This is a genomic window from Metabacillus sp. B2-18 (genome assembly GCF_021117275.1).
Taxonomy (GTDB): domain Bacteria; phylum Bacillota; class Bacilli; order Bacillales; family Bacillaceae; genus Metabacillus.
Map to the genome: position 1 here is coordinate 4,914,386 of NZ_CP088245.1, position 115,343 is coordinate 5,029,728.

General features: G+C 37.2%; 102 protein-coding genes and 1 pseudogene (2 of these 103 running past the window's edge). 31 read left to right on the forward strand and 72 right to left on the reverse strand.

Annotated features, from left to right (window positions below):
• Positions 1 to 201: the 3' end of a UV DNA damage repair endonuclease UvsE gene (gene uvsE / locus LPC09_RS24540; RefSeq protein ID WP_098795400.1), read on the forward strand. It extends 756 nt beyond the left edge of the window; 201 of the gene's 957 nt are visible here — the last part of the coding sequence; the start codon falls outside the window, past its left edge; it ends in the stop codon at positions 199 to 201.
• Between the two features lie 174 nt (positions 202 to 375).
• Positions 376 to 2,034, forward strand: coding sequence for a family 14 glycosylhydrolase (locus LPC09_RS24545; protein ID WP_098795399.1), 1,659 nt, complete (start codon positions 376 to 378; stop codon positions 2,032 to 2,034).
• Positions 2,035 to 2,300: 266 nt separating this feature from the next.
• Here the strand turns inward: LPC09_RS24545 and argS are convergent, their stop codons facing one another.
• The 5 genes from argS to speE form a co-directional block, all read right to left on the reverse strand.
• A complete protein-coding gene (gene argS, locus LPC09_RS24550) occupies positions 2,301 to 3,971 on the reverse strand; it encodes an arginine--tRNA ligase (protein WP_231308660.1) in 1,671 nt (556 codons plus the stop codon).
• Positions 3,968 to 4,399, reverse strand: a complete 432-nt coding sequence (locus LPC09_RS24555; protein ID WP_098795397.1) for a YwiB family protein — start codon at positions 4,397 to 4,399, stop codon at positions 3,968 to 3,970. The genes argS and LPC09_RS24555 overlap by 4 nt, the downstream gene beginning before the upstream one ends.
• Before the next feature lie 165 nt (positions 4,400 to 4,564).
• Positions 4,565 to 5,323: a CAP domain-containing protein gene (locus LPC09_RS24560; protein WP_231308661.1), complete on the reverse strand. Its 759-nt coding sequence runs from the start codon at positions 5,321 to 5,323 to the stop codon at positions 4,565 to 4,567.
• 1,107 nt (positions 5,324 to 6,430) lie between these two features.
• A complete protein-coding gene (gene speB / locus LPC09_RS24565) occupies positions 6,431 to 7,312 on the reverse strand; it encodes an agmatinase (protein WP_098795395.1) in 882 nt (293 codons plus the stop codon).
• 55 nt (positions 7,313 to 7,367) lie between these two features.
• Positions 7,368 to 8,198 (reverse strand): spermidine synthase, encoded by an 831-nt coding sequence (gene speE / locus LPC09_RS24570; RefSeq protein WP_098795394.1) that lies wholly within the window; start codon positions 8,196 to 8,198, stop codon positions 7,368 to 7,370.
• A gap of 225 nt (positions 8,199 to 8,423) precedes the next feature.
• On the opposite strand from speE, the gene LPC09_RS24575 reads away from it, so the two are divergent.
• A complete protein-coding gene (locus LPC09_RS24575; RefSeq protein ID WP_231308662.1) occupies positions 8,424 to 10,496 on the forward strand; it encodes a transglycosylase domain-containing protein in 2,073 nt (690 codons plus the stop codon).
• A 238-nt stretch (positions 10,497 to 10,734) separates the two neighbouring features.
• Here LPC09_RS24575 and LPC09_RS24580 read toward each other — a convergent pair whose 3' ends face one another.
• The 5 genes from LPC09_RS24580 to LPC09_RS24600 form a co-directional block, all read right to left on the reverse strand.
• Positions 10,735 to 11,250 (reverse strand): YwhD family protein, encoded by a 516-nt coding sequence (locus tag LPC09_RS24580; RefSeq protein WP_231308663.1) that lies wholly within the window; start codon positions 11,248 to 11,250, stop codon positions 10,735 to 10,737.
• 21 nt (positions 11,251 to 11,271) lie between these two features.
• The gene (locus LPC09_RS24585; protein WP_098795391.1) at positions 11,272 to 11,946 is read right to left on the reverse strand and encodes a site-2 protease family protein; all 675 of its coding nucleotides are present in this window, start codon (positions 11,944 to 11,946) and stop codon (positions 11,272 to 11,274) included.
• A 182-nt stretch (positions 11,947 to 12,128) separates the two neighbouring features.
• Entirely contained in the window at positions 12,129 to 12,650 is a 522-nt protein-coding gene (locus LPC09_RS24590; protein ID WP_098795390.1) for a YwgA family protein, read from the reverse strand.
• A gap of 75 nt (positions 12,651 to 12,725) precedes the next feature.
• Positions 12,726 to 14,036 carry an HD domain-containing protein gene (locus LPC09_RS24595; RefSeq protein WP_098795389.1) on the reverse strand — a complete coding sequence of 437 codons (1,311 nt, stop codon included), beginning with the start codon at positions 14,034 to 14,036 and terminating at the stop codon, positions 12,726 to 12,728.
• A 197-nt stretch (positions 14,037 to 14,233) separates the two neighbouring features.
• Positions 14,234 to 14,458, reverse strand: a complete 225-nt coding sequence (locus LPC09_RS24600) for a YuzB family protein (RefSeq protein ID WP_098795388.1) — start codon at positions 14,456 to 14,458, stop codon at positions 14,234 to 14,236.
• Positions 14,459 to 14,817: 359 nt separating this feature from the next.
• On the opposite strand from LPC09_RS24600, the gene LPC09_RS24605 reads away from it, so the two are divergent.
• Positions 14,818 to 15,600, forward strand: coding sequence for an RsfA family transcriptional regulator (locus LPC09_RS24605; RefSeq protein WP_098795387.1), 783 nt, complete (start codon positions 14,818 to 14,820; stop codon positions 15,598 to 15,600).
• A 115-nt stretch (positions 15,601 to 15,715) separates the two neighbouring features.
• Positions 15,716 to 16,534, forward strand: coding sequence for an EcsC family protein (locus tag LPC09_RS24610; RefSeq protein WP_098795386.1), 819 nt, complete (start codon positions 15,716 to 15,718; stop codon positions 16,532 to 16,534).
• A gap of 5 nt (positions 16,535 to 16,539) precedes the next feature.
• Here the strand turns inward: LPC09_RS24610 and LPC09_RS24615 are convergent, their stop codons facing one another.
• The 8 genes from LPC09_RS24615 to pta form a co-directional block, all read right to left on the reverse strand.
• Positions 16,540 to 17,385 carry an octanoyl-[GcvH]:protein N-octanoyltransferase gene (locus LPC09_RS24615; protein ID WP_098795385.1) on the reverse strand — a complete coding sequence of 282 codons (846 nt, stop codon included), beginning with the start codon at positions 17,383 to 17,385 and terminating at the stop codon, positions 16,540 to 16,542.
• 70 nt (positions 17,386 to 17,455) lie between these two features.
• Positions 17,456 to 18,451 (reverse strand): agmatinase, encoded by a 996-nt coding sequence (gene speB / locus LPC09_RS24620; RefSeq protein WP_098795384.1) that lies wholly within the window; start codon positions 18,449 to 18,451, stop codon positions 17,456 to 17,458.
• A gap of 89 nt (positions 18,452 to 18,540) precedes the next feature.
• A complete protein-coding gene (locus tag LPC09_RS24625) occupies positions 18,541 to 19,920 on the reverse strand; it encodes a sigma-54 interaction domain-containing protein (protein WP_231308664.1) in 1,380 nt (459 codons plus the stop codon).
• 127 nt (positions 19,921 to 20,047) lie between these two features.
• A complete protein-coding gene (locus tag LPC09_RS24630) occupies positions 20,048 to 20,701 on the reverse strand; it encodes a cyclase family protein (protein WP_098795382.1) in 654 nt (217 codons plus the stop codon).
• A gap of 3 nt (positions 20,702 to 20,704) precedes the next feature.
• A complete protein-coding gene (locus LPC09_RS24635) occupies positions 20,705 to 21,496 on the reverse strand; it encodes a carbon-nitrogen hydrolase family protein (protein WP_098795381.1) in 792 nt (263 codons plus the stop codon).
• Between the two features lie 8 nt (positions 21,497 to 21,504).
• Positions 21,505 to 22,878: a purine-cytosine permease family protein gene (locus tag LPC09_RS24640; protein WP_098795380.1), complete on the reverse strand. Its 1,374-nt coding sequence runs from the start codon at positions 22,876 to 22,878 to the stop codon at positions 21,505 to 21,507.
• Between the two features lie 18 nt (positions 22,879 to 22,896).
• On the reverse strand, positions 22,897 to 24,354 hold the full coding sequence (locus tag LPC09_RS24645) for an aldehyde dehydrogenase family protein (RefSeq protein ID WP_442920049.1): 1,458 nt from the start codon (positions 24,352 to 24,354) through the stop codon (positions 22,897 to 22,899).
• Between the two features lie 821 nt (positions 24,355 to 25,175).
• Entirely contained in the window at positions 25,176 to 26,144 is a 969-nt protein-coding gene (gene pta, locus LPC09_RS24650) for a phosphate acetyltransferase (RefSeq protein ID WP_098795379.1), read from the reverse strand.
• A gap of 276 nt (positions 26,145 to 26,420) precedes the next feature.
• Here pta and hemQ point away from each other — a divergent pair, with 276 nt between their 5' ends.
• Positions 26,421 to 27,170: a hydrogen peroxide-dependent heme synthase gene (gene hemQ, locus LPC09_RS24655; RefSeq protein ID WP_098795378.1), complete on the forward strand. Its 750-nt coding sequence runs from the start codon at positions 26,421 to 26,423 to the stop codon at positions 27,168 to 27,170.
• 430 nt (positions 27,171 to 27,600) lie between these two features.
• On the opposite strand, the gene LPC09_RS24660 is transcribed toward hemQ, so the two are convergent.
• The 3 genes from LPC09_RS24660 to LPC09_RS24670 form a co-directional block, all read right to left on the reverse strand.
• On the reverse strand, positions 27,601 to 27,960 hold the full coding sequence (locus LPC09_RS24660) for a GNAT family N-acetyltransferase (protein ID WP_098795377.1): 360 nt from the start codon (positions 27,958 to 27,960) through the stop codon (positions 27,601 to 27,603).
• Positions 27,917 to 28,084, reverse strand: a complete 168-nt coding sequence (locus tag LPC09_RS24665; RefSeq protein WP_176550963.1) for a hypothetical protein — start codon at positions 28,082 to 28,084, stop codon at positions 27,917 to 27,919. Before LPC09_RS24665 ends, LPC09_RS24660 begins: the two co-directional genes overlap by 44 nt.
• 372 nt (positions 28,085 to 28,456) lie before the next feature.
• Entirely contained in the window at positions 28,457 to 29,896 is a 1,440-nt protein-coding gene (locus tag LPC09_RS24670; RefSeq protein ID WP_098795475.1) for a DDE-type integrase/transposase/recombinase, read from the reverse strand.
• Between the two features lie 164 nt (positions 29,897 to 30,060).
• Between LPC09_RS24670 and gerQ the strand changes: the two genes are divergently transcribed.
• On the forward strand, positions 30,061 to 30,540 hold the full coding sequence (gene gerQ / locus LPC09_RS24675) for a spore coat protein GerQ (RefSeq protein ID WP_231308665.1): 480 nt from the start codon (positions 30,061 to 30,063) through the stop codon (positions 30,538 to 30,540).
• 41 nt (positions 30,541 to 30,581) lie between these two features.
• Here gerQ and LPC09_RS24680 read toward each other — a convergent pair whose 3' ends face one another.
• The 6 genes from LPC09_RS24680 to LPC09_RS24705 form a co-directional block, all read right to left on the reverse strand.
• A complete protein-coding gene (locus LPC09_RS24680) occupies positions 30,582 to 30,953 on the reverse strand; it encodes a DUF423 domain-containing protein (protein ID WP_098795152.1) in 372 nt (123 codons plus the stop codon).
• Between the two features lie 114 nt (positions 30,954 to 31,067).
• The gene (locus tag LPC09_RS24685) at positions 31,068 to 31,367 is read right to left on the reverse strand and encodes a hypothetical protein (RefSeq protein WP_098795153.1); all 300 of its coding nucleotides are present in this window, start codon (positions 31,365 to 31,367) and stop codon (positions 31,068 to 31,070) included.
• Between the two features lie 116 nt (positions 31,368 to 31,483).
• Complete coding sequence (locus LPC09_RS24690; RefSeq protein WP_231308666.1) at positions 31,484 to 31,786, reverse strand: YwdI family protein; 303 nt, start codon at positions 31,784 to 31,786, stop codon at positions 31,484 to 31,486.
• 15 nt (positions 31,787 to 31,801) lie between these two features.
• Positions 31,802 to 31,981: a uracil-DNA glycosylase gene (locus LPC09_RS24695; RefSeq protein ID WP_121663951.1), complete on the reverse strand. Its 180-nt coding sequence runs from the start codon at positions 31,979 to 31,981 to the stop codon at positions 31,802 to 31,804.
• 85 nt (positions 31,982 to 32,066) lie between these two features.
• The gene (locus LPC09_RS24700) at positions 32,067 to 32,735 is read right to left on the reverse strand and encodes a uracil-DNA glycosylase (protein WP_231308667.1); all 669 of its coding nucleotides are present in this window, start codon (positions 32,733 to 32,735) and stop codon (positions 32,067 to 32,069) included.
• A complete protein-coding gene (locus tag LPC09_RS24705; protein WP_231308668.1) occupies positions 32,716 to 33,549 on the reverse strand; it encodes a glycosyltransferase family 2 protein in 834 nt (277 codons plus the stop codon). The genes LPC09_RS24700 and LPC09_RS24705 overlap by 20 nt, the downstream gene beginning before the upstream one ends.
• A gap of 159 nt (positions 33,550 to 33,708) precedes the next feature.
• Between LPC09_RS24705 and LPC09_RS24710 the strand changes: the two genes are divergently transcribed.
• Complete coding sequence (locus tag LPC09_RS24710) at positions 33,709 to 34,023, forward strand: YflT domain-containing protein (RefSeq protein ID WP_331275791.1); 315 nt, start codon at positions 33,709 to 33,711, stop codon at positions 34,021 to 34,023.
• Positions 34,024 to 34,190: 167 nt separating this feature from the next.
• Here LPC09_RS24710 and galT read toward each other — a convergent pair whose 3' ends face one another.
• The 3 genes from galT to LPC09_RS24725 are packed head-to-tail and all read right to left on the reverse strand — an operon-like array spanning position 34,191 to position 37,946.
• Complete coding sequence (gene galT / locus LPC09_RS24715; RefSeq protein WP_442920050.1) at positions 34,191 to 35,717, reverse strand: UDP-glucose--hexose-1-phosphate uridylyltransferase; 1,527 nt, start codon at positions 35,715 to 35,717, stop codon at positions 34,191 to 34,193.
• A 48-nt stretch (positions 35,718 to 35,765) separates the two neighbouring features.
• Complete coding sequence (galE, locus tag LPC09_RS24720; protein ID WP_231308671.1) at positions 35,766 to 36,755, reverse strand: UDP-glucose 4-epimerase GalE; 990 nt, start codon at positions 36,753 to 36,755, stop codon at positions 35,766 to 35,768.
• Positions 36,756 to 36,776: 21 nt separating this feature from the next.
• Positions 36,777 to 37,946, reverse strand: a complete 1,170-nt coding sequence (locus LPC09_RS24725) for a galactokinase (protein ID WP_231308672.1) — start codon at positions 37,944 to 37,946, stop codon at positions 36,777 to 36,779.
• Positions 37,947 to 38,176: 230 nt separating this feature from the next.
• On the opposite strand from LPC09_RS24725, the gene LPC09_RS24730 reads away from it, so the two are divergent.
• Positions 38,177 to 39,022, forward strand: a complete 846-nt coding sequence (locus LPC09_RS24730) for an AraC family transcriptional regulator (RefSeq protein WP_098795162.1) — start codon at positions 38,177 to 38,179, stop codon at positions 39,020 to 39,022.
• Between the two features lie 274 nt (positions 39,023 to 39,296).
• Here LPC09_RS24730 and LPC09_RS24735 read toward each other — a convergent pair whose 3' ends face one another.
• The 8 genes and pseudogenes from LPC09_RS24735 to LPC09_RS24770 all read right to left on the reverse strand — a co-directional run bounded on the left by LPC09_RS24735 (position 39,297) and on the right by LPC09_RS24770 (position 48,025).
• Positions 39,297 to 39,551, reverse strand: coding sequence for a hypothetical protein (locus LPC09_RS24735; RefSeq protein WP_098795163.1), 255 nt, complete (start codon positions 39,549 to 39,551; stop codon positions 39,297 to 39,299).
• Between the two features lie 67 nt (positions 39,552 to 39,618).
• A complete protein-coding gene (locus tag LPC09_RS24740) occupies positions 39,619 to 40,533 on the reverse strand; it encodes an NAD(P)/FAD-dependent oxidoreductase (protein ID WP_231308673.1) in 915 nt (304 codons plus the stop codon).
• Positions 40,534 to 41,007: 474 nt separating this feature from the next.
• Positions 41,008 to 41,912: pseudogene (locus tag LPC09_RS24745) on the reverse strand (SDR family oxidoreductase).
• 111 nt (positions 41,913 to 42,023) lie between these two features.
• Positions 42,024 to 43,319 (reverse strand): TolB family protein, encoded by a 1,296-nt coding sequence (locus tag LPC09_RS24750; RefSeq protein WP_176550947.1) that lies wholly within the window; start codon positions 43,317 to 43,319, stop codon positions 42,024 to 42,026.
• Between the two features lie 66 nt (positions 43,320 to 43,385).
• Positions 43,386 to 44,399 carry an ABC transporter permease gene (locus tag LPC09_RS24755; protein WP_231308674.1) on the reverse strand — a complete coding sequence of 338 codons (1,014 nt, stop codon included), beginning with the start codon at positions 44,397 to 44,399 and terminating at the stop codon, positions 43,386 to 43,388.
• Positions 44,396 to 45,268 (reverse strand): ABC transporter permease subunit, encoded by an 873-nt coding sequence (locus LPC09_RS24760; RefSeq protein ID WP_141549639.1) that lies wholly within the window; start codon positions 45,266 to 45,268, stop codon positions 44,396 to 44,398. Before LPC09_RS24760 ends, LPC09_RS24755 begins: the two co-directional genes overlap by 4 nt.
• Before the next feature lie 684 nt (positions 45,269 to 45,952).
• A complete protein-coding gene (gene nfsA / locus LPC09_RS24765; protein ID WP_098795170.1) occupies positions 45,953 to 46,702 on the reverse strand; it encodes an oxygen-insensitive NADPH nitroreductase in 750 nt (249 codons plus the stop codon).
• A 114-nt stretch (positions 46,703 to 46,816) separates the two neighbouring features.
• Complete coding sequence (locus tag LPC09_RS24770; protein ID WP_098795171.1) at positions 46,817 to 48,025, reverse strand: MFS transporter; 1,209 nt, start codon at positions 48,023 to 48,025, stop codon at positions 46,817 to 46,819.
• Between the two features lie 304 nt (positions 48,026 to 48,329).
• Between LPC09_RS24770 and LPC09_RS24775 the strand changes: the two genes are divergently transcribed.
• Positions 48,330 to 48,611 carry a spore morphogenesis/germination protein YwcE gene (locus LPC09_RS24775; protein WP_098795172.1) on the forward strand — a complete coding sequence of 94 codons (282 nt, stop codon included), beginning with the start codon at positions 48,330 to 48,332 and terminating at the stop codon, positions 48,609 to 48,611.
• Between the two features lie 46 nt (positions 48,612 to 48,657).
• Here LPC09_RS24775 and qoxD read toward each other — a convergent pair whose 3' ends face one another.
• The 7 genes from qoxD to LPC09_RS24810 form a co-directional block, all read right to left on the reverse strand.
• Positions 48,658 to 48,942, reverse strand: a complete 285-nt coding sequence (qoxD, locus tag LPC09_RS24780; protein ID WP_098795173.1) for a cytochrome aa3 quinol oxidase subunit IV — start codon at positions 48,940 to 48,942, stop codon at positions 48,658 to 48,660.
• Positions 48,943 to 48,945: 3 nt separating this feature from the next.
• The gene (gene qoxC / locus LPC09_RS24785; RefSeq protein ID WP_098795174.1) at positions 48,946 to 49,542 is read right to left on the reverse strand and encodes a cytochrome aa3 quinol oxidase subunit III; all 597 of its coding nucleotides are present in this window, start codon (positions 49,540 to 49,542) and stop codon (positions 48,946 to 48,948) included.
• A gap of 2 nt (positions 49,543 to 49,544) precedes the next feature.
• Positions 49,545 to 51,488, reverse strand: a complete 1,944-nt coding sequence (gene qoxB / locus LPC09_RS24790; protein WP_098795175.1) for a cytochrome aa3 quinol oxidase subunit I — start codon at positions 51,486 to 51,488, stop codon at positions 49,545 to 49,547.
• Positions 51,489 to 51,546: 58 nt separating this feature from the next.
• Positions 51,547 to 52,473 (reverse strand): cytochrome aa3 quinol oxidase subunit II, encoded by a 927-nt coding sequence (gene qoxA / locus LPC09_RS24795; RefSeq protein WP_098795176.1) that lies wholly within the window; start codon positions 52,471 to 52,473, stop codon positions 51,547 to 51,549.
• A gap of 480 nt (positions 52,474 to 52,953) precedes the next feature.
• Entirely contained in the window at positions 52,954 to 53,412 is a 459-nt protein-coding gene (locus LPC09_RS24800; protein ID WP_098795177.1) for an SRPBCC family protein, read from the reverse strand.
• Between the two features lie 25 nt (positions 53,413 to 53,437).
• Entirely contained in the window at positions 53,438 to 53,833 is a 396-nt protein-coding gene (locus tag LPC09_RS24805) for a VOC family protein (protein ID WP_231308675.1), read from the reverse strand.
• A gap of 4 nt (positions 53,834 to 53,837) precedes the next feature.
• A complete protein-coding gene (locus LPC09_RS24810; RefSeq protein WP_231308676.1) occupies positions 53,838 to 56,015 on the reverse strand; it encodes a DNA topoisomerase III in 2,178 nt (725 codons plus the stop codon).
• A gap of 215 nt (positions 56,016 to 56,230) precedes the next feature.
• Here LPC09_RS24810 and LPC09_RS24815 point away from each other — a divergent pair, with 215 nt between their 5' ends.
• Positions 56,231 to 56,497, forward strand: a complete 267-nt coding sequence (locus LPC09_RS24815) for a GlsB/YeaQ/YmgE family stress response membrane protein (RefSeq protein WP_098795179.1) — start codon at positions 56,231 to 56,233, stop codon at positions 56,495 to 56,497.
• A gap of 60 nt (positions 56,498 to 56,557) precedes the next feature.
• On the opposite strand, the gene LPC09_RS24820 is transcribed toward LPC09_RS24815, so the two are convergent.
• From LPC09_RS24820 to LPC09_RS24845, 6 genes are all read right to left on the reverse strand, one after another.
• A complete protein-coding gene (locus tag LPC09_RS24820) occupies positions 56,558 to 57,388 on the reverse strand; it encodes an STAS domain-containing protein (protein ID WP_098795180.1) in 831 nt (276 codons plus the stop codon).
• A gap of 33 nt (positions 57,389 to 57,421) precedes the next feature.
• On the reverse strand, positions 57,422 to 58,054 hold the full coding sequence (locus LPC09_RS24825; RefSeq protein WP_098795181.1) for a response regulator transcription factor: 633 nt from the start codon (positions 58,052 to 58,054) through the stop codon (positions 57,422 to 57,424).
• Positions 58,047 to 59,090 carry a sensor histidine kinase gene (locus LPC09_RS24830; protein ID WP_098795182.1) on the reverse strand — a complete coding sequence of 348 codons (1,044 nt, stop codon included), beginning with the start codon at positions 59,088 to 59,090 and terminating at the stop codon, positions 58,047 to 58,049. The genes LPC09_RS24825 and LPC09_RS24830 overlap by 8 nt, the downstream gene beginning before the upstream one ends.
• Positions 59,087 to 59,836, reverse strand: a complete 750-nt coding sequence (liaF, locus tag LPC09_RS24835; protein ID WP_231308677.1) for a cell wall-active antibiotics response protein LiaF — start codon at positions 59,834 to 59,836, stop codon at positions 59,087 to 59,089. The genes LPC09_RS24830 and liaF overlap by 4 nt, the downstream gene beginning before the upstream one ends.
• Positions 59,837 to 59,944: 108 nt before the next feature.
• Positions 59,945 to 60,592: a PspA/IM30 family protein gene (locus tag LPC09_RS24840; RefSeq protein WP_098795184.1), complete on the reverse strand. Its 648-nt coding sequence runs from the start codon at positions 60,590 to 60,592 to the stop codon at positions 59,945 to 59,947.
• A gap of 93 nt (positions 60,593 to 60,685) precedes the next feature.
• On the reverse strand, positions 60,686 to 61,036 hold the full coding sequence (locus tag LPC09_RS24845; protein ID WP_231308678.1) for a lmo0954 family membrane protein: 351 nt from the start codon (positions 61,034 to 61,036) through the stop codon (positions 60,686 to 60,688).
• A gap of 284 nt (positions 61,037 to 61,320) precedes the next feature.
• Between LPC09_RS24845 and LPC09_RS24850 the strand changes: the two genes are divergently transcribed.
• Entirely contained in the window at positions 61,321 to 62,859 is a 1,539-nt protein-coding gene (locus tag LPC09_RS24850; RefSeq protein WP_231308679.1) for an FAD-dependent oxidoreductase, read from the forward strand.
• Between the two features lie 436 nt (positions 62,860 to 63,295).
• On the opposite strand, the gene LPC09_RS24855 is transcribed toward LPC09_RS24850, so the two are convergent.
• Positions 63,296 to 64,423: a Delta(10) desaturase DesB gene (locus tag LPC09_RS24855; RefSeq protein ID WP_098795186.1), complete on the reverse strand. Its 1,128-nt coding sequence runs from the start codon at positions 64,421 to 64,423 to the stop codon at positions 63,296 to 63,298.
• Between the two features lie 194 nt (positions 64,424 to 64,617).
• On the opposite strand from LPC09_RS24855, the gene LPC09_RS24860 reads away from it, so the two are divergent.
• The gene (locus tag LPC09_RS24860; RefSeq protein WP_176550950.1) at positions 64,618 to 64,767 is read left to right on the forward strand and encodes a hypothetical protein; all 150 of its coding nucleotides are present in this window, start codon (positions 64,618 to 64,620) and stop codon (positions 64,765 to 64,767) included.
• Between the two features lie 52 nt (positions 64,768 to 64,819).
• Here LPC09_RS24860 and cobA read toward each other — a convergent pair whose 3' ends face one another.
• The 6 genes from cobA to nirB (LPC09_RS24890) all read right to left on the reverse strand — a co-directional run bounded on the left by cobA (position 64,820) and on the right by nirB (LPC09_RS24890) (position 75,143).
• Positions 64,820 to 66,244, reverse strand: coding sequence for a uroporphyrinogen-III C-methyltransferase (gene cobA / locus LPC09_RS24865; RefSeq protein ID WP_231309809.1), 1,425 nt, complete (start codon positions 66,242 to 66,244; stop codon positions 64,820 to 64,822).
• A 144-nt stretch (positions 66,245 to 66,388) separates the two neighbouring features.
• Entirely contained in the window at positions 66,389 to 66,718 is a 330-nt protein-coding gene (gene nirD, locus LPC09_RS24870; protein ID WP_098795188.1) for a nitrite reductase small subunit NirD, read from the reverse strand.
• A 33-nt stretch (positions 66,719 to 66,751) separates the two neighbouring features.
• The gene (nirB, locus tag LPC09_RS24875) at positions 66,752 to 69,160 is read right to left on the reverse strand and encodes a nitrite reductase large subunit NirB (protein ID WP_098795189.1); all 2,409 of its coding nucleotides are present in this window, start codon (positions 69,158 to 69,160) and stop codon (positions 66,752 to 66,754) included.
• A gap of 344 nt (positions 69,161 to 69,504) precedes the next feature.
• Positions 69,505 to 70,251 carry a PAS domain S-box protein gene (locus LPC09_RS24880; protein ID WP_098795190.1) on the reverse strand — a complete coding sequence of 249 codons (747 nt, stop codon included), beginning with the start codon at positions 70,249 to 70,251 and terminating at the stop codon, positions 69,505 to 69,507.
• Between the two features lie 375 nt (positions 70,252 to 70,626).
• On the reverse strand, positions 70,627 to 72,762 hold the full coding sequence (gene nasC / locus LPC09_RS24885; RefSeq protein ID WP_098795191.1) for an assimilatory nitrate reductase catalytic subunit NasC: 2,136 nt from the start codon (positions 72,760 to 72,762) through the stop codon (positions 70,627 to 70,629).
• 35 nt (positions 72,763 to 72,797) lie between these two features.
• Entirely contained in the window at positions 72,798 to 75,143 is a 2,346-nt protein-coding gene (gene nirB, locus LPC09_RS24890) for a nitrite reductase large subunit NirB (protein ID WP_231308680.1), read from the reverse strand.
• Between the two features lie 284 nt (positions 75,144 to 75,427).
• Here nirB (LPC09_RS24890) and LPC09_RS24895 point away from each other — a divergent pair, with 284 nt between their 5' ends.
• The 4 genes from LPC09_RS24895 to LPC09_RS24910 all read left to right on the forward strand — a co-directional run bounded on the left by LPC09_RS24895 (position 75,428) and on the right by LPC09_RS24910 (position 80,556).
• Positions 75,428 to 76,633 (forward strand): NarK family nitrate/nitrite MFS transporter, encoded by a 1,206-nt coding sequence (locus LPC09_RS24895; RefSeq protein ID WP_231308681.1) that lies wholly within the window; start codon positions 75,428 to 75,430, stop codon positions 76,631 to 76,633.
• A gap of 123 nt (positions 76,634 to 76,756) precedes the next feature.
• Positions 76,757 to 78,223, forward strand: coding sequence for a spore germination protein (locus LPC09_RS24900; RefSeq protein ID WP_231308682.1), 1,467 nt, complete (start codon positions 76,757 to 76,759; stop codon positions 78,221 to 78,223).
• 10 nt (positions 78,224 to 78,233) lie between these two features.
• On the forward strand, positions 78,234 to 79,439 hold the full coding sequence (locus LPC09_RS24905; RefSeq protein WP_098795195.1) for a Ger(x)C family spore germination protein: 1,206 nt from the start codon (positions 78,234 to 78,236) through the stop codon (positions 79,437 to 79,439).
• Between the two features lie 22 nt (positions 79,440 to 79,461).
• Complete coding sequence (locus LPC09_RS24910) at positions 79,462 to 80,556, forward strand: GerAB/ArcD/ProY family transporter (RefSeq protein WP_231308683.1); 1,095 nt, start codon at positions 79,462 to 79,464, stop codon at positions 80,554 to 80,556.
• 47 nt (positions 80,557 to 80,603) lie between these two features.
• On the opposite strand, the gene LPC09_RS24915 is transcribed toward LPC09_RS24910, so the two are convergent.
• The gene (locus LPC09_RS24915; RefSeq protein WP_098795197.1) at positions 80,604 to 81,848 is read right to left on the reverse strand and encodes an NADP-dependent malic enzyme; all 1,245 of its coding nucleotides are present in this window, start codon (positions 81,846 to 81,848) and stop codon (positions 80,604 to 80,606) included.
• Between the two features lie 365 nt (positions 81,849 to 82,213).
• Here LPC09_RS24915 and LPC09_RS24920 point away from each other — a divergent pair, with 365 nt between their 5' ends.
• On the forward strand, positions 82,214 to 82,576 hold the full coding sequence (locus LPC09_RS24920; RefSeq protein ID WP_098795237.1) for a MarR family winged helix-turn-helix transcriptional regulator: 363 nt from the start codon (positions 82,214 to 82,216) through the stop codon (positions 82,574 to 82,576).
• A 19-nt stretch (positions 82,577 to 82,595) separates the two neighbouring features.
• Positions 82,596 to 83,804, forward strand: a complete 1,209-nt coding sequence (locus LPC09_RS24925; protein WP_098795198.1) for an MFS transporter — start codon at positions 82,596 to 82,598, stop codon at positions 83,802 to 83,804.
• Positions 83,805 to 83,954: 150 nt separating this feature from the next.
• Here LPC09_RS24925 and LPC09_RS24930 read toward each other — a convergent pair whose 3' ends face one another.
• Positions 83,955 to 84,938 carry an aldo/keto reductase gene (locus LPC09_RS24930; RefSeq protein WP_098795199.1) on the reverse strand — a complete coding sequence of 328 codons (984 nt, stop codon included), beginning with the start codon at positions 84,936 to 84,938 and terminating at the stop codon, positions 83,955 to 83,957.
• 180 nt (positions 84,939 to 85,118) lie between these two features.
• Here LPC09_RS24930 and LPC09_RS24935 point away from each other — a divergent pair, with 180 nt between their 5' ends.
• On the forward strand, positions 85,119 to 85,577 hold the full coding sequence (locus LPC09_RS24935) for a DinB family protein (RefSeq protein ID WP_098795200.1): 459 nt from the start codon (positions 85,119 to 85,121) through the stop codon (positions 85,575 to 85,577).
• 41 nt (positions 85,578 to 85,618) lie between these two features.
• On the opposite strand, the gene LPC09_RS24940 is transcribed toward LPC09_RS24935, so the two are convergent.
• From LPC09_RS24940 to LPC09_RS24955, 4 genes are all read right to left on the reverse strand, one after another.
• Positions 85,619 to 86,437 carry a uroporphyrinogen-III synthase gene (locus LPC09_RS24940; protein ID WP_098795201.1) on the reverse strand — a complete coding sequence of 273 codons (819 nt, stop codon included), beginning with the start codon at positions 86,435 to 86,437 and terminating at the stop codon, positions 85,619 to 85,621.
• Positions 86,438 to 86,549: 112 nt separating this feature from the next.
• Positions 86,550 to 87,449, reverse strand: a complete 900-nt coding sequence (gene purU / locus LPC09_RS24945; protein ID WP_098795202.1) for a formyltetrahydrofolate deformylase — start codon at positions 87,447 to 87,449, stop codon at positions 86,550 to 86,552.
• An 80-nt stretch (positions 87,450 to 87,529) separates the two neighbouring features.
• On the reverse strand, positions 87,530 to 87,982 hold the full coding sequence (locus tag LPC09_RS24950) for a threonine/serine exporter family protein (protein ID WP_098795203.1): 453 nt from the start codon (positions 87,980 to 87,982) through the stop codon (positions 87,530 to 87,532).
• 48 nt (positions 87,983 to 88,030) lie between these two features.
• On the reverse strand, positions 88,031 to 88,786 hold the full coding sequence (locus tag LPC09_RS24955) for a threonine/serine exporter family protein (protein ID WP_269217411.1): 756 nt from the start codon (positions 88,784 to 88,786) through the stop codon (positions 88,031 to 88,033).
• 517 nt (positions 88,787 to 89,303) lie between these two features.
• On the opposite strand from LPC09_RS24955, the gene LPC09_RS24960 reads away from it, so the two are divergent.
• The 3 genes from LPC09_RS24960 (at position 89,304) to ade (ending at position 94,330) form a co-directional block, all read left to right on the forward strand.
• Complete coding sequence (locus LPC09_RS24960; RefSeq protein WP_141549640.1) at positions 89,304 to 91,286, forward strand: metallophosphoesterase family protein; 1,983 nt, start codon at positions 89,304 to 89,306, stop codon at positions 91,284 to 91,286.
• 197 nt (positions 91,287 to 91,483) lie between these two features.
• Positions 91,484 to 92,419, forward strand: coding sequence for a DMT family transporter (locus tag LPC09_RS24965; RefSeq protein WP_231308684.1), 936 nt, complete (start codon positions 91,484 to 91,486; stop codon positions 92,417 to 92,419).
• Positions 92,420 to 92,590: 171 nt separating this feature from the next.
• The gene (gene ade, locus LPC09_RS24970; protein WP_231308685.1) at positions 92,591 to 94,330 is read left to right on the forward strand and encodes an adenine deaminase; all 1,740 of its coding nucleotides are present in this window, start codon (positions 92,591 to 92,593) and stop codon (positions 94,328 to 94,330) included.
• 60 nt (positions 94,331 to 94,390) lie between these two features.
• On the opposite strand, the gene LPC09_RS24975 is transcribed toward ade, so the two are convergent.
• Positions 94,391 to 95,422, reverse strand: coding sequence for a hypothetical protein (locus LPC09_RS24975; protein WP_231308686.1), 1,032 nt, complete (start codon positions 95,420 to 95,422; stop codon positions 94,391 to 94,393).
• A 337-nt stretch (positions 95,423 to 95,759) separates the two neighbouring features.
• Between LPC09_RS24975 and LPC09_RS24980 the strand changes: the two genes are divergently transcribed.
• Together LPC09_RS24980 and pepT are read left to right on the forward strand one after the other, a co-directional pair.
• Entirely contained in the window at positions 95,760 to 97,025 is a 1,266-nt protein-coding gene (locus LPC09_RS24980) for a DUF5068 domain-containing protein (RefSeq protein WP_231308687.1), read from the forward strand.
• 163 nt (positions 97,026 to 97,188) lie between these two features.
• The gene (gene pepT, locus LPC09_RS24985) at positions 97,189 to 98,421 is read left to right on the forward strand and encodes a peptidase T (RefSeq protein ID WP_231309811.1); all 1,233 of its coding nucleotides are present in this window, start codon (positions 97,189 to 97,191) and stop codon (positions 98,419 to 98,421) included.
• Positions 98,422 to 98,465: 44 nt separating this feature from the next.
• Here the strand turns inward: pepT and LPC09_RS24990 are convergent, their stop codons facing one another.
• On the reverse strand, positions 98,466 to 100,478 hold the full coding sequence (locus LPC09_RS24990; RefSeq protein ID WP_231308688.1) for a sigma-54 interaction domain-containing protein: 2,013 nt from the start codon (positions 100,476 to 100,478) through the stop codon (positions 98,466 to 98,468).
• Between the two features lie 178 nt (positions 100,479 to 100,656).
• On the opposite strand from LPC09_RS24990, the gene yfcC reads away from it, so the two are divergent.
• The 5 genes from yfcC (at position 100,657) to LPC09_RS25015 (ending at position 106,191) form a co-directional block, all read left to right on the forward strand.
• Positions 100,657 to 102,159 carry a putative basic amino acid antiporter YfcC gene (yfcC, locus tag LPC09_RS24995; RefSeq protein WP_098795209.1) on the forward strand — a complete coding sequence of 501 codons (1,503 nt, stop codon included), beginning with the start codon at positions 100,657 to 100,659 and terminating at the stop codon, positions 102,157 to 102,159.
• Positions 102,160 to 102,186: 27 nt separating this feature from the next.
• A complete protein-coding gene (gene iadA / locus LPC09_RS25000; protein ID WP_098795210.1) occupies positions 102,187 to 103,356 on the forward strand; it encodes a beta-aspartyl-peptidase in 1,170 nt (389 codons plus the stop codon).
• Positions 103,357 to 103,461: 105 nt separating this feature from the next.
• On the forward strand, positions 103,462 to 103,902 hold the full coding sequence (locus LPC09_RS25005) for a GNAT family N-acetyltransferase (RefSeq protein WP_231308689.1): 441 nt from the start codon (positions 103,462 to 103,464) through the stop codon (positions 103,900 to 103,902).
• Between the two features lie 209 nt (positions 103,903 to 104,111).
• On the forward strand, positions 104,112 to 105,362 hold the full coding sequence (locus LPC09_RS25010; protein ID WP_231309812.1) for an MFS transporter: 1,251 nt from the start codon (positions 104,112 to 104,114) through the stop codon (positions 105,360 to 105,362).
• A gap of 103 nt (positions 105,363 to 105,465) precedes the next feature.
• A complete protein-coding gene (locus LPC09_RS25015) occupies positions 105,466 to 106,191 on the forward strand; it encodes a DUF421 domain-containing protein (RefSeq protein ID WP_442920007.1) in 726 nt (241 codons plus the stop codon).
• 224 nt (positions 106,192 to 106,415) lie between these two features.
• Here the strand turns inward: LPC09_RS25015 and LPC09_RS25025 are convergent, their stop codons facing one another.
• From LPC09_RS25025 to LPC09_RS25050, 6 genes are all read right to left on the reverse strand, one after another.
• The gene (locus tag LPC09_RS25025) at positions 106,416 to 108,446 is read right to left on the reverse strand and encodes an ABC transporter ATP-binding protein (protein ID WP_231308692.1); all 2,031 of its coding nucleotides are present in this window, start codon (positions 108,444 to 108,446) and stop codon (positions 106,416 to 106,418) included.
• Positions 108,447 to 110,189, reverse strand: coding sequence for an ABC transporter ATP-binding protein (locus LPC09_RS25030; RefSeq protein WP_231308693.1), 1,743 nt, complete (start codon positions 110,187 to 110,189; stop codon positions 108,447 to 108,449).
• A 574-nt stretch (positions 110,190 to 110,763) separates the two neighbouring features.
• A complete protein-coding gene (locus tag LPC09_RS25035) occupies positions 110,764 to 111,378 on the reverse strand; it encodes a hypothetical protein (protein ID WP_098795215.1) in 615 nt (204 codons plus the stop codon).
• Positions 111,379 to 111,396: 18 nt separating this feature from the next.
• Complete coding sequence (locus LPC09_RS25040) at positions 111,397 to 112,569, reverse strand: ParM/StbA family protein (protein ID WP_098795216.1); 1,173 nt, start codon at positions 112,567 to 112,569, stop codon at positions 111,397 to 111,399.
• A gap of 451 nt (positions 112,570 to 113,020) precedes the next feature.
• A complete protein-coding gene (locus tag LPC09_RS25045) occupies positions 113,021 to 113,860 on the reverse strand; it encodes an oxidoreductase (RefSeq protein ID WP_098795217.1) in 840 nt (279 codons plus the stop codon).
• Between the two features lie 128 nt (positions 113,861 to 113,988).
• Positions 113,989 to 115,038: an NAD(P)/FAD-dependent oxidoreductase gene (locus tag LPC09_RS25050; RefSeq protein WP_098795218.1), complete on the reverse strand. Its 1,050-nt coding sequence runs from the start codon at positions 115,036 to 115,038 to the stop codon at positions 113,989 to 113,991.
• Positions 115,039 to 115,223: 185 nt separating this feature from the next.
• Between LPC09_RS25050 and LPC09_RS25055 the strand changes: the two genes are divergently transcribed.
• A protein-coding gene (locus tag LPC09_RS25055; protein WP_098795219.1) for an ABC transporter ATP-binding protein crosses the window boundary here: on the forward strand, positions 115,224 to 115,343 show its beginning. It continues 702 nt past the right edge of the window; 120 of the gene's 822 nt are visible here — the first part of the coding sequence; it begins with the start codon at positions 115,224 to 115,226; its stop codon lies off the right edge, out of view.

Consider the following 115,343-nt stretch of genomic DNA (forward strand, 5'->3'; position numbering starts at 1 on the left):
GAGAAGGAATTTCGTAGTCATGCTGATTATGTTGATGCTGAGTTTTTAATGCCGTTATTAAAAGGGTTGAAAGAACTGAATGTTGACGTTGATTTGATGATTGAAGCGAAGCAAAAGGATAGAGCAGCATTGAAGCTTTGTGAGGATGTTGCGAAGATTAGAGGAGTTAAGCGGATTGGTGGCGCTACTATAGAATGGTAGTGCCATTTTCCTATTAAAAATGATAACGTTTTCACTTGATTTATATGTATGATCTGGGTTATCCTTTATGCTACAGCGGTGCTCTTACATTTCATTCTGTGCAATCGGTTGCGCAAATAAACGGTTGTGTAAGCGCTTAAAATAAAACCGTTGTACAACAAAGGAGGATGTAATATGTGTCAATTTTTCAAAAGGTTTGGAATTAGTTTGCTCATTATTCTTCTCACCGTGTCTTCTCTCTTTTCAACCTCAGCAAGCGCAGACATCAAATCAGATTATAAAACATACGTAATGGCACCACTTACGAAAATCACAAACTGGAGTGATTTTGCAAAGCAGTTGGCTACTTTAAAAAGCAATGGGGTATATGCTTTAACAACTGATGTTTGGTGGGGTGATGTTGAAAAAAACGGCAATAATCAATTTGATTGGTCCTATTATCGTCAATATGCACAAACTGTAAGAGAATCAGGACTTAAATGGGTTCCGATCATCTCTACACATCAATGTGGTGGCAATGTTGGTGATGATTGCAATATTCCGATACCAAGCTGGGTTTGGAATTTAGCCTCTACTGATACACTTACTCATAAATCTGAAACCGGCTATGTAAACAAAGAAACATTATCTCCATGGGCAACGGGTGTAATCTCAACACAATATGACGAATTGTATGAATCATTCTCGCAAAATTTCTCAGACTATAAAGATATTATTATAAAAATCTACTTAAGTGGTGGACCTGCGGGTGAATTAAGATTTCCATCCTATGTATCAAGTGACGGTTGGTCCTACCCCTCAAGAGGAAAACTGCAAGCATATACAGATACAGCGAAAAGTGACTTCCGAACGAATATGCAAGCTAAGTATAGTACGTTAACAAACTTAAATACTGCTTGGAAAACAAATCTTACTTCATGGAATCAGGTAAATCCACCTTCAGATGGAGATAACTTCTTCTCCTCAGGTGCTGCCTATAATAGTCAATATGGAAAAGATTTTATGACGTGGTATCAAAATGTTTTAATTAAACATCTTACCTTAATTAGTCAGAAGGCTCATGAAAATTTTGATGCTACATTTGGTGTTCCAGTCGGCGCCAAAATTGCCGGAATCCACTGGAAAATGAATGACCCTTCGATGCCACATGCTGCTGAATACTCAGCTGGTTATTACAACTATGCAAGCATACTTGATCAGTTCAAAGCTAGTAATCTACATCTTACTTTTACATGCTTAGAGATGGACAACAGTCAAGAATTTACAAGCCCGTATTACTCAGCACCGAAGGCTCTTGTTACTCAAATTGCGAATTTGGCAACACAAAGAGGAATCGTGCTTAACGGCGAGAATGCACTGGCTATCTCTAGCTCTGATGCTAGCTATAGTGAGTCTCGCTACCGAAATACAGCACAGCACCTATTCAATGAAGGCTTCAGCGGTTTCACTTTGCTTCGATTAGCAAATGTCGTTCAGTCTAATGGAACAAAAACTGCTGAAATGGACCGCTTTCGAGATATTTTAGCTCTACAGCCGATTAAAGTTAATTTTATCGTTAAAAATGCTCCAACCGCATACGGGGATACTGTTTATGTGACAGGGAACCGCTGGGAAATGGGAATGTGGAACAATCCTGATGGAGACATGATCAAACTAACCTGGGATAACACAAATAAAGACTGGCGTGGAACAGCAAATATTGCAGCTAATCGTTACTATGAATTTAAAGCTGTAATCGTCGGCTCAAATGGAAGTGCAAAAGCATGGGAGCCTAATGGTAATAATACTTGGTCTACTCCTAATATGAGTTCGAATTATACGATTCAGTGGTAAAAATGAGCCCCCTCAGCTTTGCTTTAGGCAAGCTGAGGGGGTTCTTGTGCTTTTGGAGGGGGTATCATCTATTTCGGGCATTTATCCGTGATGCTGAGATTTTATCCGCGATTTCCGAACCCTTATCCGCGATTTCCGAACCGTTATCCGCGATGCTGGGATTTTATCCGCGATTTCCGAACCCTTATCCGCGATGCTGGGATTTTATCCGCGATCCCACAAAAAACCTCAGATGAGCAACTCTCATCTGAGGCAGATTTCTTTTTTTACATCTTTTCAGGTGCAGAAACACCTATGATCGTCAATGCATTTTGTAATGTAACTTGTGTTGCTTTCATTAGGCCTAGTCTTGCGCGGCTTTTTTCTGTGTTTTCAGGATCCAGCACTTTTTCAGCGTTGTAGAAGCTGTGAAGTGTTGATGCTAGGTCATAAATGTAATTTGTAATGCGGTGCGGAATACGTTTTTGAGCTGCTTCCGCTACTGCTTGTGGGAATTCGCCTAGTTTTTTCAGTAAGTCAAATTCTTTTTCTGATGAAATTTCATCTAATTTTAGGTTATCTTCAAATGATAATCCCTGTTCTTCCCCTTGGCGCAGCATGCTGCAAATACGTGCATGAGCATATTGTGCGTAGTATACAGGGTTTTCGTTTGATTTTGAGACAGCAAGATCAAGGTCAAAGTCCATATGTGTATCGGCACTTCTCATCGCGAAGAAGTAACGTACGGCATCAAGACCTACTTCTTCAATCAAATCACGCATAGTAACAGCTTTACCTGTACGTTTACTCATCTTCATTTTTTCACCGTTTTTGTAAAGATGAACAAGCTGAATGATTTCTACTTCAAGAGTATCCTTGCCATAGCCTAGTGCTTCAATTGCTGCCTTCATACGAGGAATGTAGCCGTGGTGGTCTGCTCCCCATACGTTGATTAGCTTTGTAAAGCCACGGTCAAGCTTGTCCTTGTGATAAGCAAGGTCTGGTGTTAAATATGTGTAAGAGCCGTCATTTTTAATTAAAACGCGGTCTTTGTCATCACCGAATGTTGTTGAACGGAACCATGTTGCACCATCTTCTTCATAGATGTGGCCCTTTTCTCTTAACGCAGCAAGGGCATTATCAATTTTTCCGTTGTGATAAAGAGATGTTTCTGAGTACCACACATCAAATGGCACACGGAATTCTTCTAAGTCAGCTTTTAGCTTTGCCATTTCGTATTTTAATCCGTATTCTCTAAAAAAGCTTAAGCGCTCGTCACTTGATTGCTCAACGAATTTATCACCGTGCTCTTCAGCAAGCTTTTTTCCGATGCCAACAATGTCTTCCCCATGGTAGCCATCCTCAGGCATTTCTGTATCCTTACCTAGTGCTTGGAAGTAACGCGCTTCTACTGAAAGAGCTAAGTTGTTAATTTGGTTTCCGGCATCATTAATGTAGTACTCACGAGATACATCGTACCCAGCTTTTGCTAATACGTTACATAATGAATCACCTACAGCAGCTCCACGTGCATGACCTAAGTGAAGGTCGCCTGTTGGATTTGCAGAAACAAACTCTACTTGAACTTTTTCTTTGTTTCCTACGTTTATTTCACCGTAGCTTTCGCCAGCCTTTAGGATGTTTGGAATTAAGTCTGAAAGGTAGCTGTTATTCATGTAAAAGTTAATGAACCCAGGGCCAGCAATTTCAATTTTTTCAATTGAACCTTTTTCTTTATCGAAGTTTTCAACAATTGCTTCTGCAATCGCGCGTGGTGCCTTTTTCGCTACACGTGCAAGTTGCATCGCCATGTTTGTTGAATAATCTCCATGTGCCTTTTCCTTTGGAAGTTCTAATAATACATCTGGAATTTGCGCTTCTTCAGCTAAACCAGCTTTTAAAACGGAAGCTTTGATTTCATCTTTTAACCGTTCTTTGACTTGCTCAACGATATTCATTGATACTCCTCCTTATAGGTAATCATCAGTTTATGTACATGCTTTTCATTTTCATCTATTTGCAAATCATATAAAATAACGAGCTTATCTTCAAGCTCTGTTTTTTCTTTTGTTAGTGATTTTGTATATGTTTCTAATTGAAGCTTGCCAAATGGTGTACCATAATCGGTTAGTGTTACCTCATCTTCGATAAAACGCTGTTTCATCGTAACCGCACCAGATCGCATAACCATAACCTCACGATCAGCAATTTTCACAGTTGTTTTGACAGATCCGAGTTCATGAGTTTCATCATAACGGAGATAAATGGTTTTCCCCTTTAAAAAGTATTCACCTGTTGTTGAAACCTCAATCGTTTCTTTATCATCATCATGTTGATTCTGGATCTCCGACAACACATGGATTCTAATAGGCGTGCTTTCTGACATGTAGACACTCCCTTTCCATCATTCTCCTTTAACTTTAATAGTATAAAGAACACATTGCAACTACGCAAGAGAGAAAAATTCGGTGCCTGTCACTTCCCGAAGTTTGTCGAACGAGTTGGAAGACCACAAAAAAACAACCAGCTAATGCTGGCTGCTTCTCTTAACTTATTTCCCAATAAACTGCTGAGTCCAATAGTTACCTTCCGCTACATAACCTACCCCAATGTGAGTAAAGTTTGAACTTAGGATGTTTGCACGGTGGCCTGAGCTGTTCATCCACGCGTTTACAACTTCTTGTGGAGTGCGTTGGCCTTTTGCGATGTTTTCGCCTGCTGTACGGTATGTTACGCCAAATTTCTTCATCATATCAAACGGTGAGCCGTATGTTGGGCTTGTATGTGAAAAGTAGTTATTTTTTTGCATGTCTAATGATTTCTCACGGGCTACTTTGCTTAGTGTGAAATCAACTTTTAAAGCTGGTAGACCTTGTTTTGCACGTTCTTGGTTTGTTAAATCTACTACTTGCTGCTCGTATTGACTTAGCTGGTAGCTAGCTTGCTCAGTTGTTTGTTCTGTTTGAGCTGGTTGCTGTGTAGTCGGCTGTTGAGTAGTAGGTTCCTGAGTCGTTGGCTGCTCAGCTGTTGGTTGTTGAGTATCAGGCTCTTGAGTTGTTGGCTTCTGCTCTACTTTTGTTGGTTCTTCCTTAGTAGTTGTTTCTGGTTGTTGTGTTGGTTGTTGAATTTTAAATTGACTATAATATTTTTGTAGCAGAGCATTAATGCGCTCCATATCAACATTACCAGATTGATAATAGTAAACTTTTGATTGTGTAGTGTTTGAAGCCGCATCAGCTTTATCAACGATTGGATTTGCCATTAATAATGCTGCACCTGCTACGACTGACAATATGATTTTCTTTTTCATATGTTTCATCCTCCCTTATCAACTGCTTGCTGACGAACATATCGTATCATGTGTTTTTTTGTCATAATTAAGGGAGAATTTAACAATATTAGATTTTATGATGTTTTAATAGGTTAAAGGTCATATCATTTTTCAGACTCTATCAGGTGCTTCATAGAAAAAATAGACCTTCCGCTTTACTATGAATAATTTCCTATAAATATTTAAAAAATGGATTTTACACCAAATTTTTGTCCTTAAAATCCTGTTGACAGGTTTTTGTAAACAGTTAGGATATTACATTTATATCCGCTGTGTTACAAAGGTTAAGATTATTTCAGCTACCAGCCTGAAAGCATCGTAATGGGATCGTTTAATGTCTCTTAATATACTTTTTCCTAACTTCGGACTTAGCAAAAAAACTATTCTGCCTAAAAGGGTTCGCATTTCCTTTTATGCATGCTTTTATCGCTTCTTTGCTTGAAAATCATACGGAAATGGATATTTCTTACATACCCTTTCACCTTTATCGTCTTTTTTACTTTTTTTTAGGCTTTACGAATGGTTTTATCCTGCCTATCTTGCTAGAAGCATTCGTATTTACCCTTTACGCATGCTTTTATCGCTTTTTTGCTTGGAAACCATACAGAAATGGATATTTCTTACATATCCTTTCACCTTTATCGTCTTTTTTACCTTTTTTTGGGTTTTTCGAATGGTTTTCTCCTACCTATCTTGCTAGAAGCATTCGTATTTACCCTTTACGCATGCTTTTATTGCTTCTTTGCTTGAAAATCATACGAAAGTGGATATTTCTTACATATCCTTTCACCTTTATCGTCCTTTTTACCTTTTTTTAGGTTTATCGGATGGTTTTCTCCTACCTATCTTGCTAAAAGCATTCGTATTTACCTTTTACGGATGCTTTTATTGCTTCTTTGCTTGAAAACCATACGTATTTATAAATCAAACCTATTCCAAAATGTTTTTAAAATTAAAAGCGTTCACGGACCATTATTACATACAAAAAGCACCGCATTTCGCGGTGCCGTGCCCATTAGCTATACATTTTACCGTCCAATGACGACAGTAAACAGAACCCGTAAAAAATATAGGGCCTCTCTCTTCTTACCCTTTTTTCTGCACTAGACCAAGAATCATTTCTCTAATAATTTTACTCGCTGTGTTTGCTGTTTGCTCAGAATGATCATAAATTGGCGCAACCTCAACTAAATCTGAACCAACAACACGTACATCTGAATGAGCAATTTCATGAATAGATGCTAAAAGTTCTTTTGATGTGATACCACCAGCGTCCACGGTACCTGTCCCCGGTGCATGTGCAGGGTCAAGGACATCAATGTCAATTGTTAAGTAAACCGGACGACCTGCAAGGGTTGGTAAAACTTTTTTTAATGGCTCAAGTACTTCAAACTTCGAGATGTGCATGCCCACTTCTTTTGCCCAACGGAACTCTTCTTTCATACCAGAGCGAATTCCGAACGAGTAAACATTTGTTGGTCCGATGTGATCTGCAATTTTTTTGATTGGTGTTGAATGTGATAAAGGCTCACCTTCATAATCATCACGAAGATCTGTATGGGCATCAAAGTGAATAATCGCAAGATCTGGGTACTTTTTGTACATAGCTTTCATCACAGGCCAAGAAACTAGATGCTCTCCACCCATGCCTAGTGGGTATTTTCCGTCTGCAAGTAACTGATCGATATATTCCTCAATCATATCAATGCTTTTTTGCGGGTTTCCGAAAGGCAGTGGGATGTCACCAGCATCGAAGTATTTTACTTCTTCAAGCTCTTTATCTAAATATGGGCTGTATTCTTCAAGTCCGATTGATACTTCACGAATACGAGACGGGCCAAAGCGTGAACCTGGGCGGTAGCTTACTGTCCAGTCCATTGGCATCCCGTAAATTACAGCTTCACTTTCTTCATAGCTTGGATGACTTTTAATAAAAACATTACCTGAATAGGCTTCATCAAATTTCATTGAGTTTTTCCTCCGTTCTTAAAAAAAGTGAGGCTTTACCCTCACTTTGTCTTTTTTATTTAATTAAGTCGCTAACAAACTTCGGTAAAACAAAGCACGCTTTGTGAAGTTCTTTCGTGTAGTATTTTGTTTCGATTTCGTGAAAACGCTCTTCACTGACTTCAAGTGGATCGTATTTTTTAGAACCAATTGTGAATGTCCATAATCCACTTGGATATGTTGGGATGTTCGCTGTGTATAGACGTGTGATTGGGAAGATTTCTTTTACGTCACGTTGAACATTTGTAATTAATTCTGGTGTGAACCAAGGGTTGTCCGTTTGCGCAACGAAAACACCATCCTCTTTAAGTGCTTTTGAAATACCAGCATAGAAGCCTTTTGTAAATAAGTTTACGGCAGGTCCCATTGGTTCTGTAGAATCAACCATGATTACGTCATATTCATTTTCGCTTTCAGCAATATGCATGAAGCCGTCGCCCACTTTTACCTCTACACGTGGATCGTCAAGTTTTCCTGCAATTTCAGGAAGGAATTTTTTTGAGTACTCAATTACTTTTCCATCAATATCAACAAGTGTTGCTTTCTTCACTTGTGGGTGCTTAAGAACTTCGCGAATAACGCCACCGTCTCCACCACCAACAACTAATACGTTCTCAGGGTTTGGGTGTGTAAATAAAGGAACATGCGCAACCATTTCGTGGTATACGAATTCGTCCTTTTGAGACGTCATAACCATTCCATCAAGAAATAGCATGTTGCCGAACTCTTCTGTTTCAACCATTTCTAAATATTGAAAATCTGTTTGCTCTGTATGTAACGTTTGCTTCACTTTTAATGTAATCCCAAAATTCTTCGTTTGTTTCTCTGTGTACCATAATTCACTCATGTAAAACCATCCTTTCAAATTGGAACAAGGGGACAGGTTCTGTGTCCCATTTTTATGGGACACAGAACCTGTCCCCCTGTCCTTCAAACTATAGATGAATCTAGCAGATATTGAGGAAAAAATCTATGACTTTTTTTCAAAATGTTTAAAAAGTCGGAAAAAATCCCATAATGGCTAACAGTATGCTCATTCGAAAAATCAATACTTGTAGAGGAGGTGAGCATGATGGATGTGATTACACCGAAACGAATTAAAATCACATTAAAGACATTACGTGCCATAACATTTATTAGTTTGTTATTACTTGTCTTTTTGTCGACAGTTATATTAAGTATTGTTTTATACGCAAAATGGCAAGGACCTCCTTCTTTATCCGTTCCACAATCAACGATTATTTATGCAAATGATGGATCAAAAATAGGAGAATTACATAATGGACAAAAACGATATTGGGTTAATCTTGACGATATATCTCAACATGTTATAAATGCGACCATTTCCATTGAGGACCAAAGCTTTTATGAACATAACGGATTTGACTATAAGCGGATAGCTGGTGCAGCTTTGGCTGATTTAAAAGCAATGGCAAAGGTCCAGGGAGCTAGTACTATTACACAGCAATATGCGCGAAATCTTTTTCTAAAGCATGAAAAAACATGGCAACGAAAAGCAAATGAAGCTCTCTATACCATTCGGTTGGAGCAGAATTATAGCAAAGATAATATCCTAGAGGGTTATTTAAATACGATTTATTATGGACATGGTGTTTATGGAATTCAGGCCGCGTCAAATTACTATTTTGGCAAAAACGCAAGTGAACTAACACTTCCTGAAGCTGCTTTACTTGCCGGTATTCCGAAAGGACCTAATTTATACTCTCCTTATGTGAACCGCGAGAAAGCCGAAGAAAGACAGCATGTTATTTTACATACGATGCAAAATGAAGGCTATCTTACTGAGAAGCAATTACAAGAGGCCGTTTCAACGGAACTCGTTTATAAAACAAAGACGGAAAAAGTTGAAAAAGGATTTGCAGGTTATTTTCAGGATGCGGCCATGAGTGAGCTGTCAGATAAACTAGATTTAGACGTTCAGGCTGTACAAACACAAGGCTTAAAGATTTATACAACACTAGATGTAAACATGCAGGAAAAAGCCGAGGAAATTGTTGCAGAAACCATATCCAAAGAATCTGACATCCAAACAGGGATGGTTGCAATTGATCCTAAAACAGGCTATGTTAAAGCATTAATCGGTGGCCGTAATTATGAAGAAAGTCCATTCAATCGTGCCATCCAAGCAAAAAGGCAGCCCGGCTCAACCATTAAGCCTTTGCTCTATTACTCAGCGATCATGAAAGGCTTCACTCCGGCAACAGAAATGAAAAGTGAGCCAACTTCTTTTTCCTATGATGATGGAAAAGCGACCTATAAACCGAGTAATTATAACGATTATTATGCCAATGACTTTATTACGATGCTCCAGGCAATCGCTCTTTCTGATAATGTTTTTGCGGTAAAAACTCATATGTTCATTGGCATGGAGGAACTAATCAAAACAGGTGAATTAATGGGACTTTCAACAAAAATCAAGGAAAATCCGTCTGCAGCACTAGGAACATCACCTGTTCGTCTCCTAGATATTGTAAATGCTTATGGAATTCTCGGTAACGGTGGCAAAAAAATAGAACCGACCTTTATTACAAAAATTGAGGATGCACAAGGTGAGGTCATTTACAAAGCAGATCGCGAGAAAGAACAAGTCCTTAATGAGCAAGCTGCTTTTGTTACGACTCATATGATGAAAGGAATGTTTGATACTTCTATTAATGATTACACATCTGTCACTGGACACAGCATCGCTGATTCCTTAACAAGAGATTATGCCGGAAAATCTGGTACAACCTCAACAGACAGCTGGATGATTGGAATGGCTCCACAACTCGTCACAGGTGTCTGGACAGGGTATGATAAAGGCAAAACAATCGACCTTGTCCAAGAACGTAGCTACGCAAAAACGATTTGGTCCACCTTTATGGAAGAAGCTCTCGACAAACAGTCTGTGAAAGCATTCCGTCCACCTGATGGAGTGGTTGGCGTGTATATTAATCCAGCTAGCGGTAAGCTCGCTACAAAGGACTGCCCCGTTCGCAGATTAACCTACTTTATTGCAGGCACTGAACCTACTCAATATTGTGAAGAACATATCGATGAGTTGAATGGTTTGGATAAAGAACAAAAGCCTGAGGAGCAGAAAAAAGAAGGCTGGTTTGATAAGTACTTTAAGTGGTGGGATTAGATAACGACGGCTAGACTGAGGTGCTTATAATCGATGGCGAAATCTGAGAATCGCGGATATTCCTAAAATTGCTGATATCACCAGTCATCTATAAAATAAATAAAAAACCCCGAGCAAACAAGTCGCTCGGGGTTTTTTATGTCCTAGTTTTATAACTGTATATCTAGTCTACTAATTTTCCCAGTGAACCACAAGAATTTACTTATTTGTTCACGTAATTTTCACACTTTGGACAAATTTAATGAGCTGTGTTCAAATTGTCCTTTAACTTTTGCTCAGAATTCTCCCACATATTTGGGTCATGTTTTTTCAGAAAATCTGTAAGAATTTCTTTTGAACGGTCATCCATGTGATCAACGATGATATGGCGTTTGATTGATTTATCCATGCGGTTTACATGCTCTGGAAGAGATTTGTATCCTCTTCTAATGCTACGGTCGACCGTCATTTCACATGCAGTTACTCCTGCATAATAAGGACCTTCTGTTTTGCGGTCAATGGTCACCCACACTAACCAATATGGTTTGCCATTCGGTACTTCTTCTTTCGTTTTAAGGAACTTAATTCCCTTTTCCACAACACTTCTCGCATGCATTGCACCGATATCAACAAAGGCTTCTCCTTCTTCGATATCAACAAAAACTGGTGAAACATTATCAAGGCTAAGCGCTCCAACGCCATAGCCGCCATGACCGTCTGTAGGGTCACTTTTTATAATATTAAAGCCAATGCTTTTTTTCTTTTTTTCTTCCATATTGGACCTCCTAACTTGTTTTTACAATAAAGGACTAAGCAAAAAGTGGAATGTGTTCATCACGATTGCTCTTCCTACTTCAAATATTGGTTGAATAATATACGCATCTAATGGTGTAATCACAAGGATTAAGAAAATAATGATTCCATAGCTCTCATACTGTGTCATCTTTGAGCGGATATGTGTTGGTGCTAAATCTTCGATAATTCTGTATCCATCCAGTGGTGGAAACGGAAGCAAATTAAAAATAAATAAAATCACATTAAGAGACACAAAAATATTAAAAAACTGTTCAAGGCTTGTTACCATATTGTCTGGCAGTGCAGAAACAGCATTCGTTGTTAATAATATATACCAAATGGCTGTTCCTATAAAAGCAAGCACCAAGTTACTTAACGGACCAGCGATGGAAACCAACACACCTGCCAGGCGTGGACGTTTGAAAAAGTAACGATTTACCGGAACAGGTCTTGCCCAACCGAATCCTGCTATAAAAATAAGGATCGTACCAAATGGATCTAAATGGGCCAGTGGATTTAGTGTTAATCTCCCCTGCCGCTCTGCCGTCGGATCACCGAATTTATAAGCCACATAGGCATGAGCAAATTCATGGAGAGTAAAAGCCACCATAAGTGTAATGATTACATATGGAAACACTTCTAACGGAAACGCTAAAAAGCTACTAAAGTCGTTCATTTTTAACCCCTTTGGTTTTTAAAGTATGTAGGAATCACTCTATTATATGAAAGATCTTGAGGATTCATTATTCTTCTAGCTTAACATGTTACATACTAGATGTTCGACTAAAGTATACTATATTTAGCCTAAAATGAAAAAGACACGCCCGTTAATAGATGATAAAAAAACCGCCAAAAATATTAATTTTTGACGGCCTCATTTTTCACAAGGTTTTTAATCGATTTAATATATTCATATGCATCAGCGATTTCTTCTTCTGTATAGCGCTGCTTGCTTTTTAGCGTGAATACTTTTTCCTTCACTTCTTCTTCTGTTAGTCCTTCAAAGTATAAAACGGTTGAGACTAATTCTAAAAAGCGAGAACTTTGTTCATTTAAGTTTAGCATACATTCCTTGAGTGGTGGCATGTCCAGGTCATAGTGTCCGAGAAATTCACTTCCTGTATCTGTTAAGGAATATCTGTATTGAAAATATCCACCCTTTTTTTCATGAACTTCCTCTAAAAAGCCTAGGTTGCAAAGCTCTTCAATTCGTAAAGTAAGCTCTTCTGAATATGGTCCGTAAAAGTGGAAATTGTATTTTTCATAAAAAGGCAGATCAATCTTTTTTGCAATATAAATCATTTTTTGCAGTTTTTTCCGACCAATGATTTCCCCAGCAGATGAAATAACCTTCATCAGCTTTGCATGTTCTTTCATCAATGCCCCGTCATCTCCTAACTCTTTCTTTGTTTCATCGTTAAAAAATTTATGTTTAGTCTCAAGATGAGGACGTGATCATTCCTCTTTCTTTTTATCTAAGTTCAGTAACTCAAGAATCTTCTTCTTAGCAGCTTTTTTCGTTGAAAAGTCTTCTAATAAGTCCAATGGAAAATATAATTTATGGTCCGTTCTTCTTTTTCCAGAAATAGCATCCACAATCTCTGATTCTCTTGATAATTCTCGCAAATCACCGTTAGACATTAATAAATGAATAGGTAACCGTTCCTCTTCTTCACCTGGACGGTAAAAATCATAAGGCAGATCTGAGGAGGAATCTACTACAAGATAGTACTCCGGATCAATTCCAGCCTTTTTAAATAGAGTTGTAAGCTCCATTAGTGTCATCATTTGGACATTTGGATTGAACTCCACATATTTAAAGAGCTGACGGTTCATAAAACGACAGCATAAGTCACGTAATATAAGATCGTCTTCATCTTGCCAAGCTTGGAAATAATACAAAATAATGGATTCATCCAGCTTTAAGTAATCCTGAAGAGTTAGCTCTTCTTCAAATAAGGAATAAAAATGAATAGGATCATGTTTGAAGGTATAAAACTCTTGGTGGAGTTGTTTTGCACGATGAAGGATTTTGGTTAAAATCACTTCAGCACTGCGCGTAACCGGGTGAAAATACACCTGCCAATACATTTGATATCGGCTCATAATGTAATCTTCAACGGCATGCATACCACTGCTTTTAATGACAACCTGATCCTCACGCGGTCTCATTACCCGTAAAATCCGTTCCATATCAAAGTGGCCATAGCTAACACCAGTGTAATAAGCATCACGTTGCAGATAATCCATACGATCAGCATCAATCTGGCTAGATATTAAACTAACAACCTGTTTCTTTTCATAGGTTTTGGCAATAACCTCTGCGACCTTTTTAGGAAAATCTTCTTCCACTTCTTTTAACACTGAGTTTACCTCAGTATCTCCTAGTATAATCATCTGAGTAAAATCTTCATGATCAAGGTGGAATACCTTTTCGAATGAGTGAGAAAACGGACCATGACCTAAATCATGTAATAAAGCCGCACAAAGGCATAACAGCCTTTCTTCATCATCCCATTCCGGTCTTCCTTTAAAAACATCATCAACGATTCTGCGCACAATTTCATAAACACCTAATGAATGGTTAAATCGACTATGCTCAGCACCATGAAAGGTTAGATAGGTTGTCCCTAATTGACGTATTCTTCTTAAACGCTGAAATTCCTTCGTACCGATCAGATCCCAAATGAGCTTATCACGTACATGAATATAGCGGTGAACGGGATCCTTAAATACCTTTTCTTCAGACAACTTTCTATTTTTCATTGTCTTCCACTTCCGTTCTAACTTAATCACTAATACCTAATCTTTCTCTCATCACTACATCATCTATTATATCGGGTTCCATTCGACAATCCCACCCATAATTCGGAAATCCGTTCGACAAACTTCGGGGAGTGACAGGCACCACAAAACCCAGTCCCCAAACAAAAACATCACCATGCATTTAACACAAGGTGATGTTATTTTCCCAATTTCTTTTCGATCTTTTCGATGAGTTCGTCTTCTGTTAGTGCAGCTAGTGGACGGTTGTTAACAAAGGCGAATGCTTTTTTTCTGCCTGGTCCACAGTAAGATTGACATGCAATGTCTATTGTAGCTTCTGAATCTATTTTTTTTAATTTTGGTATGAGTGTTTTAATGTTTGTTGCTTGACAATCATCACAAATTCGAAATTCATTTGCCATCGATTATCCAGTCCCTTCTATTCGAACGGTACAATTCTACCGTTTTTTCACTAAGAGACATTTTACCTTGATTCGACCTGTGATGCAAGTACGCTGAAGCTAGGCTCTTGTCATATTTCATTTCCTCCTGCGGTTGCATTTTCCATTTCATTTTATAAACATGAGTAAAAATGGTTATAGTAGATTATAAAAATGAAAGATAGTCACCAATTTTCACAGCAATTTACAGGGATATTTATTTGTTTTTGAAAAAATCTACTATCCTCTTAAGAAAATTGTATAAAACAAGTCATTCTTGTCCATGCTTAGTAACAGTTAATAGTAAACAATATTTATTTCACATAGGGAGTTGGACATTTATGAAACAAAGACAAGACGCATGGTCAGAAGAGAATGATTTATTACTAGCCGAAACCGTTTTACGACATGTTCGTGAAGGCAGCACACAGTTAAATGCATTTGAAGAAGTTGGAGATAAGTTAAATCGTACTTCTGCTGCATGTGGGTTCCGCTGGAATGCTGTAGTTCGTCACGACTATGAAAAAGCATTGCAACTAGCGAAAAAACAACGTAAACAAAGAATGAGAGCTTTAGGAAAAGGACAACCTGTTAAAAAGCAATTACTTTATACACCAGATTCTCCTTCTGGAGATATAGAAGATTTCGATGAACAAGAAGAGCAATCAATGATGTCAATGTCTGCTTTAGAAAGCCATATGGCAGAGGTAATGCCTGCAGATGAAGATGTATCAACATCATTTACAAAACAAGCACAACCAGCACCAGTAAAACAACCTGTTGCCACCCACCAAACTCAAGCTACAACTAATAGATTAACAATGGATTCAGTTATTGCATTCTTGCAGTCTTATAAAACAAGCAGCGTTCAATCAGAAGCATTAAAAAGTGAAAACCTTCGTTTAAAGCGTGAAGTTCAAGAGCTTTCTTCACAAAATGATGAACTACAAAAGAAAGTGAACAGATTAGAACAAGACACCGTTACCGTTCAAGAAGACTATGAAACATTAATGAAAATCATGAACCGCGCGAGAAAGCTTGTTCTATTTGATGAAGAAGACCGCACAGTGCCAACTACATTTAAAATGGATCGCAATGGAAATTTAGAGAAAATGGCTGAATAGTTCTAGTTGAAGACGTGATAACCACGTCTTTTTACATTTTATAAAACTTTCATGAAACTCTATTGAATCTTCATTCGTATATAGTGATCATATCAAGTGAAAAGGTTGGTTTAACATGGAAAATCAATATTGGCTGCAATCAGAATTAAAGATCATTGAAAAATGGGAGCAGGATCAAAAAGGGGTTTGGTTTTGGGAGCGAATTGGTCGCCTTCCTTTTAAGCTATTAGATAAAATCACTCCAGCTTTTATTCAAAAAAAGATTGGTGTTCTTTTAGATGAATTAGGGCAATTCGTCCAAACAGGTGGACAATATTTAACACAGGAAAAACTTGTGTTAGGAAAGCTGAGAAAGAAGGCTGGTAACGAAGCTTTAACACTTACCGACATTTCCACTCTTCCCCTCTCAACGATGGATGAAGTAGGCGCAGAGTTAAAGTCAAATCGAAGCAAGCTCGCGACCATTCAAGGAGCTACAACAGGGGTTGGCGGAATTTTCACCCTCGCCATTGATATTCCTGTTCTACTCGGTCTTTCCTTAAAAACGCTTCAAGAAATAGCAATCACATATGGATATGATCCTAGTAAACGCGAGGAACGGATTTTCATTGTAAAATGCCTTCAGTTTTCTTCTGCCGATATTGTTGGAAAACAGGCGATATTAAATGAATTATCATCATTCTACAAACGAAGTGAAAGCACAAATAATGAAATGATTTCACAGCTTCAAGGCTGGCGTGAGGTTGTTTACACATACCGCGATCAATTTGGGTGGAAAAAACTACTTCAAATGGTTCCAATCGCAGGCATCGTATTCGGGGCACTAACAAATCGCTCTATGATTCACGATTTATCAGAAACAGCAATTATGTTGTACCGGAAAAGAAGAATACTAGAAAAACTAGATGCATACGAAAAAGAGTTAGCTGAGTAAGTCAGCTAACTCTTAAATACTTTTTCATTGCGATCGATCATTCGCACCAAATTTTGTTGAAATAGAAGCTGCTCATCCACTGTAAGAGAAGATGAAATTAGCTCCTGACTATGTTCCTTCAACGTAAGTAGCAGTTCATACAACATCTTTTCAACCGTTAGCTCTACTTGAAGTAAATCACTAAGTGAAGACATCGTTTCCGGTTTAATCACTGGAAACGTAAACTTCGTTTGTTCATTTCTTAAAGAAAGCTCATAAAACTGACGAATAAGGTCAGCTCTTTCTTCGCCGCTCCCTGTTACACAAAGATAAATCTGAACAGCAACTCCACCGCGCAGTCTTCTTTGCGATATTCCTGCAAATTTCTTACCGTTTATACTTAAATCATAGCTGCCAGGACAATAAGAGCCAACAATTTCACGTGCTTCAATATTGGCATCGTATTTTTTCAGCATCAGTTTAATTAAATCAAGCATCGCATCATAGCCGCGATCAATATCAATTCCTTTTTCACTATCAGGAAAAATAAGCGATATATTTAATACATCCTTGTCTAATACAACTGCAAGGCCTCCAGAATTTCGAACAATCACATGATATCCTTGGTTTTTGAGAAATTGTACACCTTCCTCTAAATATGGAAGCTTGGTATCTTGTATTCCCAGCACAATCGTTTTATGATGCACCCACGTTCTCACCGTTGCTGGTGACTCATTTTTTCCAACACTTGCACACAAAGTGTCGTCAATTGCAAACGAGTGCTTCGCATCAAATTGCGGTCCCAGGCTTGATTGATCAATGATCCTCCACTGTGGCTGATGGATTAAAGAGGAAGGTAATAGATTGGTCATGATGAATTACTCCTTAAAACAGTTTCGTTCATTCATTATACCACTATTAGTCTTCATTCTATCCTCATTTTCATTTCCAAATCCCGTTATTCACCTCTACTTGTTCTTCTGAAGCTCCTTCTGCTAATCTTCGTTTTTTTAACGCAACTAAGCTAATCATCTCAAATGCTACAGCTGATGCCAATGCAGCAGTGATTTCTCCATGATCATAGGCAGGAAGCACTTCAACAAGATCAAATCCAACTAAATTAAGACCGTCAAGTGCTCTCACATATTCTAATGCTTCGTGACTCGTTGGACCTGCCACCTCTGGCGTACCAGTACCAGGTGCATAAGCAGGGTCCACAAAATCAATATCAAAGGTTACAAAAACAGGTCGATCTTTTCCTACTCGTTCGTGAATACGACGAATGACCTCTTCTTGACCGAGCTTCCTTGTTTCACTCATCGTGATTACTTCAAAGCCTAAGTCTTTAGCATCCTGGATATCACCTGGACCATATAAAGGACCGCGCATTCCGATTTGAATGGAATGATCCACATCTAGTAACCCTTCCTCAACTGCACGACGGAATGGTGTTCCGTGTGTATATTTTTCACCATAATAATGATCCCACGTATCACCATGTGAATCAAAATGAACCAATGCAACCGGGCCATATTTTTCATGAAAAGCACGTAAATTTCCTAATGAAATGGAATGGTCTCCTCCTAAAATAATCGGCACAACTCCTTTATCTAAAATCGGTTTTAATCCTTGCTGCATTCTGTCATACGTTCTCAGCACATTACCAGGAACAATATCAATATCACCGTAATCCACACCAGAGCAATAATCAAAAATATTAATATCCTGATCAGGATTATAAGGTCTTAATAAAACAGAAAAATTACGAATATGCTGCGGGCCGTAACGTGCCCCCACTCGGTTTGTGGCTGCTGTATCAAAAGGTACACCAACCACAACAAAATCAACAGAATCTGTTGTTGGAAGAAGTTCTAATCTCATAAATGTTCGAATTCCAGAAAAACGCGGTGATTGGGAAGAATCTTTTGGTTGATACATTGTGAACCGACTCCTTTTTATCTTAAGTTTTAATATGAACAAATTGAAAAAAGCATGACATTTCTGTCATGCAAAATCCGTGCCACCTATTAATCTATGTGATATTTTTTTAACTTTCTCACCGCTGTTGGTTGACTGATACCAAGCTTTTCAGCGATTTTTGTGGTGGTGATAAATTTTTCCTTTGCCTGTTGAAACACCTTACTCTCGACTTTTTCCAAAATTTCTTTTAACGAGTTACTTTCTAAATGATAAACAATGTCAGAATTGCTTTCTGATCGGTAGGATTCTGGCAAATTATCTACAGAAATTAACTGACTTGGAGTAGTCACAACGAGCCGCTCTATTAAGTTCATTAACTCGCGAACATTGCCCTTCCATTTATGGGTGATTAGATGCTCCATGACGGCATCATCCAATTCTCTTGTTCGATGATATTTTTGAGAAAAATAATCTAAAAAATAATAGATAAGTGGCACAAGATCTCCGCTTCGTTCCTGTAACGACGGAACATGAATCGGTACAACATTTAGCCGAAAATATAAATCTTCTCGAAATAGCTTTTGCTCGACCAACTCTTGAAGATGTTGATTTGTTGCAGCAAGCAATCGGAAATCCACTTTTCTTAGTTTTGTCCCACCTACGCGGTAAAACTGCTTTTCTTGAATGAGTTTTAAAAGCTTTACTTGATTTTCAAGAGAAAGCTCGCCTACTTCATCTAGAAAAAGCGTTCCACCTTCTGCTAGCTCTGCAAGGCCCATTTTTCCACTTCTATTTGCACCGGTAAAGGAGCCAGCTTCATAACCAAAGAACTCCGCTTCGAATAAGGATTGGGGAATGGCCCCGCAATTCACCTCGATAAATGGCTTTTTCTTTCGAGGACTTAGGTTATGTATGTATTTGGCAATTAACGATTTTCCAACACCAGACTCTCCTAACAATAAAACATTCACATCAACATCTGACACCTGCTTCGCCATTTGCAGCGTCATTTTCATTTTTTTATCCTCAGCAATTAGGCCATCTGCAGAGAGCTGTTCCTTCTTTAACGATTGAATCTCGTCTTTCACACGCGTCATTTCATCTTCCATTTTTGATAAATAGCTTTTCATCGTTAATAGTTCCGTTACGTCGTGTGAGTAACTAACAACTCGGTGAATTTCACCCCTTTTGTCCACAACAGGAATGCCTGTGACTAAGAGCTTTTTTCCTTTATTTGTGCTTTGGACAATCGTTACTTTTTCCTTTTTCTTCAACACAATCGGGGTGATGGCAGGAGAAAATATTCCTTCACTTTCCAGCTCATAAACTGTACGGCCAATTAGCTTTTCATAAGGAATTTGGTAGATTTCTGCTGTTGCTTGTGTGGCGCGCAAAATTACTCCTTGTTCCGTTGTGACAAGCAAATCATCTTTTAGGGAGTTTAAAATTTCTTCTGCATCAGTAGTTGTGCTCACAGCTTGCTTCATCGTATCACCACCTCTTTTAGATTTGGTTATTCATCTATGTATAGTATATTCATTTTTGAATAGTCAGTCTATTTGTTTTTCATCCCTCGAAATAAAAAAAGGTCAGGGACCACTATCCCCAACCTATCTATTCTTCCATTTGAATCGCAATTGCGCGTACGGGGGATCCATCAATCCCCTTTAACTTTAACGGCAATGCAATAATGAATGGATTTTGAAAATCAATGAGAGCAAAGTTTGTGAAGTTTTCCCCGATGATTCCATTCACCTTTGTGATTAAATCATGTCCCTCAAACGAGCTTCCATCTGGTGGATCAATATTTAAAGCATCGATAAAGAAGGTTTTTATCCCTCTACTTAATAACTCCACGATGACCTCAGGCTTTAGATAAGGATGTTCATAATAAGCTGGCTGACCAAGATATTTTGACCAGCCTGTATGAAATAAGGCAATATCTCCTGCCTGACAATGATGTAACTTCTCCATAATATCTTCTAATATAATGGCCTCTTTTTTGTTTTTGCCCGTTACATCAAACAAAATTCCTCTGCCCATAAACTGCCGAAGCGGCACCTCATCAATTTTTTGACCATCGTTATTAAAGTGATACGGGGCATCAACATGTGTTCCAGTGTGTGAGCCAATTTTTAATAAACTAACATTGTAGCCGTCTCGTTCAAATGTCGCAGCAGGCTTCAGTGATGGCTCTGGGTCCCCCGGATAGATTGGGGTTTGTTCTGTAATGGATATGGATAGATCAACGACCTTTTTCATGTTTATCTCCTACCTTTTGAATAAATCATCGCGAAAGTCTGCTTGCATGGTGAAAAAAGACTCTTGAAGCTCTTTTCTTTGGTCAGTATCAAGTGATGCGAATAAAATCGCTTCTTCCTTTTCCTCTGATTTGACCATTACTTTGCCATCTGGCCCATAAATGGCTGATTTTCCAAAAAAATCAAGATCATTAGAAAGGCCAATATGGTTACAGGTTGCTATAAAGACTGTATAATCAATGGCTCTAGCCCTCGCAAACAGTTCATAAGGCTCATGATGTGGAGATTCCCATGCACTTGGGGCAAGAATCACTTCTGCCCCTTTTTGAGCTAGAGCCTTTGCTAAGTCAGGAAAAGCTAGGTCCCAACATGTCATCAAACCAAACTTTCCTATTTCAGATTCTACAACCACTATTTCTGATCCTGCTGTAAAAAACTTCTTTTCAAGGGGGGTTAAATGAATTTTTCGGTAGTTTGCGATTTTGTCACCATATGAGTTAGTCACCATTAAAGAGTTATAGATCATGTTAGTGTCTCCTTTTTCAACATACCCGTAAGCAATGGTGATTTCTTCTTGTTTTGCGACCTCTGACATGATTTGAAAATGTTCTCCATCTGCAGAATCAGCTACATCTAGTAATTCTTTTGTTAAAAAATAACCTGTTGAACACAGCTCAGGAAATATAATTATTTCAACATTCTGATATTTATTTTTACATGATTTTACTTGCTCGACCATTTTCTCCAGATTTTTTTGTTTATTTCCATTCGTATATTGTGATTGCACAATCCCTATGTTCATCCTGACTCTTACACATCCAATCTCGTATTTGATACTTCATCTGTTAAGTTCGGCTTTGTTACCTGCTTTGTTGCATACATGAATGCCCCGTATACAACTCCAGAGAAAACAAATGTTAAAATAGTGGATCCTACACTTAATGGTTTAATGTAAGTGAAATAAAAGGCAAATATTGCTCCAGCAATGTAAGATACATACGCAACATAGTTGATTCCGCTTTGGTATTGATATAATTTTTTCGTGTTTGACACAAGCTCCTCCGCATCATAACGGCCTTTTTTCAAAATGAAGAAGTCAACAATTACGATTGCAAATACTGGGATAAAAAGTGTTGCAATTAGCAGGACAAAATCAAAGAAATTTGTCATTAATGCTTCTTTCATTAACGCACCAAGTGTACAGATTATCCCTAAAATTAAGCCAGGCTTCCAAAAGCCAAACTTCGTGAAAACATTCATAAATGACATGGTCGCGCTGTATAAAGCCATAACATTTGTTGATAAAACTGAGAAGAAAACAACAATCGAAGCCACTAATCCAAATCCATATTGAGTCAATAATACAGTTGGGTCATATGTTTGTTCCATTCCATTTATAATACTAAATCCACTAACCGCAGCTCCCATCCCCATTGCAATTAAAGAAGCTACTACATAACCAGCGAATGTACCGATCATCCCTTTTTTCCCATCTTTACAATAACGATTAAAATCACAAACAGATGACATCCAAGAAAATGCTGTTGCCACAACGATATCAAACGCGATAACAGCTGTTAGAGCTGGATTTTCACTTAGTGTCATCGTGACAAGTGCCCCGGCATCATAGCTTGTAAATAATTTATAAAAAACGAGTGCAGACAAAATTAGCATTGCAATAGACACATATTTTTCAATACTTTCTACGCCTTTATGACCATAGATCGTAATTGCAACAACAAGGATTTCCGTAAGAATAACAAATAGATTAATATTGCTATAACCAAATGCATAATTCACAGCATAGTTTAAGCTCAGTCCCGCCATATAAGCCTGAATCCAGCTCCAGCCAACCAAGATAATCGTATTAACAATAGCCGGGAGAACAGCTCCTTTTTGACCGAAAGAAGCTCTCGTAATGACCATCGTAGGAAGTCCTGTACGCGTTCCAATTAAGCCTGTCATTGCTAGTGGTATAGCTCCAATTGCAGAGCCTAGTAAAATAGCAATAACAGCATCTTTGAACGAAATATCAGGTAAAAACATCATCCCCGTCATAACTGACGTAATGACAACATTGGCTGCGAGCCAAAGGGCAAACGTACTAAACAAACCCATGGTTCTTTCATTATTCTTTGTTGGTAAAATACTGTCTCTTCCAAATCCCTCTAAAACCTTTGCCATGCACTCATCCCCTTAAAATTAGTTATTTTTAAAGCTATACCAACCAAGCTGCCCGACTCTTTCTGATATATTTACATGCTTTGTTTCTGTGAATGAAGCTAAGCCTTGTGGACCCAACTCTCTGCCAATACCACTTTGTTTAAATCCTCCCCATGGCGCTTCAATATAAGGAGTATGGTAGCTATTAATCCAGATTGTACCCGCCTTAATTTTCGAGGCAATTTCCCTTGCCTTTTGTGCGTCAGAGGATAAAATTCCTCCTGCTAAACCAAATTTTGTCCCATTTGCCAGTTGAATTGCTTCTTCTTCATTTTTAAAGGTTTGAACCGTTACAACAGGACCAAATATTTCATCCTGAACAATTTTCATTTGCTGCTCGACATTTGTGAAAATCGTCGGCTCGATAAAGTAACCTGGACGTTCGATTCTTTTTCCTCCATAAGCAATGTTCGCCCCTTCTTCCAGACCGGTCGATATATAGTGCTGGACTTTTTCTAAATGCTGAGCCGACACTAATGAGCCTAGTTCCGTTTGCTCTTGCTCCGGGTCGCCAATTCTAATGTTAGATGTGTACTCAACAAACTTTTGTAGAAATTCTTCATATATTTTTTCATCAACAAGAATTCTTGAAGATGCCACACATACTTCTCCTTGATTAAAAAAAGCTCCAAACATAGCCCACTCAACAGCCTTCTCAAGCTCGGCATCAGCCAAGATGATTAGAGGAGATTTTCCACCGAGCTCCAAAGATACCCGTTTGAGAGAACTTGCACACTGTTCATTAATTTTTTTGCCTGTGATCGAGCTGCCTGTAAAGGAGATCTTATCAACATCCTCACTTTCAACGACGGTCACTCCAACAGCACCATCTCCAAGGATTAAGTTAAACACTCCTTTAGGAATATCTGTTTCAGCAATTAATTCTGTCAACTTTAGAAAAGATAATGGAGTTACTTCAGAAGGTTTAAACACAACTGTGTTTCCTGCTGCCAATGCTGGTGCCAGCTTCCACAACCCTAGTAAAAGTGGAAAATTCCAAGGTACAATTAACCCACAAACACCAATTGGTTCTTGAATGACCTCACTTACCGTTCCATCACTCATTTCTATTTTTTGAGGCTTCGTTTCACGAATTAATTTAGCGTAATAACGAATACAGCTAACACCATCTTCCACATCGATCTCTGCTTCTCGGAAGGGTTTTCCTGTATTTTCCGATTCGATTTTAGCAAACTCATTTTTTGACTCTTCCAATAGTTGGGCTAAATGAGTTAATGCTGCGGTACGCTTTTCTAGATTTGTCGCCCAATCAGATTGATCAAAAGCCTGTCTAGCTGCTGATATTGCATGAATTGTTTGCTCGCTACTAGCTTCATTTACTGTAGTGATGACCTCACCCTTCGCTGGATTTATAACCGTCCGCTGAGTTCCCTCTCCGGCCAACCACTGTCCGTTTATAAATAAGTCCTTAATAATAATCACTCCTTGTTTTTTGATAGCTTACTAGTTTTAATGCAAATACCATGCCAAGTTAGGGATAGTGTTGTTGCAAATTCTAATTTGCCCCTTGTATCATCTTGCAATATAGGATTTTTGAGTGCATGTTTGATGTTATGTTTTCTAACATAGGAGTTTTGGGTGTATAAGCTTACAATAGTGAGTGTACTTGTTGTTATTCAAAAATGAATAGGTTTGTGATGTGAAAGGGTAAGGGTGGTGGATGGGGTTTTCAAACTTTGGTTATGGTTTGGTTATGGTTATGAAGTACGTTTTCTCGGTTTATTCTTGCGCTTTTGGTCTTCATCACGAATATGAAGAACGTTTTCTCACTTTTTCCTTGCGCTTTTGGTCTTCATCACAGGTATGAAGACTGTTTCCTCGGTTTTTCCTTGTGCTTTTGGTCTTCATCACGAGTATGAAGAACGTTTTCTCACTTTTTCCTTGCGCTTTTGGTCTTCATCACAGGTATGAAGACTGTTTCCTCGGTTTTTCCTTGTGCTTTTGGTCTTCATCACAGGTATGAAGACTGTTTCCTCACTTTTTCCTTGCGCTTTTGGTCTTCATCACAGGTATGAAGACTGTTTCCTCACTTTTTCCTTGCGCTTTTGGTCTTCATCATGAGTATGAAGACTGTTTCCCTTTTGATCACCTGCTATTTTAGTCTTCATTGCAAATATGAACGACATTTCCTCTCTAATCTCTCTCCATTTTGTCGTTTACCATCTCCCTCACAATCTTCCCCCCAAATAATAAAGACGCAAATCCTTTAATAGAATTCACGTCTCATCATTCATCTTTTAAGCTTGTGCAGCTGTGATTAACGCTAATTTGTAAACATCTTCTGCGTTACAGCCGCGTGATAGGTCGTTTACTGGTTTGTTTAATCCTTGTAGGATTGGGCCGACTGCTTCGAAGTTTCCTAAGCGTTGAGCGATTTTGTAGCCGATGTTTCCAGCTTCAAGGCTTGGGAAGACAAATACGTTTGCATCACCTTTGATCACTGAGTCTGGTGCTTTCTTTTCAGCTACTGAAGGTACAAATGCTGCGTCGAATTGGAATTCGCCGTCCAGTACGATGCTAGAGTCAAGGCCTTTTGCGATTTCAACAGCTTGTGACACTTTTTCTGTTTCTGGTGATTTTGCTGATCCTTTTGTTGAGAAGCTTAGCATGGCTACACGTGGATCAATGTTAAACATTTTCGCTGTTTCTGCACTTGCGATTGCGATTTCTGCAAGATCCTGACTATCTGGAGCAATATTGATTGCACAATCGGCAAAAACGTATTTTTCATCTTCACGTACCATGATGAAAACACCTGATGTTTTTTTGATGCCTTCTTTTGTTTTGATAATTTGAAGAGCTGGACGTACAGTGTCAGCTGTAGAGTGTGCTGCACCACTTACAAGTCCGTGAGCTTTTCCTAGATGAACAAGCATTGTTCCAAAGTAATTTTCATCCAAAAGGATTTTGCGTGCATCTTCTTCCGTTGCTTTTCCTTTTCTTCTTTCAACAAATGCAGCAACCAGCTCGTCCATTTCTGCATAGTTTTTTGGATCATAAATGTTTACACCGTCTAAAGTTAAGTTTAATTCTTTTGCTTTATTTGTTACTTCCTGCTCGTTACCAACTAAGATTGGTTGCAGAATTCCTTCACCAGCTAAACGGTTTACAGCTGTTAAAATTCGTTCATCTAAACCTTCAGGAAAAACAATTTTAATTCCTTGTCCTTTAACTTTTTCTTTTAATGTCGCAAATAAATCTGACACAAAAAAACCTCCTTGAGTATGTAAGAGAAATGCTTCCTTAACTAGGATACTCCACTTATTCTTAATTTCAAACCGTTCTGTCACACTGTAACGCTTACATCTAAATTTTTTTAATTTCAAAAAAATCTGTTAAATTCTTCGCTTCCACTTTTGGAGTTTTCCACTAATCCTAAGAATTTACTCTTTGTTGTTCAAGTTTTATTACCATGGTGAAATGGACAAGATATGATATAGTAAATGTGTACATAACGAATTCATAAATAGGAGTGAATATATATGAGTGAAGCAGCACAAACCTTGGATGGCTGGTATTGTTTACATGATTTCCGTACTGTTGATTGGTCTGCTTGGAAGCTGTTATCTAATGATGAGCGTGAGGCTGCCATCAATGAGTTTTTAGGTTTACTAGAAAAATGGGGCGTTGCCCAAGATGCGGAGCAAGGAAGTCATGCTCTTTATTCCATTACTGGTCAAAAAGCAGATTTCATGATGATGATTCTGCGTCCAACAATGGAAGAGCTAACTGAAATTGAGCTTGAGTTTAATAAAACAACTCTTGCTGAATTTACGATTCCTGCTTATTCTTATGTTTCTGTTGTTGAGCTAAGTAATTACTTAGCTGGTGAAAGCAATGAAGATCCTTATCAAAATCCACATGTTCGTGCTCGTCTTTATCCAAAACTACCAGAAGCAAAATACGCTTGTTTCTATCCTATGGATAAGCGCCGTCAAGGCAATGACAACTGGTATATGCTTTCAATGGAAGAGCGCCGCGATATGATGAAAAGCCACGGCTTAATTGGTCGTTCTTACGCTGGTAAAGTAAAGCAAATCATCACAGGCTCTGTGGGCTTTGATGATTATGAGTGGGGAGTTACTCTTTTCGCTGAAGATGTTCTTCAGTTCAAAAAGCTTGTTTATGAAATGAGATTTGATGAAGTTAGTGCTCGTTACGGAGAGTTTGGTTCTTTCTTCGTTGGAAACATCTTAAGTACTTCTAAATTGAATGATTATTTTTCGGTTTAATAAGTAAAAAACTGACTCTGTGATTGTAACAAGCTCGGTTTTTGAAGTACAAATTCGAATTAACATTGCTTTTGTTTAATTATTGCACTTGGATTAAAAAGCAATTTGGCAAGTATATTAGAAAAGAAAAATGCTTGGAGACAAATATGCTCCAAGCATTTTTTATACCAAGATCAGCACCTATAAAAGTGATATTCAGATCTTAAAGAATCTCCAGAAGATAAACGGATAAATTCCTCTTAAAGAGGAATTATCACGAAAAAAAGGTGAAATAGGTGGAAAGATTCCGCCTATTTCATTAAAAAGGATGAAAATGGGCAATTTTACTTTGCTTAACCGGAGAAATTCCGGTTATATCTCCCAACTGTGTTCAATGCTTCAATCTAACCGGAAAAACTCCGCTTATTTAAACTACGTTACTGTCCATGAGTCAGTTTTTTAATTTTTTCTCATAGCAATCTACTTCTCTTCCATCTTTAAACGGCTTCGTCTCATAATAGATAAATCCCAATGATTCCCAAAAGATTTTTGCATCCCTATTGTTTGTTAATACACCTAGTCTGATTGCTTGCTTTCCTGAATTTTTAATACTTTGCTCAAAAAGGTGATAAGCTCTTTTTCCAAAGCCCTTTCCTTTCCACTGTTCATGAATCATAAGCAATCCCAGCCAAGGATAGTGGTCCTTCGGGTTTTCAGGTAAATAGTCGATTAAGCCAATGTAGTCTTGATCAGCTTTTATAAAATAGCTATATGTAGCTGGGTTCAGAAACTCTTCCTTCATTTCTTTCATTGATCTTCATTGATCGAGTTTCCTTCCCATTTTCTAAAGCATTGTAGATTTTGTTCGAGAGGACAATTTCTTGCACCTTTTTCATTTTATCCTTTGTTACTTCTTCTAAAGTAATTGTAATCATTTAGCTTCTCCTTCAATATTTTTGTTTAAAAGGCATAAGTTGCTTGTTCGCAACATACCTATGAATGAGCAAAGATTGAGAAAAGATCCCTTTCGGTTTTATCACTTATTAATTTTGGTAGTGTCAAAAGATTTATGAAAACTACCTAAAGGGTTAGCTTCTCTCCTATTTACTGGATGGAGATGCGCCGCAATCTCTCTTGACAAACACGCCAATGGTTTGTGGATTGTTTAACAAGGGCGAAGGGAACAAAAGAAGGCATACCAAATAAGCCCTTGGTTGTTTCCATTTTAAACCATTGGCAAGTTCGGTTTGTCAAGAGTTCGCTCCGCCGATTGCTGAATTAGCTTAAGGGCTCAGCTAAACAAAAAGTTAGGCTTGTCTTTGTTCTACTATCCATTGTTGTGCTAATCCAATGAGCTTTGTCCAACGTGCTGGCATTGTTGGAAGCCCCTTGAGTTCTGGATTCACTACGGGCACTTTTCCTTCTAAGGCGGCATGCGGACGCAAAAAGTTAAAGTAGGCCGTAAATAAGGTGACGTATGAAATGGAACCATGTTCAGAGCCGAATCCATGAGTGGAGCGATAATTGCCCTTAAAGGTGCGGTTAAGTCTCTCAATTATTTGTTTCATTGGTCTATATTCGGTTGAAACAGGGTCCTCATTGGTTAATCCAATGACCTGCTTCACATCGAATAAAATCTCATGTTGAGCGAAGAAATGTTGGGCTAAAAGATAGATTGGATTCCCGTCTACCACAAAGGTCAGATTTTCTGGAATCTCTTTCATCTTGATTAAGACCTCATCAATTGCTCGAATGGCTGTTGCTGTGTCTCGATTAGGCGACACCGGATACGAAAGAATAATCTTTTTCACGGCGTCAAAAAAGAAAAATAAATAATGCCATCGACCGTTTACTCTGATATACGTTTCATCACCGCAGAATTGGTCTGAAAGTTCATAGGGATAGTGATCCACATAAGGTTTAAGTAATAAAGCTACGCTATTTTCGTAGTTCAATACAGTCTGATGTGAAATCATCACTCCGTGTACGTCCTGCATAATCGCAGCTGTTTTACGGGCCGAAAGGCCATAGTTTACATGATAGGTTAGGATCAATCCTAATGTATGTGGGGATGCATAAATCTTTGATAAGTCCACGGCCGGCAGTTCTGGTGATTCCTTAGATAACGGCTGGAAATCGATATAAAACTGACGGAAAATGTATCTCAATTTAAATGCTTGAGGGTCCTTTTTGAACCTTTTCTTTTCTTTTGAAGTCATCCCATTGAGCTTCTTTTGATAATAAGAACAGTCATTGTTCTTGCACTTAAACACGTGAAAATCTTTTCTTTCTTTTATTTTCTCGAGAGTCTTGGAACAATGAGGACACTTCAGGATGGCCTCCTTAGAGTAACGGTTCTTTTCACTGAAAAGTTCTGTACACACCTTGCATTGATACTGACCTTTATCTCCATTGTTGGCATAAAGATAATCCGATGGAGCACCACACTTTGGACAGTTCATGGCTTTAGGTACGGAAACTTTTGCATTCTTACGCCTTTGAACAGGTTTGAGAGCTTTCCCGTTCTTCTCTAGATATTCACTAAGAAGAACTCGATAATCAAGCTGTTCTAGAACTTCAATGACCGGAAGGTCATCCACTTGAAGTTTTCGATAAGGTTTATTTACGGGCTGTTCAGTAGGTTTATCGAACATGCTTTTACCAATCAATAAAGTAAGCAATGTTCGAATGAGTTGTTCTTGATAGTTTATAAAAGTTAATAAATAGGTTATAATTTGAGGGTACAAATTGTCACTTCCATTCTTGGTTGTTGGGTGTGTGGTAACCTCAATTATCCAAAGAATTTAGGGGGTGGCAATTTTTTTGCCTATAAAGCCCTCTATGGAGATATTTTATAACCTATTTCTTATAGAAGTTTTGACAATACGTTAATTTTTAGGAGGGTTATTATATGACTAAAAGATTTCAACAACCTCAACAGCCTTACGGATATGACGCAGCAACTGGTGTTCAACCAGGACAACAAATGCCGATGCAAATGCAAATGCAGCAAACAGGTTACCCACCTGCCGCTACATATTTTCCAGGTCAATTTGGGCAAGTACCACAATTTCCACAGCAGCAGCAACCGGGTGTGGCACAATATATCCCTGGCATGCTTCCTTTAGAGCAATCCTATATTGAAAATATTTTACGTTTAAATCGCGGTAAAGTCGCAACCGTTTATATGACTTTTGAAAACAATCGTGAGTGGAATGCGAAAATTTTTAAAGGTATCATTGAAGCAGCAGGTCGTGACCACCTGATTTTAAGTGACCCGCAAACAGGTATGCGTTATTTACTTCTTATGGTTTACTTAGATTATGTAACATTTGATGAAGAGCTTACTTATGATCCACAATATGCATTAGCATCTGTTCAACCAAGATAATATGAATGAAGGCTGACAAAATGTTTGTCAGCCTTCATCTTTTATAAATATCTGATTGCCGCATATCCTAAAAGCAGCCAGCCTGCTAAGAAAGCTAAGCCTCCTAATGGAGTGATTGCTCCTAATATGCTAATTTGTGTCACACTTAATACATACAAGCTTCCTGAGAAAAGAATAATACCAATTAAAAATAACCATCCGGCCGTTGTGAATACACCAATATTGGTGAACTTATCCACTAGAAAAGCAATGACAAACAATCCCCCGGCATGGAACATTTGATATTGCACACCAGTTTGCCATGTTTTTATGTATTTTTCAGGAATTTTCCCTTCTAGACCATGTGCTCCAAAGGCACCTAATGCTACCGCTAAAAATCCGTTAATTGCTCCTAAAAGAAGAAAAAGCTTCATATTAGGCTCCACCTCCAATTGATTACTCTTTCATCTTACCCTAGAATGGGTTATTTTCAACGGAAAAAGTGTGACAATCTTGTTATGTGAAAAAAAAGAGCCACATATGGGCTCTTAACGATTTTGCAAATATACTTTTAACACATCAGATACTCGCTGTTCGTTTTCGACAGCTTTAATATAGTAATGGTCGCCATCAAGATAGGATTCGAAGTTGTTAACTCCTTCATTTTTTAAAAACTCATCTATATCTGAAACAGACTCCTGTGCTGTTAATAAATATTTTTGACCGATATAATCTTGGTTTACATAAACATCATAGCGGTCTTGGCCAATTTTTGTTGGAGCTGGGTCATTTAAAAGTCCCATATCAAAGCGTCCTCTTCCCATGTTAAATAAATCATCATATGCCATGTTTCTAACCTCCTGTACAATGTTATTATCATTGTGTCCTGATTAGATGAGAATATGATGGATTTCACTGGAGTGATTGCTTCATTTTATGGAAGATGGGAAAATTTAAAGATCACCTAAAAGTCGAAAAGCGAATCACCGTTAGCATCTTCTTCTTTAACTGTTCTTTCACTTGTAGGATTTTTAACAACCGTTGACATATTCCCCATCATTTTTTGAAGCTCTAGTTGGCTGATTTCACTTGATGATGGTGATGATAAAGGTTGAACTGATACTTCTGATTTTTCATCAAGAATGATTTCACACAGTGATTGAATGACGGCTACTTTTTCACGTACTTCTTTAGTAGATGAGCTGTTTTTTGCCTTGATTAATTCAGCTTCCATTTTAATTAATAGTTTTGATACAGGTATGTTCACTTTTTATTCCTCCAACTAAGCCTTAATTGCTTTTTGCTCATATTTTAAACATGCCATGCCAGAAGATTTTTTAACCGTAATGGCAGGTCTTGCTGCTGATTTAAATCCGTATGCTCGACAGCCATTCGGAAACCGCGTATCCCAAGTGACATAAAAATGCTTACACTTTATACAGTTTATTGGTGTTTCCTTCATGTTTTATACTCCTTTTTCTTGCTTTTAATACGGTCCGTTCCATTGCGCTCCTCTATCTGTTATAAAAATTATTAAGAACAAAATTCTATAAAGACCAATCAATTTCTTCTATATGTTGACTACGCAAATAGTCATTTGTTTTAGAAAATGGTTTACTTCCAAAAAAGCCTTTTCGGGCAGAGAAGGGGCTAGGATGAGCACTTTCGATGACGAAATGCTTTGAAGAATTGATGAGCTGTTTTTTTTGCTGAGCATGCTTTCCCCAAAGGATAAAGACAATTGGTTGGTTTCTTTGGTCTAGTTTTTTGATGATTTCATCGGTGAACATTTCCCATCCTTTTTTAGCATGTGAAGCTGGTTCTCCTTTTCTCACAGTTAATACGGTGTTTAAAAGGAGGACGCCTTCCTTCGCCCATTTTACTAATGAGCCGTTTTCCGGTAACGAACAATTTATGTCATCTTGAAGCTCCATGTAGATATTCCGTAAAGAAGGAGGGAGCTTAACACCCGGCTGGACTGAAAAGCTTAAGCCTTGTGCTTGTCCTTCTCCATGATATGGGTCTTGTCCGAGAATGACAGCTTTTACCTTATCATAGGGAGTTTCGTTCAACGCACGAAAAATGCTTTCACGTTCAGGGAAAATGGTTTGTTGTTCATATTCTTCACGTAAAAATTCTAACAGTTCCTTAAAATAATCAAACTGAAATTGTTCGCCTAACACGCTGTCCCAGCTTTTATCCATTTGTAATTTCATTGCTCTCCTCCTGTTGGCTATAGCGCGTGAAAATTGGACGTCCATCCCATACTCGTTTTGTTTCTGCTTCACGATCTTTCATTTCTGGCTCTTCAAGAAGCACAAAGAAGTTTTTCGTTGGCAAATCTCCTAATTGGTGTTTTTCACATAAACGATCTAAATACGTTTTGCGCTTTAGGCCTAAATCTGCCGACTGATTTGTCCCATCTTCAGAAAATGCATAGATGACACTGGCCATTGGTATTCTTTTCACTGAACAAGCCTCTACAGCTCTTAAGAAAAAGTCCCAATCCCAATAATTATGAACGTCATGATCAAATAAACCAATTTTATCATGAAGCTCTTTTTTATAAATACTTCCTGATGGCACATATGTTGAAAACTTCTTCATTTCTGCAAGATCATACTGGTATGCAAAGAGCTGCCTTTTAAGTGGATGGCGGGTGTTTCCTCTTTTTTCGAATTGAACAATTTCGGCATCAAAATAAATGAAATCAGCGTTTTGTAGCTCTTTTAATGATCTTTCCAAATGAGTCTCAGTAATAAAATCATCATCATCACAAAGCATGATGCAATCACCTGTTACATGCGTGACTCCAATATTTCTTGCACGAACATGCTTAACATTTTCCGTTAACTCAACAGCTTTTATTGGTAATTCACTATACAAAGAAACGAGCGGCTCAATGCTTTCACCCGCATCATTCACAATAATCACCTCATGTGGAAGTACAGTTTGTCGAGCAATTGATTCAAGAAGCTCTGAAAGTTCGGCCAAACGATTATATGTCACAATCACAATTGATATCTTCATCACGATCACCTTTTCTTTATTATCCTTTTATTTTAACAAACTCTATTAGTCCTTTTATAGAAAAAACCTTCTATGACCTATAGGCTATTTTTTTCCATGCATGTTTGTCCAAGTAAATTCGGGGTAATAACCAAGTAAATGACAAAGGAGTTGATGATGATGAAAACATATATTGTTGAAAATGGTGTACAAGCTTCTGAGAAGATTCTCACTTTACAAGCGGAAGGTTATGACAAGGAGCACATTTATTTATTTGCACATGACGAAAATCGCTCCAAGCATTTAACAGAACATACAAACACAAAAGGTATTGGATTAAAAGAAGAAGGTATCTTTGATAAAATGGCAAATATCTTTGTATCTCGTGGTGAACAAATTCGCACCCGAATGACCTCTATAGGTCTTTCACAACATAAAGCAATGGAACTAGAAGAAGAATTAGACGAAGGAAAAGTCGTCATTGTGGCACAATGATAGATATAAGAAAGAGTCTAGCCTTTATATTGGTTAGACTCTTTTTCAGCTCAACCACAAAAAAACACCTCCTTACAAGTAAGGAGGCAACATACATATATAAAATTAGGGGGGATTAATAGCATCATTGACACATTTGATGATTCTTATACTAATAAATTCAATTATTATGTTAATTGTGCTTGTAAATGCTGAACAAAACGATGAAATGCTTGTTGACCAGATTCATCTTGTTTGAACACACCCGCATGCTCTAAAATCGTTGCAAAAACATGGCCAACTTCTTCAAGTAGAAGTTGATAGGCATTGTCTTGATTGATATCTGGTAAATTCGTTTTTACCTTTTGAGCCCATTCGTAATGTTTGTTAATCTCTTCATCTTGCTCAATTTTAGCGAGGCCATCTTTATCCGGTAACCATTCAGCAAGCTTTTTTAATTCATCTAACAACCTTCCAGGTAAAACAGCTAATCCCATCACTTCAATAAGACCGATGTTTTCCTTTTTGATATGATGAACCTCTTGATGAGGATGGAAAATGCCGAAAGGATGCTCTTCATTTGTTCTGTTGTTTCTAAGCACTAAATCAAGCTCAAATAGATCGCCTCTTCTTCGTGCAATCGGTGTAATCGTGTTGTGTGGTGTTTCTTCTGTAAACGCTAAAACATCCACAGTTTCATCGCTGTAGTTTTTCCATTGCTGTAAAATATCTTCTGCCGCTTCTACAAGCTCATCTTGATTTTTCCCTTGTAATCTTAAAACAGTCATTGGCCATTTCACGATTCCCAATTCAATGGAAGGATACTTACTCAGCGTAAATGAATGTAGCTTTTCTGCTACCTCCATTGGGAAAGTATGATGACCTCCCTGGAAGTGGTCATGACTTAAAATAGAGCCACCAACGATAGGTAAATCAGCGTTCGAACCAAGGAAATAATGTGGATATTGTTCAACAAAGTGAAGTAGCTTTTTAAATGTTTCCCCGGAAATTTTCATCGGCTTATGTTCACCAGAAAAGACGATCGCATGCTCATTGTAATAAACATATGGCGAAAATTGAAGAAACCATTGCTCATTCCTTAATGTAACAGGAATAATACGGTGATTTTGTCGGGCTGGATGATCTAGTCTTCCCGCATAGCCAACATTTTCTTTACAAAGCAAGCATGATGGATATTCGCTTTTTTGCATATGACGGGCAGCAGCGATCGCCACTGGGTCTTTTTCAGGCTTAGATAAGTTGATGGTCATTTGCAAATCACCATACTCTGTGTTCACAAGCCATTTCTCGTTCTTAGCAATTCTATCTGTACGGATATAGTGAACATCCTGAGAGAATTGATAAAAAAACTCTGTAGCTTTTTTCGGTCCATGCTGATCTACTTGTTCATTAAATCTTCGAATCATTTCACCTTGAGACGGGACGAGGCAGCCCATAATCTTTGTATCTAATAGATCACGGTATGTGACTGTGTTTTCCTGAAGAAGTCCCGTTTCAGCGGCCCAATTTAAAATATTTTCTAAAATTAAAACGGGAGAATTCAGCTGTTCTTCTGGTACCTCGACAAGCTTGAAATCAGAAAGCTTCAGCACCTCCAAAATTTTGTTTCGAGATAAATCAACGTCCCATTTTGTAATCAGTTGCTTTTGAAGAGCAAACTGTAGCAATCTTTCTATTTCTAAATCGATGTGGATTGACATGGTTTTCATCCTCTCATCTTCATTCGCAACGACTAGATATGATTATTTTTGATAGCCCTCTGGATGTTTTTGAAACCAATTCCAAGCACTTTCAATAATCGTGTGAAGATCTGCATATTGCGGCTTCCAGCCTAATTCATTGATTGCTTTTTCAGATGAGGCGATTAAAACAGCCGGATCACCTGCTCGGCGTGGTGCTACCTCTGCAGGAATAGGATGACCTGTTACAGTTCTTGCTGTCTCGATTACCTGTTTAACTGAAAATCCATTTCCATTACCGAGGTTATACGTTGCACTTGTGTTGTCCTTACGCAGCTTTTCAATTGCTAAAATATGTGCATCAGCTAGGTCCGTCACGTGTATATAATCGCGGATACATGTTCCATCTTCTGTTTGGTAATCATCACCAAAGATCATCATTTTCTCACGGTTGCCTAAAGCCACTTGTAAAATAATCGGAATTAAATGTGTTTCAGGATCATGATCTTCGCCAAGCTTTCCTTCCATATGAGCACCAGCTACGTTGAAATAACGAAGAACTACATATTTTAACCCGTAAGCCTGCTCACTCCATTTCAGCATTTTTTCAACGGCAAGCTTTGTTTCTCCATAAGGGTTTGTTGGAACAGTTGGGTCATTTTCAACAATTGGGATATTCTCTGCTTCGCCATATGTTGCAGCTGTTGAAGAAAAGACAATTTTCTTTACGTTAAATTCTGTCATCACTTTTAGTAGACACATTGTTCCATATACATTGTTTTCATAGTATTGAAGAGGTTTTTCAACACTTTCTCCTACTAATGAGTCAGCAGCGAAATGAATAACAGCTTCAATTTCCTGTTCTTTGAACACATTTTTTAAAAACTCTTCATCTTTTAAATCACCATTGTAAAAAGTTGCACCCTCTAAAACAGCCGGAAGATGTCCTTTTTGAAGATTATCAACAACAACTACCTCTTCTTTTCGATCTAAAAGCTCTGATACTGCGTGACTTCCAATGTAGCCTGCTCCACCACATACTAAGATTGCCATGCTTGTTTCCTCCGTTTCGGATTATAAAATTTCCTTTGCTCCGTCTCCTACATTGGCTACGTAGAAATCGGCTGTTAACCCTGTTTTTTCTGCGTAGCTCTTCCCTACTTCTTTAATAAATTCTTCAATTTTATCATTTTGAACGATAGAAACTGTACAACCGCCAAAGCCTGCTCCAGTCATTCTTGATCCTATTACACCGTCTTGATTTAAGGCGGCTTCTACTAATGTATCTAATTCAAAGCCTGTTACTTCATAATCATCTCGCAATGATGTATGAGAATCACACATTAGTTGTCCAAAGCTCTCAATATCACCTTGCTTAAGCTTTTCTACTGCTTGAATCGTTCGAGCATTTTCATAGACTGCATGCTTGGCACGCTTTTGATCCATGCTATTTTGGATGAAATGACGGTTATTTTCAAATTGCTCTGGTGTAAGATCTCCCAGAGATTGAATTGATAGCTCTTTTTGTAATTGACTAAGAGCACGTTCACATTCCGAGCGTCTTTCATTATACTTTGAATCAGCGAGAGCTCTACGTTTGTTCGTGTTTGCAATAACTAAAGAGGCATTTTCTAATACAACCGGACTATATTGATAATCAAGAGTTTGACAGTTTAGCAAAATCGCATGATCTTCTTTTCCCATTCCAATCGCAAACTGATCCATAATTCCGCAGCTCACACCAATAAATTCATTCTCAGCATGCTGACTCATCTGCACCAATTCAAAACGATTAAAATTCGTCTCAAACAAGGCTTGAATAGTGACTGCGGTTACGAGTTCGATTGATGCAGAAGAAGATAAACCTGCTCCATTTGGAATATTACCATAAAATAGGATATCAAAGCCTTTATTTATTTCTATACCTCTATCAATAAATTCCTTCATAACTCCTTTAGGATAGTTCGCCCAATCATGTTCTTTTTGAAGTTGCAATGGATCTTCCGTTGATAGAGTTACAATTCCGATATCAGGAAAGTTGCTAGAATACATACGAATCTTTTGATCATTTCTGAGTGCTACAACCGCGTATGTACCAAATGTTAACGCACAAGGAAAAACGTGTCCGCCATTGTAATCTGTATGTTCACCGATCAAATTCACACGCCCTGGTGCAAAAAAAGATCTTGTAGGCTGATTCTGTTGAAAAATCTCGTTAAATTGATTTTTTAATTGTTCGATCATGAAAATCACCCTTCACTTTGTCGTCATTAGTTTGTTTTTCTATCTTCATTGTAAGTTCCGATTTTGCTGCAAACAATGGTAAAATTAAATGAAGAGATAGCACTTATTTGCTAAGGTTTTCGCTTTAAACTTATTGGAACTAACAATGATTATTACTGTTTACTCAATACATATCAGTCTTTTTTTGCTAATAGCATCTAAAAAGGGTAAGAAAAGGGGATTTTTTTGCTATGAATAAGAAAACGGGTGCAGTTGCTTTTCGTTTTAATGATCCTAATGTGAATCAGGTGGCACAAATATGGTCAGTTGGCTGGGAAGAACAAGAGTCTACGATTTACAATTGGAGTGGCATTGAGAGGAAAGACCAAGAGAAATATATTTTTCAATATACCTTGTCAGGACAAGGAGAAATAGATATAGACGGTAAGGTTCATCAGTTGAAGGCTGGTCATGCCTTTATTGTTAGTAGCCCCGGTCATTATCATTACTATTTGCCCGAGTATTCAACGAAATGGGAGTTTTTATATTTAACTCTATATGGAAACGAAGCGAAGAAATGCTGGGAGCATGTTAAAAGGAAGGGCAACCAAGTTGTTCGTTTTCACCCTGAGGCTGCTCCTGTTAAGCTTGTTAAACAAATGTATGATGATGCTCGTGAACGGAAAATCACGAATGCCTATCAGGGCTCAAGTATTTCCTATCAGTTTATTATGGAGTTATACTTGGCTTTATCAAATGTGGATAAATTAATGGAGGATTGGTCAGAAGGGGTGATTAGTGCCGCTTTATTTGCGAGAAATTACTATCAGGATGAAATTGGTGCTGAAGAAATGGCGGAAGCGTCAAAGTTATCAAAGTATCATTTTACAAGATTGTTTAAGCAAGAAACTGGTGTGACCCCGATTCAGTATTTAACGAATATCCGCTTGCAAAAAGCCATTGAGCTTTTGCAGCATACAAAGTATTCTGTTGACGAAATTGCTCAGTTAGTAGGATATAAGAATGCGAATTATTTGAATAAGATTACTCGTAAGTTAACGGGAAAATCTCCTGGGCAGATTAGGCAGGGGGAGTAGTAATATAGATACTTTGTATTTATAAATACAAATTCAGCTAAAAAATAGGCTGTTTCATTGCGCTGCAGACACTTGCTTTCCGCGGGGAGGAAGCTGAGCCTCCTCGGCTTTGCCTGCGGGGTCTCAGCCTTTCCTCTACCTCCCGCAGGAGTCAAGTGTCTTCCGCTCCATTCCACTGTGGTTATGAAAATTTTATATTGCAACAATCTTTGCCGAAAAACTTCCTATATTACAAAGTAATTAATGCCTATTAACTATAATTGCTTTTTTAAAATCATTCATCCAAATCAATTTGTATAGTTCCTTTTTGGTGCATGATGGTCATTTTTGTGCCTGGGGCCATGATGTTTTCTAGGATGTCTTTGGCTGCTTGTAGGGCAAATTCGATTCGTTCTAGCTTTTCTGATTCTTCCTCCCGCTGGTTGAGTGGAATGTCTGACATTTTTTGTGTATAGGTCAATGATGTTTGATGAAATTGGGCTAGTTTTTCATAAACTTCATCATATAGTTCTTCGATTTCTTTCTTCATGTCCAGCTCCTCCCTTTTTAACTCCTTCTTCTATCATACAAAACTGGGAGCTTAAGTAAACAGGGATTTACGATTGATTTTTCAATAAACGCTTATGAATCCAAATAGCTGCCTGACATCCATCAGCCATTGCAATTGTGACTTGCTCAGAATGCGCGACAACATCTCCAGCTGCCCAAACGTTTGTGATATTTGTTTCCTTTGTTCGCGGATCTACTAGAACATGCTTATTTTCTAGCCTTTCCACACCAAGCTGCTCAGCAAGATCTGAGTGAACTGAGTTACCACCGAAGCCTATAAATCCTTTATCTCCTGCTACTATTTGTCCACTTTTTAGCTTTACTCCTTTAAATTCAAATTCATTTTCGGTGATAATTTCCTCGATCTGTTCGTCTATCACACGAATGTTTTTTTGGTTAAGCTTAGTAAGAAGTGCTGATTCAAGTTGTTCCTCATCATGATTGATAAACGTTATTTTGTCTGTCCAATAAGTTAGCGTTAGAGCTAAATTTCCTCCTGTTTTTCCTGAACCTAATAGCAATACATGTTGATCTCGCACTTCATACCCATCACAATCTGGACAAACATAGATAGAGATTCCTAAGCACGGCTCGATGTTTTTAATATTTGGAATTCGATCCTTAATTCCTGTGGATAATAATAAAGTTTTTGCTTCAAACACTGTTCCATCTTCTGTGTATAGGAGGATGTTTTCTTTATTTTTCTCAGTTTTATGAACAAAGGCTTTTTCAAACTCTACTCCATAGCTTTTCGCTTGCTTTCTTCCTAAGCTTCTCAGCGTTTCCCCACTAACCCCATCAGGCCAGCCAAGTATATTATGATAAGCACGGCACAAATTGGACCGGCCATCTTGATTATCTAAAACAAGCACATTGTGCATGTATCGTCCAAGCTGAAGAGCTGCTTGTAGCCCTGCGATTCCACCGCCAACAATAATACATTCATATGAGGTTGCTTTCATATCCACACGCCCTTTTTCATTTCGTATAAATTAGAATTTGTTAAAAAGAAAAAGATTATCCACATAGAACAAAAGAGCAAGCGCCTCGAGGGGCTAGGCATCTGACTTTTTTAGCAAAAAGTCAGACTGCTGGAGCTGGATGTCGAAGTGTGATCCACAATTGATGCAGTTTATAATTTTTCCTAAACAAAGGAACTGAACATTTTGTCCAGTTCCCACAGGTTTTTCCTCAAATTGTGGATAAAAAGAATTAAACGACATGTATTTACAATATATACACAATAATTCGTCAAAAATTTAGATATTAACAAGTTATTATACTGTTAACAACAAGTTATCCACAAAAGTTATCAACATATCCACATTATCTATCCACATTTTGTGTGGGTACGTGCGTTCGCCACAATATATACAGGACTTTTTTCCATTGTTTAAAAGTTATACACAGGACATTTCTAGTTCTTTTGATCTGACTTATGATGTTCTAAAATCTCCACCATTAACATGTAGAACTTGCCCTGTCACATATCTTGAATCGTCAGAAGCCAGATACACATAAGTTGGAGCAAGCTCAAACGGTTGACCTGCTCGCTTCATTTTTGTATCTGTTCCAAACGTTGCGACATTTTCAGCAGAAAAGCTCGAAGGAATAAGTGGAGTCCAGATTGGTCCTGGTGCTACGCCATTTACCCGTATTCCTTTATCCACAAGTGATAATGAAAGTGATCTAGTAAATGTTGTTATGGCCCCCTTAGTTGCTGAGTAATCAATTAATGTTTTATGTCCTTGATAAGCTGTAATTGACGTAGTATTAATAATCGAACTTCCATTGTTTAAGTATGGTAAGCTCGCTTTCACCATATAGAAGAAAGCAAATATATTCGTTCGGAACGTTGCTTCTAGCTGTTGAGCCGAAATATTTAAAATGCTGTCCTGAACAATTTGAATACCATGGTTATTTACTACAATGTCTAGTCTTCCAAATGTCTGGATTGTTTGCCTTACAACTTCATATGCTGTTCGTTCCTGACCTAAATCTCCAGCATAAAGCAGACATCTTCCACCAAGTTGCTCAATTCTTTGTTTTGTTATTTGAGCATCACGGTGTTCATTTAAGTACGGAATTACAACGGCTGCCCCTTCTTTTACAAATGCATAGGCAACAGCTCTTCCTATGCCACTATCTCCACCTGTAATGATGGCAACCTTATTTTTTAGCTTTCCGCTTCCCTTATACCCCTCCCATTCAGAGATAGGATTTGGGCTCATTTCATATTCAAAACCAGGATGACGGTCTTGGTGCTGAGGCGAAAAGCAATCGGCTGCTCCTTCACCTTTTGCTTTTTAGAATAATATGGATAGACAGGATACGGTTTCATGAGTTAGTCCTCCCTGTAGTTATCTTGGCTATGATAAAGCCTATTCTTCTACAGCTTGGATAGATGACAAAAAAAAACAGGACTTAGGGATACTCCCAAGTCCTGTTTTTATTATTTTTTTCTCATCTTACTCACAATATAAGAGAATAAAACGAGCACCAGTGAACATATAAACATAGCAACAGCCACCATTGCCAACCAGATGCCATACCATGGGTTTGTTATAGCACCAATTGCAAAGCTTCCAATAAAAAAGAGTAAAGAAAGACCAAGACTAATAAATGAGGGTTGAAATACTTTACCTGACCTTCTTTGAGTCAATAAAATCAACCCTACGAAAAACAGGACATAATAAATCGCTGTTGCTACTTCGTTTGATAATAAAAAGTACACGGTTTTCATTGCTAGATGGCGATTGGTTGATGAAGGTAGGTTTACGTTAATTTCTTGTTCATCTCCACCTTCAAATGAGACAGTCATAAGTCGATAGTTCTCTGGATCACTAGGCCAATTTGTATACTCAAGAAATGCTAACTTGTTTTCATGATGGAAAAAGACAGGCGATTGTATATTTTTGTTTAAATTTGTTAATCGTTTTGTTTCAGTTGTATCTAGATCTTGAAGATATAGTTCATATTTAAATAAACTGCTATTCAATGATGCTTTCGTCACTGCCGTGTAAGCTAGTAATTTCTTATCCTTTGATAGGATTGAAGAATACATATCTTTGTTCACATCAGCAACACGTGTTTCTGTTTGATCTTTTAGTGAAAAAGCAGTGAGCTGTTCATTTACTTCATATAAGCTATAATACAATTCTTCTCCATCGACAGAGATTGAAAGTTCATTCATCGTAAAATGATCTTGATCTGTTAATTGTTCTAAATCTGTTTCATCACGATTAATTTTGTAAAGATCATATCCTTCCTTTGTTTCACCTTCCATCTTATTGATTTCAGATGAAAGCTTAGCCGTAAAATACAAGGTCTCACCTGAAGGAGAAAATACAGCATCTTTTACATGTAAAGAATCGTCCGTTACCCGTTTTTGATGACTTCCATCCTTATTCATCACCATTAAGCTTTGCACGCCATCTATTCCCTCAGAAAGAAATAAAAGCTGTTCTGTACCTTGAGAAAACTTGGGGTTCCGGAATCTCCCTTCTTCTTTGCTACTAACTTTCGTAAGCTCCGAACCATCAAGCTTTGCTGTATAAATGGCTTCATCTCCATCTAAATAATAAGAAAATGCAACAGTCCCGTCATCTGGTGAAATGTCAATATCTTTTCCTAGCCCGGTATAAAATTGATAAGGATCTTCTTCGTTTAAAAATTGAAACAAGATAGAGCCAACTAAAAGAAGCAAACTTATAATAGTGAAAACGATTAAAATCCATTTTTCTCTCATTTTCATCCGCTCCTTCTTTTTACGTTCTAAACTTCTACTATTATCATATGCGAAATTTCACGTTTACTACATGAACTTATCCAAAAAATCAAATTGGCTTTTTTCAATTGGATGCTGTTTTTTTATAGTAGGCATTGTTTTCTTCTTTTTCTTTTTAAAATAAACAGGGCGACCAGTAGTCACTCTAGAAAAGCCTTCGACCATAAATGTGACTGCTAAGATCGTTAAAGCAAAGCACATAATCGGTGTTAGAGGAATCCATGGTGCCCATTGAATAAATTGTTTCGACCCCCCGATTAAACCAGACCATTCATTTGTAAATGATCGGGGAGGGTCACTTGCAAGCTGATCGTTAGAAAGAATTGTTCCACCAAAATAGAGATTAAAGATACCTAAATGAGCCATCACAATTAGCGTTTGTACCAATTGCTGTCCAAACAGGATAAAAAAACGATCCTTCAAGCTTGGAATAATATGCTTTATTAGAATATGCCGTCTTGATCCCCCCAATGTTTTGGAGCTTATCACGTATTCTGCTTTAAATAACTCCCTTGTTTCATTTCCTATTAAAACAGCTAAAATCGGGACAGTTAGAATAGTTAGGACTACTACTTCAATTGTCATTCTTTCCATAAATGAATAAACAAAGCCTTCAGGCTGCTGTCTAAGTACAGGAGTTAATAAATAGAGAGCAATAATCGTTAGTGGAATAAAGTGAAAAGCATCTACTACACTATTTATATATTTTTGCCCTCTTGAAAAATAGGCTCCAAGCATCAATCCTAGTGGAATCGATAAAGCCATTCGTAACAAGGCAATAAGAAGAGCCGCTATAACCGTAAACTTTGCCCCAATTAATACCTTACTTAACATGTCATAACCAAGCTTGTCCGTCCCCAGCCACGATTCCTTACGAGGTGCAATAGGAGCAGAGTCAATCAACTCCTTATTTTCATCATAGATGTGATAGATTTGATAAACCTCGTTATCTACAGCTGCTGTATAAATAAAGCTAGTAAGTAACAATCCTGCAACAAAGATAAATCCAATTAAAAAGAGAGGATTTTTAAAAAGCATCATGTCAAAGCTTCCCCTCCCTTTACCGTTTTTTCAATGATGATTTTCACTAGATGATAAAAGATGAAGATTGGGACAAATAAAAAGAGAAGAATAAACGTAAACACTTCCGGTATCATATACGTTCTTAAATAATAGGTAATTCCAAACACATTAAATAGGAGCTCAACAACAACTAATGTTGAAAGCATAAACCATATTGTTTGCTTCAAATGAAAGAAAAGAGAAACAACTGTATTTCGTAAAATGTGCTTCCACAAAATGATTGTATGACGAATTCCCTTTGCCCTAGTTAAAAGAACATAATCCTTTAATAATTCTTCTTCATAAAGATGGATGGTCATTCGATATAACTGAATGGTTGGAAGAATTGCCAAGCAAATGATTGGGAGTAAATAAGCTTGACTGTCTCCAACTGTGACAACCTTCATTAGTAAGAGATCCGTTTTTTTATAGAATGTAATAATCAAAAGCTGCAGCACCAAAATTACTAATATATCTGGTAATGATTCAAAAATGAAAATAGCAAGCTTTATTTTTTCTCGAAGCCATTTTGGAAACTGCATCGTTAAAAATGTTAGTAGAATAGCGACGATATAAGCCAATAAGAGCGCACATATAATGAGCGTTAACGAATAAAAAGCCCCCTCAAATATGTATTTGTAAACCTGATACTCCACCCCTTTAATCTCAAAGGTTATCTCGTTAAAATGAATGAGGCTGTTGATAATACTAGTAAGTGTGTCTATAAACAGCCCAATATGACTTCCCCCTGTACCCTGAGCTATAAACAATGAAGGCAGTGCTCCAAAAATAATAATCCCCACACATGCAGCAATAAACTGCAAACTAATTCCTCCTAGCTTCTTCACCCTCCCACTCCTTTTAGCTACTTTTCCCACAATTATACTATAAATGGTAATTATTAGACGTTATATAAGGAAAATATGTTACATAGAAATAGGACCTGGTTTCTGCTAACGAGTTCCTGCTACCTATCGCAACTATTAATCATGTAATTTTAAATAACCTTCAAATGACACACTATCGGATGTTCATTTTTTCCTTTTATTGGGTTTAACGTACGATTTTATACTGCCTAGCTTTGGAAAAGCATTCACATCCTGGTTTGCGTATGCTTTCTTTCCTTTTTTGATAAAATAAGATGCGAAAATGGGTAATTTTTGCAATTATTACCGCTTTCCTTATCTTTTTTCCTTTTTATGGATTTTACGTATGCATTTTTACCGCTTCTCTTTGAAAAGCATTCACATACCTAATTTGCGTATGCTTTCTTTCCTTTTTTGATAATAAACGATACGGAAATGGATAATATATACATTCCCTGCTGCTTTTTATAGCATTTTTACCATTTTATAGATTTTATGTATGCGTTTTTACCGCTTCTCTTTGAAAAAGCATTCATATTTCTGGTTTCCGTATGCTTTCTATATTTTTCCCCTTAATTAAGTTGCAGAATTAACTTTCCTAAACACAAAAATAGTCCAGCTTATATAGCTGGACCACCACAAAAACATAATTCAGTATTCAGCTCGTTATCTTTTATTAAATCCCTTACCTTCTACAAATTCTTTCATATACATCCTTGAAGGTCTAGCTAGTAAGCCTGCCATTTGTCCTGTCCATGTATCTTTTCTTTTGCCATTGGTTCGTTGCTCGTAATATTGAGATATTTCCTCATCATATTTTTTCAGCTGGTCCATGTAATTGTCTTTATTTTGCTCATATTCATCTTCATGGTAAATATGCTGGAATGGTAGCCTCTGCTTTTGATCGGGCATTTGAGCTGGGTAACCTACAGCAACACCGAAAAGAGGTAAGACTAGTGGTGGGGTTTTTAAAAGCTTACAAACTTCTTCTAAGTTATTTCTAAGTCCACCAATATAAACAGCACCAAGTCCCATTGATTCCGCTGCTAGCACAGCATTTTGCGCAGCAAGAGTTGCGTCAATGACCGCCACCATGAATTTCTCTGTACTTTCTAACACTTGACTTGTATCTTGTTCATGCTTTTCGGATAGTAATTGATGTCTGTATAAATCTGCACAAAACACGAAGAAATGTCCGTTTTCTACAACATAATCTTGCCCACCTGCAAGTTCAGCTAACTTTTTCTTTTTGTCAGGATCCTTAACCCCAATAATTGAATAGGCCTGTACATAACTAGAAGTTGAAGCTGCTTGAGCACTCTCGACAATTGTTTTAATTTGCTCATCTGATAATAGCTTATCTTCAAATTTACGAATGGATCGATGGTTTTGGATTGTGTTAATTATTTCGTTCATGTTTTTCCCTCCTATAACCTTCTTACCTGAAAGGATACCTTGTTTTGTTTCTTTATGCATTTAGGATGCTCAGTAAAAAAAAGATTAGCCCCGAAAGACTAATCTCTACACCTTCTATGCTAATTCCTTTTGCTTTGTTTCCTCACCTAGTACAAGTACAGCTAGTGCACCGACAACTATTGCAACGGCAAAGATAAGGAAAATCGAGTTAATCGAATATTCCGCAGCAACTAAATAACCAACTGTTAATGGTCCTAAAATACCACCAATTCTTCCAAATGAAGCAGCTAAGCCAGCACCTGTTCCACGAACCTCTGTTGGGTAGTGCTCTGGTGTATAAGCATAAAGCCCACCCCATGCACCCAGGTTAAAGAAAGAAAGAAATATACCTGAAGTTAGCAGCAATGGAAGTGTATCTGCATTTCCGAAGAAATAGGCACTAAGAGCCGTTCCAATTAAGAATGTAACAAGAACAAACTTTCTTCCTGCCTTCTCGATCAGATACGCCGCTAAGAAATAACCTGGCAGCTGAGCAAGTGTCATAATTAGTACATATTGAAAGCTTTTAATTAAACTGAAACCTTTCATGACCATTACACTTGGTAACCATAGGAACATTCCATAATATGAAAAAACAACACAAAACCATAGAATCCATAGCATGGTTGTTTGCTTTGTATATGGTCTTGCCCATACTTTTGCAATCTTTGTAAAAGACGATTCCTTTTGCTTTGAGACTGTAATAGCTTGAAACCTTGGAGAGTCCGGAAGTTTCAACCTTAAATATAAGGCATAAAATGCTGGCAATGCACTTAATAATAGCGCAGCCTGCCAACCGTAAGAAGGAATAACAAAATATGAAATAAGTGCAGCGATTAACCAACCACCTGCCCAGAAGCTTTCCAACAAAACAACAACCCTGCCTCGCTCATTTGCCGGGACACTTTCTGATACTAAAGTTGAAGCAACAGGAAGTTCTCCTCCTAAACCAGCTCCAATAAAAAATCTTAAAATAAGGAATAATGTTAGTGACGTCACAAATGCAGATATTCCACTTCCGATTGAAAATAAAAGAAGTGTAATAATAAACACTTGCTTACGCCCAACTTTGTCTGCCATTAAACCAAAAACTAATGCCCCTACAGCCATACCGATTGAATTCACACTACCAATCCAACCCATTTGCTCTGATGTTAAATCCCAATCCTTTTGTAATGCTGCAATAATGAATGAAAGAATTCCAACATCCATTGCATCAAACATCCAGCCTAAGCCTGCAATACCAAGTAATTTTCTCCTTGAGATATTCTGTGTTGTATCCATGTAAACCACCTTTCATTTTTAACCATAAGTGGTATCAGTATAAATGTACCAACTTTTTCCTCAGCTCTCCACTAACACTTATACTCTAAATAAAAACAGCTCGTCAATCTATATTGCTTAACATACCAAAATTAATTTATTCTCATACATTTTTATCTTTGTCAAACAATTAAAGATATGTTATATTAAATGTAACAAAAAATTCACAAATTGGTTTTAGTTTTGACACAAAATAGCCTAGTTTTAGACAAAATTAAAAAGGTACCGACATATGAAAGCGATACCACTAAAGGAGCGTATGAACATGGATGTATTTTTCGCTTATTTATTAATTGGAACAGCTACACCAATCTTTTTATGGCTTGAAAATAGAAAAATTGCTCTTTTACAAATCCCACTGATTGTTTTAATGTGGACTACGTTAATTCTATATATGTATGCTGATTTTGGAGCAGGACATCTAATATTTGGATCGATTTTTGTGATTAATATTATCGCTGCTCACTTAACAGTTCTTTATGTTCTTTATACTTCTAAACTGCCTGAGTTTTTACAAAGCAGAACAGACGAAGGCTATACACATTAATACGCAAAAAAGGTATGACTCAAATATGAGTCATACCTTTTTCGTTTTAATGCATATCCCAAACCATTGCTAACAAAGTACCAAAGATTGTTACTAATGCAATAATTACTCCATAGTATACATTTGTATAGATCGCTGCTTTGTCCTCAGTTTCACCTGCGTGCATAAATACCACTAACTGAAGGCCAGCCTGTATAAATGCTGTTACTAACAGGACTGTCATCCCTACTGTAAATGACATATCGAAGAAGTAAACACCCAGTGCTACTAAAGTAAGGACTAGTGAAAAGACAAAACCCATCACTTGTTTCATCGGGAATAATTCACTCATTGTTTACATCATTCCTTTCAAATAGATGAAGCTGAAGATAAAGATCCAAACAACATCTAGGAAGTGCCAGTATAAACTGAAAATAAATGACTTGTTAGCTGTTTCTGGAGTTAATCCACGCTTTTTCACTTGCATGATGATAAATAGTCCCCAGAATAAACCTACCGTTACGTGGGCTCCGTGAGTACCTAAAGTCGTTAATAAGATCGACGTAAAGGCACTTGCCCCAATGCCTGCTCCTTCATGTGCATAGTGGATAAATTCATAGATCTCGATACCTAAGAATCCTAATCCAAGAAGAAGTGTAATAGCAAAGAAATTTATCATTGCTTTTTGTCTACCAAGACGCATCGCATGAATACCTAAACCAATTGTGAAACTACTTGTTAAAAGTAAGAATGTTTCAAGGATAACAGGTGTAATAACGAAGATTTCGGCTCCATCAGGACCTGTTCCTGTGCGATTATATAATGTGAAATAGGTAGCGAAAAGTGTTGCGAAAAGCATGATTTCCGCACCTAGGAAAATCCAAAATCCAAAGATCTTTAAACGATTTTCTTCTGTAGCATATTCAAGTGGTAGCGAGTTATCAATTTTCATCATTAAGCACCTCGCAATTCTGATTCAGTTTCTTCAATTTCTTTAACAGGAATATAACGACCATGATCTTTTTCGAAAGAACGTAGTGTCATAAAGATAAAGATTCCGATTGTAGTAATAATTGCTGGAATCCATAGGCTAAAGATTAGTGAGAAGCCCCATACAAAGAACACACAGCTCATTAGGAATGGCATTCCACTGTTATTCGGCATATGAATTTTTTCAATTTCACCTTTAAATAGCTTGTGATCATGTTTTTTCGCATCCCAGAATGGTTCGCTAGATGTAACTTCTGGAACAATTGCGAAGTTGTATTCTGGAACTGGAGTGTGTGTAGCCCACTCTAGTGTGCGTGCATCCCATGGATCTGCACTAATATCTCTAGATGCATAACGAATGCTGTAGTAAATGTTATAAACGATTAACACAAAACCAATTGCCATAATCCCGGCACCCACAAATGAAACCATGTTAAGTGGTCCAAATCCAGTAGATTCTGAATACGTGAAGCTACGACGTACTTGACCATCTAAACCTGTAATATACATTGGGATAAATGCTAGAACAAATCCGATTGAAAGCAACCATGCTGTCCATTTCCCCAGTCTTTCGTTCAACATAAAACCAAACATTTTTGGCCAATAGTAAGTTAATCCTGCAAGCATAGCAAAAACTACACCTGGAATAATAACATTGTGGAAGTGAGCAACTAAGAACATTGTATTATGATACTGATAGTCAGCTGCAGACATCGCAAGCATAACCCCAGTTACTCCACCTAATGTGAATAGTGGAATGAAAAGCATTGAATAAAGCATTGGTGTTGTCATACGAATTTTACCTTTTCTGAGCGTAAGCAGCCAGTTAAAGATTTTAACACCAGTTGGCACAGCAATGATCATCGTTGTAATAGAGAAAATGCTGTTTGTAAAGGCACCTTGACCCATTGTAAAGAAGTGATGCGCCCATACTAAGAAAGATAATAGTGAAATTAATACCATAGACCAAACCATTGATTTATAGCCATATAGGTTACGTCCTGAGAATGTAGAGATAATCTCACTGTAAAGACCAAATGCCGGTAAAATCAAGATATACACTTCAGGATGTCCCCAAACCCAGAACAAGTTGGCCCAAAGCATATCCATACCACCGTTATCAAGTGTAAAGAAATGTGTTCCAAATAAACGATCCATTGTACCCATTGCAAGTGCTACAGTTAACACGGGGAATGCGAAAACAATGATTAAGTTTGCAATAAGAGCTGACCATGTGAACATTGGCATTTTCATTAATGTCATACCAGGTGCTCTCATTTTCATAATCGTCGTGATAAAGTTAATACCCGTCATCAGGGTTCCTATCCCTGCAATCTGTATCGCGATCATATAATAGTTCGTACCTACAGATTTACTAAACTCTTCACTTGCTAGTGGGAAATATGAAGTCCACCCTGCGTCAGGTGATCCACCAACAACGAATGAAATATTAAATAACATAGCTCCCATAAAGAATAACCAGAAGCTTAAAGCATTAAGACGTGGGAATGCAACATCACGTGCTCCAATTTGCAGTGGAACAACCAAGTTCATGAAGAACATGATAAATGGCATCGCCATGAATAGAATCATAACAACCCCGTGTGTTGTGAAGATCTCATTATAATGCTGTGAATCGAGTAACGTATTATCAGGAACCGCTAGCTGTGCACGAAGCATAATTCCGTCCACACCACCACGGAATAACATAACTAACGCGGAAATTAAATACATAATACCGATACGTTTATGGTCAACTGTTGTTATCCATTCACGCCATAAATAACCCCATTTTTTAAAGTACGTTAATCCAGCAATGATAGCAATCGTAGTTAAACCAATGGCTACCATCGAAGCATAGATTGCAAAGCTTGGATGAGGTACGGCAAAACGATCAAAGAAATCCATACGTTTGTGACTCCTTTCGGAAGTGAATTTATTTTAAAGATCCGATATCTTTTAAAGATTAATGATTACTGTGTTCTGAATGGTCCTCTTCGTGTGAGTCAGTTTTAGTTGTTTCTGCTTCATGTCCTTCATGTTCAGACTCTGAACCTTCTTCACTGTGATGACCGTGATTTGGTGGAGCAAACTCTAAATGAGTTCCCGTATATGTTAATTGACCAAGATGACCTGGCTCTAATAACTCTTCAAATTCTGTTTCAGTAAGTGGTTCAGCTGTTTCTTTTACTTCGTCCACCCACTCATCAAATTCAGTTTGAGACATAGCTGTTACGTTAAACGTGTTATCAGCAAATCCTTCACCACTAAAGTTTGAGTTTCTTCCTAAAAATTCACCAGCATGATCTGCTGCAAGATGAAGTGTTGTAATGTGATCATTCATTGCATACTTTTGTCCACCAAGCTGTGGAATCCAGAAACTTGTAATTGGTCCATGTGAATATAATTTAAATTCAAGCGGACGATCTGTTGGTACATATAAATAGTTCACCGTTTCAATATTTTCTTCTGGATAACTAAAATGCCATTTCCAGTTAGAAGATGACGCATAAACAACTAAAGGCTCTTTATCTTCATATCCTTCAGGCTGTGCTTCAACAATATAGTTACTTTGCACTGACACAAAAGAAAGATAAGCAACAATAATAATTGGTACCCCTACACAAATTGCTTCAACCCATACATTTCCATGAATGTGTGGCGGCTCATAATCATCAGGCATGTTAGAAGCACGATATTTCACTAACATATAAGCTAATAGTCCAAGAACAACAAGAACGATAAACAACATAATTCCCATAGATAATAAGATGTCACTTGCTAGTCTTTCTGCCTGTGGCCCTTTAGGATCTAAAACCAGTAACGGCTCACATCCTGATAACAATGCGGCAATGGAAACCATAACTGTGAACAAAGTCCATTTTAATTTCATATAAGTACTCCTTTCTTTCCTTCACATAAGCTTCTTCTTTCTATACCTACATCATCAGGGTTAGATACCCCGACAACACTTTGTGAAAACATGCACAAGATCAGTGTGAAAGATCACACAAGATCGTTAATCACATCATATCAGACGTTCACTGATAAGTTTATTGGTAAATTCATGTGTCATATATCGTTCAACTATTAGTCACTTTTTCGTAATATATTGATCATAAATTGTTCACTTTTATGGAAAAATTTCTACTTACATGGGATGGTGTGCTTGTAATGGTGGGGGATGGGAAATGAATTGTTTTTAATATCCTGGTTATAGATTCTGTCTCTGGTTGATCCAGTAGATGACACATCAAATTTTTGCCCCGCCCAACAGGACTCTTCCTAACATAGAAAAAGGCCGCAAACAGCGGCCCTTCTTTTTGGGATTCCTATTACAAATTCCGACAAACTTCGGGAAGTGACAGGCACCTCATCCAACTCTCTCTTCAGCAACTTTTTTTATATACCGATTCCTCGTTATCAAAAACTCCCTCATGTACTGCTCCAAAAACAGTCGGTCCGCGATTTTTCCTATGAATCCAAATGGAGAGGTGTAGTCGAATGTGTCGAGCATGAGTGTGCCGTTTGGTTTTTCGATGAATTCGTGGACGTGGTAGAAGCGTTTGAAGGCTCCTTTTTCCATTTCGTCGACGAATCGGTTTGGGAAATCAAATTCCGTAATCCGAACAGTTAGGTTTTGTTTGATTCCAAAGTGGACGGCTTCCCATGTGACCGTTTCGTTTAACTCGATTAAGCCACTTGTTACACCACCAATCGCACGTTCATTTGTTTGACTTGTGGATTGGGTATGAATATCAATATCTCGCGCAACATCAAAGCAAATGTCACGAGGGGCATAAATAAACATATCTGTCTTTATGATTGGCACGTTATATCTTCCTTATCTTAAAATCTTAGTAACTTTTCACCTGCAGCAGGTCAAAACGGTTTCCATAGAGATCTTCAAACACAACCTCTGTTCCCCATGGCATTTCTTGGGGTTCACCTAAAAAGCGCACCCCTTTTTCTTTCATTATATGATATTCACGCAAACAGTCATCTGTTTCAATCACCAAAAATACATGATCCGCAGCTTGTGAACCTACACGTGCCTTTTTCTCATCATTATCGGCTTCTACAAATACAATTGCCGTTCCGCATTCTCGAGAAGGAGCAACTGTTACCCAGCGCATGCCTTCTCCAAATGAGTTGTCAGTAAGCAAAACAAACCCGAGCTTATTAATATAATAATCAATGGCTTCATCATAATCTGAAACAAGGATTGTGAGATGTCCAATTTTGCGACTCATTTTGCTACTCCTTTAAATTAAGCTTTGCTAAAGCATCTGCCAAAGCATTATTTGAAAAGTTATCATCTTGCTTTTTCATATAATTAGCAACTTCGCGTTTTGAAACTTTGCTGTTTTGGTTCTTTTTCCGTCTTTCTTGGAATGTAGACATTTTTTCACGGTGTCCGCATTTACAAGCAAACATTTGACCTTCACCCTGTCCGCGCAGTTCAAGCTTTTTGTGACAGTTTGGACAGCGTGCGTTCGTTACCTTTGATATGCCTTTTTTGTGGCCACATTCGCGGTCCTGACAAACAAGCATTTTACCTTTTTTACCGTTCACTTCTAGCATGAGCTTGCCACAGTCCGGACATTTGCTTCCTGTTAAGTTATCATGCTTAAAGGTTTGTTTGCTGTTTTTAATTTCAGTTACAACCTCTTTTGCGTATTTCTTCATCTCATCTAAGAAAGCCTGTTTTGGTAAGCTTCCTTTTGAAATTTTAGTCAGCTTTTGTTCCCATTCAGCTGTTAACACAGGTGATTTTAGATCTTCAGGAACAAGGTTCAGCAATTGCTTTCCTTTTGACGTTATGAAAAGATCTTTGCCTTTTTTCTCTATTAAAAAGCTGCTATATAGTTTTTCAATAATATCCGCTCTCGTTGCAACTGTACCGAGTCCACCTGTTTCACCGATTGTTTGAATAAGATCCTTGCTTTCTCCTGCCATATATTTCGTAGGGTTTTCCATAGCTGAAAGAAGTGTCGCCTCATTAAATCGAGCAGGTGGCTTTGTTTCGCCAGTAGTTTTTGATACTGACTGAATCTTTAGTGTGGCCCCTTCAGATAGTGCCGGTAATGTTTGGTCATCTTCACTGTCTTCATCAACAAAATCTGTATAAACTTCCTTCCAGCCTGCAGATACTACACGTTTACCTTTTGCAGTAAAAAGCTCTTCACCTATTTTGGCAGTTACAACTGTTTGTTCATATTGATAAGCAGGAAGTAAAACGGCTAAAAATCGTTGAATAACTAAATCATAGATTTTGCGTTCTTTATCGGATAAAGCACTTAGTGGTACTGATTCTTCTGTTGGGATAATCGCATGGTGATCTGATACCTTTTGGTCATCAACAAAAGATTTATTCGCTTTGATTGGTTTACTTAAAATTTTGCCGATGATAGAAGCATATGGCTTCATTCTGCAAGCTTCTAGTCGATCCTTTAAAGTTGGAACGATATCACTAGTTATATAGCGAGAATCTGTTCGTGGATATGTTAGCACTTTATGCTGCTCATAAAGCTTTTGCATAATCGAAAGAGTTTCTTTTGCTGAGTAGCCAAAGCGTTTATTTGCATCACGTTGAAGTTCAGTTAAGTCGTAAAGAGCTGGTGAGTATGATTTTTTCGGTGTTGTTTTGACGTTTACTACCTTCGCGTCTTTTCCTTTTAACCCAGCGAGCTTTCCATCAATTGCTGCTTCGTTAAACGTTTTTGTATCTTTTGTTTTTTCGTCCTGCCAAGCAAATCTTAAGCTATTTTCTGCTACAGCTTTGATTCCGTAGTATTTTTTAGGCTTGAAGCTGCGAATTTCTTCCTCGCGCCCGGCAATCATCGCTAATGTTGGTGTTTGCACACGCCCTGAAGATAGCTGAGCATTGTATTTTGTTGTTAAAGCACGTGTTGCGTTTAAGCCAACAATCCAGTCTGCCTCTGCTCTAGCAACGGCAGAAGCATATAAGTTTTCATATTCTTTCCCATTCTTTAGCTTACGAAAGCCTTCTTTTATTGCTTTATCAGTCACAGATGAAATCCAAAGTCTTTTAATCGGCTTATTAACGCGGGCTTTTTCTAAAATCCAGCGGGCAACAAGCTCACCCTCACGTCCAGCATCAGTTGCAATGATGATGTCACGAACATCTTTACGTAATAATTGGGTTTTTACAGACTGAAATTGCTTGCCTGTTTTTTTAATCACAACTAGCTTTAATGGAGCCGGAAGCATTGGTAAATCTTCCAAGCGCCATGATTTATATTGATCACCATAGCTTTCTGGATCAGCTAATGTAACAAGATGACCCAATGCCCAAGTAACGATATATTGATCTCCCTCAAGAAAACCATTACCTTTTTTATGACAATTTAACACTCTAGCTAAATCTCTTCCAACAGAAGGCTTTTCAGCTAGAACGACTGTTTTACTCATAGAAACATCCTTTCACAACTTACATTCTGCTTCTATTATAGATGTTATTGTTTCGTAAATCTAATTTGTTTGCTGAGGCGGAGGGACAGGCACCTTGTCCCAGACTGGGACGAGGTGCCTGTCCCTCCTGGAAGAAATTAATGCGTTTATAATAATGGACAAGGGGGAATATAAATTCCAAGACGGGGGATACAAAACTAAAGGAGGAGAGAAGAATGGGTTTTATTTGGGCTTTAATTATAGGCGGAGTTATCGGCTGGTTAGCTGGATTAATTGCAGGACGTGATCTTCCAGGAGGAATCTTTGGTAACATTATCGCAGGATTTATTGGAGCTTGGTTAGGCTCTCTTCTATTTGGTCAGTGGGGGCCAGAAATGGGTGGATTCTATATTGTCCCAGCTTTAATTGGTTCGATTATTCTTGTGTTCGTTGTAAGCTTTGTAATGAGAAAAATGCGAGGCGGACACCGAACAGCTTCATAACAACATATAGTAAGTTTAAAAGCCCTATCTCAAAACAGATAGGGCTTTTAAACACTTATCTTAAATTTGTCCTAATGCATTTGCTAATGAGGCGGTTGTGTTAATTTCTTCAAAATCAAGGCCAAGTTGTATGGCTGTTTGAGCAATTTCAGGGCGAATACCTGATAATGTTGATCTAACACCTAAAAGCTTTAATGCCTTGATTAAGTGGAAAATTTCATGAGCAACCATTGTATCAATGATGGCAACACCAGACAGGTCAATACATAAATGTTCTACTTCAAGATTTGCACATTGTGTTAATGTGTTTTCTAAAATTAATTTTGCTCTGGCTGTATCAATATCACCAATAAGTGGAAGAAGGGCTGTTTTATTTTGCAGAAGAATGACTGGTGAACTTAATTCATTAATCATTTCCTTTTGTGCCGCAATTTGTTTCATTGTGTTCTTATGGGCTGCATCAATGTAAATATAAACGGATAGATTGATGACTTTTTTAACTACATCTAACCATGAAAATAATTGATCAACAGAAACTGTATCAATATTCTCTTTATAAAAGCTTTTGATATATTTAAGATAAACATCCTGTGTTCTTAAAAATTCCCTTACAACATAATGAACAGGTGTGTCTAAATGCTTTTGATCCTGGGCTAGTTCCTCTGACCATGCTCTAAATTCACTTACAAACTTTCCTTCTTCTTCTATGAAAAGTCTATGTAGGTGGATAAGGTAATCCTGATTTTGTTCTTTTAATGTTTGAATGATTGCTTGATCTTCCGTTGAATAGACTGAGTTTGGGTCATTGTCGTCAACCATATTATACCAGTCTTCTGACATTTGCCATGAGTTCTTAACTAGGTAGTGATATAATTCTTCATTTCTATGCATCTTCTTATGTCTCTCCCTAATCTGTTGTCTGATTTATTTTACAAGTGAATGCTTAAAGGCATAAATAACAGCCTGTGTTCGATCTTGAACATCCAGCTTACTTAAGATGTTGCTAACATGGGTTTTGGCTGTTTTTAAGGCAATAAACAATTCATCTGCAATTTCTTGATTGGTTTTTCCTTGTGCCATCAGCAATAAAATTTCCATTTCCCTTGAAGTGAGTTGATCATGGAGGTGTGTTGTTTCTCGTTGTCTCATCTTCATCATCATTTTACCTGTGACCTCAGGCTCTAAAATCGATTGACCGTGAAACGTGGCGCGGACAGCATTGGCGATCTCACTTGCTTTTGACGTTTTTAGCAAATAGCTTGTTGCCCCCGCTTCCAGTGCCGGATATACCTTCTCATCATCTAGGAAGCTTGTCACAATGATAATTTTAGCCTCAGGCCAGGCATCGACGATTCTCTTTGTTGCCTCAATTCCGTCCATTTCCTTCATAACCAAATCCATTAAAATGACATCCGGGCGAAGGTCAAGACATAGCTCTACACCTTTTTTTCCGTTATCTGCTTCACCAATTACCTCAATGTCAGGCTGGGCAGATAAATAGGATGAAACACCGATTCGTACCATTTCATGATCATCAACAAATACTACTTTAATCATTGTTTTCACTCTCTCCTGCTAGGACAGGAACCTTAACCTCTAACCGTGTCCCTTTATTTTTCAGGCTGACAATTTTCATTGAACCACCTATTTCAACAGCACGCTCATGCATGTTTTGTAAACCGTATGAACCTGTTTTACCTTCTTCAAGCTCAAACCCAATGCCATCATCTGTCACACGCATGATCACAAAGGAATCGCGTTCTATCAACAACACGTCCAAACTTGTTGCCTTTGCATGACGAAGTGTATTGGAAACAGACTCTTGAAGAATACGAAATAAATGGTCCTCTACACCTTTGTCTAATGGGATCGGTTCTACTTTCCATTTTATATTCATTGTCACCTTTTGCATTAGTTCTACCAAAAGCTCTTGAATTCCTTCTTGAAGGGATTTACCTTTTAATGCCGCTGGTCGTAAATGTAATAGCAACGCTCTCATTTCAAGCTGTGATTGGTGAATCGTTGCCTCAATTAGCCTTAACTGTTTCGACTCACCATCATCCCATTCTTCTCTACTCTCGGTAATAGCTGACATCATCATTGATGCTGCAAAAAGCTGTTGACTGACAGAATCATGAAGCTCACGAGCCAATCGATTTCTTTCCTGTGAAACTAATTCTTGTATTCTCTTTTCTTGGTCTTCTGCTTTTTCTGTTGCTAGCTTTTGCGAGAGCTTTGTTTGTTCCTGAATTTGCTTCTGAATCTTTTCAACCTTCTTTTGAATATCTTGTACTTCTGGCAAACAAGGTTGTTCAGTAGAGATCGTCCGTCCCTTATCAAGCTCCTGAATTGTTTGTTCAATTGTACTGAGCTGTTTTTTCCAATAAAGACCGGAAAACAAACCAAAGAGTACACCTGCTACTATACTTATGCTTGGCACAATATAAATAAAAGGTAAATCCATGATTTTTTGATTCCATAGTTCACTCCATTTATGAAGGGGAAATGCCATAAAAAACATGAGGGAAAGAAGAATGAATAGAATAAGTGAAAAAAATGCACCTAACAAAACTTGCCGCTGTATCATATTCATATTCTTTTCACCTCAAGCTTTCCTGAAATAGCTGAAGTGATCAATTTCACCCTTTGTTCACCTTGTCTGTACTGCGGTGTTTCATAAACAAGAGTTTCATTCACAACCTTTTGCTTAAAATCTTGAAAAACACTCACATCACCAATCATAACAGAATGGTTAATATGAACCTCCACTTCATATGGAACAAGAATTTGAACATTTCCTACTAAACTGCGTATCGAAATAATCGCTTCCTCATTTGGTAAGACCGTATCACTTAAATCAATGACTGTGTTCCCAACACCCACCTGAATATTGATATCATTCCATTCATATGCAATATCCGGTGATTTTTGATTCGTAAAGAACTTATTTTCAAAGATTTTTTTCTGATGGGTCACTGGTTCGTTTGCCGGTTCATTTTTTTCTGATTCGCCCGAAGGCTCCTTCACACTTGGTTTTATTCGTTTAGGCTCCTTCTGTGTTTGGAAAAATTGAACAACAGCATAAATGAGCAGCACACAAATAAAATAACGAAATGTCATCATATTCAGCACGGTAATAACAAGCCAAATCCAACCAATCCAATAGAGGCTCTTGCCTATAAACCGCGGTCGCCATCGACGCCCTAAAAAAATGCATCCAATTGATAACAAAAATGTAACGATTAAACCACCATTAAAAAATAATATTTCTAAAAGAAGGAGGAGAATTCCTATTAGAATAATCCAATTTACATAATCAGAATTCATATTTCTTAACACGCGGTTTCCTCCTCCCTATTAATATAGTAACAAACTTTTATGTCAGCCGCGTTTCATATGAAAGAAGGCGCAAGTTTGACCTACGCCTTTTAAGAATACCATGAAGATTTACGAGATTGTATTTGTTTGTTCAGTTTTTAATTGTTTTTCTAATTGTGCAATACGAGCATCAATTGTATTGCGGTGATAAGCTTTTGTTACCTGCTGCTCGAGGCGATCTAGATAGCTTTCCATTTCTTCAAATCTTGCAAATGCTTTTGTTGAAAAACTGCCAGAATCAGATACTTTGCTAATACGGTGGTGAGCACGGGCAACATTTTCTCTTCCCATTAACTCCATACGTTTAATCTGCATATCTTTTAATTTATGTTTCATTTCCTCATACTTTTGCTCAAGCTCTTCAAGCTGCTGTGCTGTTTGCTTACGAGATGCATCTAAACGCTCTCTTCTTTCTTCATAATGAGCATACTCTTTTAAAGCAAATTCATAAAGTTCAGCCTCTCCAGCCTTTGAGGCAATTTCAGCTTGATGCTTACGTTTTTCTGCTAGATGTGTTGCTTCATTGTACTCGCGGTTAAACTCTTCTTTTAACAAATACTGACGTTCAACTAACTTACGAACCTTTTCTGTTTCCTGCTCACATTGTCTTAAGTAGTGGTTTAAAATTGAGATTGGATTTTTTTGTTCCTTTTGATCTAATGCCTCATGTAAATCTGCTGAAATTGTATCCGCTAATCTTGTGAAAATATTTGCCATTATAAATCTCTCCTTTAATGTTTTACATTTTTTTATTAAACTTGTGAGGAGTTTTTACTCTAGCCTCCTCAGTCAAGGTGGGAAAAACGTTTATTAATAGTTACCTTTTAAATCGTTCCATTCTTTTTCAAAATTTGTAAATGGATCTGAATCTTCTTTAATGGATTTTTCAGATGATTTGTTCCAGTTTTTATAAACAACGTAAATCACATATGCAGCAACAAATCCTAAAATCGCTGGCAGGTTTGATGCTGAAGCGAATAACGCAATCACACCAACAATCGCTAACACCACTTTGTTAAATTTAGATTCCGTCTTGATAAAGCCTTTGTACGAGTAGTACAGAATTAGCAGACTTAACCCTAAAGCAATCATAGGTGCTAAATTTGATAGCAGTATTGCCACAGCCACCCCACCTAAAAGTAAAAGCCCAAACTTTTTCATCTTTTGTTTCCTCCTTTTTTAGTAGAAAAGCTCGTTGACTTTTCTCTTTACCAACCAACACAAGTTGTTTGGCTTCGTTATGTTGTGTTTAACTTGTGTTCGTTTCTATGTCTTTATCTTACCTACATTCCAGAGTTCTCAAAACGAGCCTCAGCTTTATTTTCATCTACGGCTAGAGGCTTAGTAAGGGTACGTCTCATAGATTTTTCATAAGTGAATACATGTTTTAACCTTAATTGGAAAAAATTAATAAGAATGATGTTTAGCCTATAGGAGGTATTTGAATGACAGAAGAATTCCCACAAGGAAAGATGCCTTATGAACCTGAGCCATTTTGGAGAGAATCAGCTCAACTAAAATCGTTTCCTCCTTTAAAAATTGATACAGAAGTTGATGTAGCAATCGTTGGAGGCGGGATTACCGGGATTACAACTGCTTACTTATTATCAAAGCAAGGATTGAAAGTAGCTATTTTAGAAGCTAGTGAAATTCTAAATGGAACAACCGGTCATACTACGGCAAAAGTAACAGCTCAGCACGGCCTCATATATGATGAACTGATTCAGCATATGGGTGAAGAAAATGCTAAGCTGTATTACCAAGCCAATATAGATGCCCTTGAATTTGTTCGACAAACAACAAATGAACTTGGGATTGATTGTGATTTAACTGAAGAAGATGCCTATATCTATGCGATAAGTGACCATTATGAAAAGAAAATAAACAAAGAACTTGAAGCCTATCAAAGACTTGGTATACATAGTGAGTATGTTAAAAACATTCCTTTTCCAATCGATATCAAAGGCTCTATTGTGATGAAATCTCAGGGACAATATCATCCTTTGAAATTTTTAACAGTACTTGTTGATGAAATCGTGAAATCAGGTGGAGAAATCTACGAACAAACAACTGCAATCGATATTGACGAAACAACATCTAAACCAACCATTATTACAAGGGAAAATCGCCGTGTTGCCTGCAAATATGCCATTGCCTGCTCACACTTTCCATTTTTTGATGGAAAAGGATTTTACTTTTCACGTCTACATGCAGAGCGTTCTTACATTCTTGGAGTTCGTGCGAAAATGGATTTCCCTGGTGGAATGTACTACAGCGCCGATTCTCCAACAAGATCATTGCGCTATACACCGATGAATGGTGAAAAACTTATATTAGTTAGTGGTGATGGTCATAAAACTGGGCAAGGCATGTCAACCTACAAGCACTATAAAGCTCTTGAGGAATTCAGTGAAGAAGTGCTTGGGATTGAAGAAATTAAATATCGCTGGTCTGCCCAAGATTTATATACTCTAGATAAAGTTCCATACGTCGGATCGATTACATCCAGCAAACCAAATATCTTAGTGGCAACTGGTTACCGAAAATGGGGAATGACAAACGGAATTGCAGCAGCAAAGATTCTTACTGATCTTGTTTTAGAAAGAGAAAATCCGTATCAAGATTTATATAGCCCATCCCGTTTTTACGCTGATCCTAGTATTAAGAAATTTCTCAAGCAAAACCTTGATGTTGCAGGTCATTTAATTGAAGGAAAAATCGATATTGCCGACAAAAGCATTCAAGATATCGGAAACGATGAAGGCTCTGTTGTTGTTGTGAACGGCAAACGAGCTGGCTGCTATAAAGATAACGAAGGAAATGTGAATCTTGTTGATACAACCTGTACGCATATGGGCTGTGAAGTAGAATGGAACAGCGGTGACCGTACTTGGGACTGCCCTTGTCATGGTTCGAGATTTTCGGTTACTGGTGATGTTGTTGAGGGACCAGCGAAGAAGCCGTTGAAGAAGGTTGATATGTAGAGGGTTTTTAAAAATAACGTTGAAAAGGGCTGCTGTGGGCAGCCCTTTTGTTATGTGTTTGTCATTTTGGTTAATCAGCCAGAGGTTTCCCTGCAACAATTGACCAACTTGCAAAAAATCTGGTGATGGTTGCAAGTTTGTTGGCTTGAGTTGCAAGAATAACCGCAGAACTTGCAGAATCATTTGAATGAGTTGCAAAGATATTTAAGATCTTATAAAATTGGCAACTTTAAGTGATGTTGAATTTGACTGCTTTGGATATAGACATAGCGATGAAGGACAGTTCTCCGGGTGAACCGGTCTGTTTTGTCGTTTATCCACCTTATGAAAGACATTCCTCTCGGCGAACCGCCCGCTTTTGTCGTTCATACGCCTTATGAAAGACATTCCTCCATTTAACACGATCACTTTTGTCCTGCATTACAGCCAGAATCAGTCAAACCCTCTTATCCCCCTTCATCACTCTACCCAATTCCACTTTCTTTTTCTTCATAATCCTCACAACTGGATCCTTTGCACTTAGCTTTCGATAGGTGATGTTTGAGATGTCTAGTCCATGTCCCAGTGTTGCATAAACATGACCTTGTTTTGGGTCGATTAGTTGATTGCCTTCAAAGTAAACTCGTGGCGTTTTCCACAGAGCTACTAAAGCTTTTCCAAAAGGCATTTCATGATAGCGGTCAGGCCACATAGTTTTGATATGTTCCTTTACTAATGGATAATATTTAGAGCTCATGCCTGGAAAAAGATGATGCTCTGTATGGTAAGAAAAATTAAAATGTAGCACATCGACCCATTTAGGGACAGTTACTGTTAAGCTATTTGCTAATGGATCGTTTACCTCTGTTATTGGATTTAAACGGTGATTTGTTGAGATATAGCCCATAACAATGGCATTTGCAATTAGTAACGGCAACAAAAACGCAAAAAACCACTTAACTGGTCCCATAATAAAAAGTAATGAAAACCAGAAAACCCATGGCAATATAAGCTGCATCCATACGGAGCGCTTTTGCTTTGGTTTAAATTCCTTTATGTAGGCAACAAACATTTTTGCAGAATGAAGGGAAAACATAACCGTTAAAGATGCAAAACTGGCAAAAGCCCGTACACCATGTGGCAGGCGGTATATCCAACGTAAAAATTTTGTTTTTGATAAACGCTCTAGTGTTGGCCAAGAATCAGGGTCATGTTCTTCATGTTGGGTATGAACATGGTGTGTTAGGTTATGCCACTTTCTCCACAGTTTTGGTCCAGTGCTTAGCGGCCAAAAGGCAATTGCCCCCAGTAAGTCACGAAGCCAAGGCTTTCTTACTACAGTTCCATGGAGAATTTCATGTCCAAGAAACCCCATTGCGGCAAAGCTTGCTCCAAGCACAAGGGCAATCCCCAAATAGAGAAACGGGTGTAATTGAAATAAGCCAATTGTGAGAAAGCCCGCTATAACAATTAATAAATATGCTAGACCTCCCCAAAGGCGTCCAGGCACAGGCTTAAAGGCCTTTTTCGGTAATTTTGGTGCAATACGTGCTGCATACCATGCAAAAGAATGTAGCTTATCCATTTTCCTACTCCCTCCAGAATCAGTAATATCTACTAATAGTTTGTACAATTTTTGATGATTTAGGAGTGAAATTTGGAAATTTTCTCTATATGAATGTGTATATTTTTAACAATTAAAAAATACCCTTCATTCAACATGTTAATTTTCATAATGGTTAAGATAAAAATAACAATATGATGAAGGAGATGATTAGCATGGATCAAAGAAATAATGAAAGAAACAATGAAAATTCATACAAGGGAAAAGTATACAAAAGAAAATCAGAAGCTTTTTCAGAGTATAATATTAACCTCCCTGAACAACCCCTTCCTCAACCTAAGGATTATGAAGAAATTGAATATTAAAAACTAACAAGGCTGAATGCATAACGTTCTCCTTTATGCATTCAGCCTTGTTTTAGATTAGAGATAACTCCATATTTAATTTTGCTGGAAGTTCATGAGACAAGACTGCGTCTAATGCTTCATCATTTTCACAAATAATTTCTAAGGATTGTTCATCTTCTTGAGAGAACATGTTTTCATGAAATTCTCCATTTATCCATGTTTCAACCGCATCTCCTGAAGTAAACACAATCGATGTAAGGTCAGCATCTTCAACAGATCGTTTTATAATTGAATCGTATCTTCGATCAATATAGGATTGATAAATACTTAGATAGTCATATTTTTTATAGGTTAAATCTAAATTCAGCTTTCTCTTAGCAGTTATTTCAGGGCCAACAATCAGAAGATTTTCTTGATCAGCCATCTCCAAGCTAGGGTATAATCCCATTAATTCTAACTCTTTTAAAGCTGTTTCATTTTGACAACAAAGTTCTGCTGAAATCTGGCGGATATCAACTCTATGCCTTTTCAACTGATTGAAAAAGGCAGTAACCGCTTGGGAAGATAAAAATAATATCGCCTTATATGAGGATAGTTTCTCCAATAATTCAATCTCTACTTCGTTTTCCTTTACCGTCCATTTAGGACATTCAATTACATCTGCACCCTGATTTCTTAAGTGCTGAGCATTACTTTCTTCTCCGGCACTTCCTCGAACATATAAAATTTGTTGACCAAATAAAGGCTGATTTTCAAACCATTTAACTTTATCTCTTGTTTCTACAATATCGCCAACTAATGTAATGGCTGGGTTTTGAATGTTTTCTTCTCTAACTTTTTCAACAATAGTAGAAAGAGTGCCTACTACACTTTGCTGTCTGCTCCATGTTCCCCACCTAATAATGATAACTGGTGTATCAGGTGATTTACCGTGAAGCACAAGGTTTTCGCAAATATGCTCCAGGTTTGAAATACCCATATAAAAGGCAATTGTTTGAACACCTCTTGCTAAGCCTTCCCAGTCAATATTTGGTTTACCTTCTTTTGATTTATCATGGGCAGTAACAACAGCGAATGATCCTGCATAATCTCGATGTGTTACCGGAATACCAGCATATAGAGGAGCAGCAATACCAGAAGTAATGCCGGGAACGATTTCATATGGCACATTTTGCTCTGCCAAAGCTTGAGCCTCCTCACCTACTCTGCCAAAAACACTCGGGTCTCCACCTTTTAATCGAACAACAGTAAAGCCAGCTAATGCTTTTTCCACTAAAGTTGCATTGATTTCGTGTTGTCTCATAAAATGACGAGTAGGCAGTTTCCCACAATAGATTAGTTCACAGGTAGGTGGTGCATATTCAAGCAGCCTTGGATTTACAAGTCGATCATAAAGAATAACATCTGCCTTCTTGATCGCTTCCATTCCTTTTACAGTGATTAATTCCTGATCTCCAGGACCCGCTCCGACTAGATACACCTTTCCAATGCTCATCCCCACCGTTACTCCCCCTACCTTTTCTATAATTTTAAAGTAAGGGTTCTATCACATTTAACCTTACTTGTTTCACGAAAAATCCATTGTTAATTTATCCAACTACTATACTTTAGATTTTCACAATAAGCTAGAGCGTCTTTATTAAACTAACAGAAAAACTTCTCCATCATCAATGATTGTTTCATAAGTTTTCACACAACCAAAATCTGGTTCTTGCACAACACCATCTTCAAGACAAATTTTCCAGTCATGCATTGGACAAAATACGTGCTCTCCGCTGACAATTCCTTCACTTAACACGCCGCCTTTGTGTGGGCATTTATTTTCTATTGCCTTTATTTTTCCATTCGATAGCTTAAAAACAGCAACCTCTTTATCTTCCTCCAATTTGACCGTTTTACCAACTCGCTCTGGTAGTTCCAGAAATGCTCCTACATACACCTTCGTTTTGGTTAGTTCTTTCATGTCCATGCCCTCCATGACAAAATATTCTGTATTTTCACCTTATAAAGAGACTGTTTCAAATAACTCTTTCTTTGTTTTCTGATCTTCAATAATTTCTTTCCAAGGATCTTTATAAACAGATAAAGTTTCATCCATGCGAGCATTTAACTCAGCACGCTTCTTTTTATCATCTAAAACAGATTGGACATGATCTAAGCCAACGCGTTCGATCCAAGCAGAAGTACGTTCTAAATAGTTTGCTGTTTCACGGTAATATTGTAGATAAGCACCTGTAATCTCCATTGCTTCATCATCTGTTTTTACTTTATAAAGCAAATCTCCACCTCGTACGTGAGTACCACCGTTACCACCAACATAAATTTCCCAGCCCCCATCAATTCCGATAAAGCCGATATCTTTAAAGCCTGATTCTGCACAGCTCCTTGGGCAAGCAGACACAGCCATTTTCACTTTATGAGGTGTTTGCAAACCTTCAAACTTCTTTTCTAAACGAATGCCTAATCCCATCGAGTCTTGTGTTCCAAAGCGGCAGAATGTTTCTCCAACACATGTTTTTACGGTACGTAGTGATTTTCCGTAAGCATAACCAGAGTTCATATCAAGGTCTTGCCATACTTTCGGAAGATCATCCTTTTTAACTCCAAATAAGTCAATACGTTGACCACCTGTTACTTTTACTAATGGAATCTCATATTTTTCAACAACATCGGCTATACGACGTAACTCACCTGCATTTGTGACACCACCGTACATTCTTGGAACAACAGAGTATGTGCCGTCTTTTTGAATATTTGCATGCATCCGTTCATTAACAAAGCGTGATTCTCTTTCATCCTCATAGCCGGTTGGGTTAACCATTGCTAAATAGTAGTTAAGAGCTGGGCGGCATTTTGAACAGCCTTCAGATTCCCATTCAAGAACATTCATTACTTCTTTAATATGTGTTAAGCCTTTTGCCTTAATTTCCTCTACCACTTCATCTCTTGATAATGTTGTACAGCCACAGATTGCTTCTTTTTGGGCAGCTGCATCAAAATCAGAGCCAAGTGTATATTGTAAAACATCCGCTACCAATGGTTTACAGCCTCCACATGAACGAGATGCACTCGTACAGCCTTTAATCGCATCAACGGATGTACAACCCTTTTCCTGGATTGCTTGAACAATCGCACCCTTTGAAACTCCATTACAACCACAAATGATTTCATCATCCGGCATAGAAGCAACTAAGCTTTCTCCAGCTTCTTCACCAATTGGTTGTAAAATACTGATTTTTTCTGTGTCGGAAATGTCTGCTCCTTTTTTAATCATCGAGAACAGGCGACTGCCTTCTTTACTATCTCCAAATAGTACAGCACCAACGATTTTATTGCCTCTTAACACGATTTTTTTGTAGATCCCATCTTGTTCATCAAAAACTTTTAATGACTTTTTGTCATCACCTTCCATAAAGTCACCAGCCGAGAACACTTCGACTCCAGAAACCTTTAATTGTGTTGATAGAACAGATCCTTTATATCCATCTGTTTGTTCACCACAAATATGTTTTGCCAGTACTTTTCCTTGCTCATATAAAGGAGCGACAAGACCGTATGGAATGCCATTATGTTCAGCACATTCACCAACGGCGTATACGTTAGGAAGATTCGTTTGTAAAAAGTCATTTACAACGATTCCTCGATTGACTTCAAGTCCACTTTCACCAGCGAGGGCAATATTTGGTTTGATTCCAACAGCCATAACAACTAAATCTGCTTCTAATTCACTTCCATCTTTAAACCTTAAGCCTTCTACTCGTTCATCTCCATAGATTTCAGCTGTTGATGCTTCTAGTAAAAATTTCATCCCTTGTTTTTCTAATTCTTGCTGAAGCATCTTACCGGCAGTTTGATCTAGTTGGCGCTCCATTAATGTTGGAGAAATATGAATGACAGTTACATCCATTCCAAGATTTAATAAACCACGAGCTGCTTCTAAACCTAATAATCCTCCACCGATAACGGCTGCTTTTTTATATTTTTCAGATGCTTCAAGCATAATGTCTGTATCTTTAATATCACGGAAGGCGGTCACACCTTCTTTGTCAGCTCCAGGTAGAGGTAGAATAAACGGAACAGATCCTGTTGCAATAATAAGTTCGTCGTATGGGACAACTCGTTCTTTATCTGAGTAGACGACTTTCATTTCTGAGTCAATTTTTGTAACAGATTCACCTGTATAGAGAGTGATATTGTTTTCTTCATACCATTCCCAGTCATTTAGCGTGATATCTTTTACTTCTGTATCTCCTTGTAAAACCTTTGATAATAGAATTCTATTATAGTTTGGGTGTGGTTCTGTTCCAAAAATTGTGATGTCAAATGAATCTTGGGATAATTTTAGAATTTCCTCGATTGCTCTTACTCCGGCCATTCCATTTCCTATTAGTACAAGCTTCTTTTTGTTCACTCGATTTTCCTCCCCTTGGAAAGTTTCCTCAACTATATCACGGCTAAATGATACATTTAACATACATGTTAGGTTTTCTAACGTTGTTTTGTTAAGAATAGGCACAAAGCCATTATTAAGAAAAGAAAATCAATCGTTTCAAATTAGGACTTCATAATTTCACAAAATCATAGAACAAGGAAACATACCTCCAGAATAAAAAAACACACCTTTTCCAATTGATTAAGACCATTAAGCACTATGGCTTCCCAATCAAAGAAAACGTGTGAACTTCAACAACATTAGTGAAAATGTTTTAGCCGATATTTATTGTTCGAACATTTTAGTAACAAGACCTAGAGGATTTAATTTAGTGAACATATAGCTTCCTGAACAGTCGAAAATGAGCTTATTCCTGCTATATTGATATCTAATTCAATCGCAATGACCGCCAAGTCAGGACGCATACCTGAAATGATACATTTCACCCCTAACATGGACATCACATTGGTAATTTTAAAGAGTATATCAGCAACAAGATGATCTAACTTATAGATTCCTGAGAAATCAATAATGATACACTCTACATTGCTCTCCTTTACTTTAATTGGGACATGATCAATTAAATAGGTTGCTCTACTTTCATCAAATGACCCAACCAAAGGGAGAACTACAACACCTTTGAATAGAGGAACAAGGGTAGTTGCTAATGCGTTTATTTCTCTTATTGTCTCTATATTTCTCTTCTCAACTTCTCTTTTTTCAGTAATATCTTTTATTACGCTTTGAATCGCTTTTGTTTCTCCGATTTTTAAAGGATGACAATACAATTCTACTTCTACTATTGTGCCATCCATTCTATAGACAAGCTCTTCAATTACTTCTGCGGGCCTGTCATAAGCAGAGCTGATTCTTTTTTTAATTGCTTGTTTAGAAGATTCCTGAAAAATATCTAATGGATCGGCCCCTATCACATCTTCCTGACTACATTTAAAAAAAGTGGCAGCGGCCTGATTAATATAAATTATTTTATGATTGCAGTGAATGATGATTGGATCATGTAAATATTCTAAAACTTCTTGATAATTTATTTTTGAAATATCTTCACTCATCTCTATGTTACACCCCCTACGATATCACTGTGCAGAGGATTATGTATAAACCTCATTGTACTACTGTATCATGAATAAAGTTACTATTAAGCCTAAATCAAAAATTATCTTTATTTATTTTCATAGGGTGAGTTAATTTCATAATAATAACTCTTAAATCAAAAAACGAACATTTTTCTTCATCCTGAACTTGTTAATAAACAATACACGGATAAAAATACTAATAAAGGTAAAACTCATACGTTTTTTGGTAACAAATGATACATTATGAAATTGATTCAGGGTATATACATTTTGAACTTTTTTAATTTAAAACAGTAAATATAATTTTGTATTAATCATAAAAAAAACCGACTGTTGTCGGTTTCTTGGCAATTAGTTAATCGGCTTAATATTCACTGCACTAACCTTGAACCCAGGCATTTTACAGGTTGGGTCAAGGTCTTCCCCGACTAGCATGTTGACGTTTTGGTCTTCTGCCCAGTGAAACGGGACAAATACGGTGTCTGGTCGGATGGTATCAGAGATTTTACTTCTGACTTTAATAGTCCCCCTTCTAGATGAGACGGAAACAAGGGTGTTTTGTTCAATGTTGTATTTCTTCGCTGTTTCAGGATGGATCTCCAAGTATGATTCAAAGTTTCTTGCTGCAAGTGCAGCACTTTTCCTCGTTTGGACTCCTGTTAAATAGTGTGACATGATACGGCCAGTTGTTAAGTAGAGAGGAAATTCCTCACAAGGCTTTTCTTTTGGTAATGCTGAAATATTAGACACAGGAACCATCCTTGCTTTACCATCAGCATGTGCAAATGTTTCTTCAAATAGCCTGTCAGTTCCGCTGTGCTCTAAATCCGGACATGGCCAGAGGATGCCTTGTTCTTTCCGAATTCTATCATAGGTAATTCCGTAATAGTCGGCTGCTCCTCCTCGGCTTGCTTCTCTTAATTCATTAAAGATATCCTCTGCTTTTTGAAACGGAAAATATTTCTCTTTTCCTAGCACCTTTGCAATCTCGCAGATAATTTGCCAATCATTCTTTGCCTCACCTGGACATGGACGGCTTGCTTCTCTTAACGTTACACGTCCTTCAAGATTTGTCATTGTGCCCTCATCTTCTAGATAAGATGAGGCAGGGAGAATTAAATCCGCAAGTTGGGCAGTTTCTGATATAAACATATCAACAGCTACTAAGAACTTTAACTTCTTTAATGCTGCTTTTACAAAGTTTGCATTTGGATTAGAAACAACAGGGTTAGAACAGACGAGTAGCATACCTGTGATATCACCATGATCTATTTTTTGAAACATTTCATATGCTGATACTCCCTTGCCAGGCAGTTCATCCTTATTGATTCCCCATACTTTGGCTACATGTTCCCTATGCTCATCATTTTCAATTAAACGATAACCAGGAAGCTGATCTGCTTTTTGTCCATGCTCACGCGCACCCTGTCCATTTCCCTGACCCGTAATCGCTCCATATCCAGAGAATGGCTTTCCGATTTTTCCTGTTGCAAGTAAAAAATTCAATATATTGCGGACGGCCGCTGTTCCATCGATTTGCTGTTCAACTCCTCTAGCTGTAAAAAGCATCCCAGACTCTTCTTCAGCAAACTTTATCGCAGCTGTTTTTATTTGATCTACCGGAACTCCTGTTATCTCAGCAATTTCGTCTAGAGATAATGAATCCACATAGCTTCGCACTTCCTCAAACCCTGTTGCTCGTTCTTTGACAAATGCTTCATCGATCAGACCTTCATCAATGATAACCTTTAATAATCCATTAGCTAGTGCCGCATCCATTCCCGGTTTGACCTTAAGATGCAAATCAGCAAGTTGTGTTGTTGGTGTTTCTCTTGGGTCTATCGCAATAATATAAGCCCCATTTTCTTTTGCTTTTTCAAAATAAGGCATAATTGTTGGCTGACATTCTGCAATATTTGTACCCGCTAATATAATCACTCGAGTAAACGGCACTTCTTTTAATGAGTTGGTAAGACCGCGATCTAAGCCAAATGTTTGATTGGCTGCAGTAGCTGCTGCTGACATACAAAGACGTCCATTGTAATCAATATATGGAGTTTTTAGTGCTACCCTTGCAAATTTCCCGAGTAGATAGGCTTCTTCATTTGTGATCGATGCACTGCCATAGATTGATAAAGCCTCATGTCCATCTACAGCCTGTATTTCCTCAAACTGTTTTTTTATATGTTGAAGGGCTTCATCCCATGTGATTCTAACAAATTCTCCATCTACTTTTAGTAATGGATGCAAAATTCGATCTTGATGGAACGGGTGCTGGTGGGCATTCATTCCTTTAATACATAATCTTCCTTGTGAGGTTGGGTTATCTTTCCCTATTGTTTTATACGTTTTTCTTGAGACGATCGACTGCTCAATCAACTGCATTTTACATTGCATACTGCAAAATGGACATTGAGTATCATACACTTTTTCCGTTTGGACCTCTTGTTGCTTTGTCCTGAAATACTTTAATAATAAATCGGTCAAGGCACATCCATCCTTTTTTCAATTAATCTTTAAAACTAGTTAATTCTTTCTACATTTATCATCATTTCAGCTTGAAGCCTCTCTACTAGCTGATTACAAAGAGTTTCTTCAAATAACACTTCTCTTATATGAATGATTCCAACACGATTGATCCACTCGCTTATGTTTTCTAAATAATTGGCTGTTTCCCGATAATATTGGACAAACCCACAGATTAATCTTTTAGCTTCATCATGATCACTTGCGATGCTAAATAACTCACCTTGCTGTAGTTGTGGAGAACAGCTTCCTCCAACATACATTTCCCAGCCTCTTTCAACTCCAACTAAGTGAATATCATTTGTTCTCATTTCCAAATCATGATGCTTGCATGGAGACACACTTAACTTAATCTCATGTGGTGTTAAGATAAATTCCATTTCCTTTTCTAGTTGAATGGAGAGTTGTAAAGATGCTTCTGTATGGCACTTACAATTTCCCCCACTGTAGTAGGTGTTCACATGATGGATTGTATGAATGTTCACTGGACGTAAACGTATTCCCAAGTCTGTACATACAGCTCCGATATCTTCTTGCATAATTCCTTTTAGTTGGAATCGTTGTTCAGTTGTTAGACCAACGTCTGTTATTTGATATTTCTCCATAACAGCTGCAATGTTTCGTAATTGCTTCGCTGATACTTTTCCTCCATACGTTTGTGGGATAATGGAATAAGTTCCATCACTCATATGCTGAGCTTTTACGTTATCATTTAAATAGAAGAATTGATTTTTTTCTGCACGATCTGGGTAAATCATCGCTAAATAATATTGTATAGCCGGCACACAGCCCGCACACCCTTCTAAAGACAGCCAATTTAGCTGGGTAAAAACATCTTGTAATGAAGAGAGATTTTTTTGTTGAATTTGTAAAACCAGTTCATCTTCTGTAAGTTTTGTACAAGTACATAACGATTTTCTTTCAAACAGTTCATCACATTCGTCACTTTGAATGTAATCTAGCAAATCAGACAAGAGTAGTTTACAGCCACCACATGAACTGGATGCTTTTGTACATTGTTTTACTTCCTGAATGGTTGTTAATTGATTTTGCTGAACAGCTTCAATAATTGTTCCTTTTGTTACTCCATTGCAGTTACAGATCATTTCACTTTGTTTCATGAATTTGATGCTAGAAGAATCTTTATCTGCTGCTTGCAGGAGCTGTTTCTTCTCTTCATCACTTACATGCTTTCTTTTTACAATCAGATCGAGAAGCTTTGACTGGTTTTTTGTTTCTCCATATAATACAGCTCCAACGATAATATCACCGCGAAGAATGATTTTTTTATAAACAGAATCTATTTCATTTAACATAGTTAACGATCTAGTTGAGGAATCTTCCGTAAAATCCCCCACAGAAAAAAGCTCCACCCCGGGCACCTTTAAGCTTGTTGATAAAACAGATCCCTCATATCCTTGAGGGTTTAACTGACAAAGGTGTTTTGCTAAAACTTGCCCCTGTTCATAAAGCGGTTTTACTAAACCATAGACAATCCCCTTATGCTCCACACATTCACCAACTGCGTAAATATCACTAACACTTGTTTCCATCAAATCATTCACAACAATTCCCCGGTTTGTTGAGATCCCACTTTTCTCAGCTAAAACAGTATTAGGGATCACACCTACAGACATCACAACTAAATCAGCATCTACAGAAGTACCATCGGTAAATGTTAATTGGTTCACTCGTTTATCTCCTATTATTTGTTCGGTTACTTTTCCTAAAAGAAACTCAATTCCTTGTCGCTCTAGCTGATGCTGAAGCATTTTTGAAGAAACCGAATCAAGCTGACGCTGCATGAGGTACTCTGTATTGTGAACAACCTTTACATTAAGCCCTAGATTTACCAAGCCTCTTGCCGCCTCTAGACCTAATACTCCTCCACCAATTACGACTGCATTTTTATAGTGTTTTGCGGTCTCTAAAATATTTTTACAGTCCTCTATCGTACGAAATGTCACGACTCCCTCTTTTTCAACCCCTGGTATCGGAAGTACAAAAGGTGACGATCCGGTGGCTACTATTAATTTGTCATAAGATAAGGCATGATTTTTATCCGTAACAACTACCTTTTTTTCCGTATTAATTTCTGTTGCTGTTTCTCCGGAAAACAAGGTAATATCATTTTCTTCATACCATTTAGCATCATTAATCGTGATATCTTGAAATCCTGCTTCTCCCTGTAGAACAGAAGATAATAAAATTCGATTATAGTTAGGGTGGGGTTCACTGCCAATAATGGAGATGTTATATAGCTCTGGATTATGCTTTAAAATTTCTTCAACACAGCGAACTCCCGCCATTCCGTTACCGATTACCACCAAATTCCGCTTCATGTTCACCCTCCAGCATTTATTCTCTGACTTTTAACATAAAATCATTATTTCATATATTAGTTAAAATCTAACTATTTACGTTAGATATCCTCACACAAATTCTGCGTTTCTACTATATGGACTTTTGGTGCTAGAAAGTAATATGTTAAATAAATATTTTTATGTCATATTTGTTTACAAGTATCTTTCCTACTTCTTTTTTGCCAAATATAATAGCACCATGCAATAAGTCAGAAAATTTTAATAAGTACAAAAAACCAAGGGAATTTGAAAGGAGATTTCACATGAAATTATCGGATTTAAAAACTAGTGGTCACCCGAAAACACTTTTTTCCTCGTTTCTGTATTTTGATGTTAGCTTTATGATTTGGGTTATGCTTGGTGCACTTGGGGTATTTATTACACAAGATTTCGGTCTTTCTCCATCTCAAAAAGGATTGATTGTGGCAATTCCAATTCTTGCAGGTTCATTTTTCCGGATTGTTTTAGGAATTTTAACAGATCGGTTTGGTCCAAAGAAGACCGCTACTTTAGGAATGTCAATCACAGCTATTCCATTGCTTTGGGGGTTACTTGCCGGAAATACATTGCCAGAACTATTTATGATTGGGATATTGTTGGGGGTAGCAGGAGCCAGCTTTGCCGTTGCCTTACCAATGGCTAGTAGATGGTATCCTCCACATCTCCAAGGCTTGGCAATGGGAATTGCAGGTGCCGGTAACAGTGGTACATTGTTCGCTACTTTATTTGGTCCTCGTTTAGCAGAACAATTCGGTTGGCATGTGACAATGGGGTTTGCACTCATTCCGCTTTTTATTACTTTCATCATTTTTATGATTTTAGCGAAGGATGCTCCTTCACAACCAGCTCCTCAGCCTTTAGCTAATTACTTTAAAGTATTTGCTCATAAAGACACATGGTTTTTCTGCATTTTGTACAGCGTTACATTCGGTGGGTTTGTAGGATTATCTAGCTTTCTCAGTATGTTTTTCGTTGATGAATACAAATTAACGTCCGTTCAAGCTGGTGATTTCGTTACTTTATGTGTTGCTGCAGGTAGCTTTTTCCGTCCTGTTGGTGGATTTATTTCAGATAAAATCGGCGGAGTAAAGGTGTTATCCCTCCTTTTCATCGGTGTTGCTGTTTGTATGCTGGGCGTTAGTCAATTACCTCCTTTATTTGCCATCACAGCCTTACTTTTTGTAGGAATGATGTGCTTAGGTATGGGAAATGGGGCCGTATTCCAACTAGTTCCACAACGTTTTCAAAAAGAAATTGGCATGATCACAGGAATCGTTGGAGCTGCCGGAGGAATTGGAGGCTTTTTCCTACCTAATATTTTAGGAACATTGAAGGAAGTAACAGGTTCTTATGCTTCTGGGTTTATCACTTTCTCGATTATTGCCTTAGTTGCATTTTCCGTTTTATTATTTGCGAGTTACTCTTGGAAGAAAACGTGGAATGTGAAAGGTAGTGCAGTAAAAATTTAATATAACAACAACGTAAACCCTGGTTATTCGACCAGGGTTTTTTATTCTCTCCTTTTTTTGGATAAAAAGAGATTCTTTGATCAAACTATCCTATATAACCATTCTATTAAAAGAGGGTTTTATATGGATCTTATTAATAAAAGTGTTCACGCTTCTTTACAAGATAATATTTCTACAATTAAAGAGCTATTTGGCAATAGTTCTGATTTAATGATCAGAGAATTTTATAAGAGGGTTGCCATTATATATATTGATGGAATTGTTGATGACGAGAGAGTTGACGAACAGATTGTGACTCCTATTTCGACATTTTTACCTTCTTACGATCATACCTCTTCCCAGCTTATTGAGTTATTTTTGAATAGGATTATCAAAACAAACCAAGTCAATAAAACCAAGGATTTTCAAACCTTAGCTTCAAACCTTGTTGGCGGAAACACTATTATCTTATTTGACGATCTTGGAGAAGTCCTTTATGCCAATACAACAAAAATGCCCGGGAGAAGTCTAACACCCCCTAGTAATCAAAGAACACAATCAGGACCAAACATAAGCTTTAATGAGTCGCTTACATCCAACATCTCTTTGATTCGGTACTATTTAAGAAATCCTGAGTTAAGAGTGGATAATAATCCACTTGAAGGACAAACCAAAACTAGAGTATCACTACTATACATCGAAGGAAAAGTTGATAAAGACCTTTTAAGTTATATATACGAAAGATTAAATGAGGTGAAGCTTGATCTTATTTTGGACACGAATTACATTGTTGAAATCATTACATCAGAATCAAAGTCTCAATTTCCTTTAACATTTGCAACTGATCGACCTGATGTGATTGCAGCAGAACTTATGGGGGGAAAAATCGTCATCTTAGTGGATGGAACAGCTTTTGCTGTCGCTCTTCCAACTGTTTTTGTGCAACTATTTCAATCACCTGATGATTATTTTGTTATGCATAAAGGATTGCAAACGAGAAGAATAGCAAGAATTTTCTTTTTCTTTCTTTCAACTTTACTACCAGCATTTTATATTGCCTTTACAATTTATCATCCAGGACTTGTACCAACACAGTTATTAGTTGGGATATTGGCTCAAAGGGAATTTGTCCCTTTTTCTACAGTTATTGAGGTATTAATTTTTTATTGGCTCATTTTAATTATCACCGAGAGCTCGTTAAGACTTCCTCAGAGTGTGGTGTTAACAGTCACGATCTTTGCATCCATTGCACTTGGGCAACAAGCTGTAGAAGCACAGTTAGTACAACCTACAACATTGGTTGTTTTAGGTGCAACTTATGTTATGTCAAGTGTTGTACCAATTTACACTCTAAATGCTGTTTCTAGAATGCTTACTTTCCGATTTATTTTTCTGTCTGCATTTCTGGGATTGTTCGGAATTATGGTTGGCCTTATTGCATTGTTAATTCATTTATGTTCATTGCGGTCATTCGGAGTTCCCTATTTATCACCAATGGCACCTTTTAACATCCAAGATCAAAAGGATGCCATTGTCCGAAAACCGATTCAAGATATAACATCGAATAAAAAATTATTTACAAAAGAAGAGCCAATGAAAAAACGAGATTAGGTAGGTATGTATGAAGAAATTAAACTGGCACATCCTGCTTTTTTACACATTTCTTATTATTATTAGTTTTTTTATAGGAAGAAATGTACAAAATACATCTCTAAATAATTTTTCCATGGTTTCTGCTGTAGGAATTGATATAGACGAGGAGAATGTCTATCACCTTACTATTCAGCTTTTAAACCCTCCTGCTCTCCAACGAAATGCATCAGGAGATCAGCTAGGTGCTGTTGTGTATGAAGAACATGGACGAACTATTTCAGATGCCATCCGAAAACTATCTAAACGAATTTCAAGAACTATTTTTTTAGACAATACTGAGATTATTGTTGTAAGTGAAGAGCTTGCAAAAAAAGGGATTACAGATGTATTGAATTTTCTCATTCTTGAACCAAATATTTCAGCAAACCTTAAGTTTTTTGTAACAAAAGAAGTAAAACCATCCACTGTTTTACAGTTATTTTCTCCTGTTCATAAATTTTCAGCTTCTCGAATTAGAGAAACAATTGAAAATGTAGAAGCAAATTATGGTTCAGCCAAGATTCTCTATCCTAATAAGATAAAAAACTATTTAATGAATAAAACCGTTGTTAATACAAGTATTCCCTATTTAGTCGTTAAGGGTGACCCTTCAAAAGGAATAACAAAAGAGAACATAAGCACATATTTGTCACCAACATACTTAATGATCGGTGGAATGGCATTCTTTAAAGGTGATCAATTAGTTGATTTTTTAGGTGATGAAGAAGGAAAAACACTGTTAATGTTAGATGGAAGCCTTTTACAAAGATCCATCTGGGAAGCTAGTTGTCCTAAAGATAAAAAAAACAAATTCGCAGCGATGAATATATTAGATACAAAAACTAAATTTCACTTTAAACAAGAAAATAACATTCCTGCATTTACAATTGATGTTAAAGTAGATGGCGAAATATACGAATCAAACTGTGATATGAACTTTGAGCATCCTAATAAAGAGAAATATGAAAAGCAATTTGAACAAGATATTAAGCAAAGCATCGATGACCTAGTAGCAAAAAGTCAAAAATATAATACTGATTTTATTGGTTTTGCTAAGAATATTTACCTTTCCAAGCCTTCACAATGGCATGAGCTCGAAAATGATTGGGATTCTATCTATCCTACTATGAAGGTGGATGTAAACGTAAAAGTGACGGTTACCGACACTGGAGAATCAACACAAATTCCTGATTAAATATGTTTGATAGGATGATTTTATGAATACGGTGAAAATAAGCACATTCCAAGTTTTCTCCATGATTACATTGTTCCTTTTAGGAAGTACTATTGTGGTTGGACTAGGTCTTGAAGTAGAGGAAAATGCCTGGATTCTCAACATTTTCTCCACTTCAGTTGGGATCGGTATTATTTTTCTTTACCTCAATATCTTAAAGAAAAACAATTGGACTGATTTTCACGTTCTACTTGAAAAGGGCTTTGGAAAGTATCTAGGTAAGTTCGTGTTACTTCTCTACTCACTTTACTTTATTTATATTGCCAGCAGAGTCATTACAGACTTTTCTTATTTCATCAGTCAAACATTGTTTTATCAAATAAAAAACTGGGTTATATCCATTGTGTTTGTTATGTTAGTTTGCTACGCATGTCATCAAGGATTGGAAGCTATTGCGAGAGCTTCAGAAATTCTCTTTTTTATCACGATGGTTCTTGTTGTCGTGTTATTGATTATTTCAGATATTTCTAAAGTGATTTCTTGGGAAAATATTCGTCCATTTTTTGATAAGGATGACTTTAAATTATCAACAATTCCTCCACGGATTACATTTCCTTATGGTGAAATGATCGTCTTTATTTTTATCTTTTATCATATTAAAGATAAAAAGACACTAATGAAAAGAGGTTGGTTAGCTGTTCTTTTAGCAGGGTTTATTTTATTAGTCGTCTCAGAAACGATCATTGCCATCTTAGGTGCAAAAGTAGCGGCTATCTTTACTTTCCCTCTATTGAAAGCAATTGAAATGATTGAATTTATTGATGTTATACAGCATATTGAGATCATTTCAGTTATTAGCTTTTTTATTGTAGGCTTTGTAAAGGTTGCTGTTTTTTCCATAGCAGGAACAAAGGGGTTCCACTTGCTCCTTCCTAAGAAAATAAAAGCAAATTTGATTGTCTATATCGTAGGGATTGTTACCTTTCTTCTAACCGTTATCATGGATCGTAATCTTCCTGAGCATTTATTTATCGGCCTAAAGGTTGTGCCTTTATATTTACATCTTCCATTTCAATTTATTATTCCGATTGTATTGTTTCTTACATTGTTAGTGAAGAAGAAAATGAAAAAGATTTAATTTCAAAAAAGACTGTTTGGAGAGCCTCCTTAACAGTCCATTCGTTATTAATATGTTAATTGTGGTTCAGCTACTTTTGATAATAAATGCTTCTTCATTTCTGCTACATCAATTGCTTTTCGGGCAACACCTGAATCCATTGCTGCCTTTGCAACAGCTGATGCCACGTGAGCAACAACTCTTTGATCAAATGGATCTGGTATTACGTAATCACTCGTTAAATCTTGTTCTGAAATTAACTCAGCAATTGCATGAACAGCTGCAAGCTTCATTTCTTCATTAATTTCTTTTGCTTGAACATCTAGTGCACCACGGAAAATTCCAGGGAAGGCAAGAACATTATTTACTTGGTTAGGAAAATCAGATCTTCCTGTTCCTACAACAAGTGCTCCTGCTTCTTTCGCTTCATTCGGCATAATCTCAGGTACAGGGTTCGCCATTGCAAAAATGATTGAATCTTGATTCATTGATGCAACCATTTCCTTTGTAACAGCTCCTGCTACAGATACACCAACAAACACATCTGCTCCTTCAAGAGCATCGGCTAAGTTCCCTTGCTTTTGGTCTTTATTTGTCATAGCTGCCAATTCTTCTTTAAATGAATTCATTCCTGCAGAACGACCTTCATAAATAATTCCTTTTGTATCACATAAAACAACATCTTTCACACCCATATGAAGCAGCAGCTTTACAATCGCAACACCTGCAGCACCTGCACCATTTACAACCACTGAGATGTTTTCTATTTTTTTATCTGCTAGCTTTAGAGCATTAATAAGTCCAGCAGCAGTCACAATCGCCGTACCATGTTGATCATCATGGAAGATTGGAATATCGCATGCTTTCTTTAATCTTTCTTCAATCTCAAAGCAATGTGGAGCGGCAATATCCTCTAGGTTTACTCCACCAAAGGTTGGTTCTAATAGCTTAACTGTTTCAACGATCTTATCTGAATCTGTTGTGTTTAAACAAATTGGAAAGGCATCCACATCCGCAAATGATTTAAATAATAGTGCTTTTCCTTCCATAACAGGCATTGCTGCTTTTGGTCCAATATTACCAAGGCCAAGTACAGCTGTACCATTAGAAACAACCGCAACTAAATTACCCTTCATTGTATACTCATATGCCTTGCTTTCGTCTTCATGAATGTCCAAGCATGGCTCTGCAACACCTGGAGAATAAGCTAAGCTTAAATCTTTAGCATTTCGAACAGGAACCTTAGAGTGCACACCTAGCTTACCTTTATTATCCTTATGCATCTTTATTGCTTCTTCACGTAAAGTTGACATTATATGCTCTCCTTTTTAACCTTGTAAGTTTTTTCTTAAATATAGGAAGCGTTTGCATTTTAAACAGAAAATCCTTAAGTCTAAATTCTTGTATGCCCATATTTTAGTTAGCTTGAGAGGAGATTGATAGATTATGAAACTATTGGTGTAATTATGTAATTAAAAAAAGCAGATAGTTGTAAACGCATACCTGAAACCCTGTCACTTTACAAAATTTGTTTTTCTGTTATCTTAGTATAAGTGGATATTTACCTAGGTAAATATCTTTCAGATTCAACAATACTTACCTAAGTAAATAATTTGAGGTGAAAGAAGTGGATAACACAAATAAACTTTTTCATTTGTTGTATCAAAAAACAAGACATATGACAAAAGAGATTAATGAATACTTACAAAAGCATGACCTTTACAGCTCACAATGGTCTATTCTTTATTGCCTAAAAACAAACGGTCCTATGACCCAAAGTGATATATGGCGTTATTTAAACGTTGAAGCACCTACTGTAACAAGAACACTTGTTAAGCTTGAAGAAGGCGGCTGGATAAATCGTACTTCTGGAAATGACAAACGTGAACGACTTGTTTCTCTTACAGAAAAAGCGCTTGAATCATTTCCTGCTGTTGAAGAAGATGTAAAAAGGTTTGAAGGAGAAATGACCTTAAGTCTTACAGACCATGAACAAGATCAGTTATTTATCTTATTAAAGAAACTCGGAAAAACAGAATAAAGTAAGGAGGAATAAGCCTATGAATCATCAAGAAAAACAGCCGATTTGGACACAAGGCTTTATTAGTATCTTTTTAAGTAATTTTTTCATATTTGTTGCATTTTATGGTCTGCTTACATCTTTGCCAATCTATGTGGTTGATGAACTCGGACGCTCAAGCGTTGACGCCGGTTTAATTATTACAATATTTATGTTATCTGCGATTATTGTACGGCCTTTTTCAGGGAAGCTGATTCAAGATTTCGGGAAGAAAAAAACATTGATGATCAGCATGATTCTATTTACAGTTTTTTCTTTCATGTATCTATGGGTTGAAAATTATGCCCTTTTATTAGTATTACGATTCGTTCATGGCATCTGGTTCAGCATTGCTTCTACAGCAACTGGTGCAATTGCTGCAGATATTGTACCCCTAAAAAGACGTGGTGAAGGACTTGGATATTTTGCCATGTCAATGAACCTTGCCGTTGTTTGTGGTCCGTTCATTTCACTTACTCTATTACAATATGTATCTTTTTCAATTCTTTTTCTTGTACTAGCTTCATTAATTACCATCGGTGTGTTATTTACGGCATTTAGTAAAATGACAGAAGTGAAGAAATCATCACCAGTTGAAAAGAAACGCCTACAATTCAGCGATTTAATTGATCAAAAGGCCCTTCCAATTGCACTTGTAGGAAGCTTAGTTGCATTTACGTATTCAAGTGTTCTTTCGTTTATATCGATGTATGCTAAAGATTTGGATTTGATAGAAGCCGCAAGTTACTTTTTCCTTGTATTTGCCGTAGCGATGATTATCGCAAGACCATTCAGCGGTCGTTTGTATGATACGAAGGGGCCAAATGTTGTTATATACCCTGCTTTAGTTTTATTTATGATCGGTTTATTATTATTAAGCATTGCACATAATGCCTTTATGTTGCTTTTTGCAGGGGCATTTGTTGGCTTAGGTTACGGCACTGTTGTTCCTTGCTTTCAAACGCTGGCTGTTCAAGCAACGGATCACCACCGCAGCAGTCACGCAACAGCAACATTTTTCACTCTTTTCGATACCGGAATTGCAACAGGTTCTTTCGTTTTAGGAATCGTGGTTGCTCAATTAGGCTATGAAACATTGTATCTTTTAACTGGCTTGTTTTTAATACTCGTTATTTTCATGTATAAGTTGGTTCAAAGTAGAAAGAAAGCCATTTCCACTGCTCTAGAGTGGAAGGAATCGAGCTTATAATTGTGGTTTCAGCTGTTCACTTTTTGAGGTGAACAGCTTTTTTCTATTTAAAATTGTGAGGTTCTTGCAGATTTCCCTTATATTTTTGCAACTCATCGTTGTTATTTTGCAACTTCTGCTAATAAAGTTGTAGCATCGTAAAGTTATCTATTAATAAACCCCACGAACATTCGGATGAATGCTATTTTGATAAAACTCAGAAAGCTTCTTCAGCTCAGCCTCACTAAATGAAGGCACTTCTGTTGCTTGTAAATTATCTTCAACTTGCTTCACTGTTTTAAAACCAGGGATAACGGTTGTGATTTCTTCATGATCAAGAATCCAGCGAAGTGCTGCTCTTGCCATATTGCCACGGCCTTCTGAAATCCATTCCAGCTGTTGACTTAGCTCAACACCTTTAGAGAATTCTACACCGGCAAACGTTTCACCAACATTGAAGTGTTCGCCGTCTTTATTGAAATTGCGGTGATCATCTTCTTCAAATTTAGCTCCATTTGTGAATTTACCCGTTAATAAGCCACTTGCTAAAGGTACACGAGCTAATAAGCCTACACCTTTTTCCTTTGCTTGTGGAAGCAGTTCAGGGATGGCTTTTTGACGGAAAATATTAAAAATAACTTGTAGTGCCTTCACATTTGCTTGATCTAAACAAAATAATCCTTCTTCTACAGTCTCAACACTCACACCGTAGTGACGGATTTTCCCTTGTTGTTGAAGCTTATCTAATACTTCAAAAACCAGTCCACTTTTTAAGATTTCAAAAGGAGCACAATGAATTTGGTAAAGATCAATCGTGTCACGTTGAAGACGCTTTAAGCTCGCCTCACAGTATTCAGTAACAGCTTTTTCTGAATATGTTTCAGGATCAAAAATATCACCCGCACGGCAGAACTTTGTCGCAATATGTATTTTATCTTCTTTTCCTTTTGTTGCTTTTGCAAGTAATTCCTCACTATGTCCATCACCATATACATCAGCTGTGTCAAAGAAGTTAACACCGGCATCCATCGCACGCTCTAGACCTCTTAATGCTTCCTGATCATCTGATTTACCCCACGATCCACCAATAGCCCAAGTTCCAAAGCTTAGTTCACTAATTTTAAGATCTGTATCTCCGAGTTGACGATATTTCATTCCTTCCACCATCCTATGCGAGTTATCGTTTAGTTAAAATTTTTCACAATTTTTATTATAGTATAGATAAAGCGCTAACAAAAGGAATATGGCTTGCAATCTAATTACTCCTCATTTCACCTAGGATCCTTTATAATAAACAACGGATTGACGATTTTAACATAAAAAGGAGCGAGTCAAATGACACAAAAAAGTGCATTAATCACCGGCTGGATGAGTCACCGAAAAGTCCTGCTTGAAATCGTGGAAAAACTAGAAGATCAACATGTATCTTATAAACCATGGGAAGGGGCTATGTCACTTTCTGAACTTGTTTTACATATTACAAGTGCAATGGGCATGTTTGCACAAACGGTAAAGAACGGTACTTTTACACCACCAGTTGCACAACCAGAGGTTAACACGATTAGCGAATTAAAAGAGACCCTTCTAAAGGAAACTGAGGAAACAAAGTCTCAGTTAGAGTCTCTTACAGATGATCAACTTGCTCAGATCGTTGAATTTGCTGGGATGCAAATGCCTGGAATCGCTTTGCTTGAAAGTGGAAAAGACCATGAAATTCATCACAAAGGTCAATTGTTCACATATGCTCGATTAGTAGGAGTAGAGGAGCTACCATTCTTTATTAATCGCTCATAATCCAGGGCGGAAAAAGAGCGAATCAACCGATTCGCTCTTTCTTACTTATTCTCTTCCTCTTGCTTATAATAGTTTACAAGAGCAATGATTGCACTTCCCATTCTTTCTTCCTCAGGAACAACCATTCTTGTAATGCCAACCTCACGTAATGCTTGAGCTGTTACTTTTCCAACAGATACTGCCATAACAGTCGTAGAAAATGCTTGTAAAACTTCCTTTTCTACACCTTTTTCCTTTGCATGAGCCATTAAAAACCTAGCTTGAGGAGTACTTGTAAAGTTAACAGCATCTATTTTTCCATCAAGTATTTCACTTACAAGCTGCTCCATCACTTCAGGCTTTGGCGGGATATGCTGATAAGGTAAAATTTCACGATATTCTGCACCTTGTTCCTTTAGAAAGTCAATTAATATCGGTGCCGGATCACCATGTAGCTGAAGAGCAACACTTAAACCTGAAAATGAATGTGCTCTTAACTCTCTCACTAATCCAGCTGTACTTCCATCATCATCCCTTACATCTGGTTGTATTCCAAGCTTTTTAAGAACATTCACTGTTTTATAGCCTCTTGCCGCAATTTTCGCACTATTAAGTGCCTCAATAAATCGATCACCTAACCCCATGTTTACAGCAGTTTGGTAGAGTTTATCCGTTCCAATTCCCGTTGTAAAAATCAACCAGTTGAAATTCCCGTCTATTAAGGCCTTTATTTCTTTTTCAACATTTGTATCATCTAAAAAAACTGTTCCCTGTGCTGGTCTACTTAGTGCAACGCCACCAAGGTTCTCTACTAGCTTACTAAGCTCCTCTGATTTACGCTGACCTGCAAGAGCAATTGTTTTGCCAGTTAATCGTTTCATCGTATCCCTCCGCTAAAAAGATAAGTTGCTATTATTGTATCATCAGCAGTTGAATGCACAATAAAAAAGTGACTCAGGGAAGATATTTTCCTTGAGCCACTTTTAGAATTTATTAAAAGACAATTGTTTTGTTTTCATGCACAAGAATACGATCTTCAAGATGCCATTTTACTGCTCTTGCTAACACACTTCGTTCAACGTTACGACCGATTTTTTTCAAGCTGTCCACATTATCACGATGATCAACACGGCTAATATCTTGTTCAATAATTGGGCCTTCATCAAGGTCATTTGTTACATAATGAGACGTTGCTCCGATTAACTTCACACCACGTCCGTATGCTCTTTCATATGGTCTTGCACCAACGAAAGCTGGTAAGAAGGAATGGTGGATGTTAATAATTTTGTTCGGATTTGCTGATACAAACTTCGGCGTTAAAATTTGCATATAGCGCGCCAAAATAATTAAGTCAATATCATGTTCTTTTAAAAGCTGAAGCTGTTGATCTTCTACTTGCTCACGAATATCTTTGTTTGCAGGGATGTAGTAGAACGGGATATTTAGTGATTCAACGACTTCTCTTGCTTCTTCATGGTTACTAACGACAAGCGAGATATCTGCCATTAAGTCGCCGCTTTGCCATTCCCAAAGAAGTTCAAGTAAGCAGTGCAATTCTTTTGAGACGAAAATCGCCACTTTTTTCAAATTGTATACATGTGTGAAGTTCCAGTCCATTGAAAATTGTTCTGCAATTTGATTGAACTCTACTTCCATCCTTTGTGCTTTATCTTTTAAGTTTGGACATTCAAATTCAATGCGAATGAAAAAAGTTCCGCCCTCTGGATTTGTAGAATACTGACTTGACTCAATAATATTAGCATTGTGTTCAAATAAAAATTTTGAAATAGCTGAAACAATACCAGGTTGGTCCGGACAGCTAACTAATAAACGACCACGATTTTGGTTTTTGTCCTGAAAATGTTCAATTTGATTTTTTATAAATGCATTCATTGTATATACCTCTCTATTAGTGATTAAAACATTATACATTAGTCCGTCAAAATTATTAAGGTTTAAATCACTTTTTTACTCTATGATTTCATAAATTCATGATTTCGTTTCTGCTTTGCCTTTCGAATGATCTGATTCATCACCTCTGATAAAACCAATCCTATTGCAATTGCACCAGAAATCATAAAGGCCTTTGCTGCAAGTGGTATCGCAGCATTATAGTCATTTTCCACGACCTGCCTCATCGCATCATACGCTAGTCCACCAGGCACTAACGGTATAATTCCAGACACGTTAAAAATAATAACAGGCGTTTTATGCTTCTTCGCATAGTATTGACTAATAATTGCAATAACAAAAGAGGCAATTAAAGAAGCAAAAACACTGTCATTAGAATACTCGAATAACCCGATATAAATCATCCAGCCAACCATTCCGGCGAAACCACATCGAAATAATGTTTTTACTGGTGCATTAAAGATGATTCCGAATGCTGCTGATGCGATAAAGCTTGTAATAATCTGTTCGATCATAATTAAAGCCCTCCTTATTAAGAAAGCTACCTAACTATCCAGAAAAAGTTAATAAAACGAGAAAACAACCGCAACACCTGCTCCAATGGCAAATGCGGTTAAAAAGGCTTCTGCTCCCTTAGATATTCCTGATACTAAATGACCTGCCATGAGGTCTCTCACTGCGTTCGTAATGAGCAAACCAGGTACTAACGGCATAACAGAACCAATGATAACCTTATCCAGCTCAGCACCGATATTAAGTGTGACAAATAAAACAGATAGTAGACCTATGATAAGTGATGCTAAAAATTCAGCAAAGAACTTTATTTCGACTAATCGATGAAGATAGATTAAGCTTGAAAATCCAATTCCGCCCGCAATGACTGCTGGAAGAAAGTCAGTCCAGCCACCTTGAAACATAATTAAAAAGCATCCACTTGCAATGGAAGCTGCCCCAATTTGCACCCAAATCGGGTAGGCATGAGCATCCAGCTCAATTTCTTTTAAGTGAGAATATGCCTCTTCAACAGACAATTCCCCGTTGCTTATTTGTCTCGAAACACCATTTACTTTTGCAACCTTTTGCAAATCGGTAGAACGATCAACAATTCTCACAAGCTGTGTGGGGGTTTTACTGCTTACAGAAAAAATGATTCCTGTTGGCGTGACATAGCTATGAGTTTCCTTTATCCCATAAGCTGCTGCTATTCTCATCATTGTATCTTCCACCCGGTACGTTTCAGCCCCGCTACGAAGCATGATTTTCCCGGCTAACAAGCAAACATCGATAATATCAAAGGTTTGGTTTTGGTCAACGCTCACCTTTCCTTCACCCCATCCTTAAGATATCTAGTTTGAGTTTAAAGAAGTTGGCGGAAATAGGCAAGGGGGTGGTGCCTGTCACTTCACGGAATTTTTCGAGGAATTTTGGGGTGGTGCAGCAGCTATGAAGACCATTTTACTCGCTTATTCTCATCATCTTGGTCTTCATCGATCCTATGAAGACCATTTCACTTGCTTATATTCACCACTTCCGTCTTCATCACCCTTATGAAGACCGTTTTACTTTCTTTTACTCACCACTTTGGTCTTCATCACCCCTATGAACACCATTTCACTTGCCTCCACTCACCACTTTGGTCTTCATCACCCCTATGAAGACTGTTTCACTTGCCCCAACTCACCACTTTGGTCTCCATCACCTTCTTCCCGGTGTTTTTAGAAAAACTCGAGGCCGGAGCACTGTCACTCCCCCGAAGTTTGTCGAACGCAACCTGCCTCACAAATGTACTCTTTCTTGAATAAAGTAATAAAAATACCTAGTTAGAGGTGACTGGCAATGATGAAGCTTCCTGTTATTCTGTCCGGTCCTATCCTTCGTAGAGTGGAAAGTTCACAGGTGTTTATTTGGCTTGCTACAAGCAAGGATTATTCAATAAATGCTGGATTATATGAGATGCAAACACAAGGTTCAAAAAATCAACCTATTTCCATAAAAACTAAAACAAATACCGTTCGTTTAGGAAAACATCTATATATTCATCTCATTAAGTTAATGCCAACACGAGGTGAGTTTCCTATTAATCAATTTTTAGGATATAACTTATTCTTTAAAAAAGGATTAGAGCAATATGATTTAAGCAGTCTGCAGCTCTTGTCTTCAGATCATCCAGAATCACTTGTGTATGATGGGTTTGACTATCCTACGTTTTTTATTAACACTAATAAACATTCAACCATTCTGTATGGGTCCTGCAGAAAGCCCCATGGTAAAGGGGAAGACACTTTAGCCAAAGCAGATGATTTAATAAAAAAACATGATCAAGATCTTACATTAAGACCAAGTTCACTTTTCATGCTTGGTGATCAAATCTATGCGGATGATATAGCGGGTCCACTCGTACCGTATATTCAGAAAATTAAGCAGGAATTGATTGGTGATGACGAAAACCTAATTGAGGTTGAACCAAAATTAAATAAGGCACCCTATCAACACCTTTTAAATAAAATTAACGGCCGGCAATCGATCGCAGAAGATCTCTGTAAGTTCACGTCATCTCATGCTGAAAACCATTTGCTTACCTTTGGGGAGTATGCAGCAATGTACTTATTAAACTGGAGCTCTGCGCTTTGGAATGCCTTGATAGAGTCAAATGGCCCAAATGCATTTGAAGACTTATATAAAATAGACTCTTTTTACCCTAAAGAAAAAGATGAGCTTCAACATCAATTTCTTGAACAAATTGAAGATGTCCATTATTTTCAGTCTGGTCTTTCAAAGGTGAGAAGAGTGTTAGCGAATGTTCCAACATATATGATATTTGACGATCATGATGTAACAGACGATTGGAATATTACAGCTGATTGGAAAGAACAAGTCTATGGAGCTCCACTTGGAAAGCATACGATTGCTAGTGGTTTAACGGCATACTGGGCCTTTCAAGGTTGGGGAAACAATCCGAATAGCTTTGATTCCTCGTTTATCCATGATATCGAGCAATACTTAAAATTAACTTCGATCAATACACCTTCTTATCATCGTTGGGTAAACACGATTCTTGACTTTGAAGGGTGGCATTTTATCGCTCCGACAAACCCGATGACACTTTGTCTCGATACTCGAACTCTACGAGAATACGAGACTTTTCAAAGCAATGATAGAACTCTTTCTAAACCTTCTATATTAATTGGCTCAAGGGGATGGGAGCTCCTAGATACGGTAATCAAGGAAAGCTCATGGCAACAAGGGGACTCGCTACAAATTACTTCAGCTACTCCTCTTTATGGGGTTGATAGTATAGAGTCATTTTTAAAGAAAAACATTTATCCGTTTCGATCATTGGGAATACCGGTTCAATACAAACTAGATTTTGAAGCCTGGAAATATAACCTTAACGGCTTTTATTCTTTTCTGGAGCAATTGATAAAATGGAAGCCAAGTGAGTGTGTAATTTTATCAGGAGATGTTCATTATGCTTTTCGAGCAAAAGCTGATCTTGTAATGAAGGGTGAAAATCTTTCTATTTATCAATTTACGAGCAGCCCGATGAAGAATGAAAGTTTTGAAATGCTTGGTGGAAACTTATTGAAGCTTATCATTTGGTTGAATGATATCCGAAAGAAAGAACCTGCCTTGAAGCGGTACCGTATGAAAAACGGAACTGTGAAGAAGTTGAAGGATACATCTGATACACCAGAATCATTATTATGGAAAGAAAAAATTACTTACTACTCCTTAGATAATGGTTCAATGATTGAAACAAAAAATAATCTCGGGGTGTTCTTGCGTGACAACAAGGGAGTGCGAAGTTACTTGTTGTAGTGACAGGCACCACCCGAAGTTTGTCGAATACCATCCTCCTTTAATGAGGGTGTTTTTTTTGCCCTTTTTGTAAAAATCTTAATATGTTGGACGAATTTAGTATTTACTTCTTTCTTTTTTAAATATAATGTTTATGTTGCTGCTTAGAGCAATAGATTTGTAGAGATTGTCTACATATAAAGAAAGAAGGGTACTGCTTGGTTAATAAGCATCAATATCAAATTTATATATCGCTATTTGTTGTGATGATTTTTTGGGGATTCAATGTTATTGCAACAAAGCTTCTTGTTACAAGCTTTATGCCTGTTACAATGACAGCTTTTCGCATTTTTACAGCAGCTGTTGGTGTGTTTGTCATTTTATTTTCTTTAAAGCTTGTAAGAAAACCTACCAAAAAAGAATGGCAGTACATTATCATCTGTTCCTTATTTAATGTTGTTGGACATCATTATTTTCTGTCGATTGGTTTAAAGGAAACCTCAGCTTCTAATGGGGGACTAATATTAGGAACTGGGCCAATCTTAACGACGATTCTAGCATTTTTATTTTTACGAAACAAAATTACGATCCTTCGCTTTTGTGGAATTATTCTTGGATTTATCGGAATTTCATTCATTGTGTTTCAAAATGGAGATAGTTTGGAAGGTATTTCTCTTGGCGATGTTCATGTATTTCTGTCTATTTTTGTTCAGGCCGTTAGTTTTATTATGATTAAGAAGGTATCGTCAACATTAGATCCACGCCTGATGACAGGTTATATGCTTTTCATTGGCTCAATTTTACTCTTTATCATCAGCCTTATTATTGAGCCTGCTGGTCTCGAGAGCATGACTGAAAGATCACTTTCTATATGGATTGTCTTCTTCGCTTCAGCATTTTTAGCAACATCTGTTGGACATATGATCTACAATTATGCCGTTGGAAAAGTAGGGCCAGCTGAGTCAGCTGTTTTCATTAATCTTAATCCATTTTTTGCATTAGTTGGTGCATCCATATTTTTAGGAGAAGTTATTACACTTCCGCAAATGATTGGATTTATTTTCATCATTTTCGGTGTTGTGCTTGGTTCTGGTGGGTTTGAACCTATTCTTCGAAATCAAAAGCGAAAGAGAAATAGAGTGGTTGATTACTAATGTTAAAATTGTTGACATTAAATGTTAGATGTTTTAAAATTTGTTTTAACTTATCATTCACTAATAATAAGAGATACTAGTATCGGATTACTGCCGCAAAGAAAAGTTTATCCTTTTTTCTTGCGGTTTTTTTCTAAATTTTTTTAATAAACGAAAGGAGAGATCACATCTATGGAATACTTCACTCAAAGATTAGCTGCTTCTGCAAAGAAAGTAAAAGCAGATGTTGTCATTAAAAACGGGAAAATAATAGATGTATTTAATGGTGAAATCATCGAAGAAGACATCGCCATTACAGATGGTGTTATCGTTGGAGTTGGTCATTATGAAGGAAACACAACCATCGATGCCACGGGAAAATATATTTCACCAGGTTTTATTGATGGTCATGTTCACATTGAATCCGCAATGGTAACTCCTCAACAATTTTCTCAAGTTGTCATTCCACACGGTGTCACAACAGTCATTGCCGATCCCCATGAAATAGCCAATGTTAGTGGTTCAAAAGGCATTCAATTTATGATTGATTCAGCAAAAGATATCCCTTTAAACACCTATTTTATGCTTCCTTCCTGTGTACCAGCTACACCGTTTGAACATGCAGGTGCCTCACTTACTGCCGAAGATTTAGAGCCTTTTTACAAAGAAGAACGTGTTTTAGGGCTTGCAGAGGTTATGGATTTCCCTTCTGTTTTTCATCAAGAGAAGGGTATGATGAAAAAGCTCACAACAGCCAATAAACTCGGTAAAAAAATAGACGGTCATGCTGCTGGTCTATCTGGAGATGTCATAAATGTTTATGCATCTGCGGGAATTAAAACGGACCATGAATGTGTCACACCAGAGGAAGCACGTGACCGTTTGAAAAGAGGCATGTACGTTATGCTTAGAGAAGGATCTGCTGCAAGAGATGTTTCAGCTTTATTGCCTGTTATTACCGACAGAAATGCACGACGCTGTCTCTTTGTAACCGATGATAAGCATTTAGATGATTTAATTGCTGAAGGAAGCATTGATTACAATATTTCTCTTTCCATTAAAGGAGGACTAGATCCAATTCTTGCCTACCAAATGGCCACCATCAACGCAGCAGAATGCTTTGGCTTACCATCAAAAGGCGCTATTGCTCCAGGCTATGATGCTGATCTTGTGTTTTTAGATAGTTTAGAAGATGTGAAGATTGAAAAAGTCTTTTTAAAAGGCAAGCTTATGGCTGAAAATGGACGTTTTGTTTGTTCAGAGTATAGTGAAACAACTCCATCCATCTCAGATTCTTTAACAAACACCGTTCATATTCAAGAGATTAAAATGGATGATCTGCAAATTTCATGTTCACAAGGAACTTCCGCTAACATAATTGAGATCGTTCCAAATAAAATCATTACAAACCATATTGTTGAAGAAATCAACTCAAAAAATGGCTATTTTCAACCATCTGTTAAACTAGATCATCTAAAGATGGCAGTTGTTGAAAGACATGCAGCAACTGGAAACATCGGATTAGGAATTGTCAAAGGATTTGGCCTTAAAAGTGGGGCAATTGCTTCGACTGTTGCACATGATTCTCATAATATTATTGCTCTAGGAACAAATGATCAAGATCTACTTAAAGCCATTTATGAATTAAAAGCAATGGGCGGTGGCCTGGTTGTCATTAACGAAAATGATGTGATCGCTTCCTTACCGTTAGAGATTTCAGGCTTAATGACAGCCTCATCTTTTAAAGATGTAAATAAGATGCTAAAAGAAATTGATGCAGCTTTAATGAATATTGGCTTTACAGGCAACTTCAACCCATTTTTAACTCTATCGTTTTTAGCACTGCCTGTAATTCCGGAATTAAAATTAACAGACATGGGCTTGTTTCAAGTGAAGGATTTTAAGCATGTGGATGTAGTAAACCTCAGGTAAGAATGCCGTAAAGGGAGCTACAATATAAGGGATCGGTGCTATTCCGATCCCTTTTTCCGCTTACCTTCCCTCAATCGCACTTTTCCATTCCTCAAGCCGAGGATGCTGAATTCCTATAATTTTAAAATAACTATACGCAAGCTGATCCTCATCGATCAGTATTGTTGTACCTGCTTTGCTAACATATTCTTCAATTTCACCTTGCGCTTTAACTGAAAGCTGATGAACAAGTGCCTCGAAGATCACTCCCTGTACATCATTTCCTTCTAATTGATGATAAACATCACGTAATGCTTCTACTGCAGCATCTGTTTTTATGTTTTCAATAACAGATGCTGCAAAAATCAGGGAATCTTCATGTAATAAATAAGGCTTTGTGGCTTCTACAACCTTATCTGTTTGAAACGAGATAAGCGCTTCTGCTGTTTCCTCTATTAATATATCGTCGTCTCTGGTTAATAGAGATGCAAGAAGATCGGCATGCTGATCCATTTTCATTAATCCCATTAAATAAACAGCTATATAGCCATTATAGTCAAACCAATCCTCCTGAAGATTTTGGGCGAAAACACTTAAAACCTGTTCTTCTGTTATGTATTTCTTTTCAAAAAGGGAATAAGCAATTTTCTTTAATCTTTGATACAAGAAATAATTCAAGTCTTGTTCAGCATTCAATGTAGTTAGAGCGTTAAAATATTCCTCCCATACTTTCTCTTCTGTTCCATTCTCCAGCACTTCATAAACGCGCCAATCTTCTTTTTGAAAGAGATCTGTTAATTTTTCTCGATGCTTTAAGACTATACGAGGATGAAACTCTGTTAATAATCGTTCATAGGTATAACGAATTTTATCAGTAGTATCATTTCTTGCCTCAATTAAAAGATTTACCAGGTCTTCATCATTAGGATCGACCTTAAGAAACGATAAGATAGACATTGCCTTTATGGGCTTATTTATAGCTTCAAGAAGTAATCTCTTTGTCCATTTACGGGATTTGTTTGTAGGATAATCATGAAGAGTATGAGCAACAAAATCCTGAAGAATAAGGTCATCTGTTGTAATAAATGGTTCAATTGTTTGTTCAAAATTCATATAAAGTTGTCCTTCCTTCAATTTATCTTATTTATGTTGTACCATGTGGAATGAAAAAAACCAATGCGCACTTGTTATTGTATTATAGACAGCTAGAAATAAATAAACACATTTCGAAAATCCATAACAAAAGAACCAGGAACAAGTGATCACATTTTCACAAAGATAGTTGAAAGGGCATACATCACCTATTAAACATGACTTTATCTCTATAGATAATTCCCTCATCAGACCTTAATTACCATTTTTTAATAAATTATGTAAATAAAAGGGTTTTTCACAAGAATTCTATTATAATAGATAACTGTGGGAAAAAATTGATAAAGGTTGTGAAAATGTGAAAAAATCCAAATTTTTATTTTCTACATTGTTTTTTAGCACACTTCTTCTAACTGCATGTGGAAATGACGAAGAAGCTTCTGGAACAAAGCAAGAAGAAGCTCCTGCTCAAGCTGAGGAAACACAAACAGCTAATGAAGAAGTAACAACTGAAACTGAAGAAAAAGATGCCGAAGAACAACCACAAGGTGATAACGAAACATTAAATCCATTTATTGCTGAAGATTCTGAAGGGAATGTGGAAATTCTCTATACAAATAAAGATCCTCAATATACTCATGATATGGAAGGCTTTAAAGTTTCTGTTGATGAATATCAACTTGTAAAAGTTACTGACGTCAATGAATATTCAACCATCTATTTTGATGATCAAGTTGATGGATATGTTGTGACAGCTAAAGTGACTATAGAAAATGGAACAGATAAACCTATGTATTATAACAATTCTCATCGAATTCAGTTAAGCAATGATTTAGATTACATACCTTCTGACTGGAAAGCATTTGTACCAGAAGATCAACAGATTTTTAAGATTAAAAAGAACCAAGATGACATCTCCTTATTCGAAGCAGGAGAAAAAGTAACAGGTCTATTAACTTTTAAAATGACTAATGAAGATTTTGAAAAGTTAAAATCAGTTAAGCCTAAATACGTAATAGAAGGCGGAGTAGCAGAGAACTCTGATTTTAGCGGAAGCATTTCAGGAAATTCACCGTCATATGATTTCATCTACAATGATGAACAAGCAGAGACAACAGCTTCTCAACCACAGTTCTATCAAGATCGTTTAACATCAGATAACTGGGCTGATAAGAAAATGATTTTTGAAAAATTGAATATAAATGATACCAAAAAAATCGGTGATGTGAATGTTACGGTTGAAGGGGTACAGTACACAGAAGTTATTCCAACCGAAGCAAATAAAGAAATGTTTAGTGATTTTGGAGACAGTGGTGTTGCTGCCCTAACTGTTAAAGTGAAAATTGATAACGGATCAACCACACCAGTTAGTATCAACAATTTAGGGACTATTTTAAATGTTGACGATAACCGAGTTAGAGTCCTTAGTCAGGGAATGGCTGAACCACGTGACCCAGCCACAATTGCTGCTGGTGAAACTGGGGAAAAACTCCATGTTTTCTTATTTAGAAAAGATGAATTTGGTTTATATAAAAAGTTTGTTATGGAATTTGGTCCTTTTTATGCTGAAAACGGTGAAAAAGCATTTAAAGGCAGAACAGCAGAATTTACGTTACCTAGGTAAATGTGCATAAGTATACTCAATAAAGAGGGTTTTGTGAAATGTGCCTTGTATTTAAAACAGAGGCATCTCTTTTACAAACCTCTTTTTTATATTCTCTAAATTTTCCTCATCATTCCTTAACATGATAAGATAAACCTATCTCATAGTAAGGAGAGTAATGATGATGAAAAATGAAATCATTGAAAGATTTACAAGCTATGTAAAAGTTGATACACAATCAAACGAAAACAATGATACATGTCCATCCACACCTGGTCAGCTTAAACTTGGCAAGCAGCTAGTAGAAGAACTGAAGGAAATTGGTATGCAGGATGTCACAATGGATGATAACGGCTATGTGATGGCAACGCTTCCTGCAAATACAGATAAGGAATTGCCTACAATTGGGTTTCTCGCACATATCGATACAGCAACAGATTTCACTGGTAAAAATGTAAATCCTCAGCTCATCTCAAGTTACGATGGAAAAGATATTGTTCTTAATGAAGAGCTAAATGTGGTTTTATCTGCATCACAATTTCCGAACCTTAAAAATTACGAAGGTCATACACTTATCACAACTGATGGAACAACTTTATTAGGTGCAGATAACAAAGCAGGTATTGCAGAAATTATGACGAGTATGGCCTATCTGATTAACCATCCTGAAATCAAGCATGGCAAAATACGCGTAGCCTTTACACCTGATGAAGAAATCGGGAGGGGACCTCATAAATTTGATGTTGAGGCCTTTCATGCTGACTTTGCCTACACAATCGATGGCGGTCCATTAGGTGAGCTTCAGTACGAAAGCTTTAATGCAGCAGCAGCAAAAATTACATTTAAAGGGAACAATGTTCACCCTGGAACGGCAAAGGGTAAAATGGTGAACTCTGCAAAAATAGCAATGGCTTTTCAAAGCAAGCTCCCTGCAATGGAAGCTCCTGAGTTTACAGAAGGATATGAAGGATTTTATCATCTTATTGGCTTACAAGGTGATGTTGAGAATACATATGTTCATTACATTATCCGTGATCATGATAAACAGAAGTTTGAAGAAAGAAAGCAAACAATTACTAAGCTTGTAGAGGAATTTCAATCTGTATATGGGCAGGATGCCATTGTTTTAGAGCTTAATGATCAATATTATAATATGAAAGATAAAATTGAGCCTGTGAAGTATATTGTTGATGTGGCCCATGAGGCAATGGAGAACCTTGGTATCACACCTATCGTTGAACCGATCCGTGGCGGAACTGACGGATCACAGCTATCCTATATGGGATTACCAACCCCGAATGTGTTCACTGGCGGTGAAAATTTCCACGGGAAGTTTGAATTTATTTCGGTTGATAATATGGTGAAAGCAACTGAAACCATAATTGAAATATGTAAGCTATTTGAGAAAAGAGGGTAACTGTTAAAGGGGCAATTTCCTTCACTTAGGAATGCCCCTTTTTATCATTGATTTCTAAAGTAGGATACGGTTTTTTGTGTAATATCTGTTCCTGCACGTCCACGCCCTATGCTAATAAATCCAAGTTCAGCAAGCTTACTCATTTTTGTTCGTAGTTGTTGTTCCGTTAAAGGATGGGAATGAAGCCTGGACCACTCGACTAATTTCAACCTACTTATCCCACTGTTATTTTGATAAAGCTCATATATTCCTTTAAGAACAAATTCTAGCTCAGGATTAAGAATTCTTACTTCATCTTTCTCTTTTTCCTCAATGGAGAAGTCTGTCGGCAAATGCTCCTCTCTCAAAGGTTCACCATTTGCAACAGCCACCATATATTGCAAAACATTCTTTAGCTCTCTTACATTTCCTTTCCAGGGTTGCTTTTTAAAAAAATACAACAAATGTTCATCCAATATTCTCTGTTGATCGTTCACACTAAACTGCTCTAAAAATGCTTGAATGAAAAAGGGAATATCATCAATGCGATCTCTAAGTGGAGGAATCTTCAAATATAATACTTTAAGACGATGATAAAGATCTTCCCTGAATTGTCCGTTCTCTATCATGTCTGGTAAGTTTTTATTCGTAGCCGCAATGACACGCACATTGATTGGTATGTTTTTTTCTCCTCCAATTTTCCTCACTTCCATCTCTTGTAAAACTCGAAGTAATCTTGCTTGAAGCTTCACGCTGATATCACCAATTTCATCTAGAAAGATTGTGCCACCATCCGCTTGTTCAAATAATCCTTTCTTCCCTCCCTTTTTTGCACCAGTAAAGGCGCCATCTTCGTATCCAAACAGCTCACTTTCTAACAAATCCTCTGGAAGGGCACTGAAATTGATTGCAACGAATGGATTGTTAACTCTTGATGAGGCTTGATGAATGGCATGTGCAAACAGTTCCTTGCCTGTCCCATTTTCCCCAACTATTAAAATGGGTGCCTCTGTTTTAGCTAATCGAAAGGCAATTTCCTTTGTTTCCTCTATTAATCTGCTTTTTCCTAAAATAGAAGCAAATGTGTATTTCGAAACGTATCCTTTCTTTTGCAAAGCAACACGTCTAGCTTTTTCCATATCAATCGTTTCATCAACATTTTTAAAGGTAGCAACAATCGTGTTTTCAGCTTTCATAAAAAAGCGATGGACCATATACGGTGTTTGCTTTATAGTAAAATACTCGTTTGATTCCTCATCTTTTCGTGACAAAAAGCGCATTAAGGCAAGATCATTTAACACTCTATTTAACGGCTTCCCAATCGCAAATCTTGATGAAATGCCTAAAAGTCTTTCTAGTTCTTCATTAAAAACGGTAATTTTCCCATCTTTCCCAAAAGCCAGGATCCCATCATTTACCCCGTCAACAACACGCTTCAAATAACGATTTAAGGTAGAAGCTTTTTGACTTTCATTTGATAGCTTTTTGGTTAAATCAATAATTTTCTTTGTGTATCGATCTGCAAACTCCATACTAATAGAGTTTGGGAGTTGAAAATGCTCTACAATTTTAAAAATCGTATAAATATCAATCAATCTCACACCTATATTAATCTTTCTATGTATATGTGTAGGGATTAACTCCATCTCGCCTGGTGTGATGGCTGCATAAATGTTTGATGGGACATGCCCATTTTCTGGATGATAAGGAAAATAGTTCACATGATTCATTCCTAATGCCTTTAATGTCCGAATTGAGTCTTGTGCGGTTTCAAGAAAATCATTAACATAAAGCACATTTGCACCTTCAGGTATTGATAATAATTGATCAATATATTCATAATTTATTGTTCGATTTGCCACAATAACTTTACAGTTTGTTCTAACAATCTCTTTCACTTCCTCCTCAATTAGGTAAGAGGAATAAACAATTAGTTGATCAGTTAACGTTTTCGGTAAATGCTCCTCAACTGCATAGCTGTGAATGGTAACAACATCACCAAAAATAGATTTCAACTGACTTCTTAGTGTTTTCTTTGTTTCAGTTGTTCCTGCTAACAATACAAGCTCTTTCCTCATCTACATCATCCTTCTTTCTTTGGGTTGAAATAGGTTGATAATCTATTTAATTAGGTGTTATTTAATAAACCTATTATAGCAAAATATGTTGAATTGCCCTCTATTCAGCGAAAAATATTCTTGGCACGGAATTTGCAAATAAATGAATGAACAAACTAAAAAGTGAGTGGGGGATATTATGAAAAAAGAGAACAAAGTTTGGAAAATGCCACATACTTTTATCATCGTTTTCTTTGTTGTTATTTTAGCAGCTGTTACAACATTTCTTGTGCCAATTGGACAATTTCAAACTGAAGAAATTACGTACACTTCCGATGGTCAAGAGAATACAAAAACTGTCCTTATATCTGATAGCTTTGAGTACGTAAAAGATGAGGAAGGAAATTTAGTCCGTCCTGGTACGAGTTTGTTTGAACCCTATGGTGAAGCAGGCTTTTTAAACTATGTGTTTGAAGGTTTAGTTTCCGGTGATAAATGGGGATCAGCAGTAGGTGTTATTGCTTTTATTCTTATCATTGGTGGGGCATTTGGTATTATCATGCGCACGAAAGCAATTGATGAGGGGCTTCTGAAAGTGATTGACCGTACAAAAGGTCGAGAAGCTTTGATCATTCCAATTATGTTCGTTCTCTTCTCCTTGGGAGGAGCAGTGTTTGGAATGGGAGAAGAAGCAATTGCTTTTGCCATGATTCTAGTACCTCTTATGGTTGTTCTCGGCTATGATGCCATCACTGCTGTCATGATTACTTATGTTGCCACGCAAATCGGGTTTGCCACTTCATGGATGAATCCATTCGGCGTTGCCATTGCCCAGGGAATATCAGGGGTACCTGTTTTATCAGGAACACCTTTCCGAATGATTATGTGGGCTGTTTTCACAACGGTTGGGATCATTTATACATGGAGATATGCATCATCCATTAGAAAAGAGCCAACTCGCTCTGCTTCCTATGATACGGACGATTATTTTCGAAAAGAAGCTCAAAAGCAAAACATTTCTTCAAATTTCACGTTAGGTCATGGGCTTGTTATCTTAACCATTGTGGCTGGAATCTCTTGGATTATATGGGGCGTTGTTAAGCATGCTTACTATATTCCTGAAATTGCCTCACAGTTTTTCACAATCGGTTTGGTAGCTGGGATCATCGGAGTTATCTTTAAACTAAATGGTATGACTTTAAACGATATTGCAGAGGGCTTTACTAACGGGGCCAAAGATTTACTTCCTGCAGCCTTAGTTGTTGGAATGGCAAAAGGAATCGTGATTATCCTCGGTGGTGATAGTCCTGATTCACCATCTGTCTTAAACACGATGTTATATGGAGCTGGGCAAGTTATTGGAGATTTTCCAGAAGCATTATCTGCTTGGTTTATGTATGTTTTCCAGTCTATTTTTAATTTCTTCGTTGTGTCTGGATCAGGTCAGGCAGCTTTAACAATGCCGCTAATGGCACCTTTAGCAGACACTGCTGGTGTAACGCGACAAGTCGCTGTTTTAGCCTTTCAGCTAGGTGATGGATTAACCAATATTATTGTTCCAACATCTGCTGCTTTAATGGGTGCTCTTGGTGCAGCTAGAATTGACTGGGGCACATGGGCAAAATTCATCATTAAATTTATGTTATTATTGTTTGTACTATCTAGTATTTTCATCTTTATAGCTGTATTTATCGGCTATTAATTTAGAGCTAAGAAAGGAGCATGTCAGGTGTTAACGCTTATAAGGAACGGAGAGGTATATGCTCCTGATTATTTAGGTAAAAAAGACATTCTTCTCGTTCATGATAAAATTGGATTTATCGAAGACCATATTCCTGTTCCAGCAAATTTTGTAGATATAACAGTAATCGATGCTACAGGAATGAAAGTTGTACCCGGATTTATTGATTCACATGTTCACATTACCGGCGGTGGTGGCGAAGGAAGTTATAAAACCCGCACTCCTGAACTGCAATTAACAGATGCTACTTTTTCAGGCATTACCACCATTATTGGTGTGATTGGCACCGATGGCACAACAAGAACAATGCCCAATTTAATTGCAAAGGCACGTGCTCTTGAGGAAGAAGGTATTACCTGTTATGTGCATACTGGATCCTATCAGGTTCCTGTTAAAACGCTAACCGGGAAAATTGAAGATGATCTTATCTTAATTGATAAAATCATCGGTGTCGGGGAAATTGCGATTAGTGATCACAGATCTTCACAGCCGACTGTAGAAGAAATGGCGAAGCTCGCATCTGCGGCCCGAATTGGTGGGATGCTTTCTGGAAAAGCAGGAATTGTTAATATTCATGTTGGTGACAGTAAAGATCACCTGGATCTTATTCTAAAGGTCCTTGAAACAACAGACCTTCCAATTCGTCAATTTTATCCAACCCATATCAACCGAAATCCGCATCTTTTTGAAGCAGGCATTTCTTATGCGAAAAGAGGTGGCTGGGTTGATTTTACAACAAGTACCATTCCTAAGTTTCTTGCTGAAGGGGAGGTCTCCTGCAGTCAGGGCTTAAAAAGAATGTTAGATGAGGATGTACCGATTGAACAAATTACCTTCACCTCAGACGGGCAGGCGAGCCTTCCTGATTTTAATGAAGACGGTGAGATGGTCGGTTTAAAAATTGGCAAGGTAAATACACTTTTTCAAGCTGTAAAAGATGCTGTTCAAATAGAACATATTCCGTTAGAAACCGCCTTAAAAGTCATTACCAGTAATCCTGCTACTATCTTAAAACTGAAGCAAAAAGGCGAACTAAAGACTGGTAGTGATGCTGATATTGTGCTTTTAGATCAGGATCTTTCCATTCAATCTGTCTGGGCTAAAGGGCAACATATGGTATCGGAAGGAAAAGCACTTGTGAAGGGTACCTTCCAATAGTGATTATAGTTAAAGCCTCGATTTTAGAGGCTTTTTATTTTTCTTCTCACAACATCCGTAAATCCCTCATATACTGTTGCAGACTATAACCTATGAGGTGTTTTTATGAAGATTAGAAAAGCCACACAAAATGAAACAAATTCCCTTCTTCATATGACAATTAATACAATGAATGAAAGCTCAATGGGGACTGTTAAAAATGATTTTCATACGGGAATGAATATGTTCGTGCCTTTATTAAATAGTGGTGCTTATTATCTTATTGCACTTGATAAACAGGTGATAGCAGGCTGGGTTCTACTAGGTCCTGATTTTAATCCAATGAATACTCGAAAAACAGGCAGCATTATTGCTCTTTATGTATTTCCACAATATCGAAAAGGCGGACTAGGGAAGCAGCTTATGAATAAAGCAATTAATGAGCTAAAGTCTGAAGGATATCACAAAGCTCAACTAAATGTTTTTACTGGTAATCCCGCAAAATCATTGTATAAAAAGCTAGGCTTCAAAGAGATTTCTTCCATTATGGAGATGGATATCAATTAAAAAGATTTTCCATCTTCATATGGTTTTTTATTTCTAGTATTCGCATACATATAATGTAAACGCTAACATTAACCTTCTTCTCCCTGCATCTGAATATCATGCATTGATATTGTTAATGCTTTATTAATTCAATGTAAAATTTTAGTAACAACCCTCCTTCTTTTTAAAATTCTTGTAGAATAGAAGGGAAAGTCTACTAGGGAGGCAAACTGATGAAGCGCATTACTAAAGAAGAAAATAGTTGGATTTTTTATGATTGGGCAAGCTCTGCTTATTCTATTATTATCTCTACAGCTGTTTTTCCAATCTATTATAAGGCGGCTGCAATGAACGCAGGAGTAAGTGCCGCAAACTCTACTGCTTATTTAGGTTATACAATCTCAATCGCAACCTTTATATTGGCTATGCTTGGACCTATATTAGGAACAATTGCTGACTATCAGGGCTACAAAAAGCGATTTTTTTCCTTCTTCTTTACATTAGGAATGGGATTTACCGCACTACTCGCCTTTATCCCCTCTGAGCAATGGCTTCTTTTGCTAGTTTGCTATACATTGGCTGCAATTGGCTTCTCTGGGTCAAACATTTTCTATGATGCCTTTTTGGTAGATGTCACAACAGAGGAACGAATGAATCGTATTTCTGCCCGTGGATTTGGACTTGGTTATATCGGAAGTACCATACCTTTTATTATCAGCATTGCCATTATTGTTTTAGCACAAAGTGAACTTATTCCACTTTCAACAACAGTTGCAAGTAAGATCGCATTTATCATAACCGCAGTTTGGTGGGGACTTTTTGCTATTCCACTAATTAAAAATGTTCACCAGCGTTATTATATTGAGCGTGAACCAAATCCGGTCTTTAATAGCTTTAAACGACTTGCTCAAACTCTAAAAGAAGTTCGAAAACATCGTGCTTTATTTCTATTTTTATTAGCCTATTTTTTCTATATTGATGGAGTTGGAACAATTATTACAATGTCAACTGCCTACGGAACTGACCTAGGTATTAGCTCTACAAGCCTGCTCATTATTCTCTTTGTAACACAAGTTGTGGCTGCTCCATTTGCTATTCTTTACGGCAAATTATCTGAACGCTTTACCGGTAAAAAAATGCTCTATGTCGGAATCATCATCTATATGGGCGTCTGTATTTATGCTTATTTTCTTGATTCAACAATGGATTTTTGGATTCTAGCTATGCTCGTTGCTACTTCTCAAGGTGGTATTCAAGCATTGAGTCGCTCTTATTACGCTAAGCTTATTCCGAAAGAGAAGGCAAATGAATTTTTTGGTTTTTATAACATCTTCGGAAAATTTGCTAGCATTATGGGACCTTTGCTTGTAGGGGTAACGGCTCAAGTAACAGGAAATTCAAGCAGTGGTGTATTTAGTTTAGTCATTCTGTTTATCATCGGTATTCTTATTTTAATAAAAGTGCCTGAACCAAAGGCATAAGTACTTCTTCGAGACGATTTCTTCGTCTCTTTTTCTTTTCAGCGTATTTTATCCAATGCTTTTGGCTACCCTTTGGCTATTAATATGAAAAGGGGTGAAAAGGTTGGAGGACTTAATGAAGGACTTACTTATTGTCCTTGGACGTATTGTCACGATTCTACCTTTATTGCTTTTTGTCACCATTTTCATGGGTAAGCGTGCTATTGGGGAACTCCCAATTTTCGATTTTCTCATCATCCTCACTTTAGGTGCTGTTGTTGGTGCAGATATTGCAGATCCTAACATCAAACACATTCCTACTGCTTTTACAATTGTTGTCATTGGACTATTTCAGAGGCTTGTTGCTAGGTGGAAGATTAAAAATCGAAAGTTTGGAAAGCTCATTACCTTTGAACCTACACTCGTTGTTCAAAATGGGAAATTACTAAGAGAAAATATTAGCCGAATTCATTACTCAATAGATAATGTGCTTCAAATGTTAAGAGAAAAAAATACTTTTGACCTAAATGAGGTAGAATTAGCAATTATTGAAGCAAATGGAGCACTAAGTGTTTTAAAAAAAGCTGAAAAACAAACTGTAACAAAAGAAGATATGAAGCTTACTAGCTCTAGCCCCTCCATTTCCTTTCCAGTTATGATGGAGGGGAAAATTTATGAGAACACACTGCGTTATTTTCAAGTAGACGAAACGTGGTTAAAACAGCAATTAGCACACAAGGGTATTATTAATTACGAGAATATCTTTTATGTTTCGCTTAACCGAAACCTTGATTTATCTATTTCATTCAATAATGAGAAAAGTGAAAAGCTTCCTCCCCTATATCATTAGATAAGAAAAAAAGATGAAAGGGTGGATATTTAATCCAACCCTTCATCTTTTTCTTTTTACACTCTGTTAGTTTTTCTGTTACGAACGATTTTCTTTACAATTGGATAGATGATAGGAGCCCACTTTACTAGATTCTTTACGAATTTTTTCATTGTTAACCTCCTATTACTTACTATATTCCCCTGAAAAATAGAAGGTTAAACACGCTTCCCACTCTCTCTTTATCATACGTTTGATACTTCTTTTCCTAGCTGTAATTGATGCATTTTATAATACTTTCCTTTTTGCTCTAGGAGTTCTTCATGACTTCCTCTTTCGACAATCTCTCCATGATCTAACACTAAAATTTGATCTGCATTTCGAATCGTTGATAAGCGGTGCGCAATAATAAATGTTGTTCGTCCTTCCTTTACCACATTTAATGCTTGTTGAATCATTGCTTCAGTTTCTGTATCAATATTAGCTGTTGCTTCATCTAGTATTAAAATTGCCGGGTCATATGCTAATGCTCGGGCAAACGAAATAAGCTGTCGTTCTCCCGCTGATAACGTGCTACCCTTTTCTAAAACTGGCTCTTCAAATTGATTAGGTAGCTGTTTAATAAATCTCTCTGCACCTACATCTCTCAAAGCTTTTCTTACCCGATCTATAGGAATTTCATCATTTCCGAGGCTAACATTTGATTCAATTGTACCCGTAAATAGAAACGGATCCTGTAACACAATGCCCATGTGCTTCCGCAGCTGTTGACGTGGAATTTGGCTTGTATCCATAGAATCTATCGTTATTTTTCCGCGGTTGATATCGTAATATCGAAACAACAGGTTGATAATGGAACTTTTCCCAGATCCTGTGTGACCAACTAACGCAACTGTCTCTCCTTTTCTTGCTTCAAAGGAGATATTTTTTAACACATCATTTTCACCATCATACGAGAATGATACATTTTCAAATGCAACGTTTCCTTGAAATCTAGGAAGGATCTCTGTGTCCACTACTTCCCCTTTTTCATCGAGTAGTTCAAATACACGCTCTGATGCAACACGTGCCTGTTCCAACTGTGCAAGCTGATTTACAATATCCGTAACAGGCTGGAACAATCGATTTAAATAATCTACAAATGCATACAAAACACCAATTGAGATAATACCTGTTGCTGTTAGTGATTGTCCTCCGAAATACCAGATTAACGCTACAAAGGTGGCATTTCTTAGCACATTCACTAAGTTATGGGACGTTAAAGCATTTAAACTTAGTAATTTATTTTGATACGTGAAGTGCTCCTTATTCAGCACCTCAAATTCATCAATTGTTTGCTTTTTTCGACGAAATGCCCGAATAATCGTCATACCTTGTATCGACTCATTTACCACTCCATTTATATCACTAACACGAGTACGGATTAAATGATTATAGTTAGAAGCTACTTTACGGTAAAGCACCGTCCAGATAAACAAAATCGGTACAACAAGCAATGTAATCAGTGCCAGCTTGACGTCTAAGAAAAACAAAGCAATTAAAATTCCTGTCATATAAATACCACTTGTGAAAAAGCTCGCTAACACTTTCACATATAATTCCCTTATCGCCTCTGTGTCGTTTGTTACACGTGAAACAATTTTCCCGGCGGGACGATTGTCGAAATATGAAAGTGGCACTCTTTGAATATGCTCAAATACATCTGTTCTCATTTTCTGGATAATACGGTTGGCTGCCTTTTGTAACAGCAAGGACTTTCCATATTGAAAGAAAGCTGCAATCAAGAGCAATCCTACATAAATGCTTAGAAGGAAAATAATCGGTTTAATTTCAGGCTGATAAAATGCTAACAGTTCTTCTCTCGTTAATTTATTTACAGGATAGTTAGCAGTTTCATTCCCATTACCAATTGTTAATATTTGGTTATCAACAGACCTCTTACCATCAAATGTTACATGCTCATCTGTTACATAGAAGGAGCGCCCCACTTGCACAACCTGTATTTGATCTTCACCAAGTGACTGATCTGAAGTTATATCTGTACTCTTTTTATAATACTTACCTTTATAGGTGACGGATTGTTCATCTTCCTCTAAAACCTCTACCCACGGCTTTTCAACCCCCATCATATGGTGATCGATCATTCTTTTTGCTATAAACGGACCAGTTAACTCTGCTGCTACAGCAAAGGTTAGCATAGCAAGCGCAATAAAGATTGTTCGTTTATAGTGAAGTGCATATTGAACTAGGCGTCTTCCTGTTGAGGGATTCTTCATTTAGCTCACCTCCCCATATGAATCTGCTTGTTGACGATCAAATTGTTCTTTGTACCATTTTCCAAGCTTAATAAGCTGTTCATGTGTTCCTTGTTCAATTATTTTTCCTTCATCCATCACGATAATCCAATCTGCATGCTGGACGGCCGATAAACGATGTGCAGTAATGAATGTGGTTTTTCCAGCTCGTTCATGACGAATGTTTTCAATAATCTTTGCTTCTGTTTTTCCATCAACCGCCGACATGGAATCATCTAATAAAAGAATTTCAGGATCCTTAATTAATGCCCGTGCAATTGAGATGCGCTGTTTTTGCCCACCTGAAAGGGCTACACCTTTCTCTCCTACTAGAGTGTCTAGGCCTTTCGGAAGAATAGACAAGTCAAAGGCTGCTGAATTCAATGACGACTTAATTTCATCTTCATTAACATTTTCTTTTCCAAACTTAAGATTTTCTCGAATTGTTCTAGAAAATAAAATTTGTTCCTGTGGCACATAGCCAACCCATGAGTGAATGTCATCAATTAGAATCTCTTCAATTGGTTGACCTGAAACGAGAAGTTTCCCTTCACATAATGGATACTCTCTTAGCAGCTGCCTGAGTAATGTTGTTTTGCCAGAACCCGTTTTTCCAACAACACCGATTGTCGCTCCTCTTTTCACCTGCAAAGAGATGTTTTTTAAATTATCTGTTGTTGAGGTTGGATAACGGAAAGTTACATTAGAAAACTCAATATTTTCTGGTATGCTAATGTGTTTAGGATTTTTCACATCCTTAACGTCTTCTTCATAGGCTAGAGTCTCATTTACCCGGTCTAATGAAGCGTTTCCGCGTTGGAGAATATTGATTAGTTCTCCAACAGCAAACATCGGCCAAATTAACATTCCAAGGTAAATGTTAAAGCTAACTAATTCTCCTAGAGTAATCAACTGGTTGAACACAAGATATGCACCATAGCCCAAGCCAATCACATAGCTTAAGCCAACTAGGATTTTAATGGTTGGTTCAAACAGTGCATCGACCTTGGCGACAGCGATATTTTTCTCATAAACATCTTCTGTCATTTCTTTGAACCGCTCTTCATCCGCTTTTTCTTGTACATATGCGCGAATAACCCGCACTCCTGCTATTGATTCAAGTACATTGTCATTCAAGTTCCCAAAAGCATCCTGGGCAACAGTAAAACGTTCGTGAATGAGCTTCCCAAAGTAGTTAATAGCAATAGCCATTAACGGAAGTGGGATCAGTGCAGCTAGAGTAAGCTTCCAGCTAATTGTGAATCCCATGACAAAAACAATGATAATCATAAACACAGTTGAATCGACCAAGGTTAAAATACCAAACCCGGCAGTTAACGAAATAGCTTTTAAGTCATTTGTTGCTCGTGCCATTAAATCACCGGTACGGTTTTTTTCAAAAAATCTAGGTGTCATCGCAAGCAAGTGTTTCATAAAACGATATCTTAAAATCCGCTCAATTAAGTGCGCTCCTCCAAACAATTGATACATCCATACATAAGTTATCGCATAGCTGACAATGATGAGCGCAATAAAGAAAAACAGAAGCTCACGTAACCGTTCAGCAGTCATCTGACCAAACTGAATATCATCAATGGCTATTCCAATTATCTTTGGTGGAATAACATCTAAAATACTAACGAAGATCAGTAGTGAAATGGCTACTGTGTACCGTTTCCAATATTTATAAAAAAACCATCTTAATTTTCCTAGTACTGAGAACATTCATATCCCTCCTTTGATATCAAATAAAATGTCTTCAGTTAGCCACCTTCCATCCAATCTAAATAAATACGAACTACCTTTTGTTTTAACATGCTCAAAACTCCTTTCATTTGTAAAAAAGTATCTATATAAACGGGCAGATATGATACCCGGAATAAACAGAAAAAGGCATTATGCATGTGTAAAGTGCATAATGCCCGAAAAAAGACAATATAAAAACGCACGTCACAATAGTGATGACCTGCGCAGAAAAGTAAGTTAAGTGTTAGATCATTTTAAAGAAAGTTATGGCGGGTCACCTTACAATATGAAATTTTGCTATAAAATCGCACTCTTACAATTTCCATTTTGTAACCCTCCAATTTTTGTAAATTAATTCATTTTTATTGTATGTTTTTTCAAATCGTACTGTCAACGTTTTTCTGAAATTATTTTCCTGTTCAGTTATATGCTTCTTCATTATACAATTATGACTAATTTTTAACTTTAATCCATGAAAAGCACTGTGCGCACCTTGTAAGAAGGTTGCCCAGGGTTGGGCAACCTTAAAATAGACGCTATCAGAAAAGCTTGATTATTTATTCATACTAGCCAGAAAGTCACCTAAAAGATCACTTAAGTCATCTACTGGTTCATCTTCCTTCGCTTCACCCTCTATCGTAGCAGCAACTTCATTTTCTGTAGGGAAGATATCAAAATCAGCAATATCATCTTCAAGTGCATTTACTACTACACTCTCTTCTTCTTCATTATTCTCTACCTGATTAACAGGGAAACCTTCCACTTCTACATCCATCGGGACATTTTCAACTTCCTGTAAATACAGAGCTTCATCTATATCCAGAGAATTACTAGTTAATGAAGCTAATATCGATGTTGCTCTGACTGGATCAGATAATAGTTGATAAACAATACTTCCCATTAGTGCCTCTGAATGAGAATGTTTTAGCCAATTTCGTTGATCTTTTGATAGTTGTTTTGGCAAAGGAAGTGTAATCATTTCTTTCTCTTTTTTTAATGAGCTGCCCACTCCTTCTAATACAAAATCAGCGATTGTACTAGAAAAATTTCTTTTCTCTGTTTGTTTTAGTTTCTCCAGTTGTCTTACTAAATGATCAGGGGTATCAGAGGGAAGGCGAAAGGTAATAGCCTGTCCCCTTTTTATGGTTGGTGCGCCCTTTTTATTCATATAACCACCCAATTTTAATTAGACTGTTTGCTTCTCATTCTTTTTCGGAGGCTCGCTGGTTTTTCTGACAAAATCGGAAACTAGTTTATAATAAGCATTTGCCATCATCCAAATACTTTCGTTTTCATCTTCAAAAAACTCAATATTGTAGCCATCTAAACTATTATTTAACATCTTAATATAATCTTTTAGAACAATGGCTCCTCCACCAACAAAATAGCAGATTTCTGTTTGTGAATTTTTTTGCCATACGTTTCGCAAGTGACGGTATTGTTTTTTGGCCAGTTCAAGAAGAATTCGGTCAGTAATATCATGTACGTTTGTCCGACTACCTTTTACCATGATGTGGTGGCGATCATTCTTGCGTGTAATAATATCAACCACATCTCGACGGCTGTCGAGCTCTACACCATGTTTTTTACGAATTTCTTCTCTAATTGCTTCTAATGACTCTGACACACCAAGATTAAAGCCCTGTGCTTTGTCATCATCTACATTACGATTTTTAATCACAGCAATATCCGTCGATAAGCCGCCAATATCTTGAATTAAAATTTGCTTATCTATTAAATCACGATTGATAATTTTTAAATCTTTGTCCATAACAAGATTAATAAAAGCAGCAAATCCTTCTGGATAAACCTTTACTTCATCAAACTTAATATTAACTTTTAACCCTTGGTATTTAGGAGTTACTAAAAATTCAACTTGATGAACAGATCCAAGGAGTTGTGAGCGATAGCCAACATCTTTACCTTCCTTGACTTCACGAAGTGGCAAACCTGTTCCTAACGTATAATTTGCATCAATAACATTATTTGTTTTTTTGAAAATAGAAGAGTTTTCTTCTCGAACGGCATCTAGTGCCAGGGAAGTAAAAAGCATAACAAGTGTCTGATCTTCTTCTGATTTTGTGCTACCTGGATCCAATTCACTTGGGTTATCACTTTTTGTTGCGAGGTTACCAACTCGATAGATCGCATTGTTTTCCTTTAAGGCAGGGGAATGAACTCTTACATGAATCCCATCTAATGGATCTTTATCATTTAATTCTTCTATACCAATGACTGGTCGGTCCTCAGTGTCTCTTGCAATAACATTAGGGATATATAATTCGTAATCTACTTTTCCAAAAAGCGCCTTCACGCAATCATTTCCAACATCAACTGCTGTAATTCTAGTTTTACTCATCTAACCATCCCTCTCAATTTAATCGTGAGTTACTAAATCAGTGAATCTAGTAACTCAAGGGTAAAGGTAGGGGAGAGAAGCGTCAATATTACTTTCGTTGTGTTCAATTTGAATACATGTATACAATTTTGTCTACATTTGTAACAAAATTGTATACACCCTTATATGACGCGGTGTATACGCATTTGTATACAAGTACACATCATTGTAAACAATATGTACACAATATGTTTACATGTATACAGCGACGTATACAGTGGAATTTTGGTGTTTTTCGACAGTATCTTCTAACCCTTTTGACCTAGTTGAACTTTTGTTTCTACATCAGTTTTTATAGAAAAATGTAGGTTATTGGAGAAATATTTTTTCATTTTTAATAGAATTCTTCCTAATTTGATAGATTTAAGAGAAATAACTCAACAACAAATAAGATCAAGCTAATGCTTGATCCCTACCTTAACTTACTTAATACGATTTTTTCGAATATCGTCCACGGCACCAACATTTTAAAAAGGAGCGTCATCTTAACCCCTCTTCCGATTGCATAACGCATGGTAGGTTTATTCTTTAATGCAATGGCTGTGATTAGCCTTGCTACGTTCTTTGGATTTTCAAACTTACTTGATCCACTTTCTATATGATCTTCAAGCTTCCTCATCATTTCATAATAAGGTGACTCTTTTTTGAGAGAATTCTCAGTTACCTTCTTTCCCCTCGTCCATATATTTGTTTGAAATGAGCCTGGCTCTACTAATATTACGTCTATACCAAATGACTTTACTTCTAGTCGGAGTGACTCACTCCACCCTTCTAACGCATACTTTGAAGAAACGTACGGTGATAAGCCTGGAAAACCAACTCTACCACTAATGCTGCTAACATTAATTATTTTTCCTTTGGACTTCTTCCTCATTATTGGAAGTACAGCTTGTGTGACAGCTATTGCACCAAAAACATTTGTTTCAAACTGACTTCGATACTCATCAATTGGAATTTCCTCTACAAAGCCAGCTCCTGCAAATCCTGCGTTATTAACCAATACATCTACTTGCCCTACCCTTCCCACTAATTCCTTAAATAGACTAACTGATTCTGCTGATGTCACATCTAATTCATGAATTGTTATATTATCCGCTATTCCAGAGCTATTAGCCTCACTTAAAAGAGTTGTGTTCCTTTTTTGATCACGCATAGTTGCAATAACTTCGTATCCATTTTTCGCTAACTCTAATGCTGTTAACATTCCAAACCCGCTTGAAGCTCCTGTAACAACAGCTATTTTCTTTATCATACATACTCCCCTGCCTCTTTTATGTATCTTCTATTTCCATTATATCTATAATTATATTTCTTCATTATGCATAATAAGAAGAAGTCCTACGTAGGTTCGCAGGACTTCTTCCTAAAAAAGCAGCCTATTTAATTTATCATTCTTTTAACCAATTCACGATTACGATCTTTAAATACTTCATTATGAGAAGATACCATTCCTACTTTTGTAGCATCAGGCTGAATATATTGCTTTGCTTTGTTAACAGCATTTGCAGCATCCTGAAAGGCACCTGCAATTAAGTGAAGCTTTCCATCATGAGCCAAAATATCACCAGCCGCATAAATTCCTTCTATTGAAGATTCACTAGTTGCATTACCTGATATATAAAATTGATCTTTTAATGAAACTTGCACATCACTATTTTGAAGCAGTGATGAATCTCGTTCATATCCATGATTGATTACCACTTCGTCGATCGGGAGATATGTCACTTCTCCTGTTTGATGATTTGTTAGTTCAACGCTTTCAATTTCTTCATGATTAGCACCGGCAACTAATTTCGTTATCGAAGTGTGAAAATAGCATTCAGCTTTACTCTTCATTAGTTGACTAATCTGTGCTTCATGGCCGTTTAACTCCCCTTTTCGGTAAGTTACGATTACTTTTTCAGCTATCGGCTCTAATTCGTTTGCCCAGTCAATTGCTGAGTTACCTCCACCAGATATAATGACTGTTTTATTTTTAAAACGTTTTAAGGATTTTACTGTGTAATGTAAGTTAGATACCTCAAATTTTTCAGCACCTTCAATTTCAAGCTTTTGAGGATTTAGTATTCCACTGCCAACAGCAACAATCACTGTTTTGGAATAATGCTTTTCCCCTGAAGATGTATGTAAAATAAAGATTCCTTCTTCATTACGTGAGATGGACTCCACTTTTTCATTTAATACAACTGTTGGGTCAAAGGTTAGGCCTTGCTGGACAAGCTGTTGAATTAGCCTTTCTCCAAGAATTGGGGTCTGTCCCCCAACGTCCCAAATCATCTTTTCCGGATAAACATGAATTTTCCCGCCTAAATGTGGCTGAAATTCAATGATTTTTGTTTTCATTTCTCTTAATCCACTATAAAAGGCTGAGTAAAGTCCTGCTGGTCCTCCCCCAATAACAGTTACATCAAACAGTTCCTGTGAGTCCATTACATTTCACTCCTTAGCTTGAATTTCTATTAATGATTATCATTCTCATTTAACTATACTATGATTCGTTATTTTTTACAATATAGTTTAGAGTATTGACATTAGAACATAGGAATTATAGAATCTAACTAAATTGAGAATCATTTTCATTTATAAGTTGAAAATGAATAAATGGAGGGTTAATAATGGCTCGCCTATATACAAATAACTTAGAAATTGGTTATGGTGAACGACTGATTGTTAAAGACTTAAGTATAGAAATTCCAGATAAAAAGATAACAACAATTATTGGTTCAAACGGTTGC

Bases quoted from the DNA above. Each gene is read 5' to 3' on its own strand.
- LPC09_RS24755 (WP_231308674.1), bottom strand. From the start codon at position 44,399: ATGATGCTTTTTAAAAATCCTCTCTTTTTAATTGGATTTATCTTTGTT.
- LPC09_RS24860 (WP_176550950.1), top strand. From the start codon at position 64,618: ATGGATCAAAGAAATAATGAAAGAAACAATGAAAATTCATACAAGGGA.
- yfcC (WP_098795209.1), top strand. From the start codon at position 100,657: ATGAAAAAAGAGAACAAAGTTTGGAAAATGCCACATACTTTTATCATC.
- LPC09_RS24700 (WP_231308667.1), bottom strand. From the start codon at position 32,735: ATGAAATTACAAATGGATAAAAGCTGGGACAGCGTGTTAGGCGAACAA.
- hemQ (WP_098795378.1), top strand. From the start codon at position 26,421: ATGAGTGAAGCAGCACAAACCTTGGATGGCTGGTATTGTTTACATGAT.
- LPC09_RS24770 (WP_098795171.1), bottom strand. From the start codon at position 48,025: ATGGATACAACACAGAATATCTCAAGGAGAAAATTACTTGGTATTGCA.
- nirB (WP_231308680.1), bottom strand. From the start codon at position 75,143: ATGAAGCGGAATTTGGTGGTAATCGGTAACGGAATGGCGGGAGTTCGC.
- purU (WP_098795202.1), bottom strand. From the start codon at position 87,449: ATGAATGCATTTATAAAAAATCAAATTGAACATTTTCAGGACAAAAAC.
- LPC09_RS24545 (WP_098795399.1), top strand. From the start codon at position 376: ATGTGTCAATTTTTCAAAAGGTTTGGAATTAGTTTGCTCATTATTCTT.
- LPC09_RS24850 (WP_231308679.1), top strand. From the start codon at position 61,321: ATGACAGAAGAATTCCCACAAGGAAAGATGCCTTATGAACCTGAGCCA.
- LPC09_RS24660 (WP_098795377.1), bottom strand. From the start codon at position 27,960: ATGAAAGAAATGAAGGAAGAGTTTCTGAACCCAGCTACATATAGCTAT.
- LPC09_RS24595 (WP_098795389.1), bottom strand. From the start codon at position 14,036: ATGAAAAATAGAAAGTTGTCTGAAGAAAAGGTATTTAAGGATCCCGTT.
- LPC09_RS25005 (WP_231308689.1), top strand. From the start codon at position 103,462: ATGAAGATTAGAAAAGCCACACAAAATGAAACAAATTCCCTTCTTCAT.
- LPC09_RS24940 (WP_098795201.1), bottom strand. From the start codon at position 86,437: ATGAAACGATTAACTGGCAAAACAATTGCTCTTGCAGGTCAGCGTAAA.
- LPC09_RS24925 (WP_098795198.1), top strand. From the start codon at position 82,596: ATGAATCATCAAGAAAAACAGCCGATTTGGACACAAGGCTTTATTAGT.
- LPC09_RS24935 (WP_098795200.1), top strand. From the start codon at position 85,119: ATGACACAAAAAAGTGCATTAATCACCGGCTGGATGAGTCACCGAAAA.
- cobA (WP_231309809.1), bottom strand. From the start codon at position 66,244: ATGAGCATTGGAAAGGTGTATCTAGTCGGAGCGGGTCCTGGAGATCAG.
- LPC09_RS24640 (WP_098795380.1), bottom strand. From the start codon at position 22,878: ATGGCAAAGGTTTTAGAGGGATTTGGAAGAGACAGTATTTTACCAACA.
- qoxD (WP_098795173.1), bottom strand. From the start codon at position 48,942: ATGAGTGAATTATTCCCGATGAAACAAGTGATGGGTTTTGTCTTTTCA.
- LPC09_RS24820 (WP_098795180.1), bottom strand. From the start codon at position 57,388: ATGCATAGAAATGAAGAATTATATCACTACCTAGTTAAGAACTCATGG.
- LPC09_RS24840 (WP_098795184.1), bottom strand. From the start codon at position 60,592: ATGGCAAATATTTTCACAAGATTAGCGGATACAATTTCAGCAGATTTA.
- LPC09_RS24915 (WP_098795197.1), bottom strand. From the start codon at position 81,848: ATGTCAACTTTACGTGAAGAAGCAATAAAGATGCATAAGGATAATAAA.
- LPC09_RS24705 (WP_231308668.1), bottom strand. From the start codon at position 33,549: ATGAAGATATCAATTGTGATTGTGACATATAATCGTTTGGCCGAACTT.
- LPC09_RS24975 (WP_231308686.1), bottom strand. From the start codon at position 95,422: ATGAATTTTGAACAAACAATTGAACCATTTATTACAACAGATGACCTT.
- LPC09_RS24825 (WP_098795181.1), bottom strand. From the start codon at position 58,054: ATGATTAAAGTAGTATTTGTTGATGATCATGAAATGGTACGAATCGGT.
- LPC09_RS24735 (WP_098795163.1), bottom strand. From the start codon at position 39,551: ATGAAGAAAGAAATCGAAGAACTATATGATGAAGTTTATGAAAAACTA.
- LPC09_RS24725 (WP_231308672.1), bottom strand. From the start codon at position 37,946: ATGATCGAACAATTAAAAAATCAATTTAACGAGATTTTTCAACAGAAT.
- LPC09_RS24575 (WP_231308662.1), top strand. From the start codon at position 8,424: ATGGATGTGATTACACCGAAACGAATTAAAATCACATTAAAGACATTA.
- LPC09_RS25025 (WP_231308692.1), bottom strand. From the start codon at position 108,446: ATGAAGAATCCCTCAACAGGAAGACGCCTAGTTCAATATGCACTTCAC.
- LPC09_RS24815 (WP_098795179.1), top strand. From the start codon at position 56,231: ATGGGTTTTATTTGGGCTTTAATTATAGGCGGAGTTATCGGCTGGTTA.
- LPC09_RS24895 (WP_231308681.1), top strand. From the start codon at position 75,428: ATGAAATTATCGGATTTAAAAACTAGTGGTCACCCGAAAACACTTTTT.
- LPC09_RS24685 (WP_098795153.1), bottom strand. From the start codon at position 31,367: ATGGCATATGATGATTTATTTAACATGGGAAGAGGACGCTTTGATATG.
- LPC09_RS24950 (WP_098795203.1), bottom strand. From the start codon at position 87,982: ATGATCGAACAGATTATTACAAGCTTTATCGCATCAGCAGCATTCGGA.
- LPC09_RS24740 (WP_231308673.1), bottom strand. From the start codon at position 40,533: ATGAAAGCAACCTCATATGAATGTATTATTGTTGGCGGTGGAATCGCA.
- LPC09_RS24910 (WP_231308683.1), top strand. From the start codon at position 79,462: ATGAATACGGTGAAAATAAGCACATTCCAAGTTTTCTCCATGATTACA.
- qoxB (WP_098795175.1), bottom strand. From the start codon at position 51,488: ATGGATTTCTTTGATCGTTTTGCCGTACCTCATCCAAGCTTTGCAATC.
- argS (WP_231308660.1), bottom strand. From the start codon at position 3,971: ATGAATATCGTTGAGCAAGTCAAAGAACGGTTAAAAGATGAAATCAAA.
- LPC09_RS25035 (WP_098795215.1), bottom strand. From the start codon at position 111,378: ATGAATAAAAAGGGCGCACCAACCATAAAAAGGGGACAGGCTATTACC.
- speE (WP_098795394.1), bottom strand. From the start codon at position 8,198: ATGAGTGAATTATGGTACACAGAGAAACAAACGAAGAATTTTGGGATT.
- LPC09_RS24605 (WP_098795387.1), top strand. From the start codon at position 14,818: ATGAAACAAAGACAAGACGCATGGTCAGAAGAGAATGATTTATTACTA.
- LPC09_RS24615 (WP_098795385.1), bottom strand. From the start codon at position 17,385: ATGACCAATCTATTACCTTCCTCTTTAATCCATCAGCCACAGTGGAGG.
- LPC09_RS24665 (WP_176550963.1), bottom strand. From the start codon at position 28,084: ATGATTACAATTACTTTAGAAGAAGTAACAAAGGATAAAATGAAAAAG.
- LPC09_RS24680 (WP_098795152.1), bottom strand. From the start codon at position 30,953: ATGAAGCTTTTTCTTCTTTTAGGAGCAATTAACGGATTTTTAGCGGTA.
- LPC09_RS24555 (WP_098795397.1), bottom strand. From the start codon at position 4,399: ATGTCAGAAAGCACGCCTATTAGAATCCATGTGTTGTCGGAGATCCAG.
- LPC09_RS24610 (WP_098795386.1), top strand. From the start codon at position 15,716: ATGGAAAATCAATATTGGCTGCAATCAGAATTAAAGATCATTGAAAAA.
- pepT (WP_231309811.1), top strand. From the start codon at position 97,189: ATGAAAAATGAAATCATTGAAAGATTTACAAGCTATGTAAAAGTTGAT.
- qoxA (WP_098795176.1), bottom strand. From the start codon at position 52,473: ATGAAATTAAAATGGACTTTGTTCACAGTTATGGTTTCCATTGCCGCA.
- LPC09_RS25040 (WP_098795216.1), bottom strand. From the start codon at position 112,569: ATGAGTAAAACTAGAATTACAGCAGTTGATGTTGGAAATGATTGCGTG.
- LPC09_RS24805 (WP_231308675.1), bottom strand. From the start codon at position 53,833: ATGAGTCGCAAAATTGGACATCTCACAATCCTTGTTTCAGATTATGAT.
- LPC09_RS24855 (WP_098795186.1), bottom strand. From the start codon at position 64,423: ATGGATAAGCTACATTCTTTTGCATGGTATGCAGCACGTATTGCACCA.
- nirD (WP_098795188.1), bottom strand. From the start codon at position 66,718: ATGGACATGAAAGAACTAACCAAAACGAAGGTGTATGTAGGAGCATTT.
- gerQ (WP_231308665.1), top strand. From the start codon at position 30,061: ATGACTAAAAGATTTCAACAACCTCAACAGCCTTACGGATATGACGCA.
- LPC09_RS24830 (WP_098795182.1), bottom strand. From the start codon at position 59,090: ATGAATATGATACAGCGGCAAGTTTTGTTAGGTGCATTTTTTTCACTT.
- ade (WP_231308685.1), top strand. From the start codon at position 92,591: ATGGAATACTTCACTCAAAGATTAGCTGCTTCTGCAAAGAAAGTAAAA.
- LPC09_RS25050 (WP_098795218.1), bottom strand. From the start codon at position 115,038: ATGGACTCACAGGAACTGTTTGATGTAACTGTTATTGGGGGAGGACCA.
- LPC09_RS24730 (WP_098795162.1), top strand. From the start codon at position 38,177: ATGAATAAGAAAACGGGTGCAGTTGCTTTTCGTTTTAATGATCCTAAT.
- LPC09_RS24750 (WP_176550947.1), bottom strand. From the start codon at position 43,319: ATGAGAGAAAAATGGATTTTAATCGTTTTCACTATTATAAGTTTGCTT.
- speB (WP_098795384.1), bottom strand. From the start codon at position 18,451: ATGTATCAACCAAAAGATTCTTCCCAATCACCGCGTTTTTCTGGAATT.
- LPC09_RS24900 (WP_231308682.1), top strand. From the start codon at position 76,757: ATGGATCTTATTAATAAAAGTGTTCACGCTTCTTTACAAGATAATATT.
- LPC09_RS25045 (WP_098795217.1), bottom strand. From the start codon at position 113,860: ATGATAAAGAAAATAGCTGTTGTTACAGGAGCTTCAAGCGGGTTTGGA.
- qoxC (WP_098795174.1), bottom strand. From the start codon at position 49,542: ATGAAAATTGATAACTCGCTACCACTTGAATATGCTACAGAAGAAAAT.
- LPC09_RS24600 (WP_098795388.1), bottom strand. From the start codon at position 14,458: ATGGCAAATGAATTTCGAATTTGTGATGATTGTCAAGCAACAAACATT.
- LPC09_RS24695 (WP_121663951.1), bottom strand. From the start codon at position 31,981: ATGAAGGAAACACCAATAAACTGTATAAAGTGTAAGCATTTTTATGTC.
- LPC09_RS25030 (WP_231308693.1), bottom strand. From the start codon at position 110,189: ATGTTCTCAGTACTAGGAAAATTAAGATGGTTTTTTTATAAATATTGG.
- galE (WP_231308671.1), bottom strand. From the start codon at position 36,755: ATGGCAATCTTAGTATGTGGTGGAGCAGGCTACATTGGAAGTCACGCA.
- LPC09_RS24810 (WP_231308676.1), bottom strand. From the start codon at position 56,015: ATGAGTAAAACAGTCGTTCTAGCTGAAAAGCCTTCTGTTGGAAGAGAT.
- nfsA (WP_098795170.1), bottom strand. From the start codon at position 46,702: ATGAACGAAATAATTAACACAATCCAAAACCATCGATCCATTCGTAAA.
- LPC09_RS24990 (WP_231308688.1), bottom strand. From the start codon at position 100,478: ATGAGGAAAGAGCTTGTATTGTTAGCAGGAACAACTGAAACAAAGAAA.
- LPC09_RS24775 (WP_098795172.1), top strand. From the start codon at position 48,330: ATGGATGTATTTTTCGCTTATTTATTAATTGGAACAGCTACACCAATC.
- LPC09_RS24930 (WP_098795199.1), bottom strand. From the start codon at position 84,938: ATGAAATATCGTCAACTCGGAGATACAGATCTTAAAATTAGTGAACTA.
- LPC09_RS24845 (WP_231308678.1), bottom strand. From the start codon at position 61,036: ATGAAAAAGTTTGGGCTTTTACTTTTAGGTGGGGTGGCTGTGGCAATA.
- LPC09_RS24625 (WP_231308664.1), bottom strand. From the start codon at position 19,920: ATGAAGCAAGCTGTGAGCACAACTACTGATGCAGAAGAAATTTTAAAC.
- LPC09_RS24960 (WP_141549640.1), top strand. From the start codon at position 89,304: ATGATGAAGCTTCCTGTTATTCTGTCCGGTCCTATCCTTCGTAGAGTG.
- speB (WP_098795395.1), bottom strand. From the start codon at position 7,312: ATGAAATTTGATGAAGCCTATTCAGGTAATGTTTTTATTAAAAGTCAT.
- LPC09_RS24710 (WP_331275791.1), top strand. From the start codon at position 33,709: ATGAAAACATATATTGTTGAAAATGGTGTACAAGCTTCTGAGAAGATT.
- LPC09_RS24905 (WP_098795195.1), top strand. From the start codon at position 78,234: ATGAAGAAATTAAACTGGCACATCCTGCTTTTTTACACATTTCTTATT.
- LPC09_RS24920 (WP_098795237.1), top strand. From the start codon at position 82,214: ATGACAAAAGAGATTAATGAATACTTACAAAAGCATGACCTTTACAGC.
- LPC09_RS24560 (WP_231308661.1), bottom strand. From the start codon at position 5,323: ATGAAAAAGAAAATCATATTGTCAGTCGTAGCAGGTGCAGCATTATTA.
- LPC09_RS24585 (WP_098795391.1), bottom strand. From the start codon at position 11,946: ATGAACGACTTTAGTAGCTTTTTAGCGTTTCCGTTAGAAGTGTTTCCA.
- LPC09_RS24580 (WP_231308663.1), bottom strand. From the start codon at position 11,250: ATGGAAGAAAAAAAGAAAAAAAGCATTGGCTTTAATATTATAAAAAGT.
- LPC09_RS24635 (WP_098795381.1), bottom strand. From the start codon at position 21,496: ATGAACATAGGGATTGTGCAATCACAATATACGAATGGAAATAAACAA.
- LPC09_RS24880 (WP_098795190.1), bottom strand. From the start codon at position 70,251: ATGAGTGAAGATATTTCAAAAATAAATTATCAAGAAGTTTTAGAATAT.